Origin of the sequence: Pseudoalteromonas sp. SG41-2, assembly GCF_014164535.1 — a bacterium.
GTDB classification, from domain to species: Bacteria; Pseudomonadota; Gammaproteobacteria; order Enterobacterales; family Alteromonadaceae; genus Pseudoalteromonas; species Pseudoalteromonas rhizosphaerae.
Window position 1 is genome coordinate 1 of the sequence record NZ_JACJFK010000020.1, and the last position, 86,197, is coordinate 86,197.

Sequence of the window (86,197 nt, forward strand, 5' to 3'; positions counted from 1 at the left end):
ATTGAGAATTATTTAAGCTGGTTTAGGTTTATGGAAGATAACACTGAGTATTCAGATCAAACATGGATAAAAGAAGCATTATGATATGAATTTTTTATACCCACACTCAACTACAACACAGCCTTTTTTATACAGTTACGGTGTGTGTTATGAAAAAAGAATTACCCGAAAAATATTATTTAGCCCACTTTAAAGAGCTAATAACATTTATCGACACTCAATGCAGACACTTATTAGAGCAAAAACACGTCGATTTCATTAATAAAGCAAACCGACTTACTGAGCAAGGCCAGTGCATGCTGGCACGCATTTATTCTCGTAAACCTTTACTCGTAGCAATCACCACACTTAATTATAATGAAATAGACAGCCCTGCACTGGCACTCGAAGAGCTAAAAACAGCACAGCTCATTAGTCATCCAAATTACACTGACTATCAACACGTACTCGCACATCTAACTAAACCCGCATTGCTAGCACTACTTGCGCCTTTCGATATCCAACCTAGTATTAAAAAAAGCGTTACTAAAGCGCAATTAGTAGCACAGACTTGCGATTTTTTTGCTACTAAGCCGGAACATTTAACCTGCCTTTATAACCAGTTTGTTATTAATAACCGCTTTGCTGTGTATGAATACTTTGAATTTCTATACATAGGCCGCTTAAGCACTGGTGATATTAACCATCAAAATAGCTTTGTACTGCGTGATTTGGGCCTAAGAACCACACGAGAAAACCATACAGTAAGTTTAGCTCGCTTTGATACACGTGAAGAGGCGCAATCTAACTACGCGCTAAATCGTTATCGCATGGCATTTAAAAGCGCGCAAAGTGATGACGAATATCAAGCTTTAGCTATTGAGCTTATTAATCAACCGGCCGAAGGTACATTAGCAGTCAACCTTAAAAACAAGCTCCTTTTACGACTTCACCAACAACTAAAAAAATATAATATTGAGCTGTGTTTTACACTTTTAAATGCCTGTGAAAATAGCGCTGAAGCAACTGAATTACAAATACGCGAGCAATACCGCCAAGGTAATAAAGAGTGGGTAAAAATCCAGCTTGAAACCATCATCGAAGATCCGCTCACTGATGATTTACTGTATTTTGCTGATGACTTTTTAATGCGTAAATTTAACAAGCAAACTCGCTCTCGCTTAAGTGCAATGCTCGCCGATACGCAATGTGTTATTGAAATTGATGAAGTTTATCGAAACGATGTAGAGCAAGGTGTTACAGAACACTACACTCAACAAGGGTTAACTGTTTTTTATACCGAAAATACGCTTTGGCAGAGCCTTTTTGGTTTAGTTTTTTGGCGCGAGCTTTATATAGATACTCCCACCCCACCTTGCAATGAGTTTGATATGTTTCCACAATCATTGAGAACCGACTGCTTTTATCATACCCAACACCAACAAATTGAAGCACTACTAGCAAACTGGCAAACACCGGATGATTTACTAAAACACGTTTGTAAAAGTGCCGCCCGTTATTTTGAGCAAGCTAATGGGCTGTTTCGCTGGCATAGCGAGCTATTACGACCATTAGAAGTGCTGATTTTAAATAGCTCATTAGCAGCGCTAAAAAGTCACTTAAAGAATATGACCATGCGCTTTATGCAGCTTAAAGATGGTTACCCTGATTTGATGGTGCTAAATGCTAATAAACTCCATTTTGAAGAAGTAAAAGCCCCAGGTGATAAATTAAGACGTAATCAGCTAACAACGATTGATTGCCTCAAAAGTAATGGATTCAATGTACACATTGCGGCCGTAAAATGGGTTAATGATCCCAATCGTATTTACAGCGTGGTCGACATTGAAACCACTGGTAGTTTAAAAGGCGGCAATCGGATCACCGAAATTGGCATAGTTAAAATGCAACACGGCAAAGTAATTGATACTTGGTCAACACTTATCAACCCGCAAATGCGCATTCCTAAGTTTATAGTGTCTTTAACAGGTATTAATGACGCAATGATAGCAACTGCACCACGCTTTACTGAAATAGCTGAGACTTTACTTAATAAACTAAAAGGCACTATTTTTGTGGCTCACAATGTAAACTTTGATTACGGCTTTATTCGTAAAGAATGTGAAATGGCAGGTATCCACTTTAAAATGCCCAAATTATGTACTGTGGTTGAATCTCGCAAAGCGTTTCCTGGTTTAAAATCATACTCTTTAGGTAACCTCAGTGCGCATTTTGACTTAAACCTGACAAGCCATCACCGAGCACTCGCTGATGCCAGCGCAACCGCAGAATTACTTTTACTCATTCAACAAAGTCAAAATTGATATCCCATTAAATAGGATACTCCCCCCACTTATGAGGCATAAAAAGCTTAATTGAAAATTTGTAAATAGCGGCCAAATGTTCTAAACCTTAAGAGTAGCCTTTAGAGGAAGTTCCTTATGCCGTCAACAAACACAATAGATAAACACTCCGAATTTGCGCGCTGTTTAGAGTGCAATAAGGTCAGCACTTTTGCAGCATTTCATTGGCTGGCACTGGCCTTTAAAGATATGGCCAGCGCCCCTATTTTAAGCTTGATTTATGGGATTGTTTTCACTCTGATCCCGCTGGCAATTGTCTATTTCGCGGTGTTCACTGACAGCTACTTAGTTGTTTTACCAGCCAGTGTCGCATTTGCTCTGATCGGCCCAGTATTTGCGGTCGGTCTCTATGATGTTGCTTGGGAGCTAGAAAAAGGCCACACACCAACACTTAGCCATTCTCTAAAATCAATGTTCAGAAATCCGGTCGGTGAATGGGGATTTGCAATTTTACTGATGGTAATAATGATTATATGGATGCGACTGGCAGCGATAGTTCATGCACTTTACCCCAGTCATGCTAATCCTACATTTGAAGAACTCTCCGCTTTTTTAACTTTAGGTACCATTATCGGCGGAATTTTGCTGGTTACTGTATTTGCTATTTCAGCATTTACTCCACAAATTATGATGGAAAGACGGGTCGATATAATGACCGCGGTTATGTCTTCAATGAATGCCGTTAAAACCAACTTTTCAGCGATGATTGTTTGGTCTGCATGTATTTTTATACTCGTAGCCCTTGGTTTTGTCACTGGTGCTACTGGTTTTATAGTGATTATGCCACTACTTAGCTATGCCAGCTGGCACGGCTATATTGCCGTAATTAAAACCAAAAAAGCCCGCAGCTATGAATAAACTAAAATGCATAAAGGCCAGTAAAACTGGCCTTTTTCTTGGAATGAATACCTAAGTGAGCTTTATTACAGCTACTTTTTGCCTGTCAGCATTGCGCTCATAACGCCATCACGTTTGATTAAACCATGATAAAGCGCGGCACTGATGTGCATAAAAATCATTGCTAAAAACAACCAAGCTACAATGCCATGCATTTCTCGGAAAAATGCAAAGTATTTAATATCAGCGTCAAGCAAATTAGGTAACTGAAATAACCCAAAAAACTGCACCACACGCCCGTCCGCATTTTGCATTAACCAGCCAGATAGCGGCATCAGTATCATCGCGCAATAAAGCCCAAAGTGAGTGATATGAGCTGCAAACCGCTGCAACCTAGGTAACTCAGTGGGTAAAGTAGGCGTGCAACTGCGCACTTTATTTATTAATCTCAGCACAACTAAAATGAGCGCTAAAATACCAGTAGATTTATGTAAGGTAACAGCCTCAACCTGCCAAACGGCCAAGCTTTGTACCATTGATAACCCTAAAAATAGCATCGATATTAACATCAGCGCCATCACCCAGTGTAATAACCGACTGCCTGCTGAGTAACCCTTATTTGCTGACATTATTCACCTCCGTTTGTTGCGCTAACTTTAGCACCTAACAATGTTTCTTTTGCACGACGACGATAGGACTGCGCATACGCGGCACCACGCGCACGTAAAATCGGATCGGCTGTCGCACTCATACCCTGCGGTAACACCAACGGATCAAAGTTTGCGTCGCCACAGGCTGCGTTTTCTTGGTTGTGCCAAGAAACGATTGATAATGTGCCAGCATTTATCGTCTGTCTATCTGAGGGCCACGGTATGGTTGGATTATTTTCATCATCATTAGACGCCGCTAAGGTAAAAATTAAATCAAATTTAACAGCGTTTTGATCTAAACGTGATGCCAACTCTTGTTGAAGTGCGTTGGCCGATGACGTATCGAGCAGCGCAGCATTATTTGTCGCTTTGTGCGGACGCGCAACCCAACGCACAGCTTGTTTATCACCTAGCTCATTATGTAAATAAAACGCATTGATACTATGATAACGTTCAGCGGCAAAACTATTGGCAGGCACATAGTCAGCTTTCCAATCATTAAATGCTTTACTTTCTGGATGTGCTTTAAAGAACGCTGTTATTTTTTCTGGGTCTCGTTGTTTTGTTATAGGATCCGGTGATAATGCCTGCAATTGCTGAAAAAATGCCTCAGGTGTAGCAACTGCCATTACAGGAGGCGTATTCATAGCAACACGCCATTCATCGACTGTGCCACTGTTTACTGCAAATGCTAGACTGCGCACCGGTGCTTTTAAATCTGGCGCGGTTGGATTATTACCTGCAATTGAGAAACGCCCATAAAATGGCGTACTGCCCTTTTTAAACACCTCTGCGACCGAGTAAGAAGATAGTGCCCCTGTTGATTCAAAATTACCCGTTATACACATACCCTTAGCATGCGCACGACGAAAACCGGCATGTGGTGTGTCACCTTGCTGCAAATCAACAAATTTTTGTGCTGTTACTGCATCACGATTAAATGCGCCTGCAAAATAAAGTGTCGCCGTTGCAAAAACAGCCATCGACCCTAGTAATAAGCTACCTCGATAAAGTATCGCTGGCATACCCAACCTACTGCGTTTAACTTTAGTCATCCTACTCACGACCTCTTGAAATGATTATTATTATTAGTGCCCACATGCAAAGACCGACGAAAGAGGAAAACTATTTCAACAAATTAAAAAACTTCGCTCTAAAGTTAACTATTACCTCTGTTAGGATTTATTTTTAGACCTAAAGTTGTGCATATTTAGGAGAGATATTGCAATATTCTATATTGGATGAAGTCAATATTTATATCTATTCGCAGGACAAGTGTTGCCCAGGACCATACAAGCAAGTTAGCCTTCAACATGGCTATCAGCAAACATTGAATTTAAAAAGCACCTTGATAACCCGCTTTGCATTAACTGTTTTAAATAACCTAGCAGGTCATCCTATTAAAATGACAATGCCACACTCATTTCATAACTTTGTGGCTCTTTCCTTACGTCATAGTAGCTATCTGGCGCATAGGTAGGGTTATAATGCTGTTTATCAAACATATTTTTTACACCAATAGTCCATTGCCACGCACTTTGCTTACTAGGGCGATAACTCAAGTGAGCATCCAAAGTCCAGTAGCTACCTTTATTATCTCGTTGTGCAATTTCTGGCACTTTTACACTGGTATGATAGCTTAGGCTTTGGTTACGCCGACTAAGGTAATTAATTCCCGCATAAAATGAAAATTGCTCATCCTCCATAAACAGCAGCCAATTTAATGTATCTTTTGCCAATGACGCTTGCTCTGAATTAACTCGGGTATAATTAAATGAAGTACTAATGCGGTTAAAGTGAGACCAATCTGCATAATATTGATTATTCCACTCAACTTCATATCCAGGAACGTGTAATTGCTCACTGCTATTTTCGTAAGGCTTACCATTTACAGACTGAATAAACTCACTCAAGTAACTGCTAAACCCGCGCAGAGTAATATTATTATTAGCTGAAAAATGATAAACCCACTCACCTTCAAATGTCTCTATTTGTTCAGGATTTAGATTTGGATTTCCTGATATATTATTGTCACTGCGCACTTCATATTGCTGTAAAAAAGTAGGCGCTCGAAAAGCCGTTCCCCATATCAATTTACCAGACCACTGTTCATTACCTTGATAAGTCACAGCAATCCGCGGAGAAGTTTCTGAGCTGAACTCAGGGTAGTCATCAACCCGCACACCAACCGTCAATCCTAAGCGTTGCTCAAAAAATAGTGATTCTTGTTGAAAGTAAATAGCTCGGTTATGGCTTGATGGTGTTAAGTCACCATCTCGAATCACCCTTGATTCATACTCATTAACTTCTACCGCGTTTTGTTTTTTTATCGTCTCATGATATTCACCAACTTGACGTTGTTGAAAGGTCAGCCCCAAAATAGCATGGTGATTTGGATTAAACGCGTAACTCCACTGACTGCGCACACCATTTGATGTGGAATCCAAGTCTGAGTCAGAATAAAAATCAATATTGCCCTGCAGATCGGTAATCGTGCGCTCAAAGTAGCGCTTCACCTTGTAGGTATACAATTGATTTTCTATCGATAATTTATCAAAGCTAAGTTTATTTTGAATGTGCGCACTGAGTGTTTGATAGCGTTGAGATTTATATTGATTTGACGAATAATGAGGATACTCTGTCGTGTAATCATCATAATTTATAGCAAATTGCCACTGTTCATTGCGTAAAGACACTCCCAGACTTTTAGCATCAACATTATTATCATGTGTTGATGCAAAACCGTTGCGGTCATATTGTTGAGGATAGCCTTTGCTATCTAAGAGTCGCCCTGACAAAACAAATGTTCCGCCCGCAAACTCTTTCCCCGTATTGATAGTAGCTGATTGACGGTCGTAACTGGCAACCCCTGCTGAGATGCGAGTTCGTTCAGGCGCTTTTGCTTTCGTAAAAATAGAAATCAAACCTGAATATGCATCACCACCATATAATGCAGATCCTGGTCCGCGGATAACTTCTATTCGCTCAATATTATTTATTTGTATCTGTTCATCAGGAGACCAGCCTCCAATTAAACCTTCCCGCTGAGGTACGCCATCAATAGTTAACATTACTTTGCTGTTTCGACCTGATGGAATGCCTCGGATCCACACCATGTCTCGGCCATTTCGCCGCGATAGTATTTGTACGCCAGGCAACATTTTCAATATATCTGATAGCGTTCGCGCGCCCATACTTGCAATTTGAGTGGCGTTAACTGAGCTAATAATATTCGGCGCTTGGCTTATCTTTTTTACGGTTTGTGAAGGGCTCACAACTTCAATGTTAAGTAGGCTCTCAAGCGGGATCTCAAATAGGTTAGTATCTTGCTCATTACTATATGAAAAACTTGGCAAAGCTGCCAAGCACATAACTAATGAATTAAGCGGCAAATAACGAGTCAAACGTTTAGGCTTCATATCATACTTAATAAAACTAATAACCATAAAAAGGCTAGCTTAATTACCACTATATTGCCACAAGACAACACCAAGTTTTTACTCTAGCTGATTAATTTTTTTGAAATTAATAGCAAAACAACTATAAGAATAAATGCGCAGGAAGGTACACTTCTTGGCGCAGCAACTCTCGTCCTTGTTTAAGTGCATTGTTATACGAAGGTTTATTATCAGCATGAATGTAGCCAAAGAAAAATTCAAAATCTTGCATATGCTGTTGATAATATAAACGCTGCATTGGGGATGCAAAGCCCTGTCCTCTAAATTGCCCAGTAATAAAAATATCACTGATTAGTAAACCGTTAAACCCTAGCTCATCGCTCGACTCAGCCATTATCATACCCAGTGGCTTACCTCTATAAAACGCCGCGCTGCACAATCCGGCTGCAATAGCTTCGCTGATATCGTCTTTTTCGCTAATTGGTACTATTGTTGCCATTTCAGGATGCTGCATTAAAAACTGAGTATAGTCACGCTCATACCAAGGCCAATCTTTATCAAGTTCAAACGGCTGCAATGCAATATCTGCACAGAGTAATTCATCAACAGTCAGTTTAGGATCTTGTGCTGCTAACAATGAATCAACAGCGCGGCTACCGGCCAAACTTAGCAGTTGTTTGGCTGGTATTGATCCTGGTGCTGGCCATATACAAATATATCTAGGCGTACACCAGCAAAATACCTTACTAATATAGCGGACCAGCTGTGCAAGTAATGGTTCTGATAACGGATGCTCACTAAACACTTCAAACATAGTCTCGTCATCATCATTACGACAAACACTGACTATAAATAAGCTACCATCATCAGCTTCTACAACTTGCGCGTATAGATCATCATCTGGCACGCTGTCACTAATTGCCCGCCTTTGACGAAGCTCGGCAAAATGCTCTGCATTACAATCTTCATTCAGCGCAAGTAAGTCTTCACACTCTTTAGCGATTGCTTTTTCAGTATCTAAACCTATAATTTTATTTAAATTATAAGTTTTTAAAACTCCCTGACCTAAGCGACGTAAACATTTTTCATCAATTTTATATAATGGATAATGACGCATAACTTCCCTTTAATGACTGTTTTTAGTTAATATGGGGACAATAAAGACGTAAATCAACTAAATGATAATTAAGTGATTAATGAGCTCTTTGTAATACGCAATAACGGTTGGTTAACGCATCTAGCAGCAACATATAAAATGCCTGAAAGATTATATTTATTATCTTGCTATCGGCCTTATTCACTCCTATAGTCTGCAAATTATCACTCCTTAATTTTGAATTACTTTGTCTATCAAATCCCGCGTTCCTGTCAGTCAGTTTGGTGAATTATTAGGTTATGCGCCTGGTAATGTTGCTGTTTATTCGTCTGATTACGATACAGCTGACGAAACAATTTATCCTAACCGTAGCGCCTATCGTAGTTACCTCGATGGTATTTACATGGGCTATAAATGGCAATGTGTTGAATTTGCGCGACGCTGGATGTATCTCAATCATGGCTATATTTTTGATGATGTTGCAATGGCTTACGATATTTTTGAGCTACGCTCAGTGCGTGACATAAACAATCAAACCAGGTTGCCTTTACAAGCATTTCGTAATGGTGCAAAACACCACCCAGTGGTAGGAAGTTTACTCATTTGGGAAGAAGGCGGTGAATTTGAAGAAACTGGCCATGTTGCGGTGGTGGTTGAAGTACATCAGGATAAAATTCGTCTTGCTGAACAAAACGTGGCCCATCAGCTATGGCCGCAAGATCAACAGTGGTGTCGCGAACTCAAAGCGAAAGTCACAAAAGAAGGTGACTACTGGATTGAGTGCTCTTACAGTGACGCCACTATTTTAGGCTGGATGACACAAACTGAGCACAGCGAATTTAGTGAACCGACGCCTGAAATAAGCACTGATCTGTTTGCCATAAAAGCCCAATATGCCACTGATTATGGGCAAGCCACTAAGTCATGGCTTAACATTGCCAATGACGATGAAGCAGCCTACGTAGAGATGATGCATGGGCATAAATTGACTTCAGTTAATGCTGATCAACATCATTATTTTACAATTTCAAAAACCGCTCAACAAACTATTGAACATGCTACCAATGAATTACATGGCTTGTTTATGCATGCAACAGACTATGTACTGCAGCATCCTGAGCTATTAAAAAAGTTTAATTTACCCGATGCGGTGCTCAATAAGATCCGCCAATCCTGGGATAATCGCTTAAATCAACTGATCACCAGTCGATTTGATTTTGCATTAACTCCCGCAGGCTTGAAAGTCTATGAATACAACTGCGATTCAGCATCGTGCTATATGGAAAGTGGCAAAGTACAAGGTAAATGGGCCAAACACTTTGGTGTTAAAACGGGCATTGATGCCGGCCATGATTTATTTAAAGATTTAGTAAGGGCATGGCGAAAAAGTGAAGTAAACGGCCTTGTCCATATATTGCAAGATGATGAGCCAGAAGAACATTACCATGCATTGTTTATGAAAGAAGCCATTGAAGCCGCTGGTTTTGAGTGCAAAGTAATCATTGGTTTGACTGATTTACACTGGGACGCAGCGGGCAATATTGTTGATGCTGATGGCGAAAAACTCAGTTACGTTTGGAAAACATGGTCATGGGAAACCGCTCTTGATCAAATAAGACTAGAGTGTGAGGCAGATCAATCCCAAAGCGATGATTTTGAGCCGCACTGGCAATCTGGTAAAACCCCACGCTTGGTCGATGTATTACTTCGTAAAAATGTGATGGTTTTTGAGCCGCTATGGACATTAATACCCAGTAATAAAGCAATTTTGCCAGTACTGTGGAGTTTATTTCCAAATCATCCGTTTTTACTCAATACTGCATTTGATTTAAATGATGAGCTATTGCAAACAGGCTATGTCGTTAAACCGATTGTTGGTCGATGCGGTGCAAATATTCAACTCGTTGATGAACAACAACACGTAATAGAAAAAACAACGGGTCATTTTGCCTCTCAAGAGCAAATATACCAGCAGTTATTTGCCCTTCCTAAAGTAGCTGACTACTTTGTGCAAATATGTAGTTTTACCGCAGCAGGTAAATACGCCGGTGCTGGCGTACGCGTTGATAAAAGCATGATTATAAACGGCCACAGCGATTGTATGGCACTGCGTATCAGCGATGATAGTTACTATAGTTCTTAACTAAAGAAGAGCCATTCTAACAATAAAATGGCTCTTCTTCACATAAAAAGCTGACTATTGCCTGTGACTTCTATGTGGCTACAAGTTTATCAAAAACTTACCTTAATATGTCCTAATGTTAAATCGAAGCAACATAAATAACGCCAGCATACTTATTAAAATGAAAATCCCTTTATGTGCAAATTCCCTACACCTAAATTTTTTCATAACACATGCTTTTAAAGAACCCTTTACGCAAACAATACACAGTGCTAATATCGGTACACTATTGATTTTAAATTTAATACTCATTTAAAATCAATATATTAAATTATAAATAAGGATGATGATATGAAATTAATTAACACCACTTTGTTGCTTGCAACTTTTATATTTACAGCAATAGCATCTAATGCATCTGCCGCTACTGATCCATGGTATGTATATGCAAGTAAAGTAAATGGTTATAGGATGTGTGCTCAAGCCAGCCCTGGATCTGGATGGTATAAAGCAAGCCCAAATGGTTATTCAACTAAAGGCGCATGTAACTACTATGAAAGATAATATTTAATTAATTCGCCTTAATTTTGAGCTTTGCGAGCAAGGCTCTATTAACCTCAACTATTAATAAGATAGATTATCCAACTACTTTACGCCCGCTCATCTTTTGGTGAGTCCATCACTACATGCGAAGTGATCGTTCGTACCTGTGGGATTGATCCTAAAACATCAGCATGGAATGCTTTATAAGACTTAATATCAGCGGTTTCTACTCTAAGTAAATATTCAAATGCTCCTGTGACATTATGGCACTCTTTAACTTCATCAATAAACTCAAGTGCTTGTTCAAAAGCTCGTTGTGATTTCGTAGAGTGCTCATTTAAACCCACCCCCACATACGCGACAAAACCAAGTCCAAACGCTTGATTATTAATAACTGCTCGGTAGCCTTTGATCACACCTGCTTTTTCTAACTCTTGTACACGGCGCAAGCATGCTGATGGGGATAAACCAACCAAATCAGCAAGTTCAGCGTTGGCAATTCGACCACTGCGCTTTAATTCTTGCAATATCCTGTCGTTAATTCGATCTTTTTTCATATTAAGTTGCTAAAGTAAATTTTTAATAGATTAATAAGCGCAAAAATTGCGAGCCATACAAAATATAATTGCACAATCATTATCAACTGAGCAACTATAAATGAATATTGAATTGGTATCAGCATTAGCATTATTTGCACTTGTATCTTCCATCACCCCAGGTCCTAACAACCTGATGTTAATGAACTCAGGCGCTAACTTTGGTTTTAAACGTTCATTGCCACATTTACTCGGCGTAACAATTGGCTTTGTGATCATGCTCGTATTGGTTGGTTTAGGTGTCATGCAATTATTTGACTTTGTGCCATGGAGTTACCAGCTATTAAAAGTGCTTTGCATTGCTTATTTGCTTTATCTTGCTTATAAAATTGCCAGTAATAAAACTCCTATCGGTGCTAAAAATAGCGATACTAGACCTTTTTCTTTTGTACAAGCATCTTTATTTCAATGGGTTAACCCGAAAGCCTGGACTATGGCATTAAGTGCAGTGAGTGTTTATGCCCCATCCAAAGGAATTGGTGCAGTGGTACTTGTAGGTCTTATTTTCGGTATAGTTAATTTACCCTGTGTCTGCTCATGGACGTTAGTCGGACAAAAGCTACAAGTATGGCTAAAAGATCGCAAGCGCCTACGAGCATTCAATATTTTTATGGCTGTATTGTTAGTCGCCTCGGTACTTTTTAGTATGCTGTGAGTAATAAAACAAATAAACGCCTTAACAATGGCAACTTGGTTAAGTTGCCATTGTTAACCTCAATTTCGGATAACAAATCAATTTCCAGCAGCTAACTTATAAACCCCCTCGCGAACTAAAACTTTGATCTACTGCAACATGACTATGCTTGCCTCGTGCAATTATGGAGAGACTTGCAAACAGTACTGACACTTATCTATATTCATGAAGAGGGATGGCTAATGACGAATAAAGCAATAGCGAAGTTTAATATTTCTGCAACCGCAGCAAGTAATTTCCAACATGAAGCTGACGCAACGGCTGATTTTTGGGGCAATAAACCACTTAATACCTTGCCCCCTCATGATTTTATTGCTCCTTATGCACGTCATAAAACGCTGCCTACACCCGGTATAGAAAAACGTAATGCTTGGATCATTGGTGGAGGTATTGGTGGCCTAGCAGCGGCATTTTATCTTATCCGTGATGGCCATATGAGCGCTGAAAATATTACCATTTTGGAAGAAATGGATATTGAAGGCGGTTCAATGGATGGCGCGGGTAACCCTGATGACGGCTATATTATTCGTGGTGGCCGTGAAATGAACTGGAATTACGACACCTTGTGGGATCTGTTTCAAGACGTTCCCGCTGTTGAACTGCCCGAAGGCTATTCTGTGCTTGATGAGTACCGTTTAATTAATGATAACGACGCTAATTACTCACAAGCCCGTTTAATAAATAAATGCGGTGAGATACTCGATGCAAGTGACTTTGGCCTGAATAAAGCCCAGCAATGGGAGCTGATCCGTTTAATGCTCAAGCGCAAAGAAGAGCTTGACGATCTCAGCATTGAAGACTATTTCAGCAAAGGTTTTTTACAAAGCAATTTTTGGTTTTTATTTCGTACTATGTTTGCCTTTAAAAATTGTCATAGCTTGTTAGAAACTAAACTGTATTTGCATCGCTTTCTTGATTCTATTGATGGCTTTGCCGACATGTCTGTTTTACTTTTTCCGAAATATAATCAATACGATACCTTTATTAAACCGCTTGCTAATTTATTACGAGACAAAGGCGTGAATTTTCAATTTGCAAGCCGTGTAAACGATCTGGATATAACATTTACCGGTAATAAAAAAACCGTAACGGGGATCCATGCCACTATAAAAGGTCAAGCACAGCATATTAACGTTGCTCCAGACGATTTAGTTTATGCACTAACGGGTTCAATGACAGAGCATACCGCTTATGGTGACATGCAAAATGTGCCCGAGCTGAACTGTGAAAAACACGATCCCGGCGAAAATAGCGGGTGGAATTTATGGAAAAACCTCGCGAAGAAATCAGCTGTTTTTGGTAAACCCGAAAAATTTTATGGCGATATTGATAAGTCTATGTGGGAGTCAGCCACACTGACTTGCAAGCCATCCCCACTTATAGATAAGCTAAAGACATTATCAGTAAACGATCCTTACTCTGGTCGCACGGTAACTGGCGGCATTATTACTTTTACAGACTCTAACTGGCTATTGAGTGTAACATGTAACCGCCAACCTCATTTTCCAGATCAACCCGATGATACGTTAGTACTTTGGGTCTATGGTTTATTAATGGACAAACAAGGTAATCGTATCGTTAAAACAATGCCACAATGTAGCGGTGAAGAAATAATTACGGAGCTTTGCTACCATTTGGGCATTGAACAGCAGCTTGATGAAATCATTGCCAATACCAAGATACGTACAGCGCTAATGCCTTATATCACAGCTCAATTTATGACTCGTGCAGCTGGTGACAGACCCACCTCAGTTCCTGAAGGTTGTACAAACTTAGGTTTGATTGGTCAATTTGTTGAAACCCACAACGATATTATATTCACGATGGAAGCCTCTATTCGTACAGCACGTATTGGGGTATATAAGTTACTTAATATCCCTAAACAAGTGCCCGACATTAGCCCAACCCAATATGATATTCGTAACCTAATTAAAGGAGCTAGAGCGCTCAACAGCGGCAAGCCCTTTATTGGCGAGCGGTTATTACACCGCCTGCTTGATAAAACCTACTTTGCTCATATTTTACCGCCATTACCAGAGCCAAGTAGTAAAGAACAAATCCATTTTGAAGCAGAAATGCATGAGCTACTGGGCAAAGGCAGCTCGGCGATGCATAAATTTTCAAGCTGGGTTGGTACACTCAGGGATAATTTTTCGCATAAAGATAAATAATCTGAGCTTCGGATAATAAATCTATCCTCAATGGCTATGGATGGCCAAGCTAAAAACTATTTCTATACAAAATACAAAGCCTTGATCTTGATAAAGTGCAATAAGAAAAAACCAGGCTAGAATAAATAATAATATGAGCTCTGGATAATAAATCTGTCTCCAGTAGCTATTTTAGTAAACCTTTTTAACCAAAGTTCTGGTTAGTAATTTAACAGGAGCCAAAATGAGCCAAACAGTTGCAGATTTAATGACATCAGATCCATATGCCGTAAGTGCAGAAAACACCCTACACGACGCACATAATCTAATGAAGGAAAAAAATATCCGCCATATTCCGGTAATTGATCACAATGGCGAACTAGTGGGTATGTTGACACAAAAAATCATGATTGCCCAAGTGATGAATATTATGGCTAATTACAGCCCTAGCGCACTTGAACGAAAGGAGAAACAAACGAAAATACACACTATTATGGCAACCGATTTTGCCACTGTACTAGCAACCCAACCACTGCAAGATGTTGCTCGGTTTTTTGTTGATAACCGCCATGGTTGCATGCCTGTGATCACTGAAAAAAATAAACTCGTGGGTATACTTACCTCGTCAGACTTTGTACGCCTAGCGGCCGCTTTATTATCTTAATGCAAGGTGATAATAAGACCGCTATCCGTATAAAATGAATATAAACTCGTGTAATCGTGTATGCCAAGTAGTCCTTGGCACACACTACAGCCAGCCTTTGTGTTTAAAAAATAAATAAGGGGCAAAGCCCGATAGCAACATAATGCCAATTGCAAATGGGTAACCCCATTCCCATTGCAGCTCAGGCATTATATTAAAGTTCATCCCATATACACTGGCGACTACGGTAGGTGGTAAAAAAACCACCGAAGCAATAGAGAAGGTTTTGATAATTTGATTTTGTTCAATGTTAATAAAACCTTGTGTTGAATCCATCAAAAAGTTCACCTTATCAAACAAAAAGGTACAGTGAGACATTAGCGTATCTATATCAAGTACAATTTCTCGTAGTGATTCGCGATCCTCATTTTGTACACCTAAACGACGTATTAAAAACGAAATATTGCGCCGCGTATCCATTAAACACAAACGCACTTTCCCATTCGCATCCTCTAAACGCGCGATACGACTGACCGCTTCTTCTAGATCAGAGTCATCTTCTTCTAGTACATATGCACTGAGCTTCTCTAACTGATGATGCATATCCTCGAGCATATCAGCATGGTTTTCGACTTTTTGATCGAATAATGTAACCAATAACTGTTTTGGCGTATCACACATTACTTGACCTTTACGTGCTCTTAAGCGTAACAATCGAAAGTCAGCCAGCTCGTCATCGCGAATGGTCAGCAAACAGTTATCCTGAAGTAAACAGGCCACTGTTACCGTATTAAAACGTCCTTCATTGGGCGACATAAACAATGCGTGCACATGCAAGCCTTCATTGTCGATAAAACATCGCGATGAAGCTTCAATCTCTTGCACATCCCCTGACTCAGGAAAAGTTATATTGAGCGTTTTTGCGAGCGTATTTCGCTCATCTTCCGTTGGGTTGATTGTGTCAATCCAGTGTGCATTTCTGATTGATGCTTCAAGAGAGGTATCGGATGAAGGCTCTAACTCTCTGATCACCCCCTGCTCGATAGAAAAAAATCTCAACATGCACTTCTCCTTTAATAACAAGATGGGTTGAGTATATGTAAGTGATGATTAATCAACAATGATAATACACTTCTGTATCACAGTTATTATTGAGAGTAAGTAATTCGCTAACACGTAACAGCATCTTTTATTTTGCAGATTTTACAAAAAAGTGCATATTTTTCATGGCATTTCAAAGAAATGCTTTCATCACCCAACTTCAAAAAACATATAAATTATTAAATATCAGAAACTTAAAAAATAATTTTTATCGGCACAGCCATTGCTTTATATAAACTAACGCATGTTCATAGACTTTATTAGACGCTGTGAACATTCCTTATAAATCAGGAGGAATAATGAGTAACAATAACGAAACAAACAAAATCGCTGAATTTACTGCCCCAGGTATGAATGAAGAATCTGCAAAAAATACCATTGCTACACTTGATAACCGCATGGTCGCACTGATCGATTTACAATTGACTCTAAAACATATTCATTGGAATGTAGTTGGCCCAAATTTTATTGGCGTGCATGAAATGCTCGACCCTCAGGTTGAAGTGATCAGAGCAATGACCGACACCATCGCCGAGCGAATCGCTACGCTGGGCGGAGTTCCGGTTGGTACTCCAAAATCGATAGTTGATCGTCGTTCATGGCAAGATTACGCAATTGGTAAGGGCTTGGTAAAAGATCATTTAGTTGCGCTTGATAAAGTATACAATGGGATTAATGGCGATCACCGAAGTGCGATTGGCAAGCTATCAGAGCTCGATCCTGTATCTGAGGATATGCTAATTAGCCAACTTGCCGATTTAGAACAGTTTCAATGGTTTGTGCGTGCACACTTAGAATCGTCAACGGGCAAACTCAATAGCTAATCTAGCGGTTTTGTGTTCAGTTTAAACTGATTCATTTATATTTAAAGTCAAAGATCAGGCTATTTAAAGCCTGATCTTTATTTATTACTGCTCAACAATAATACCGCTATTTTTTGTTTATATTAGATCTTAAACTGACCTACCAAATCGCCTAAACTCTCCCCTCGACCAGCTAAGTGATGACTGACTGATGAGGTTGTTTTAATTGAACGAGTAAGCTCATTAACGATTTCTTGAATCGCAAAAACGTTACGGTTAATTTCCTCAGTTACACTACTTTGCTCTGTGGCAGCGGTAGCTATTTGTGTGCTCATATCGTTAATTGTAGTAACCGAGCTGGTTACCGCTCCTAAACTTTCAGAAATTGCGCGAGATGACTCAACTGAGCGATTACAGCTTTGCTGACTTGCCAACATTGCCTTTACCGCAGCCGTGACTAGCGTATGTAACTCATTAAGCATTTCATTAATCTCTAACGTACTCTCTTGTGTACGACTGGCTAAACTTCTCACTTCATCAGCTACAACCGCAAAACCACGGCCTTGCTCGCCAGCCCTTGCAGCTTCAATAGCCGCATTAAGGGCCAGTAAGTTAGTTTGCTCAGCAATGCCACCGATAACACTTAATACACTGTTAATTTTTTTAGATTGTTCACTTAATGAATTAACCTGTTCAGCAGCTTGATTAATCTCACTCATTAAATTTGAAACTTCTTCTAAAGAAACATCTACACATTTTTGAGCATTGGCAACATCTTGCGTGGCTGACTGGGTTGATACCGCCACTTGTGTGGTATTTTGCGCGACTTCCTGAGATGTTGCTGACATTTCGGTGATCGCCGTTGCTACCAGCTCAGTTTCATGATTATGGTTTACTAACTGATTTTCAATTAACTGTGTTTGTGTATTGATATCATTTGATGAATCTTTTACATCACGGGTTACATCTGCCACATTGGTGATAATGCTATGTAGTTTACTAACAAACACATTAAATGAATTACCCAATTGACCAATTTCATCGTTACTATGCACTTCTAAGCGCTTAGTCAGATCACCTTCGCCTTTTGCAATATCATCTAAGTTTTGCACCATATTGTGAATTGGTTTTACCATATTGTTTGCCGCAATTAAGGCAAAAAACACCGTCAACACCACCCAAAATAATGCAATTAATAACAGGGTCGTTACTTTTTCATTCATATGAGCTTGTATTGTTGCTTGGTATTTTGTTAGCTCAGCTTCAATATCATCCATATAAGCGCCCGTTCCTAGCATCCAATCTGTACCAGGAACCATCGCTGCATAGCCCATTTTTTCAACTAAACCCGTTGTATTAGGCTTTTGAAAAGCATAATAAAAAGCACCGCCACCTTGTCTTGCTTGCTCAAGCAACCCAACAATTATTTTTTTACCATTAGGATCGGTCATGGCTATTTTATTTTGCCCTTCAATTGCATCACCCAATAACGCATGGAAAATACTAACGCCTTTTGTATCATAGATAAAAAAGTAACCATCTTTACCAAAAGTGAGATCTCGCAATGCATTTTTTGCATCTTCTTTAGTCCCCTTGGCTAGTTCGTAATTAATTATTTGGCGGCCTATCTCAACCTCAGTTGCTAATAAACTTTCTTTGTCAGCAATTAATTTTGTTTTAAACGATACAAAATTTTGCTGCTGATTTTGATACTCTAAATAATATGAGCTGGCCATTAAACTAATTAACAGCAGCGTGAGCGGCAAAATAGCTAATAGCAACAGCTTATTTTTCAGACTTAGATTACTCATTTTTCCTCACGTGTAACAATGTAAAGCTCCATAGTATTGATACATCGAGAGCTTATAAAAACTGTAATTATACTGCCAATTACAATTAAGTGTTTATTTGAAATCAAAAGCTATTCAAATACCATATTCACATATATATAGATTCTGGATATAAGACAAACGTATAGTAGCCGCAAAGCTACCATAATAAATTTTTACTAGTACAGTAAACGTAAAAATTGCTAGCCAACAAAAACACAATTGCACAATAATCACACAACAAGCAACTATAAATGAATATTGAACTGATTTTGGCCTCGCCATTAGTTTAATAAACTGACGTTTAATATTTTTAATGGCTATGTTATTTGTGATCTCCATGCTATCTATCAATATTCAGCTTTTCATCCACCACGTTTTCACATAGTCTGAAAGCAGACTCAATGTAAAACAATACAAATTATAACAAGGTAGTTTTATGAGCAATCAATTAAATGTATTAGGTACGCGCTTGCATTTGTGCTGCGGGAATACAGGCTACACTCGAGAAGGATTTTGCTATGTCCCTGCATCTGATGTTGGTAACCACAGTGTATGTGCCATCATGACTGATGAATTTTTACAGTTTTCAAAAGCACAAGGCAATGACTTGATAACGCCTAATCCAATGTACGATTTTGCAGGCCTAAAGGCTGGTGATAAATGGTGTTTATGTGCCGTGCGCTGGCACCATGCGGTTGCTGAAAACGTAGCTCCGCCGGTTATACTTGAGGCCACCCATGAAAAATCGTTACAAGTAGTCTCTCTTGAAGTATTAAAGGCTCACCAATACTCTGCACGCTAAAAGTTTCTAATAAGCATTTACACACTCTAAGATAAAGCCATTGCTCTGCGCTGGTTTTATCTTAACCACCATCTAGTATGATATTAGCGATGTGGTAACACCAACCAGCTAATATCGCATATCCTTAAACTTTTTCATCAGACTTAACACTGAACCAAAAGTAGTCCTAAGTCTAAGTATCTGCTATTTATTAAAAAATCCTCAACCCTGAGCTATACTTGTTGGTATATTAAATTTACTATCCAAGTGTGCTTACGATTAAATAAGGAAACTTTAGTGCTGTCGCGTTTGTATGATTTTATGCCAGGTTTAAACACTTTACTTCATTATGAACGAAAGTGGTTTGCTGATGATGTGAGGGCTGCGTTATCCGTTGCCGCCGTTGCTCTACCTGTTGCTATCGCGTATGCACAACTTACTGGGGTTAACGCCGCTGTCGGGCTATATTCATGCATATTACCTATGATTTTATATGCCTTGTTTGGTACTTCCAAACAATTGATTGTCGGACCAGATGCAGCAACATGTGCGGTTATTGCTGCGGTGGTGACACCACTTGCAGCTGGGGACAGTGTTAAACACTGGCAACTCGTTGTAACTATGACCGCGATGACTGGCTTTTGGTGCTTTATTGCTAGCCGATTTAAATTAGGGGTATTAGCAGACTTCTTATCCAAGCCTATTTTAATGGGCTTATTAAACGGTGTTGCAATTACGATTATTGTCAGCCAATTTTCTAAAGTATTCGGTTTTACCTTCGATGACAGATATTTACTTGAACGATTAGGAGGTGTGCCTACTTATTTATCACAAACCCACATCCCTACTCTATTAATGGCCCTGTTTACCCTCGGTGTTTTTTTTGCCATGAAGCGACTAAAACCGACTTGGCCAGCATCTATGTTTGCTATCGCATTTGGTGCCCTATTAGTGTGGGTTTTTAATTTAAAGCAGTTTGATATCAACACAATTGGCACTGTAACCGGTGGCCTTCCAGTGTTTAACACCCCTATTTATGATATTGGTATTATTCGTGAACTTGTCGTGCCTGCACTTAACTTAGCAATAGTTAGCTTTGTCAGTATGATGCTAACCGCTCGCAGTTTTGCAGCTAAAAATGGTTACGACATAGATGCTGACAAAGAGTTTAGAGCGTTAGGTATTGCGAACATTGGATCTGCTTTATCACAAGGTTTTGCTGTCAGTGGTGCAGACTCTCGTACAGCTGTTAACGATGATTCCGGTGGTAAAACGCAATTAGTGTCGATTATCGCAGCGGGAATTATTGCTGTTATCGCCCTATTTTTAACCGCTCCCCTAGAATTTATTCCCAGTGCAGCATTAGGTGTTGTGCTTATTATTGCTTCAATCCATTTATTAGACTTAAAAGCCATTTGGCTATTAAAGCGTAAAGACAAACAAGCATTTTACCTTGCGCTAGCCACCTTATTCGCAGTGTTATTTATTGGCGTAATACCAGGCATCACTCTCGCTGTACTATTGGGGTTATTCCAGTTTATTCGCACCGTAATGCGCCCTACCGACAATATATTAGGTGTTGATATTAAGGGCGTTGTTAGGAGCCTTGATGCCACAGATAAAGCAAAGTCAGTACAAGGAGTCTTTATTTATCGTTTTAATTCTCCTTTAACTTACTTTAATGCCGGTTACTTTAAACGGCGTTTGCTAGAACAATATGCGCGGCAAAAAGACGACACGCAATGCGTTATTATCGACGCAGTCCCCTGCTTCACCCATTTAGATTTAAGTGTCATGGCCATGCTCGCCGATTTAGACGTGATATTTAAAAAACGTGGTATTCGATTAGAACTTGCTGGCAGAAAGCGGCAATTACTATCATGGTTTGAAATTGCTGGTATGACATCCGGTAAAGACGGCATCTACGTGCATTCAGATCTCTATATTGCCTTACAAAAAAACAGCGTCAGCCAATCAAGTGCCGAAGTAAACTTGTTCGAAACTAAAGAAGTTAAAGATGCCAGTACACAACAAGCCTAAATAAATATTAAGTCTTGTTGTTACTCATCTTCAACCGACTAACAATTGCTTGTATACAGGTATCTCTATCGACAACCCATAAGCCATAGCTTATGGGTAGCATTTCAATATTGGCACGACTAAATAGCTTATAGGTATCCAGTTCAAAGAAATCAGCCCAAGGTCCAGGGTAACCAATCAGATCGACAGCTAAGTAGCGGCCATGATAGCGGCATAAAATATCAACCTCGGTCCCCGCAACAGCATACCCAGGCCATGTTTCTATCTGCAATTTCATCAGCTCTTGTATTACATTGCGTTGAAAATCATCGACATCAGACAAACACGTATGAGCGGCTGCAAACTCACTTACCGAGCCTAAGTAACGTCTTAATAAATAATGTTCTGGTAACTGTGTTTCATCAATGGATAAAAATAAATGCTGTGCTTGTCTTGCCCGCGTTATAGTCACGTTAAAAACATCTGCTTTATTTAAATATACTGCCGCACGTTTTGCATCATTATCGACGGCAAAAGAGATCAACATAACATCGCGTTCCTCCCCCTGAAAACCAAAAGGAGTGGCGGCTCTGAGCTTATGTTTAATTATTTCAGCGTCACTAAAATTAGCGTCTATTTGCTTTGCTATAAAATCTGCTTGGCTTCGAAATGGCGAAACAATTCCGATACTGTGATAAACACCCGCTTCTCGATCATCACTCATTTGCTGTTTTATGCTCGCGATTACAGCGTTGGCTTCGAGCTGATTAACGCCATTTTTATCTCTTTCACCATTAACGCGATGGATAAATAAATGCCCACTGCTTGTACAAGGGCGATGCTGCATTACTTTTAATTTTGATTGATAAAAATAGCGGTTACTAAAATGAATTAACTCAGGTTTACTTCTAAAATGCTCATCTAAAAAGGCTAATTGCTGATCGCTATTGAGTGTATTTAATGTCAAATCTAAAATTGAATTATCACGATAACTAACAACCCCCTCACTCGAGAGTGATAGTTGATTCTTAGTGCGAAGCTGAGCCTCTTTTGATTTTGCTAAAAAAGAGTAATGCCTTAATTGCTTTGTATCGCCAACTACAAGCGCTCGTTTTGCACGATAAAGTGCTGGTAAACAACTGCTAATATTGCACTGTGTTGCTTCATCGATAATAACTAAATCAAACATTTGCGGCTTTAAGGGTAATACCCTATACAGCGAATTCAAACTCACTAACCACACAGGAAACGCCGCTAGCAATGATGAGTATTCTATATTATCAAACAGCTCAAACTGCCTTTTAGAAGTACGACTGCGAATAGCCTGATTAAACGCCTGCAGCGATTTACGCTGAGTGTTAACTAACGTTCGCAAATTAGTATTCTTTAACACGGTTAAATAACGACTAGCCAGCAGCTCTCTTTTTGTTTGTTGATCGTTAATTTCATCTAAAGCAGACCACTGTTTTGCAAGCTTTTTAATACTGCGCTGAGCCCACTTGAGATATAAATTGCTTAACCATTGAATGTCTTTATCTTCAAGCCTTTTAAGGCGTTGACCTCGGATTATCGCTTTGCGACAAAACTTATCAAACCGTTGCTCTAAATCATTAAGTAACACATTTTGTGCTTTTAGCTCTGATTCAAAAATAGCAGGGGCTTTTTCCTGCTCATCCGCTAAATAACCAGACAATAAGTCTGCAATATACGCTTTTAGATTTTTTAAAAACTCTTTTTGCCCAGCCCTGATTGATACTTCACTTAACGCAAAATTCTCATTCAATTTATCGGCAATCACATCAAGTGCCGGATCATTATTCGCGACAATAAGTACTGACTCACCTCGCGCCATGTGCTCTGCAGCAACTGCGGCAATGGTATAACTTTTCCCTGTACCTGGCGGCCCTGACACACAGCCTAAATGCGCATTAGCAGCAATCGAAATAACTTTCTTTTGTGGTGCTGACAATAAGCCTGGTAAGTAGTCATACTTTAACGACTTAGCCGTGTTCGGCGGCAAATCATTTGAAATTAAAGCATCTATAGGGGGCGAAAGCATCTTTGAGGCTATTATTTCTTCGAGCTCATGGATCACCCCTCGACTGCTGCTTGAACGTTCAACAAACACCAGCATAGAGGCAGGTAAAAGTGTCAAATTTTTACTTTTTAAGGCTTTTTTTATTTCGGCATAATTAACAAGCTCAGGATAATTTAAAAGTTCAAATACGTTTAGCGCTAATGGGCTTTGTTTTAATAATGAAGTCCAAAAATAAGCTGATTGAATATCGGCAGTTTCATCAAGAGGTTCTGCTTCTGGCATTAACAGTTGGGTGAGCGATTCATTAATTTCAGGTTGAGAGTCGATAACCGAAAAGTAATAATCATCATCTTTTTCTATCAAGGCTTCATTAAATAAGATAGGTGAAACAACTTGTTTTATCTCACCTTTGATCTCAAGCTTACCGACTAATATAAAACGCACATACAACAAAACACGTTCACGTTGATATACCTCAACACGCTTTATTATTGGCTCAGCAAACTCTTGAGGAATAGGCATTCGCGGTAAAAAACCTGAGCCTACATCATCCCTTTCTTCAAGCACAAAGCAGTCTTGTTTTTTTAATTTACTCAAATCCCATAGGTTTAAATCCGCGCTATCTTCTTTATAGCAATCGCGGTAATACGAAAGTACATTTTTACTACTCAAAATTTTATTCCATTTAGAAGATATTACTTTTTAATACCGTAAGCATCGAGATAATTAAGATAAATTTGGTCTTAACGTGTTGGAAACTACATTTCGTGACAATACGAAGTCAATTGCAACGTTTTGTTAAGCCTTTTCGATTGCACAGCCATAATCTAAGCTGTTATGTGCTTTTAACTGCACGATTCTAGAGCCTGCTCGAAATGATCTGCTAGCTCAACGTATTGGCTACCCCAGCCATTATCCATTGCAATTTCTTGCAAGGAGGCAGTAGGTAAGAACATGTTGACCATTTGCTCTGGGCTAGAAAGATACCCAGTAGACTTAACAGAGGCAAGGTTTGCTGAAACGACAACAAGTAGCTCTTCAGGTGTTTTACTACTGAACATTGATTCTTCTGAGTCACACAGAAAACTTTCAAGGTGTGTTAAAACCTTTTCCATGTTATCTTTCATTGCTTCAGTTTCCATAGAGCCCTATCGTCACATAACGTCGCAATCACGCGTGCATTGGCTTGTTAAGTTTGAGCTCCATAGGCTGATAAACCAAGCCTGCCGATTCGCCGATTTCGCCACTACGCTCAAACCCATAATTTTCATAAGCGGTCACTGAAGATAGCGACGCGCTAACGGTAACAGTTTCAACCTTCGCATGATTCAAGGCGGATATAAGCAGCTTTCTTCCAATACCACTTTTCTGTGATTCCGGCCGAATAAAAAGCATCGCAACATGGCGACCTTCCTTAAGCTCAATGACGCCCTCGACATTTTCGTTGTTCTCAGCAACCAGCATCAAGTTATCGCCTCTCATCCTATCGAGGAATGCATCGCGCGCAGCGATATTCGAAAAGGTTGTAATCCCCTCATCAGACAATGTGCTTGCAACAGACTGCAAAAAAGAGTCCATGCAAATTGCACTTACAGCTTCAAGGTCCTTCTCTTCCACCTTCCTGATGATCATCAATGTCCCCCAAGAACATAACAACTTATTCAAAGGATCTAAACCCGCGAGTTGCAGACAGAAAACCCTTTGATTTTTTTGATACTTTCAGTCTAACTCTGTATCTAAATGTAAATCAAGAGATTTATATTTGTTGTTTTTTGTTGTTGTAAAATACAAGAAATACCCCCGCGCATTGTTGAAAAAAACGATTTATAAATGCAAGAAAATAAAGCAGCTAAAGATGCGCAAAGCGTTAAGATGGGTGTCACTTTTGTGCTCTGGTGTTCTCCTTAGAAAAAGAACACCACGCAGTAGCAACGTCAGTTTTTAAATTTGGCTATTACCGAACGGTTAAGCTTTGTATATTAACTCAGCTAACTCTTTTTTCATCTTAGTAGTAATCGGCACTAAAAAGAAAAGAAAACTTTTCATGACTGAACTCATCTTTAAGTTTCGTGTAATTGGGTGTGATCAAATTTTGATAGGTTTTAGATGATATGTTACTACCACTAAATTTAGAAATGAAGTATTTCACCTCTTTCAACTTTAGTTTCTGAAAATATTCAGGAATAGCATGTTCAAACGTACAACCATTAATTCCTAAATACTGTAGATGTTTTAAATCAGCAATCCATTTAGGGAAATCGACAAAATGTATCCTTTCCAAATAGAGGGTTTCTAAATTAGAAAACTCTTTAACATACTCTGGGAGTTTCTCAATTTTATGTTTTGGGTTAAAATCGATAAGATCCAAGCTGATTAAACTTTCTGGTATGGTTGTAATATCGTTGCCTACGCCCATTAAATGAAGGCGCTGTAAAGCTGTAAATTGATTAAGCTGAGCATAAGCCTTTTTATCAAAAGAGTAGCATAACGTAATCTCTAAATCTTTTAGTTTGGGAGCCTCTAAGGCTGTTAACGATGATACCTCTGTACGCGATAGGGAAAGCTTTTCTAAATGAGGAAGCTGTACTGCAGGAAAATCTTCTATAACCTGGTTATTTTCAATTGAGAGCGCTTGTAAATTAGGCATCTGCTGAAGCAATTCTTTTACATTTTGCGCTTTATAATAGCCTAATTCTAATCCTTTTAATTGAGCAGCAGGGTGCACATTAAGTGCAGCTTCGCTTTCTTTTTGATTTTCTATAAACAGTTTTTCTAATTGAGGACAGTATTTTAAAACATCTTTTATAGCCGCTGTTGACCAAATAACCTGTAGTTTTTTTAAGTATTCTGGCTTAGGAAAATAGGACGAATAATCTGTTGTAGGGGCTGATGTTTCATTATATAAAGATATATCTAAGCTAGCGGCAACAATCTTACTAAAAAATCCCACCATATTAGAGATGCTCAACGTTTGAAATAAAGCTTTTTCAGTTTGTATTAATTTTTCTCCAGGAACAAGCTCCTTAATACTTAGAATGTAGAGGTTATTGATCTTTTGAGGAAGTTTATCACTTTCAATGACTAAGTTAGGACATCGTTGAATTTCTAAAGAGTCTAGCAGGTCCATATTTTTTAGATTTTCAGGCAACTTTTCTATATCAGAATTCCATATTTTTAGAGTAGATAAGTTCGGGCAAGCACCAATATTTGTCAATAATGAACCATATTCGTTCACTCCAAAACACGCAATAGTTTCTAACGCTGGTAAACTTTCAAAACCTGAAGGATAGTTAGAAAATTCTTCAATACGATAGAGTTCTATTTCCTTTAAATGTGGAAAGCTTTCAGGATGTTGTAGTATATAAGCCAGGTAGCTTGCTCGATAAAGCATCAATTTAGAAACTTGTAGAGCTGCACCAGTATTTATGATTTGTATAGAACCATCTAATTGGATAACACCTATATTTGGCATAAATACACAGGTATCATCAACTTCTTTAATTTTTGGCAAATACCTAAACTGTACTTTTTTTAGTGTTTTTAAGTGATGGAGGTTATCGGGAATTTTGGTAAGATTAGGACAATCAAAAACTTCTATTTCTTCTAATTCTTTCAAGGAAGAAAGATCCGGTAAGGTTTTTAAATTTTCTAAATCCTCCAATTCCAATATTTTAATAGAAGTTGGAAGTTTTAATTGATCAATACTTGTGGTGGTTAAGCCTTCTAATTTTAAGGTTTCAAGGTTGCTCAGTTGCTGCAAGTCGGTTGGCATTTCTAAGGTTACCGTTTCTCCTTCTTTAGTCTGATCAATAGTGAGCTCCTTAAGTTGCTTTAATTGACTGAAATATTCTGGAAACTGTTGTAAATATGGGGTTTTTAGCGATATGACTTCTAAGTCCTTAAAGTTACTGAAAGAATCAGGGAGTACTGTATACGGCCCTTTAATGTCAAGCGTATTTATTCCACTTAATGTTCCTAATTCTTCTGGAATACCACTTGCAAATACATTAGTTATGTACAAACCAGTTATGCCTTGAAGTCTTAAAATAATAGAAGGGTCTTTACTTATTTTTTTAGCCACGCTTTCTTCACTTAAAAAGAAGCGTGTATAGCCCAGCATATTGTATAGCTTGCCAATAGGAAAATCTGGATCTATAGCTGCAAAATGCACAAGCGTACTGATGAGTTTTCCGGTATCATCTAATTTTTCAGGAAGCTTATTACGGGTTTTAAATGCTTTGATTTGTGCTTTGCTAGCATGTTTGGTTAAGATTTCTGAAATTTCTTGTACAACTTCTTTATTTCTGTAGAGTTTACCTATTATGAAAAGTTCATAAAGGCTATCCTGTGGATAGTTACTACTATCTTGAAGGTACTTGTAGTAAGAAGCTATATGCTCTATATTAAATTTCATTGTCATTTTATTTCTCCGAATTGAATAACTTTTCAATGTAGTCTGAAAGACTTTGATTCACTTCACTATAAATCATGTAAATGATCTTCCCTTGAAACTCAAGACACCTAGCTTGCCTATTTATACCTAGTTTTAAACTCTTCAGGGGACTGATGGCCAAGATGGTTGTGCAGTCGAACTCGATTTTAAAATACTTCAATATAATCAAACAAGTCTGAGCTAGTACATACTCATATAAGCAGGAATAAACTAACGCTCTTATAAATTAGACGAGGAGCGCTTCACCTTATATTAAACACTCAAGTTACGTTCAAAGTTAATAATATCCACATCGGGTTTAACTTTGTAGACTTGCGCTAAGCGGCCACCAGACTTCACTTTTTCATCGACTTTTTCAAACATATCCGCAGCTTCTATTCGCCTAATAATACTCTTTCGCTGTACTGATTTACCAAGAATAGTTTCAATGACTAACTTAAACTGCCCAACAGTAAAGTGCTCTGGTAAACAATATACTGGGATCATTGAATAAAGCGCTTTCTGTTTTAACCGCTCTTTTGCTTGTTCAATTATAAACTTATGATCAAAAGCGACGGGGAATTCAGTTAGTTTATTTAGATCTATCCATTTTGCATCATCAACAGTTGCTATATGAGTTGATACTTGCGCCTCTGCAATTAATGCAAAATAAACCAAAGTAACACTAAAACCTCTGGGATCTCGGTTAACTCCTGAATACGTTTGTAATTGCTCTAAATACTGAGGGGCAACACTGGTTTTTTCTTTAAGTTTACGCAGCGCAGTCATGCCAACATTGTCATCAATATCAATATTTACAAATCCGCCAGGGAGCCCCCATCTACCAGCAAAAGGCTCGCTTGCACGCTTTACCATTAAAACCTTTAAAGCGCCCTCTTTTACTGTGAACAGTACACTGTCGACTGTAAATAAAGGGTTTTTATATTCAGTAATATCGTAATGATTAGCCACAATATGCTCACGCTAATTTAATGTCTTAATGACACAATAAATCAAACACTTCTCAATTTCAACCTATAGCACAATTATACACTTAGCATAATTTCAGTAATTTAGTTTAAAAAATAGCTTGAATATAATGAGTACATTTGATAACTTGTTTGTGTCACTAGGACACAAACATTTAAAGGACAAAAAATGAAAGTATTTAGCTATGACTCAACAGGAAGTAAATCGTTAATCGATTATGATAATTTCACTTTTTCTGGTGGTGAAGAACATGTCAGATTTAATACCGCTAATTTTTCAGACTCTAAAAAAATAGAGATTTTTGAACGACTAACCAACTCTTCAAACATGGTTAGATTAATGATTGCTGTCGATGCGTTAAAAAGATTAACAAATGAAAGTACACCTATTGAACTTGTTATTCCTTACTTTCCTTATGCACGTCAAGACAGAGTATGCGTTGAAGGTGAAGCATTAGGTGCTGCTGTTATGGCTAATTTTATTAACAGCTTAAATTTTTCTAAAGTCACTATTTGGGATGCTCATAGCGACGTATCTCCCGCTTTAATAAATAAAGTGACTAATATTGAACAAATTTCGCTGCTCACTCGATGCGAAGTGCTAAGCCAACGTTTATCGCGAGGCGAACTGACTCTTATTTCTCCAGATGCAGGGGCGAGCAAAAAAACCATTAAGATTTCAGAAAAATTCAATGGAGTACCTGAAGTCATCCAAGCGCAAAAAGTCAGAAACTTAAAAACAGGCGAAATAATTAAAACCGAAATTGTTGGCGATGTAAAAGGTAAAAGTGTACTAATTGCTGATGATATTTGTGATGGCGGCAGAACATTTATCGAGCTTGCCAAAGTGCTAAAAAGTCATGGTGCAGTTGAAGTATCTCTTTTTATTACCCATGGTATTTTTTCAAAAGGACTGGATGTTTTTGAAGGGCTAATAGACAAAATTTACACCACTGACTCATTTAAACCTGCTAATGAATTTAAACACAGTAACAATATTAATTTAGAAATTATTGAGATGTAAGGAAAACACCATGACTATTACAGCTGCAAGTATGCAAAAAGATGTTTATAAAGAATTCCATAGCCGCGCTTATCACCCTGACGTAAGTGAAGTATATGCAAACTTCACATCAAGAAGCGGAAAGCTTAGTAACATAGAAAATAACGATAAAGTGGCGTTTGTTGGTCTACAGTACTTTATTAAAAGCTACCTTTTAGAAGAATGGAATGAGTTTTTCAAAGTGGATAAGGCAACAGCAGTTGCTAATCACAAACGTATTATGAGCTCAATGCTTGGTTATACTGTTGATGTAAAGTATTTAGAAGACTTACATGACTTAGGTTATTTACCATTGAAAATAAAAGCATTACCAGAGGGAACCCTAGTCCCTTATTTAGTTCCGCCTATGACAATCGTCAATACTAAAGCCGGTTTTCAATGGTTAACAAATATGATTGAAACGGTACTAAGCTGCGAAAACTGGCCAATCCAAACAAGTACCACAACCTCTGTTGCCTATTTAAAAGTATTTAAAGAATTTGCACAAAAAACAGCAATGCCTATGGAGTTTGTACCTTTCCAAGGGCATGACTTTAGCTTTAGAGGGATGTTCGGCAAACATGCTGCCGCTATGAGTGGTTTTGGTCATTTAGCATCAGGACTGGTAGGCACAGACACCATTCCTGCTGTTTTATTTGCCGAAAAATATTACGGCGCTAATGTAGATAACGAGCTTGTAGGTTGCTCTGTTGATGCAACAGAACATTCGGTTACGTGCTCATGGATCATGGAAGGTGAAATTGAGTTTTTCAAATACTTAATGAAAGAGCAGTCACCAAAAGGAATTTTAAGCGTTGTTTCTGATACCTGGGACTTTTGGACGTTAGTAACTGATTACTTACCACAATTAAAAAACGAAATCATGGCGCGCGACGGCACGTTAGTTATACGCCCAGACTCAGGTGATCCGGTTAAAGTACTCACTGGATATACTGTTTCACCGGTATCTGATTACAGTGAACTATTCACCACTCAAGATGAAGCTGAAAAAGAAGTATTACAAAGAGGCTACGAAGCATACCGTTTTAATGGCCAATATTTTGGCTTTGAAGATAACAACACCATTGAACTGATGGAATGTGAAGTAAAAGGGCTCATCGAATGTTTATGGGGTATATTTGGTGGCACCACAACGCCAAAAGGCTACAAGCTACTTGATGAACACATTGGCGCTATTTATGGTGATGCTATAACGCTAACCCGTCAACGCCAAATTTTACAAAGGTTGATGGATAAAGGCTTTGCATCAAAAGTCGTATTAGGTATTGGCTCTTACAGCTACCAATATGTGACTCGCGATACACATGGCTCAGCAGTAAAAGCAACGAGCGTAGTCAAAGCTGGTGAACGCTTAGCTATTTTTAAAGATCCTAAAACTGATGCAAAGAAAAAATCAGCAAAAGGGCTCTTAAAAATAGAGCGAGTCAATGGCGAGCTCACCTTGTTTGATGACGTAACCGAGCAAGAAGAAGCACAAGGACTGCTAGAGGTTGTTTTTCAAGACGGTAAATTAGTAAAAGAAACCACCTTGAATGAAATTAGAGAGTGTATAAACCAGCAAATTTAAACCACAGCTGGGGTTTAAGAGGTAATGTTCAAAATCGTTATATGAATAAACCTTACCTTGAACTGTCAGATTTGGTTAGTGGGATTCAATCAAATCTGACAGTCGCATATGCGTCATTTCGGTCATTCAAACAAAAAATAGCAAAAAGCAAGATGCTACCTCATACGCCTTGTTAGCAGCTCTTTGTTATGGCTTGCCGCGTAGAATGCTTTGTAACAGTTCATAATTACGCCCCACCAAATTACCTACTTGGGGAATGGATGCCAAAAACTCTGAGTTCAATCTAAGCTTGGCTCTAAACTCTTCATGTACAATACAGTCATCTATAAAAGGCCCTGCAGAATTTGCGTTTATACCGCAGTAAAATGAGATCGCATACATCGCTGCAAACGCAATGTCGGGATTTTTGCTACCTGTCATTTTAACGAGAATATATTGAGCAACTGCTCCGTACTGAGGACATAAAATACTGACCAAGCAGCCCTGCCATTGAAGACTTCTGTTTTGCGATACTTCGCTAAGTGTTTTCCAATCTTGCTCGTCAAATTTTTCGATAAGCTTTTCAGCCATTTCGGACTCCCCGCCATCACACCAATCCATTGATTCGTGATCGCTCTTGTTAAGGAAATCATCTAATTTTTTGAATGCAGTGGATGTCATATCGTTCTCAAAAAGCCTCAACGCCTTGCTCAGCTGCATTTTTGGAGTGGAGCAATTTGTTAAATATTAATATTTTTCAATTTGCACCGATTTAATACTTTTAAGTATTTTTCGTTTTCTGTTGTGTTTTCGTTTATTAGAATTTCGTGCATCCATTCGCAATCAGTATCTCTTAAAAACGTTTCATAACCATTCATTTTCAAAAGTGAGCTTATATCGAATTTAGCTTCTCCTCCTCCACTTGCGACACCTCTGCCAATGACTTCACCTGCTCGAAAATAATATTTATTATCACTTTCTTCCAACATTAGGTAGTGAATTTCTGGTGGGTTTCTATCAAGATGTTGCACTTCTGAAACCAAATGTGTAGCCATAGTTTATTCCACTGTAATATTTAACAAGCCTTTAGATTAACTCGTTTTTAATTTATGTTTATTGATGGTTAAACCATAGCTGAGCTCCTATTTTGATTCAATCGTTTACTTCTATTTCATGTGAAATATAAAAAGAGGATTTGCTGTTGCTTTAATTGCCGTTTTGGAAGGTATTACAGGTGTTTTAAGAAGGATTTTATGTAGATACCCACTTTAATTTATCTCTCAAAATTGAACCACAAAACTTGCCGTGTAGCTAAAAACCTAAATATTTCCACGCTTAAAATACTTATAAAAACTGATTATCGGAATCAAAATTTTAATTACAGACAGCCAAATAATTGCATTGTTGCAGTGTGAATGTTTAATTAATGATATTCAGCGCTAGGCTAATAACTTTCACTGTTACTAAGGTTCGCTCGTCGTTTCCAGCCTAAGCTTTCACAATAGCTCGTCTGTGAAGATAGTCGACCGACTGCACCATGGAATACACGAGTAAACTGCGTTATCAGTTTTAACCAGTTCTCAGGGCTAATATTGACTCGATCTAGTACAGGATCAGTGTGTTTAACTTAAAAGTAGGAGTCATACCAACTCCCGGCTCAACTGCCGAGGTCAGATTACAACCGCTTGTTAGTGCTATTCCGCTGCATATGTTTTGACGATATTGCCATAATAAATATACTTATCCATGGATTTATCCGCGTAAGCATCAGAGTTATTTATGTGTCCACAACCCCCAACTTTAGCTAGATTCTTCCCGTCCTTAAAAGATATAGAAATCCCATGTTCAATCTCCCAATCGCATCCACCTGTAAATTGACAGAAAAATTCCTCAGTTATAGAGCTTCTGCTAATTGATAAAGATGATATATGTACGAACTCAAATATATCATCTTCATTCTCCTGAGCTGGCATATCTTCAAGGCACTCTTCTCCGACGTCTAAGACAAAGTCTCTATAGTATGCGAATAGGTGCTCCTTGAGATATTCTCTGTCATCTTTGTCCAGAGCCAATGTATTATTTAGTGTTTTCTCTAATTCAGATTTGAATTCATCTAATTCTTGATCATTGAAATCAAGTCTTATCTGAAGCTTTGAGTTGTTCAGAAAAGGGATCGATAATTCCGAAGAAAGCCAATCATACCAGTCTTCATCGTATTCACTTTTCACTTTAGTAAAAACTATGTTTCCGATCGCTAATTTCATACGATTTCTCACGAAGAACTAACGAGCCTGTAGAATTACTCGTTTTTAATTTATTTTTATTGATGCATTAACCATAGCCGAGTTCCTATTTTGATTCAATCGTTTACTTCTATTTCATGTGAAATATAAAAAGAGGATTTGCTGTTGCTTTAATGGCGTTTTGGAAGGTATTGCAGGTGTTTGAGTGGCTTATTTGAGGTGGTAATGGCTCACACTAATTAGTGCGTCGTGTTTTGCAGTTTTTCTAGATTATGAACAAGGCAATACAGTTGCCGCAGAATGACGTGAAGGCATTCACTTCTATTTATCCACGTAAGGGCAACTGTTTATGCTTTTACCAATAATGAAGCCAGCAGCCTTGAATAATGCCATGATCAGGTTAACTGATGAATGTCTCGGCTCTGGCATCCTGCTTCGCTCTACCTTCTAAATCCATTTAGTCGAAGTGCCTCAGCGATCCCAAAAGGATACGGGAAAAAACTGGCTGCGATGAAATCACAATAAGAGATTACTGCGTAACGCGCCTATATGTGTTGTGCATAAATCAGTCACCGCCACCAGAGTCGCTGCTAGAAAAACCTCCATCACCCCCTCCGCCATAATGTGAAGAACCAAATAGAGCACCAAAAAGCCCAACTCCAGTTACGGAAGTAATTGTATTGTTCATTGACTCGCTAGATTCATTAACAGGTGTATTAGCTTTGAAAGTTGCAACATCACAATACATTAAATATGCATAATGAATATGCCTTTTATCAAAGCCCATTTCATCAATGGTTTTATCAACTTGACCTTTGGCATACGTTGCTGAACCGCCATACCTTTTAGCTAATGCGGGACGAAGTTTGTATTTATACTTTCGAATCGTTGAATTTTTACCAAACATTGTTGAAACTCCCTTTACGCCTAACGTCTTATTGAACACCATTTTGGTGGCTTATAACACCTCAAAACGGCCTATATTACATACTCTGATAATTCTATTAATAATTACCTTTGTAAACAAGTAATTAAAATAGCTAAAATCAAGGCTTGTTATTTTGCATCAAAACAGCAGTGAATAATGTTATCGGGCAAAATTAAAATATTTATGGCGGTGGGGCTAAATTTAACTTATACCAATATCTGCATACAGCTCACAACTGTCTATCAGATGAAATATAAACCGGTGTGTCAAAACTTTAAGATCAGGTAGGTGCTACTACAGTTAATAACCACCAGCTGATAAACATATTTATCAGCTGGCAATTATTATTTGTTTCTCATTCAAGAGCAGTAGCTACAATTTAACTAGTGCCCTATAACTTTAAATGAAATCGAACTTGGGTATTGCTCACTATGGTAAAGTTTATGTTGCGCTTTTACGAAATCTTCAGCCTTGGCTTTAAAGATATTATCAACATACTTTTGTGGGTTCATATCCATAAATGGAAACATGCTACTTTGAACTTGAATCTGTAACTTGTGCCCGCGTTTAATGGTATGTAAAACATCCAGTAATTCAAAATTAACTAAAGTGGGTTTATTTGCCTCAAATGGTTTGGGCTCACTCATGCTGTCTCTAAAACGACCACGAATAATGCCCCATCTAACTAATTCGTGGCGGTTACCTGTGGCTTCATCAACTTTGTTAGTGGATTCATCCATACCAGGAAATACATCAACTAGTTTTACTACAAAGTCCGCTGCACTTTGGCTGGTAGAAACATACAAGTTTAGATCTATTGCACCTGCAATAGTTTGATCTTCTTTAGCTACATCACTATTAAATACTAATACATCGGTACGTCGAGCTGTAAAACGCTGATCTTCAGCCATATAAGGTCGATCCCAACCTCGACTTGTATGTGCAGAGTGTGGCACGGGTTTATTAGGGTCGCTAATATAATCGCTCGAACCACCTTGCTTATCTGTTGAAGTTAATAATTGCTCGTTGTTACCAAGATAAAGCGTCACATCGCTCGTTTCTTTTGGCGGCCAAGTATCAAACTCACGCCATCTGTTGGCACCCGTTTCAAAAATCGTCGCTTTCGCTAAAGACGCTTCTTTAGTGCCTTTTAAATTATGCTTAAAAAATGGCAGTAATATATGCTCTTGGAACCACTCACTGGTATCAAAGCCAAAATTAGCTTCGCCCATTTTGTCGCCTTCTCCGCGATTCCACTGACCGTGATACCAAGGGCCCATAATGATATGTACATTATCTTTTTTATTGTGCTTAGACATTTTTTGATAGGTCGCTAATGGCCCATACAAGTCTTCAGTGTCATACCACCCACCGACAATTAGTGTCGCTGGCTTTACATTATCAAGATGTTGCAAAACATCACGCTTTTGCCAAAACTCATCATAATTAGGATGCTCAGTTAATTCATTCCAAAAAGGACGCTCGCCATTAAAATATTTTTTATTTACGTTTGAAAGCGGGCCTAATTTACGGAAAAATTCATAGCCATCGGGTGTTGTAGAATCCATTCCTTCAGGCCAATAAGCAAACTGACCTTCCCGTTGTTTATCAAAGGTATCGAAAAAGATAAATGCCATTGGTGTTGAAAAAGCTCCGTTGCGATGAAAGTCATCATAAAACCAGTTAGCAATAGGAGCCTGTGGTGAAATCGCTTTTAATGCTTTGTGACTATTAATTGCAGCCACCGACGTGTAGTAACCAGGATAAGAGGTGCCCCACATGCCTACTTTGCCATTGTTGTTTGGGATATTTTTAACTAGCCAGTCAATGGTATCGTAAGTATCGGTTGCATCATCAACCGCTTTACCACCTTTGTCTCCGGCATCTTGAGGACGCATATTTACATAGCTACCCTCAGACATAAACTTACCGCGAACATCTTGAAAAACAAAAATAAACCCTTCTTCTTCAAAAATCTCACTGGGCCCTAACTTGGCTTTATACTTATCTACACCATAGGGAGCAACACGATACGGCGTGCGTTGCATCATGATTGGATATTTACTTGATTTATCATAAGGTACATAAACCGCTGTAAATAATTTAGTACCATCGCGCATTGGTATTTGGTACTCGTATTTAGCATAATGAGAGCGAATATATTCAGCTCTTTTATCTTCCTGCTTATTTTCTTCTGCTTGTATGAAGCTTGCAAAAATTAAACAGCAAAATAACCCTATAAATTTTGTCATTTTATTATTTTTCATAAAGTACCTTCATAGTTAGTTTAACTATGTTTTTATTGATGAATTTTCAATCTAAACTTACTATAGCCAAAAGTGTGATGCCATAACAACGCGCTAAAGTAGGCTAAATCAGCGATAAAAGCCGATAACCTCTGAAAAATAAAGCCTTTAAGCATTAGTGACTCTTTAATCAAACTAATTATTCAGTCGGTATTATTAAAACAGCTACTTTGCCCTCAGAACCTGCAAATAAAAAACGAGCATTACTGGCGCTTAATGTAAAATAACCGGTATTATCATATTTTGGATTAGCAAGTGGTTGCCACGTATTTCCTTGATCGTATGAAATGTCACTGCCTGTTTTACCCGTTGCAATGCAAGCGAATGCGTTACATGCCATCGCACTTCTTAGTCCACGGTCACCCGATTTAACATGTTTCCAACGATTTTTTGTAACGTCATACCGTGCCATATTTGGATAGTTTTTGTCACGTTGCAGGTAATCACCACCAACAACAAATAAATCATCATCACTATTCAAAGCCAGACCATAACCACCAGCAGTATCCGCGCTACGATACAAAGGAACACTTTTCCTTAGCCAAAATAGTCCACCATCATTTGAGTGATAAACAGAAGCCGACTTTCCACCCGTTGTTAACCATGCTTGATTATCTTTTCCTACAATGAGTGTATTACCACTGGCGGCAAATGCGGACTCTGAAGGTATTAAGCTAGGTAAATTTACTTTATCGGTTCGTGTCCATGTTTTGCCGCCATCTTGTGTACGTTTAACTACATAATAACCATCGACAGGATCACCCATTAATAAACCATTGTCTTGATCCCAAAATGCAATTGAATCAAAAAAACCTGCCTGATCCTGATTCTGTAACAATAATTGCCAACTTTTACCTGCATCTGTTGTTTTATATAATGAAGACTGTTTACCTGAGCCAACACTCATTACAATCGCGGTTTGCGTATCAAACACCGCAATATCACGAAAGTCATTATTTATGCTGCTTTTAACACTGCGATCATGCCAATGTTTACCGCCATCTTGGCTCACCCATACACTATTATTGGTACCTGTGACCCACAACGATTGATCAAAGATCGCCGAACCACGAAGTGAAGGCTTACCATCAATCAATGTATGCTGAAAGCCATCAACTTGCTGAGCAATAGCTAAGTGGCTAAACACAAAAAAAGTCAGTACACAGAACGCTGTTAAGCTATGAAACGCTGTTATTATCATTATGAATCACCGATACCAATTAGTTTATTTTATAGTAGTTAACATAAACGCAGAGTAAGTTAGTCATCCGTCCTTGTTAATCTTACTCCATCAACAACCATTGACCACTGCCCATCGCTAAAAAATGGTGGTTGCGAAACCTCAAAAGTTGTATTCATTATAAGCATATCAACTAAGAAATTATCGCCATCAAACTCATCAACGGATGATGAAATAGAAGTTCCACCTCGTTGATAGTCAAAAGTTCCATCTGGGAGTATTTCTAGATACATGCCAGGACCTTGCCAATAACCTATATAAGCAAACTTATCTGCGGGTATTGGCTTACTGCAAGCACTCAGTGCCAACATAATAAATAAAGTGATAACTATTTTTTTCATTAGTTTCATTGAGACTTCGCTAAATTAGGTAATTCAGTGTAGCAATAAACACCTCACACTTACTACTTGTGTATCGATAAATTAATATAAATCATAGTAATAGCGTATCCATTAGATTGATGAGTGACTTTATTGCACACTCAACCATAACGTGTCTATTTTACTGCAAGCGCCACCATAACATTCGCTAAAAAACCAAGTAATAAATGCTTAGTACTCAATACTAATCAGAATATAGTTAATAGTAGAACGACCCAACAACCCATTTACTACTTGGAAAATACATTTAGTTACTCTAGTATCAATTTGTCTAGGCTAACTATTTACATTTAAATGAAATCATTTCCTTCGCTGTATTTTGCTAATCTATTTTTAATTATTGGCACCGGTTTACTCACCACCTATTTAGCCCTCTATTTAGGGAAAAATGGCATCTCGACCTTTTGGATCGGGTTAATGACCTCATGTTATTACATGGGTTTGTTGCTTGGCTCAAAGCTTGGTTATCACCTTATTAAATCGGTCGGCCATATTAGAACCTTTGCAGCCAGTACCGCCGCTGTTTTAGCGTGCGTTGCAGCACACGGCGTTAGCGATAATATTTATTTATGGTTAGCCCTGCGACTATTTGTAGGCCTTGGTATGATGTGTAACTACATGGTGCTCGAAAGCTGGCTCAACGAACAAGCTGCACCAGAGTCTCGCGGGCGAGTGTTTTCGTTTTATATGATCACCTCTTATCTGGGTATGATTTTAGGTCAATTTGCATTAGCCGAATTCCCAGAGCTTGGCTATGCACCACTATTTTTAGTGTGCATGGCGCTGGCAATTGGCATTATTCCTATTTCAATCACTCGTAGGATTCACCCCAAGCCATTAAAACCAATTCAAGTCAGTCTGCTTGACTACTTTAAAAAAGTACCGCAATCACTTACAGCTGTTCACTTTGCGGGTATTATAAATGGCAGCTTTTACGGCCTTGCACCAACATTTGCCAAGTTATCTGGGTTTAATTCGTCAGAAATTGCCATTTTTATGTCTGCAACTATTTTTGCAGGTCTGATCGCGCAATGGCCAATGGGGATATTGTCGGATAAAATACGTCGTAGCGTATTGATCCGCACCAATGCGGTTGCGATTGGTGTAGTTAGCTTGGCTTTATTTTTGCTACCTATTACGCAAACACTCGCCTTTGCACTCACTTTTATGTTTGGCTTGTTCGCCTTTACTTTATATCCATTATCCTCAGCCTTAGCTAATTCACGCGTTGAAGATGAAGAGCGCGTTGGCGTGTCATCTGCGTTATTAGTTGTTTTTGGAGCCGGTGCAGCACTTGGTTCAACTGCCAATGCACAAGTTATGACCTATTTTGGTCACCAAGCCCTTTATGCCTCCATCGCATTATTAACGGTGATAATGTACTTATTACTCACTTACATTAATTCGAAACAAAAAGTAGAACAACCAGAGTCGAGTGATTACGTTGTAGGCACATCAGACGTTACCAACTCGCCACTGGCTGCGACCATGGATCCTCGAATAGAAGAAACGACTGCCCACGAGCAAATGTTGGTGGTCGATGAAATTGATGATGAATATGAAGAAAACAATGCAGTCTTTGATACCGATGATCCACAGGGTGACCTGTTTAAAGACTTTCAAACGCAAAACGAAACAGCTGAACTAAAAGACTAGCGATTCATTTTCGATATTACAAAAGCAGGTAACAGCTTCAATTTACCTGCTTTAATTGAGCAGCTGATAATTTACACTCAGAAAGGTAGCCTATAAGATGACCTTTGTCATTGCCCGCATACGTTTTAAACTCCCCGCCTTTATGCTCCGCATTTTTATAAAAATGAATGTAGTATAAATTAAGCTCACTTCGGCTGGGTCCCCCAAGCTAAGTAAGTTAATAGCTGCCTTCAATCGCTTTTCCAAAATTAATGTAGCTTTTTAGGCCCACTACGAACAAGCTCTTTACCGTTTTCAAACACATCATCTGTAACCCAGCGGCCTAACAACAAGTTATAGTTATCATCAAGTACAGCTACAAACGGGCGACCATTGGTATTATTGGTCGCCAGTGCCACACCGGCTATATTTTTTAAGCCCAATCCACCATTATCAATCAGTAATAAAAAAGCTTCTAGCTCTGCGAGGGTGTCAATTACATCGTTATCATTAATCATACTGTTTACTCAGTTATAACTTAATGAGTGAAGGATAACAGTTTATGAAAATAGGCTCTAGGGGCTGATTAAACGTTAAAGGTGGGAGTTACGACCCAATACTCAACGTATTTATTTGCGCTTACTCGCTCTACATCCGATAGTAGCCTTTGCATTGAAACTATTAAAACTGCTTATATAGGAAAACCATGATCAAACGACTTTTAGCCGCAAGCTTAATCTTCTCTTCGGGTTCTGTTTTTAGCGCTAACCCAACGGTTGAAGAGCTGCGTATTAAGCAAGCCACAACCGCTATGCCACAAGTTTTAGATATATTTTCTGAGGATATCGCGCAATTTGAACAAAGCTGGAAAAGCCTAAGAAACTTTAAACAGGCAACTGACTTACTACATGATTACTCAAGCCAACTCTGGCTCAACGCCAAACAACACATTACCGTCACTAAAAGCTACGATGACAGAGCACTTTACTGGGCTCGCCTACTTTCAAGTAAAATAATCCGTACAACAAAACCTGAATTTGCATTAACAACTGCCGAGCAAAGCGCATTATTAACAATGTTAGAAAATGGCAGTCGCGGTCGCACCGACCTAGCCTACTCTAAAAACACCACCAAAAAGATTTTACTAACAGGCTTTGATCCATTCTTACTGGATAGAAACATCAATCAAAGTAATCCATCCGGTGTGGCCGCATTATTACTCGACGGCCAAGTAATTACTTATCAAGGTATCAGTGCCGAAATAAATACTGTGATGGTGCCTGTTCGCTATGAAGACTTTGATCAAGGTATTATTGAAGAACTACTCGCCCCTTATTACGCTCTGAATAACGTGGATATGATAGTTACCGTTAGCATGGGTAGTAAAGACTTTGACCTTGAACGCTTTCCAGGTAAGCGGCGCAGCGTAACCGCCCCCGACAATGCAAATATTGTCTATGGCGGCACAGCAAAAGCGCCACTGATTCCAAGTTTAAACGACCGTCCACTCCCAGGGAGTGAGTTTGTGCAATTCAGTTTGCCCGCCACGCAAATGCAGCAAGCCAAAGGGCCATTTCCGATAAATGACAATCATAAAGTTGTTACACTCGAAAAAGCCTTTGAACCTAAAACTTTAGCTGAACTAAAAGATGCGATTGCAGTAAAAGGCGGCGGCGGTGGTTACCTGTCTAACGAAATTTCGTACCGCAGTATTCGCCTGCGCGATCAACTCAATTCAGATATTCCGACTGGGCATATCCATACGCCACGTATAGCGCAGTTTGAACCAGAAACAGAAGCTAAAATAGTCAAACAAATTCAAGCAATGTTAGAGCAAAGCCTATTAGCCCTTTAAAACACAATAAAACATACTGCTATTAGCTCTACAACTGATAGCAGTTGAAACAACCACCTACTTTTAATTGAAATAATACCAATCACTGCTTCAATAAATTAAAACAGAAATTATTTCAAAGATGAAAAAGTGCTACCCCATCTCCTTAAACTTTCCTTGCTGCTGGATCATACAAAAATCAGACTACCACTGACTGGTACCTATAAGGTAAAGAATAACATTGCCTTTACATAATTTTTTGTTTATAAAAGTGGATGGTATTGGTAGTTATAATAGGTAATTAACTAACAAATATAAATATTAAACATTGGCATCCAAATCACTTTCTGCAATTATTTTAAACGGATATAATTCCTTATGCATATAAGCAAAAATCACATAAAAACAATAATAATTTCTGCGGTTGCAGCATCAACTTTAGCAGGTTGCGCTACAACATCATCTAAAGTTGTTGAAACCCAAACAGTTGCTAGCTATAACACTAACTACAGTGGCACTAAAAGTAAGTTGGTAGTTGGGCAATTTGTTAACCGTTCAAGTTTTCAAAATGGCATATTCTCATCTGGGCAAGACCGTTTAGGTAGCCAAGCTAAAACAGCATTAATGAGCCACTTACAACAAACAAACCGTTTTAGTGTACTTGATCGCGATAATATGACCGCACTTGCTGAAGAAGCAAAACTAACTGGTACAAAACAAGTTATTAGCGGCGCTAAATTTGTGGTAACAGGTGATGTGACAGAGTTTGGTCGCAAAGCTATTGGCGATCGACAGTTGTTTGGTTTATTAGGCAAAGGTAAATCACAAATAGCTTACGCTAAAGTAACACTAAACATTGTCGATGTTACTACATCAGAAGTTATCTACTCAGTTCAGGGAGCTGGTGAATACAGCCTATCTGAGCGTGAAGTTATTGGTTTTGGTAGTACCGCTTCATACGATGCAACCTTAAATGGCAAAGTGCTTGATTTAGCCATTCGTGAAGTCGTAAACAAGCTTGTTACAGGACTTGAATCAGGCCTATGGGGCAGTAAATAATGAAAAGGCTAATTACTTTAGCCTTAGTATGTGCTGCGCTTACAGGCTGTAGCTCAACTAAAGAGCCTATCTATTATTATGGCGAATACAGCTCAGCCGTATACGCATACCTAAAAGCAGATGAAGTAACAGTTGAACAGCAAATTAAAATGCTTGAGCAAGTTATTGCAGATGCAGCAAACAAAAGTAAAATTGTTGCACCTGGCTTGCATGCTCATTTAGGCATGCTGTACTTTGAAACAGGTGACCCTACTTTAGGTGCTAGCCACTTTGAAACTGAAAAGTCACTTTTCCCAGAGTCGGTTCAGTATATAGACTTCCTTCTAAAATCTGCGAAAGGCGTTTAACATGTTGAACTTTAAATCAATAACAGCAACTGCGCTGTTTGCATTATTAGCGGGTTGCGTTTCGTCACCACCGGCTCATGATTACACAGCGTTTAAACAAGCTGATCCACACTCAGTTATTATCCTGCCACCGCTCAATAATACACCTGAAGTTATAGCGCCTTACAGTGTAATGACCCAAATGGTTGCACCTATTGCAGAATCCGGCTTTTATGTTTTTCCTGTTGCGCTCGTTGAGCAAACCTTTAAAGGGAATGGCCTTTCAGTTGCAAGCGACGTGCATCAAGTTCCTATTAAAAAGTTACACGATATTTTTGGTGCTGACTCGGCGCTTTATATTACTATTGAAGAATACGGCACCAGCTACGTTGTAATTTCAAGTGAAACAGCTGTAACTGTTTCCGCATCTTTAGTCGATTTACGCACTGGTGAACAATTGTGGCAAGGTAAAGCAAGAGCTTCCTCAGCCGAGCAGCAAAATAATGGCGGCGGTGGACTTGTAGGCATGCTGGTAGTGGCAGCAATTAACCAAATAGCAGAAACTGTAACAGACAAAGGTTTCGAAATTGCTGCTATCGCATCAACGCGCTTACTTTCATCAGACGCTTACAACGGCCTACTATATGGTCCTCGTTCGCCTAAATATGGCCAACCGGTCCCGAGTGAAAAGAAAAAATAAAATGCTATTCTGATTAGCTAATTAAGTATTAAAAAAGGTAAGTTTATGAGGCCGAACCGTACAACGATTCGGCTTTTTTCTAACATATGGCTCACTAATTTAGTATGATTGGTATGATTTTTAAATATCTAACCTCCACCTTGAAATTACCTAAAATGCAAACTTACTTTTAAAAGCAAGCAAATATGGCTGCTCAGTCTATATCGCTAGTGACGTTGTCACTCATAACGACAGCCTATAAATTATCGTTTTTGGGTAAAAGCGTTGAACTGATAAAAAAATGGCAAACTAACTAAGCAAGGCCTATTCCCTGATTGATGTCTGATCTAGAGGTTTTATTTATCAAAATAAAACATAAACCACTGATTATAAATAACAAAGTAAAAACTTATAATTAAACAGATTATTTTACTTATTCAGCTCTCGACATTGCAAAAAAAACAACGTTATACTATCACTTGATGAAACACATGAATTTACACTCACTCAGACACAATAAAACGCTATTAAAATATTTAATGGTGCTTTTACTGCTGTTCAGTGTTTTTTCACAGTGGCACTCAACTGTTCACGCAGTACAAAGCAGCACAGAGTGCCAACTCTGCATAAGTTCGTTTGATTTTGACGATTTAATATCTCCTACCACCAGTATATTTGAACCTGAAAGCAACCGCTACAGCGCTGTTTTAGCCTTACACTCTCCTCAATTTAGCGCAATCGTTGCGTTTTCAGGTAACCGTGATCCGCCGAATACTCTTTAAAGTTCACTGTTAAAAAACCGTTTTATAAAGACTGTTTGCCATTGGGTAAGCAGCCAGTTTTAGTGCAAATTTTAGAGATTAAATAATGAAAATTAAGTATTCACCATTAGTTTTGGCGGTATTAACTGCTATCAGTACACACGCAATGGCAGCAGAGAAACAAATACAAAAAGATGAAAGCGATTTAGAAAAAATTGTTATTACAGCTTCACCGCTTAAACGTACCGTACTTGAATCAAGCACCCCAGTATCAATTCTTAGTGGCGAAGAGCTTGATCAGCACCAAGCAGCAACCCTTGGCGAAACCTTAAAAAATGTGCCAGGTGTACACAGCTCTTATTTTGGACCCGTTGCCAGTAGCCCAATTATCCGAGGATTAGATGGACCTCGAATCAAGGTTGTACAAAACGGATTAGGCGCATCTGATGCATCACGCGTTGGCCCCGATCACCAAGTATCAACCGAAACCTCTACGGCCACACAAATTGAAGTATTACGCGGCCCTGCTACTTTGCTTTATGGTAGTGGTGCAATTGGCGGCGTTGTTAATGTGGTTGATAACCGCCTCCCCATTGAAAGACAACAAGGTATTACTGGAGAAGTATTTGCTCAGTACGATAACGTAGCAGATTCAAAAACAACATCTACTGATTTAAATGCCGGAACGGGCGACTTTGCTGTTCATATTGATGCTTACAACCGTAATACCGGTGACTATAAAATACCTGTTCCCGCTGATATTAATGAACATGGTGGCAGTACTAAACTCTCAAACTCAGCAATCGATGCACACGGTTATAACTTAGGAGCTGGCTGGATCACTGACGATACACGCGTCGCTTTTGCCTATGGCTCAATGGACTCAGAATACGGTTTACCGGGTGAAGATGGCGTATTTATTAAATTAAAACAAGACCGTTATCAAGGTGTTGTTGATTGGAATAATCTTGACGGTTTTATAAAATCGGTGCATTGGCAAAATGCATATACTGATTACCAACACTCAGAAATTGAAGGGACTGAAATAGGCACTACTTTTAAAAATGAAAGTATCGAGTCTAGACTATGGGCAGAGCACAGCGCGGTTTATGGTTGGCACGGCATAATGGGCTTACATTATAACAAAAGTGATTTTGAAGCGATTGGCGAAGAAGCCTTCACACCACCAACAAAAACCGACAGTTTAGCCGCATTTTTAATGGAAGAAAAACAAACAGGTGCTTTATTGTGGCAGCTTGGTACACGCGTGGAGCAACTAACCCATAAAGTGAATAACCAATTTTTTGATGAGCTATCAAACGATAATAGTATCTCATTTGCAGATGAAGATTACACGGCGGTTTCAGGCTCTGCAGGAGTAGTTTGGAGCATTAACGACAAGCACTCATTAGCATTTAATTATGCATATTCAGAACGCGCCCCCTCTTCATCTGAAATTTTTGCATACGGCCCACACATTGGCTCTGGCACTTACGAAGTAGGTGGTGGTTTTAATCTTACTAACAATAACGGTAATTATTCGGTGGTGCAAAACGGCCAAAGCATGAATAAAGAAGTGTCTAATAATATAGATGCAACCTATCGTTATAATGCTGACAACTGGAATGCAAGCTTAAGCCTGTTCCAAAACCAAGTGAATGACTACATATACGAAGACGTTAGTAACCTTGTTCTCAGTGATGGTGAGTTTATTACGGCGCAAGATTACCAACAACTACAAAGTAGCGGCGCAGGATCAGAGGAAGAAACCGATGGTTTACCTGTTGTACTCTTTGCCCAGCAAGATGCACAGCTGTATGGTTTTGAAGCACAAGTTGACTGGCACTTAAACGAACAATGGCGTCTGGATGTGTTTTCGGATTATACCCGCGCTAAACTAGATAAAGGCGGTAACGTACCAAGGATCCCACCATTACGTGTTGGTTCTTCAATACATTATGAATACGGTAATTGGCACACTGAAGTAGAAGTCACTCGCAACAGTAAGCAAGATAAAATTGCTGCAAACGAAACCACCACCGACGGCTATACCATGCTATCAGCCGCTGCTAACTACTACCTTGATTTAGGTAACGTTGACATGACATTGTATTTAAAAGCCGACAATCTAACCGATCAAGAAGCGCGCGTGCACTCATCTTACTTAAAAGACGAAGCACCACTTCCTGGTCGCTCATTTAGCTTAGGTGTAAGAGCTCGTTTTTAAACTATGTTTGCCGCTTAATTAAGCCGCTAAGTTTAAACTAACAGCAATGTCCCCCTAGCACAGGGGGGCATTTAAAGAATAATATGCTTTTTAGCCCTATATTTTAAAAGGCTACATAAAAAACTATCGCTATTCAGTATAAACTACTTGTCATTAAATCAGTGTTCTAAAGTAAAAAACACGCCATAACATTAATTATCTACAACGAAATACATTTCCCCTCACTCACTTATAACTACTTAAGCTACCGGGCAAAAGCACAACAAATTTAGCCACTCTCCACCTGCATTTCTGTAATAAAAAATAAGTAGTAGGCAACAGCTGCTATGTGTTTTTAAAGAAATAAAACAGCTTCTATAGAGTTACACCTCAGATTTAATAGATATTACCTTTTTCATGCGATTTTAATCTGAAAGTTGCTATTACCCTGAAATTAATCCTATATTTAGTGGACATAAATATTGAGCAATGCAATGAAAACAGCGCAAATCCCAGCAGACGAAGAGTCTAGACTAAAAGCCTTGTATGAGTATGAAATATTAGATACCAAAGCCGAACAAGTATTTGATGATTTAACTCAACTTGCTTCTGAAATTTGTGAAACGCCTATTTCACTCATTAGCTTAGTAGATCCGCAAAGACAGTGGTTTAAGTCAAAGTACGGTATTGATGTTGATGAAACTGAGAGAGAGATTGCATTTTGCTCCCATGCAATACTGCAAGACCACATTTTTGAAATACCGAACGCATTACTCGATGAGCGCTTTCATGATAACCCGCTAGTTGTTAATAATCCAAACATACGATTTTATGCAGGCGCCCCGTTAGTAACCCCAAAAGGAAATACTATAGGCACACTCTGTGTTATTAGCGATAAGCCCAAAAAGCTAAATCAAAACCAAATTAACGCTCTGACGATACTAGGTCGAGAAGTTATCACTCAACTTGAACTTAGATTAAACAACAGAAGATTAACATCAGCTCTAGAACAACAAAAAATACATAATGAAGAACTTGAAGTACTAAAAAAAGAAGCTGATAGTGCCAACACCTTAAAGGGCCAATTTCTAGCAAATATGACCCATGAACTTAGAACACCACTACACGGTATTTTAAATTTAGCTGAATTTGGCCTAGCTGAAGAAACGAGTTTAGAAAAAGATAACGCTTTGAAAAGTATTTTAAACTCAGCCAATATACTCTCAAGTATTGTGAATGACATTCTAGATTTTTCAAAAATTGAAGCTGGCAAACTAGATATCGAAAATATCAATTTTAATCTTAAAGAGGTTGTTAACGATCTCTTCAAGCCTCTCATTAAACAAGCATCAGCTAAAGGCATTAAACTTACTTTATATATTGATGAGAAGGTGGCAGCAACTTTAAAAGGTGATCCTGTAAGGATCTCACAAATTCTAAATAACTTGTGTTCAAACGCGATTAAATTTACAAACCAAGGGCAAGTAAATCTCAAAGTCAGCGTTCAAAGTAGTTCATTAATTGAACAGGATATTTTATTTGAAATTATTGATACAGGTATTGGTATCAGCGAAGCAGCACAACAAAACTTATTTCAAGATTTTCATCAAGCAGATGCATCTATATCAAGATGTTATGGGGGCACAGGGCTTGGCTTATCAATCTGTGCCAAGTTAAGTCAACTAATGAAAGGTAAAATCGGCTTTACAAGTAAAGAAGGCGAAGGCTCTATATTTACGTATCAACAGAGCTTTGAAACACATCATCTATTGTATGATTCATTAAAACAAAAGAAAGAAATAACTAATTTACAAGGGTGCACCATTCTAATCGCCGAAGATAATAAAATAAATCAACTCATCGTAAGTAAAATGCTACAAGCGCATAACGCCAATGTAGTAATCACAGAAAACGGTAAAGAGTGTGTTGATTACTTTAATACAAACCCTGTAGATTTGATTTTTATGGATATCCAAATGCCAGTAATGGATGGAGTACAAGCCACAAAAGCAATTCGGGCACAACAAGGAGATAAAACAACCCCAATTATAGCCTTGACAGCTAACACCTTGAAACAAAACATTGAACATTATTTAGACATTGGTATGGATGGTTATTTAGCTAAACCATTTGATAAAGATAAATTAAATAGCTTACTTAATATTTACAACCCTAATAACCTCAATCTAAAAAAGCTAGCGGTTAAAATTAGTGATCCTAATATTTCAAGCAAATATAAACTAAATCAGACATGCCAAGAGTTAAAAAAGCTAATTCCAAATGCAAATAGAGTTAGCCTTTGGTTACTAAACCACGAATATACTGCGATAAATTGTTTAATATGCCTTGATGAAAATGAGGTAGTAACAAATGACATGGTTTTAAAAGCTCAGGATTTTCCTGCATACTTTAATTATATTTTAGGTAACCAAGTACTTGATGCATCGGATGCAAGGAACAACGAAGTAACAAAGGACTTAAATAAATCCTATTTTGAACCATTCAATGTGTATTCCTTACTTGATTATATCTATTTTATAGATGACAAACCGTTAGGCGTAATTTGTTGTGAAAGTGTTGACTCAAAAGTGTCATGGGACTATGCAGACAAAGAAGCACTGATAAAGATAGCGGATGTAACAACTCTTTTTTTATCCAAGCAACTCAAGTCTTAATAAAAGTAATGAGAATATAAAAAAGGGGACTATTATTTGATAAAATAGTCCCCCGTAATTTAACTAACGGTATTACTTCATTCCTGCAAGAGTCATCAAAAAGCGGATCACTAGAGACACTAAAAATAGTGAAGCAACACTCAAGACCCAAATGATAATTAACCATTTAAATTGATGAAGATGCTTTTTCATATACCCTCCACAAAGCCTTCACTAAATAGTGCAATAGCATTGAATAACTAGTGATACCCCTCGGTATCAATAACTTTGCCACGAAATACATAATAAGACCAAAACGTATAGGCCAATATGAATGGCACGATGATAACAACGCCAACCAGGGTGAATTTTAAACTTGATTCAGGCGCTGCGGCTTCATAAATAGATACACTTGGTGGAATAATATTTGGCCAAAGGCTAATACATAAGCCTAAATATCCCATAAATAACATACACAGCGCATAAATAAATGGTCGATAGTGTTTACTTGAGTTTACTGAGCCCAGTAATAATAAAACAAAAATACCGGTAATAATTGGCAAAGGAGCAAGGTATACAATATTTGACCAATTAAACCACATTGCTTTTACATCAGCGTTGATAAGTGGTGTATAAATACTGATACCTAACATGCACAAGGCTAATAAAATAGTTAATGGCTTAATAAGTTTACGCATTTGTTTATACAAATTATGCTCTGTTTTAACCACTAACCAAGTGGCACCTAATAAGCCATAAGCAAACAGTAAACTACACCCTGTAAATAAGCTAAATGGTGTTAACCAGTCTAAAGCTCCACCAGCAAACTCACCATTTTCAACAGGAAAACCAATAATAACAGCGCCCATTGCTACACCTTGAGCAAAGGTTGCCATAAACGAGCCTGCAAAAAATAACTTATCCCATAATGGGCGGTGAGACTCAGTTGCTTTGAAGCGAAATTCAAACGCAACGCCTCGTAATATTAAGCCAAATAACATCACTAAAATAGGCCCATATAAGGCTGATAATATAACTGAGTAAGCCATAGGAAATGCAGCTAACAAGCCTGCCCCGCCAAGCACTAGCCACGTTTCATTACCATCCCAAACTGGGGCAACAGAGTTAACCATGATATCTCTTTCGTGCTTATTTTTAACCAGCGGGAAAAGTAGGCCAATCCCTAAGTCAAAACCATCTAAAAACACATACATCATTAACCCAAAGCCAATAATGAGTGCCCAGATACTCGGTAAATCAAAATCCATCATTTAATCTCCTAAAGCTCAACACCATCGGCCGCTGATAACGGACGAGCCGGGCGTTTATTTAAATCATCTTTATTATCGTTGTCATACACTTGTTCAGGGCCCTTTTTGATAAGTGCTAACATATAACGCACACCGACCCCAAACACACACACATATAAAACAACAAAAGTAAGTAATGAATAACTCATTGCCGTCATCGAATGAGCAGAGCTTGCATCAACCGTTCTTTGTAACCCATATACAACCCAAGGTTGTCGTCCAGCCTCTGTGACAAACCAGCCTGTTAGCATCGCAATCAACCCAGCAGGGCCCATTACAACACAAAACCTTAAGAACCATTTTTTCTCGTATAATCGGCCTTTTTTACGTAACACTAACCCTGTTATGCCTAATAAAATCATCAATAACCCTAAGGCGACCATAATTCTAAAACTAAAAAATACAATTGGTACATAAGGGCGATCTTCAGGAGGTACAGATGTTAATGGTGCAATGGTGCCATCAAGACTATGCGTTAAAATTAAGCTAGCTACGCGCGGTATTTCTATTGCGTAGTCGTTGCGTTCTTCTTCCATATTTGGCCAACCAAATAAAACTAAGGGGACACCTTCGCCTGGTTCTGATTCATGCCAATGCCCTTCCATTGCTGCCACTTTCATTGGTTGATGCTCAAGTGTATTTAGGCCATGTTCGTCTCCTACAAAAGCTTGCAATGGTGCGATAATTAACAACATCCACATTGCCATCGACAACATTTTTTTTGCCGCTTGAGTGTGCGAGCCTTTTAATAAATGCCATGCACCAGATCCGCCTACCAACAAGGCTGTCGCTAAAAAAGCGGCTAAGCCCATATGGACTAAACGATAAGGAAATGAAGGATTAAATATTATCTCAAACCAGTCAACCGGAACCGCTCGGCCATCAATAATTTCATAGCCTTGAGGTGTTTGCATCCAGCTGTTAGAAGCCAAAATCCAAGTCATTGAAATCAACGTACCGATTGCCACTAAACAGGTGGATGTAAAGTGAAGCTTTTCGCCAACTTTATTCCAACCAAAAAGCATAACGCCAAGAAAGCCAGCTTCTAAGAAAAACGCAGCCATCACCTCATAACTGAGTAATGGCCCCGTAATAGCTCCAGCAAAATTAGAAAACTGACTCCAGTTAGTACCAAACTGATAAGCCATTACGATGCCGGATACCACTCCCATAGCAAAATTTACCGCAAACACTTTCATCCAAAAACGACAAAGCGTCATGTATATCGGCTTTCGCGTGTATAACCAAAGCCCTTCAAGTACCGCAAGGTAACTTGCCAAGCCAATTGTTATTGCTGGAAAAATAATATGAAAAGAGACTGTAAATGCAAACTGTATACGAGCTAAATCAATAGCAGTAAAATCTATCATAACGCCAACCTACTCCTAGTTAATTACAGAGCAAACATTAAACTTATCACCTATGGTATATATCTTTTTTTTACAGTACAGGCACAGAAAAATAATTTACAATGAGTACAGATTGTCACTACGAGCGAGAGCATGAAACAGTTCAAATATACAGAGCTTGAGGCTATCTTAAAAAAGAAAATTGACGCTAACAGCTTTACTCCAACAGGCAAGTTGCCCTCAGTGAGAGAGCTTTGCAAACTACAGGGCCTATCAAAAGCAACCGTATTACATTCGTTACATCGCTTGGAATCACAAGGACTTATTTATGCAAAACCTAAATCAGGTTACTTTGTAACGCAAATAAAGCCGCCTAAACGAGTGCTACCAAAACAAATCAAAACATCATCTACTCCACGCAATGTGTCAGTACCTGCGATTTTAAAAGACATTATGACGCGCAGTGCTGCCTTTGATATTTTACCAAGTGCTGGCGCGCAGGAAGATGCTACTCACTTAACCGTTCTTAATCGACATTTAAACAAAGCATTTCGTTCTTCTCAAAGTCAAAAAGCATTTTACTATAATAGTTCTGATGGTGATTTGCGTTTGAAGCACGCAATAATTAACCACTATGGTGGTTTAAACCAAAAACCTGATGAGCTTTGCATTACCAATGGCTGTCAGCACAGTTTATTTATTTCTCTTATGGCCACGTGTTCGCCAGGCGACACTGTCGCTGTTGAATCGCCAACTTTTTACGGGGTATTGCAAATATTAGAACAACTTAACCTAAAAATAATAGAAGTAGCATGCGATCCCGAGCACGGCATAAGCATTGACGATCTGACAAAAAAAATAGCCAAGTGGCCCATAAAAGCATGTGTCGTCTCACCTAATTACTCAACGCCAACAGGTGCATGTATGCCTCATAGAGCAAGAGAAGAGCTACTTAAATTGGCAGTGAAAAGTGATTTTTGTATTATCGAAGACGACATTTACGGCGATCTGGCTTTTCCTCCTTTTGTTAGTGAGTCTTTAAAAAGTCTCGACACCCAAGGACAAGTAATTTTGTGTAGTTCATTCTCAAAAAGCTTATCAAGAGATTTACGTATCGGATGGGTTTTTGGAGGAAAGTGGCATGATAAAATCACTCAACTTAAACTCGTTACGCAACTTTCTTCATGTGGGTCGATTCAACAAGGATTAGCCACTTTTATAGAAGATGGTCACTATCGTCGCTACCTAAATAAGCACGTATATGCAATTAAACAACAACAAGCAGAGCTGATTAATTTTTTACAAACCCATTGGCCTGAGGATATACGCTTTACACAAGCTAATGGCGGCATATCTATGTGGGTCGAGTTAGATGAGTCCATAGATACCCAAAAAAGTTACAATGAAATACTACAACAAGGTATCGTCATGACCCCGGGCTCACTTTTCTCAGCATCAGGGCAATATAAAAACTTTTTACGATTGAGTTATATTCACCCCCTCACTAAAGCAAGGGAAGTTGCGATCAAAAAACTATTCAGCACCCTCTTGGTAAAAAAATAACACGCTTTATGCCTACGATAAGCCGCTTTAACATCAAATAATAAGGTGGTTTCGGCTAAAACGACTATCTAAGTTGTTGCCAGTCGACAAGCTCGGTTATAATCCGCTCATCTGGCTATATCTTTGGCCTCTAACTGGATTAAAACGATGAAAAAACTCTCTGCGGTGCAAATAAAACAACAAGCACTGGTACTTAAAGTTGCTGATGCAATTGAAGAGCAAGGCCGTAATGAACTCACTGGCATGCTGCAATGCTGGTTTGACGTGGAATATCACTTATTTCCAGGCTCTTTACTAATGTGTTTTCAGTTTGAGAATCAGCAGGCGTTAACAGCGGCAGAGCCTGACTTATTAAAGTGGCAAAAACGTTTAAGTGGTGCAATGCTTAAAAAAGGCGTTATTTTAAAAGACATGCGCAAGCATTTAGTTTTCACCCTAAAGGGGCCTGATGATTAAGTCAGATAGTAGCCATCAATCAAGCCGTTTTTAGTATGATGCGAGCTTTTTGTTGGTCAGAATTTATTCCATCAAAAGCTAATTATCAATATTGCATCATTTTAGGCTAGAACCTGACTTACATTTAAAAAGTTTACACACTAGCATCTTGAGCTCCTTCAAGACCTCGTTGCTTAACATGTTTAATCAATTCAGGGAAAAACGCTAAAAACATAGCATCTAATTCAGTGTAGTGTCGGGCTATATCAGCAGCAGCGCCAGAAAACGTATTAGTAAAGCGAATGCGCTTGGCAATATTATCAAGTGCAACCCCGACCCCTTCGACGGTTTCGTATTCTTTAAACCAATCATTCTGCGTCATATGTTTTACAACACTTTGCATTCTTGGCGGCATAACGGGTGTACGCTTACCCAAAAGCCTATAACTGATTTGCTTAAAGTCACTTAGCGGTTGATCGTTAAACCGTTGCCAATGCTGAATTAAAAAATGATCGAACACCACATCAATAGCGACACCCGCAAAGCGTTTACGCTGAGGCGAAAAATACTGTTTAGCTTCTTTCACTAAAGGGTGAGTATCTGTAAACTTGTCGACTAGATAGTGGTTATCTAGTGCATTTTTTACCGTGATTGGCAATTGCTTTACATGCCTATTGCCGCCAAAATCACCAAGCAAGTTGCCAAAGTGCGAGTCTGCTGTAGGCTGTGCTAAATATAGATGAGCTAAGTAGTTCAAAGTAATATCTCTTTATATTTCATAATATTAAGACCTTTTTCACTCACTTCTCCTAACAGGCGAGTTAAATCATTAAAGCGAACAAGCCCACCTTTTAGATGGTAAATACTCGAGCCTTTCCACTTGCCGCCTATTAGCTCTCCTAAAAATGCAACTAGGTTACTAAAAGTATACTAATTGCTATTACCTTACAGGTAACTAATATATACCACATATTAACAAGCATTTTTAAGGAAAATACAATCAACACTGAACGCACAAATGCACGACAGCCGAATGCTAGTGTACTGATCTTGCAGGTGTAAAAAAATAAAGATCTTTTTCATAAATATCTTTATTTACTGAGAGTGAGCACATCATAAAGAAGCAATAAAAGGCATCAGACCAAAGAGGTATAAACCTAATAGTTAAAATTCATACATTATTTCAAATACTCATGCCTTTGCATGTGATTTTTATTACAATGCCTGCAAACCTGAATAGTGGAACTGCATGTGCAACAATTTAAACATACCCTCTTAACGCTTTTGGCCCTATGGGCATTCGCACTGATGCCGGATGTCATTTATGGCTTGTTTAATCATAACTACTTGGCCGGTTATAACTTCAAAAGCATTATCATTACCTTACTGTTAATGGGCTTCATGCTGTTAAGCCGCACCCCTAAACTTAACAATATTGTTTTACTGATAATGGCTCTAATGCAGGCCTCTGAACTGATGTACTTCCAATACTTTGGCGGCTTTTACAGTGCTTTTGATATGGTGCTAATGATGGGTGAAATGCATGATGCACTAATTGGCTTTGCTGATGGTTTGAAATTTATGCTACCAGCGTTCTTTTTATCCATGGCATTTTATGGCTTAGCGTATTTCACCTATAACAAATACCATAAAACCAGTTTTACCGTACCTTATATCTCGGTGTTGTTTGTATTATTGCTCACGTTACCCTTTTTACAGTCTTTAGGTTCTAAGAGCTCTCAAAAATACCAGCCTAATATTGCGCACTCAGCTATGAAAAATGGCTTATACAGTGTGTCATTCTTTAGCGCTCGCCAGTTAAAAATGATTCTGGGATTACGTAAAGAAATGCCTAGCTATCAACCTTATCAATTGAGCAAAGGCGAACCTGCGGATGCAAATATTGTAATTTTAATGGGTGAAAGCCTGAGTTATTACAATATGGGTTTATATGGTTATCAAAGAGATACAACGCCAGATTTAATGCCGTATAAACAAGACCCTAATTTCTTTTATTTGCCTGCGATCTCAAGCGCTGTTTCAACACGAGTATCTCTTAGCTTATTTTTTAACACCGTATATGAGCCTAATAATGCAGTCCATATAAGTAAAATGGACACTGCTTTGTTTCGGTTAGCTAAGCGTCAAGGGTTTGAAACCCATTACATTACTACACAAAAAAATGCAGGAGGTTTAACCTATGCATTTTCACTTGGGGATATTGATACCTGGAAAGAAGATAAGCATCTAGATCAGTTCGATGGAGATTATGATGATCGTTTATTGCTCGAACTTAATTCCATGAATCTGGATTACAATAAGCCCCAATTTATTACGTTACATATGCGCAGCGCTCATGCACCTTATGTAGCTAATTACCCTAAAACTCAAGAAGTGTATCCTGTTGATGAGCAACCCTATGAAAAGTACATGCTGAATAGCTACGATAACTCAGTACTTTACACACAAAAGGTGATAGCTAACATTTATGAATTCTTTAAAGATTCAGGTAAACCAACATATATATTCTTCACGCCAGATCATGGTGAACTGACAGGGCAAGATGGTCGTTTTGGACATAACGCTGTCGATATGGATATCGCCCGGGTACCATTTATGTTTTACGGTGTTGATATTCCAAAAAATGAAATAACTCGAATTAAAAAAGAATTAGGTTGTATGCCTAACCATTATTTAATTAGTCTGCAAGTGGCTAAAGTATTGGGTTATGACATTAAAAACCCGAATGAAGAGCAAGGTAAGTATTACTTGAACGGCACCGATGTATTTGGCGAGGCAGGCTTTATGCAGTACGATTTAAAGCAAATACAAGATAAAACTTGTCCAGAATTTTCAAAGTAGCTCCTCAGTATTCAGCCGCTCTATGAGCGGCTTTTATGTTTATAGCACCTTATACTTTCAATTTAGTGTGGTTGATTCACATCTAATATTCTTGATTAACTATAAAAACAAACCTACAACTCACTAATCAACAAGTTCCCTACCCCTTATATTAGGATGATTGCTGCTTTGTTTTCGGTATTCATTAGGAATTTCACCCACAATACTTTTAAACACCCGGTTAAAAGTCGCTAAAGAAGAAAAGCCGCTTTCAAGCGCGATGCTTAAAATGCTCCAACCTTTAGCATCCTCACTTGCCAATAAAACTTGCGCATATTTAACACGATATTGATTAATAAACAGATTAAAGTTGGCTACTTTGTAGTGATAGCGAATAGCTCGGCTGATTTTATATTCAGGTACTTGTAATACTTGAGCAAAATCTGAAATTTTAAGATTTGTTTGCAAGAATAGCTGTTGCTTATTGATAAGTTGATCAATGCCATCGATTAATTCAGGGGCAACATCGATTTGTTCATGTTTATTGGTGTTTTCAGTTATCTCAATGTCATTAAAAATACTAACTGTATCGCCCTCATTTTTAATACCTTGGCTATTTTTATCTCTCGCTTGAAGAAACATTAATGTTTGCATCGCAAGCACAATTAGTAGTGCAGATGAGGTAATAATAATGGGATTATATAGCTCAATTTCAGTCTTACTAAACATTAGCTTAGGTAATACACTTGCATTAAACACAGCTAAAAACCAAGCGCTGGCAAAGAGCACTGATTGCATTTTTTGTGACACTGTTTTTTCACTGTAGCCTCTTATTGCCTCCCAAAAAGAGAGCACAAGTATGCTTGATGAAAGCAATATGGTTACTTCATTCACCCCTTGCTTTAAGCGCCACATTATATCACTGGTAGGTAATGGCTGAGGATCAAAACTCACTAAGTAATGCCATGTTTGGTTAAACATTATCAAGCCTGCAATAGTTGCAGCAAAAACGATATGCCTGCGAGAAATTGGCTTGTTTTCACGAAATAACGCTCTAGCAATCAACCATGAAACATTACATGTAGCGCAAGTAAATAGCCCTATTAGGTATTGATACCCTCCGACACTTGACGCACTGAGTTTTTGCGCCCCAACCATACAGAGCGAGCCACAAAATAGTGCAAACAAATAGTGAACTAGCTGCTTATCTTTTTTCAGTGCATTAAATAACATCAACCCCATGCACACAAAGACGAGAAGGTAATAAGGAGAATTATTTTGCATAACAGGTCGCTCTTAAAATGACGTTGTATAAACAACGTTGCTTTAACTTGGATAATACAAAGTAACTCTAGCGATGGCAAAAAGACTTTGTTAGTGAATGTGTCAGTAACTAATTAACTAACCGTAAAAATTATCCATATATCGTTGCTCAAGTTTCGAATTTGAGAAGTATTCGCCCTGAAAGTCTTTATATTTGGCTATTGAAACGATTTAATGGAAAAGTACATGTTAATGCAAAAAATGAAAACAACCCCAAATAGGCTGCTCGAAAACAGTAAAAAAATATGGTTTATTTGCTTACTAATGGCACAAGGTTGCTTTGTAATTTACCTTATTTTGGGGTATGCCCTGACTAGCGTTACTACAGGTTTATCTGGCTGGGTCCGCCTTAACAATACCGCCTATGTTGCGAGCGACCCCATCGGTAATTTAATCTATGCCACGCATGTGCTACTTGCCGTAGTAATGATAATCGGCGGGAGTTTGCAATTAATCCCCGCAATAAGAGCAAAATATACTAAGTTTCATCGCTATAACGGGCGCGTATTCGTACTGTTAGCTTGTACCATTTCAATCGCAGGAATGTACCTTATGATTGTTAGAGGCACAGTAGGCAACCTGCTAATGCATAGCCTGACAATGTTTAGTGGTGGTATGGTTATTTTATCGAGCATATTTGCAGTGCTGGCTGCTAGAGGGCGTAATATAAATTCACATCAAATATGGGCAATTCGTTTATACCTTGCAGCAAACGGCGTGCTATTTTTTAGGTTAATGATTTTTGCCTGGTTTTTAACGTTTGGCTCACTCGGGATTGATACTACAACGTTCACAGGCCCAACCGTGTTAGCTGTTAGCGTATGTTCTTATGTGATGCCATTGCTCATTGCTGAACTGGTTAGGTATGCGGGGAAAACATCTAATAAAATGATAACAATCGCCACCGCAGCTTTAATGATGTTGATATCCATTGTATTTTTAGTGGGCTTATTTGGTGTAGTGTTAGCAAATTGGTACCCAGCGATAGTTGGCTAATAGCCACATAATTATTAACAAAATAGAAGGCCTAACCCAGCAATCTATTTCAGGGAGATGTGGGCTCTTTTACGGTAGTTGCTAAATCGATATTTGGGTCAGTAATACGCGCAAAAATAAGCCCGAGCTTATCAAGTGGAAATCGGTTGCTGAGTTGTTGATAAGAACCTGGGATCAACTGCTGATCTTTTTGCTGTGCAACCACAAATGAGAATACATAATAACCTTCAAGGCCCATTCTTAAATCACTCATAATGACTTGCTCATCTTGTTGATACACCCCATAAAGGCCTTTAGTAAATGCTTGCAGTAGCTTGATCTGCCTTGCATCATCAAGCTTTGCTAGTAGCGTATTTTCGCTAGGGTAAAATTGCATATCAACGTTGTCTGCGTCATCAAACACAGAGGCATAAATCTCATAATGCCCAAACTCGGTAACGGCCACAGCCCGCCACAACAAGGTATTAAATGGCGTTGGTGTACTTTCAAAGTGCTTAAATATGATATTTTGGGTATTTAGTGCCTGATGAATTTTATCTTCGATATGCCATTTAGCCGCCAACCCCCAAGCTAAATAAAGCGAACTGACGATTAACGCAGCAGTATTTATACGCTGTGCGTAAGGCCACATCCGCGCCAAGCAAAGCGCTATACAAGAGAGTAACAATGGCAAAGTATACGCAGGATCAATAATAAATATGCTCGATATACCAAAGGGGTAAGTCGTCAGTGGCCACAGCAATTGTGTTCCATAAACGGTAAAACTATCAAGCAATGAGTGAGTACTTAAAATTAAAAATAGAGCGACAGACCAGCGCCTCAGCGATACACCTTTGGCCCAGTTCATTTTAAGTAAAAGCCATGCAAACAAGGGGCTTACTAACAGCTGTATAAGCAAAGAATGACTAAAACTGCGGTGATAGACAAAGTTTTCGACATTACCACCAAAATTAATGAGCACATCTAAATCAGGTAACGTGCCAAACGCCGCCCCAACTAATAACGACTTACGGCCCAGCTTATTACCTAATACTGTATAAGCAACTGCACTACCAAGCACAACCTGTGTGAGTGAATCCAATGAAAGCCTCTTTTCAAAATCAATTAAAGCATAGACTTATATTGTACTGTTGTAGGTCTTGTGTCGATCTCAATGAGTGATTAGTTTTCTGGAGAAGCTATAAGTTATGTGGATCCGCAAAAGAAAAATCCACCCCAGCTTATCAGCTAAATTTTTAAAACCGCCAATCCAATTACGATTGTATTTTAGTAAAGAGTCAACCCTGACATCATGAATTCGAAGATTGTCTATAATCCTATTTCTATAAAAATCAATAAAATAGGTAAAGCGACTGCGCTCTACCTATTTATTTAAAAACAAGTATGACTTAGCTGCAACTTTTAACAAATGTCCATGAACTATCACTACCAGGCAGGCTATTTGTATACCAGTTCGCCTTATAAACATTGCCCTGATACTGAATTTGGTCGCCAGCTTCGTTATGTGTGTAAGGGCCTGCAGGATAATGCTTTCTAACCCAATTTGGATACGTTTTTACCTCAGTACAACTTGTTCCTGTTGTAACAGCACAACCCGAGGAATCGACATCAGTACCTTCTGGTGTATTGGGGCATTGATCTTGTACGTCAATTACGCCATCGCCATCTGAGTCTGTAGCCGCACACCCAATAGAATCTACGGGTGTATTCGGCAGTGTGTTAGGGCATTGATCTTGTGAATCAATTACACCATCTTCATCTGAGTCAAGCGGTGCATTATTCATATCCCAATTTAGTAGAATATCTTTTATCTTCTGCCCCGATGCACTTAGTGAATCCCAGCTACCACCAGGAAGAAAGGTTGATGCACCTTCATCTTTGTCATTTAAGGCCCAATTAGCGTGGCTAATAGTATTTGATTTAAGAAAAGCCATCCACGCGTCAGTTTCGTTGCTATTTACACCACCATTACCATCAGCATTGACTGCGCCCCATTCAGTTGCAAATAAAGCAATCCCATTATTTAAAGCCGTCTGCGCCTTATTTCTAAGTGACTCACCATGCGTACCTGCATAAAAATGTAAGGTATAAGCAATATTGTAGCGATCTATCGGATCTTTTGAGGCAATATCAACATCTTGTGACCAAGTAGGCGTACCAACAATAATTAAATTATCAGGATCTATAGCTCTGATCTTATCAATAACGGTGTTGGCGTAAGGTTTTATATCGTTAGCCCACGATATCTGTAGTGGCTCGTTATAAATTTCATAAATAACGTTGTCGTAGTCGCCATATTTAGTGGCTGCTCGTTCAAAAAACCGGATCGCCATATCAGTGTCGGTATGCGCTTCGTGACTATGAAAATCAATAATGACATACATATCTTCTGCGATTGCTGCATCAACAACTGTATCAAGACGAGTAATATTACCGTCCCAATCGTCATTCAAACTGCCTGAGGTATTTTGTCCGTGACCGATCGCAGCACGAATGATATTAGCGCCAAATTCCTGTTTCGCATTGGCAACCGTTTGCGCGGTATAAAACTTTTCGCCGCCCCAACCTGTATTGCTCCAAAATAAGCTTGAACCAGCAAAGCTCTTTGCCTCATCACCAGCTAATATTTGATTACCACTGACGGTTAACTTTTCAACCGCTGCATAACTTGTAGTGGAACAAGCGAGCAATAATGCCAGTGAAAGGCGCTTGGCTTTATATAGTGTTTTTTTAGGTGTACTTCCAATCGTCATAAAATCGTCCTTAAATTAGGTTACCCATCAGATGTAAACTGATATATCAATAATGTCATTAGCAAAAAACTAACAATACAAAGGTAGTACACTGAAATTATAATACAATAATAAAGAATGATTTACTTTATAAAATAATACTAGCGTAAAAGTAACTAAAAATGACCACTCATAGGCTGTCATCTGCAGGGGGGATACATTCAATAAAAAGCGTGAACGATATACACTTTAGTTTTCGCTAAATACCTTAACCGAAAGCGCTCCATTAATGTTTTAAATATCAATGAGTTGCTCTGTTTGCAACATACTTGCCAATTTTCTCTGTATTGCTGTTCAAGGTCAGCGCATTCATATCGTTAATTTGATACGCTTAACCTATAAAACAATAAATTTTATATAGCTTGGTACGCACTCAAAAAATCACTGCCTACCCTTTATAAAAAACTAACTCGCTAATTATGAGAAACAACATGTATAAAACAAATCTCTTGGCTCTTTCTTTAACTATGGTGTCATTGCCAAGTCTGGCTGATGACAATACCGATTTAAAAAATATTATTGACCAACACTGGCAACATGCAAAAAGCGAAAAAGTATTTTTTCGCACCGACCCCGATGGATGGAAACCCAATGGAAAGCTGGCTCGCTGGAGTGAGCAAGCCATAAGTAAGCGCCAAACTTATAACGACCAAGTGCTGCACAAATTAGCTGCCATTAACCCAAAATCACTCAGTAAAGAACAACTGATGAATTATCGGCTTTTTAAATACGAGCGCGAAACAGAGCAACAAAGTTACCAGTCACTTGATAAGTACTTTCCTATTAACTTTTTAAGCGGCTGGCATACATATTTTGCCGAGGCCCCTGCTAATATGGCGTTTTTAACTACCACCGATTACGACAATTTTTTGGTTAGTTTGAGCGACTACCCACGCTTTAACCAAGAAAACATCAACCTCATGAAAGAAGGCATACAACAAGGCTACACACACTATTGCGAGAGCTTTAAAAATTATCATAAAAGCATCAGTAAACATATCGAAAAAGAGCCACAAAACATTGCCTTGTATGAACCGTTTACACGTATGCCCAACACCTTTAGCCAACAACAAAAAGCAGCCTATCAAGAAAAAGCGAAAGCCCTAATTAGCAATAAGGTGGTTCCTGCTTATCAGCATTTTTATGATTTTTTTGTTGATGATTACATGCCAAATTGCAGAACAGATCCCGGTATTTCAAGCGTTAAAGGCGGGCTTGAATATTATAAGTATGCAGTAAGTTATTACACCACCACACAAGCTACGCCAGAAGAAATTCATGAGCTTGGTCTACAAGAAGTGGCGCGTATTAAAGCTGAAATGCAGGCTATTATTGATTCACTAAACTTTAAGGGTTCGTATGCTGATTTTCTGCAGTTTCTAGCAACTGCTCCACAGTTTTATGCAAAAGACAAACAAGATTTATTAGAAAAAGCCGCTTTCATTACACAAAAAATGTATGGCAAGTTGCCGACCTATTTTGGTCATTTACCACGTAATACGTTTGCTATTAAAGACTCTGCCAGTCGAGGCGCTTTTTATATGCCACCAGCAGATAACCGCTCTGCTGGCACTTACTTTTTAGCTTCAACCCCTTCGTTGCAACCTTTATATAATTTAGAAGCCTTGAGCTTACATGAAGCCATACCAGGGCATCACTTACAAAATGCAATTGCAATGGAACTGGATGTGCCACCATTTCGGCGTACCTTAAGCCATTCAGCATTTGGTGAAGGTTGGGGTCTTTACGCAGAGCGTTTAGGTAAAGAAGCCGGCTTTTATCAAGATCCATACAGTGATTTTGGCAGATTAGGATATGAAATGTGGCGTGCAGTTAGGTTGGTTGTTGATACCGGCATTCATGCATTCGGCTGGAGTCGAGAGCGCGCAATTAACTACCTGAGCGAACATACTGCATTGCCACAAAGTGCCGTAGAAGATCAAATAGATCGTTATATCTCTTGGCCTGCACAAGCGCTTTCTTACAAAATGGGCGAGCTAAAAATACGTGAACTACGTGCAAAAGCTGAAAAAGAACTTGGCGCTGATTTTGACATTCGCAGCTTTCACGACACAGTTATAGGCCAAGGCTCGCTGCCAATTGCAGTACTTGAAGAAGTAATAAATGACTGGATAACGCAACAGCAAAAATAACACCCATTACATTAAATTAATAAGCTATTGCTGAGCTGATATTAGTTAAACAATAGCTTATTATAATCTGCAAGTGTGCTTGCTAGCTCCCCCATGCACAGTTCTAATTTATGCATCCATATAGTTGTATATGGGTTTAGTAAGTTATTGCTTTTATAAAGTTAATCAAAAACATAACACGGCCTGTATGTATGGTGTCTATTTATGGCATTACGGTTTAAAATCATCCACCCGATTACAATTGTATTTGCTTAATTCAGTAAAGAGTCAGCCCAATTTTGCTATCACTGTTGCTGCATTTTAGGTGCTGCATGAGTCATGAAACGCCTTGCTTAACCTTCCTATTAAATGCCATCTTTAATTGCAACCAAGGCCTCCGACGCATTATGACAACGATTTTTTTAAGTAAATCACAACAAGTCGCTCTGCAACAAGCACTTATCAGTAGTAAGCTGCTAAATAGTGATACTGCAAATAGTGATACTGCAAATAGTGATAACCCACCATCTCTTGAGCAACAAGCGTATAGTCATATCGCCGTCACGCTTTACCGCTTTAATTTACAAAAAATAAAATGGCCCTCTTTTTTAAAAACAGCAATAACCACGGCAACCGACAAATGCCCATGGTTAGTCAACGAACTTGTCAGATGCCAACAAGACTTCCAAGCCCAACCTAATGACGCTGTAATGAGTGAACAAAGTGCATTTATTAATGGTATTTTTAGCGAAGAACTCGCTTATATTGACGACTTAATAGGTACGGAGGTGCAGGCTGAATAAAGTTTCTATATCAATACAGAAAAATACATATTTTAATTTCTATATTGCCACCTATTACCAAAATAACTAACAATTACTTTTACTCCCGAGATAAGTTATGATTATTTAATATCTAAACTATTTTTCTGTGAAATTAAAAACAGCCTTTTTATTTTTATTAATGAGTATCTATATGCCATTTTTTAAAACGTTTATTCCTGACTTGGATGAACTGGATTTAAATACACAAAAATTAAACAAGTCATTAAAAGATAAGATAAACCGTCAATGGAAAGACGTCTTTGATCAAACAACGCTTTTACAACTTTATTCATCACTAATTAAAGAATTAAGATTATTTCGTGAAGGTCAAAGCCAACCTGCGAAATTATATTATTTTTTACAGCTATTTAGTTCATCAGATTATAAAGTTATTTTTGACAAAAAATCTCATCATGCTTTACTTACGCACACAGAGTTATTAGAGAGTGAAATAGAGCAGCTGTTACTTGAGACCAACACTCAACTGATCCAAAACCCAACACCTGCAGAGGACGGTGATTTAAGGGAGATGGTGAGTGATTTAATTTCTTTATATTTTTGTCATCCTTCTTATCACAGTGAAGGATATGACGACTTAAAGCGTATTGGTGGCAACTTAGCATTTAAGTTTTTACGCACTTATCCTTACCAAGATACCAGTAACCTTCTAATCAGTTTATTACCATCAGCTTCAGACCCATTAGAGCAATATACACAATTAATTAATGACATTGTATGTAGCGAACAAAACGATGAAAATCGTGATTTACTACTCTATATTTTAGTTAGCGAAATGATTGGTTTTTATACCGAAAAAAGCGACTTTTTCTATAAAAAATCAAAAGAGGTCTTAAAGTTACTTTCAACTCATATTTCACATTGGAGTGATGACCAAATTGATTACTTTATAACTCAAGGCGTCTTGAATGGCTATAGCATATATCCAACTCCAAAAACTAAGATTGCCGAAATAAAGGGTTATATAAAAAAATTAAATGAAGGTAACTACAATGCTCAGGTTATCAAAAAACGAGTTAAAGAATATAACCAAGAAATAGCAAATATTGAAAATGACCCTATTGCCTTTATAAATGCGGGCTATAACAAGGCTGCTAAAATTTTAATGGTGAAAAATAATACCATTACATTTTTAGAGAATCTTTCAAAACTTACTCCAGACAGTAAAACAAAAGTACATCTTGATCAACTTATCGCACAGACTTTAGCCCTTAAAAACACCCCCAAAGTATTTCCTATTAATAAAACGCCTAAGATCAAATTTAGCGACCTGCATTTTAAGTTACTTGTTATCGAAGAGCTGATGTATAAAAAAAATTTATTAACCCCTAAGTTTGACCTTACCCAGTTTATAGCCCAATACCACCTGCGAGAAATTGATAAAGAGCAAGAAGGGTATGAAGTTATACCTGAGGCACTGGCTTATTTTAAAGGGCTTGATATCTCTGAGGAATTGTTAGCGAAAGTCACTTCGTTGACACAAGATTGCGGTGTCGATGGCGGCGCAGATGTTTATGCTCAGATATGGCCTTTTTGGGATCCAGGCTGTGGAGATGAGGTGTTAAAGGTAAGCAATAAAGCATCAAAAGACTTGCCACTGCTGCCTAACTTACAACAAGTCATCGGTTTAGAGCACAGTAATCCATCAAAAAAATTAATTAGCAGCTTTAAAGAACGCCAGATCCAATTAACTGACCAGGATGTTTAATTTTAATCTCTAGGAGTAATAATGTTTAATTCAGCAGAAGAAATTCACCAGCATATTGGCCAATCAATGTTCGACGCATTACCCGAACAGTGGCATAAAGCTTATTGTGATATCGGCCTGAGTCGAGAAAATACCTGTGGTTTTATGGCAGGGACTTACTATACAGGCGGTGAAGAAAAATTTTATAGTGTAGATATAATCGATGGAGTGTTGAAATATTCTCAGTGTGATGAAGCATTTTATGCACTTTATAAAATGATGAAGAAAGACGAATCGGATATACCTTGGAACAAAGCTCGTTTTGAATTAGAAAGTGATGGTAGTTACGACGTTAAAACTAAGTTTGATGAAGATTATATAATCTACACTGGACTAGATGCTGATGCTGCTGAGTTTGACTCATTGAGTCGCGACTTTCATTTAGCCATAGAATCTTGGGAAGGCTTGCCAGATGATATGTCATGCCCATGGAAAAGGGGCAGTTATGATAAGATCATATTTTTGCAAGGCAATTCAGATGATCAGCAACAAACTGAATCAGAGCAAGCAATATTATCATCTTATTGGCAACAAGCCGGTGAAATAAACGAAACATTAGAGCTGAGCTTTTTGAATCCTTATTTAGCAGGTTACCCTCACTGGCATGGCAGCACGCGAGATATTGTTTTGGTTACACCACCAGAATGGGAAAATCAAATCGTTGCTACAAGTGGCTTATCAAGTCCTGAAGCACCATTTGAGGTATATCTAGAGACCAATGAACCCATTCAAAGATTCAACAGCTCTTGGCAGATGAACCTAATTCAAACCATTGGCGGTATAATACCCAATATCGATAACTTTAAAGAGCGCCTCAAAAAACACCGTTTTCTTACATTACAATTAGACATGGATGGCGCACCTGAAGAATGGTCAGTAGATCACCCTGACGGTAATATAGGTATGTTTATTGGTTTAGATAATGCGCATATAAATCATGATCATCTTAACTTTTTACCTATAAATATAAAATTAATGCGCCCAGACGAGTTATTGTATTGTTTAGATAAAGCAGCACAAGGCAGAGAGGAAATAGCAGAACTTTATAAGCAGCAAGGCCAAGCAACACTTTCTTGTTTAGATAGAGCCAGTGTTTTACAAAATAACTAATCTGATGTAATGGTCTGCTTCCGATACGGTGTTTATGTGTAATAATTTAATTGTTACACATAAACAAAACCTGCCTTTAATCTGTTGGACTATTTATTTTTAAATAGTTTTAAATTAAAAATAACTCTGTCACTTGGAAACCTGTAGTAACCTGTATTGTCTAAATTAAGCTTAAAGTGATGATAAAATTGGCTTTTCCCAGTCAACTTGATGTTTAGAACCCTTATTCAATGAATTTATTGCTGCCGTGTTACACAAAGTATTGTTTTATGCGGTTTTGTAATATAAGTCACGCAGTTAGCTACAAGTTAGTAAAGCCCAACTGACAATACACACGAGACCATTTAGCCGCAGTAGTACTGCGGCTAAATGGTTTTTTACTATAAATTAAAAGCTATATTTTAAGCTCAGCTTATAATTTACCGGCTCACCGGGTTGAGTCCAAATTGCAGAGTAAGAGTTTGAGTAATATTCTTTATCCAGAACGTTATTTACATTTAACTGTACACTCACATCATCATTAACGTTGTAAGTTGCAAACAGATTCACCAGCGTATACGAAGGTAAGTAATACGTAGGATCAATTGTTTCACCTAAACGTTCACCTTCATACTGTAAAGCTATACCAATAGTCGCATTTAAATCGATTAAGTCATTTAAATCTCTTTTAAGGCGCACATTTGCACTATGTTTAGGGATATTTAGTAATGGGCTACCTTTTGGCAGTTTTACCCACCAATCTGTATTAACCGTATCGTTTGCTGTTTTTGCATCGGTGTAAGTATAGGCAAAATCAAATGAGGTGCGCTCTGTAATATAACCGTGCAAATCAAACTCAACCCCTTCGCTAGTTACCTCTCCTAATGCTGTCGACACACCCGCTTGCAGATCTGTAGTTAGCATATTGCTTTTTTCGGCGCTAAATACGGTAAAGCTACCATTTAGGGTATCGGTGCTAAATTTAATACCCGCCTCAATAGAGGTTGTTGATTCCGGCTTAAATGCATCACCATTTATGTCGTAACCGCTGTTTGGCCTAAAACCTTCAGAGTAGCTGGTGTAATATTGTATATCGTCTGAGTAGGAGTACACTAAACCAACCCGTGGACTAAATGTACTTTGGTCACTCTTAGACTGACTTTGATTGATGTGATTATCTATTTGCTGATCAAACCAATCATAACGGCCGCCCACTTGCATTTTCCATTGCTCAGTGATGTCGATTTGATCTTGAATATAAACCCCGTAACTGTGCTGTACTTCAGTGCTGTTGTAGAAAAGTGAACCTTCGGGTGCTGTTTGCCCATACACAGGGTTATACATATTGATTGCATAGCGCGTATCTTCAAGCGTAGGGCGATATCTGTACCAGAGTTTGTCAAAATCAAACTTGCTGGCGTCGGCACCTATTAATAAATGGTGGGTAAACCCAGCTGCTGTTACGCTGCCACTAAGCTCGGTACGCGCAGAAATATTTTTAGTTTGAAAATCGCGCTCGTTATGTTGTCTACTTAAAGTTTCGCCATCAGTAAAGTAAACCTGCCGCCCTGGTGCCAGTTCTGCATCGCTCGATTCGCTTATAAATTTAGAGTCGCTATAGCTAAACCCATTTAAAAGCGACCATTGCCCTATTTGGTGCTCAAAGGTAAGTTGATGAGAAATCGCATCAACCTCTGTTGGTTTATCACTTGGTTCACCTAAAAAAGTATCAATGGGTAATGCATCTACCTTTCCGTCTACGGCAACAATACCACGGTCAAACGTCACACTTTGGTCGACATATTCTAGTTCATAATTTAACTTTGTTGTGTCGGAAATTAACCATAATATTGAAGGCGTTATCACCGTTTTTTTATTTTCGTGGTAGTCTCTAAAGCTTTCACTTTCTTCAATCGCGCCGTTTACTCTAAAGGCGAGTTGTTCGGTAATTGCATTAGTGTAGTCGCCTTCACCGCGATAACTTTGCCAACTACCTGCGCTTATTTTTACAGAGCCTTGTTCTTCAAATTGTGGCTTTTTAGTAATAATGTTAATAGTACCACCAGGCTCAGAGCGGCCATAAAGTGCAGAGCCTGGGCCTTTCATCACTTCTACATAATCAATATTACTGGTATCACGGGTGCCGCTAAAACTTCGACCAGATGAAAAGCCATTAATTAAAAAGCCTGAAGGAATATTCTCATCACCTACTAAACCACGTATTGCAAAGCTTTCCCACAATCCACCAAAATCATTTTGTTCAGAAATACTCGGCGTTAAATCAAATATATCTGTGAGTGTGGTCACCCCTGCATCATCAAGGTTTTCTGCAGATATAAATTCAATACTTTGTGGTTGTTCACTTAAAGGCACATCGCCGCGAAAAGCTTGCCTAACACCCGAAACAGCTATTTTCTCAATGCTTGATGACGCCGTAGTTGCGTATACTGAAGGTGATAAAATTGCACTTATCGCAATTGAAAGCGCTGATATTTGGATTCGTTTAATTGTATTCATTCTATCTCTTAGATATAACACAGCTTAATCAATTAAGTTTGCACTCAAAAAAATTTTAAATGTAACCTACTAGGCAATTAGCTGAAGATGTAGGCAATAATAGTTATCATTTAGAATTCTATACAAACAAGGCAAAAAACGCTACCCTACTTGCAATAAATATTACAAAGTTATTAAAATACAATTTAAAGAAAAACGAAAATACTAACTTCAGCCAAATTATGGAATAAAATAAATTATATGAATATTTCAGGCAAAACAGAATTAATGTTAAGTATTGAGAATTTAAACCTAGACAAAATTAAGCAGTTCATATACTCCGAATATAAAAGTCTTGCTATAGATGATGAAATGTTTAAAAAAGACAGTACCGGGCGCTCCGCTATATATTATGCTGCTCTGCGAGGAGATGAAGATATCATTTGGTTTTTATTATCACTTCTACCCGGAACCGGTATTTTTTGTAAACGTGGGCAACTATTAGAATCAAAAGATAACCAAGGATTGACCCCAGAGGAGTTTGCTCAAGTAAATGGAAACGATAAAATATATAAGTTACTTTGTTCTGAAAGAATGAGGATCGAGTTTTTCGAATAAATTTCAGACACGCGCTATCAAAATGCCTTGGGCGACTAACTCTTTGTTACTTAAATGAGTATAGGTAAGGGGTTGTAAAAAACGCAGTAGTTTTACTTAATTTTCACTTCCCCACAACATCTTAAACCAAGACGTTTTTATAATCCCAATAAAAATAAACCGCGAAATAAAATACCAAAGCAGGCTGAACAGCACACCAAAATAATTGACAACACCACGAACCGTTCATTCTTAACTCATAATAAGATTAAGTTCATAAACTGCTTGTGTAGTATTGAATTGCACACAAAAATGTAGTGTAACCAATTGAAAATATTTGTAATATATAAATTCATGGAGATGGCAACTTCAGCTCCTGCGCGGCTTACTCGCTTTCTCATCATGCTATTTCTTGCTAGTATAAAAATATTAATAACACGTTATACGCTACACTCATAATCGACAAGGAAAGATATGTCAGAATCATTTATTAAAGCATGCGCTGACGGTAATCGCCGTATTGCTCAGTTGCTCTTATCACAAGAAAAAGACCTTGATCCTAATTATACTAATTCGCACGGCTGTACAGCATTGCACTATGCATCGGCTAACGGATACGTTGATATAATGTCCGAGCTATTGGAAAGTGGAGCAAAAATTGACTATGAAGATCATCAAGGTAGGACGGCTTTATTTATGGCTATAAAGGCTCGACAAAAGCCGGCAGCAGAGTTGCTACTTGAACTCGGAGCCCGTCCTGATATTAGTGATTACCAAGGTAATAGTCTACTTCACCTAATCGCCATAACAGGCCAAAATGCGTTATTAAGCCCTTTAATTGATGCCGGATTAGATATCAATTTAACCAATACAAATTCAGACAGTCCATTATTACTGGCGGTTAGTAATCGAAAACGTGATGTTGTAAGCAATTTATTAGATCAAGGCGCCGATATTGACCACAGTGACAAAAATGGTAATAACGCGTTATTGATAGCAACAGCATTAATCAATAAACACTTAGTCACTTTGCTACTAGAACATGGTAGCGATATAAATATCGCTAATGACGATGGCTATACACCGTTATTCATTGCCTGCACTAAACACAACAATATGCTTGTTAAATACCTGCTAGAGCAAGGTGCTGATCCGCTTATCGAATCTAATGAAGGCGTATCGTCTATTTGGCTTGCGTGTGCTAATAACCAAAAAGATATCGTCTCAGCATTTTTAAATGCAGGCGTCGATGTAAATTACAGTAAAAATACCAATAAAGAGTTTGTACTCAATTCATATTTAGACTTAGTTATCGAACAACTAAATTATAGTAATGATAACTATCATGCAATTAGCTGTGAAGGCGAAAGCCTAATACATGTTGCAGCTAAACAAGGTCACTTAAGTATGATTAAGCTATTACTTGAGAAAGAGGCTGATATTGATGCACTTGATGCCGCAGGTAGTAGCGCATTACATTATGCTGCGGTAGGCGGTAAAAAAGATATAGTGAAAGAATTAATAAAACACGGTTGCGATACATTGATTTATAACAAAGCTGAACAACAAGCTATTGATTATAGTAATCAAAAAGGGTTTAACGAAATCACCGAAATGTTATTAATAGCAAAACAGGCGCAACAAAATGGATAGAAAAGAACGCCCATTACTTGAAATAATCGCACGCGATATGAAAAAAGGTTATTGGAAAGCCGCCGATGCTGCACGCTACGCACCCATGCTATTTCCTCAAGTAGAACCCAGTGACCATGTTCGTAAAGCGGTTGCTGCGATTGCTCTGCAACAATCTCGCGCAGAGCAACTTAAAGCCCTTCAAGCACTCGTGATAAAAGAGCGTAGCAGTAAAGATTTCCTTAAAGAGTTTGAAACACTGCTTAATAACAAACGTGATCGGCTAATGCCTGCAACCGACCAAGACAAAGACAGTAGCCACTTTCGCGATATTATTATGATGCTACTAGCGACAAACTTTGCATCACAAAAAAGCAGCGTCACTATCACTGCTGATTTAAGTGATTTGTATCAACGTATTTATCCTCAACAAACCGATGAATTTAGCACCGATTCCAGTGCTGAAGCCGTAGTGACTGAATATATAATGGGTGCCCTATTAAAACTCGCGCCTGATATAATTTAAAGCAAGGATGATTAATGACATTGCAGCAAGCACTCGAGTCGAAGGATTTTAATCTCGCGACACAAATAGCAAAAATCCTCAGCGATAGCGAAATTATACAAGTATTGAATGAGACGTTTGTTTTACAAAATCTACATGCCTATTGGCTTGCCTTGGATTTTTGGCTGCTATTAGATGAAAAAAATATCGTGTCGCTCGATTTGCTAAAAAATATGGGGGACGAGGAGGAAGTCGATTTTAATAACATTGATATTGAAAGTCTCATCAATTCAACAACCGAAAAACCAAAACTGAAAGTCGATCAAAAAAAATCATTTCCACTGCTAATATTAGAAAATGAATTAAGGTACTTTGAACATAAAAGCGAAGAAGAATGTGCCATATTAGTTAAATTTATAAACGCTTGTAGAAATTTAAATGCCAAAGGGGGAAAATTATTAACACAAGCGCTTTCACCTAACACACCACTGTCGATTCTCGATGCCTTAATTGAAAAGGGGTGTGACCCTATATACGAGAATAACGCTCAACAAAACTTTCTTTTTAATATAGTGAAATGGCGTAAACAAGTAGACATAGATACGTTTAAAAAATATCTAACCTATTTTATAGACCAAGGATTAGATATTAATCACCGTGATGTAATAGACGAAACCCCTATCATTGCTTTAATTAAATCAGGTGAAGCAACACAGCGTATAGACGTTATGATCGAGTTAGGCGCTGATATACATATTCAAAAAACGGATATTGATGGCTTTGATTTATTAGAAATAGCAGTTACAAGTTACAATCCCGATTTTGTGAGTGCTTTACTTAAGCATGGACTCGCTTTTGATTATGAAAAACAAGATAGAGAAGGCCATAGTGTATTATTTCGCTTTACAGACCATGGGGTTAGAAAAGATCAATTAACGCTATTTTCTTTATTACTACAGGGACAGCCTGATCTTTATCAGATTAATCACGACAGTAGATGTGAAAAGCATTACTCTACCCCAATGGAAAATTTAGTAACAGAAGCACACCCAGACGCATTAAAACTGGCGTTAGCTATGCTTCGACCAGACATCAACCAAACCGATGAGGAAGGTAACACACCTTTACACCTTGCTGCATCTAATTATGTACATGAAGCAGCCCGAGCGGTTGTTAATTTAGAACGAATAAAAATACTTATAGCGTATGGGGCTGATGTCAACACACTAAACAACAAGGAACAAACACCTGCAGCTTGTGCCAGTGATGATGATAAAAAGGCCGATATACTGGCATTTTTATTAGCAAAAGAACACCAAGCAAAGTGAAATACGAGATCTATAACTAAATAATAGTAATATTCGTATCCGAAGCTGATCATTAAGGATAAAAAGATGATAAAGCGTTTTCTAAGCTTACTTGTTTTATGCCCCTTACCTTTAATTGCTTGTCAATGGCAACCTGATGACTTAATCGGAAGCTACCGAAGTTTGGGGCACTCCTATTTTGATACCTTTGCACTAGAGAGAGAAGATATATTTCATTCATGGTTACACCAAAGGCCTGAAATGACGGCAAAGTGGCAGCTTGATAAAAATTGTATATTGGTAATACGCAGTGAACACTTAACACACCCAATCAAGCTCACCTTAATTGCATTAACAGTCAATAAAGCAGTGTTTAGTGATGGTCAAACTAAACAGCACTATCAACGCTTAAGTGCACAACAAAAAACAGCCAAGTAAATTAACCCTAGACACTAATTTAGAGATAACGAATGAGATTGACTAATTTAAAACACCTGAGTCTATACTTAATTTTGCTATTTAATATATTTGCTTTTCAAAGCTACGCCTCTGAGCCTGCTATTTTTTCAAAATACAGCAAAGCGTTAACTTTAGTTGAGCAAAATCCTGAGCTATATCGCTATCGTTTCAACGGGCCAATTACAATACGTGGACTACTCGTAATTCAGCTTGATATGGCAAGCCCAACTCAAGCAAGCGGCGATATTATCAACATCCGTATTATTCCAACTCGATTAGCGCGCAGTAAGTTGCCCGCTATCATTCATGGACGTTATACATCGTCGATTGAGGCTATTTTTATACGTTTATCAGCTCCCCAATTAGACGAACTATTTGCAGGTAAAGAAAACTGGCAACGTTTAAGTCATGGTACAGAAAGACTTATAAAGCAACCCGTAGAAGTCACATTTAATGATTTTAGCGCATCGGTAGAATGCGACAGCCGCACCTACACCGCAACCATTAACACCATAGCAGCTATAACAGATAAGCGAGTCGCTGCATTATCTAAGCTTGATATAAGCGGCTGTTAAGCCACCTTAAATTAAAGCCGTGATTATTAATAAAGCACTACGACACATATAATTTAACAGGAGTACACATTGATTTTTGCCATTGATTGCCAATATTACGACGACACAGCTATTGCTGCCGGTATCTTATTTGAAAACTGGCACGACGAAGAAATAACAGCAAAGCAAGTCAACACCATTGAAAATATTGCTCCCTATGAACCGGGGCAGTTTTATAAACGCGAGTTACCGTGTATTTTGTCCGTACTAAAATCTTTAGATACTCAACCAGATATCATCATTGTTGATGGCTATGTCACTTTAAGTAGTGCACAAAAGCCAGGTCTGGGCATGCACCTTTATGAAGCACTTGAACAACAGATTCCCGTTATTGGCGTAGCCAAAAGATCATTTGTCGATACACCAAAAGAAGCTGGAATTTTGCGAGGAAAAAGTGAAAATCCTCTTTATATAAGCAGTGTGGGAATTGATCTTGAACAAGCAAAAGAACACATACTGCACATGCATGGTAAAAATCGCCACCCAACCTTATTAAAATACGTTGACCAGCTAGCTAGAGGCATTGTTACCTAAAACGAATAGCAAAGGTATGGATGTAAAAACTGTGTAAATACCCGTTAGATATAGGGAACTAATTGCTCCTTAAATTCTATTATAGTAAGACTCAGATCCCGAGAGAGCCATACAGTTTTTATCTAAGCGACAAGCACTCACGGCAAGCCTTATTTAATTGCTGAAGTGCTTTTGAAAAGATTCTCAGTTTTATATTATAGCCAAATTTTTCAAAGTATTGCGCCCCAAAACTAAAGCCAGACAGCACTTTTCTATTTTTTAACGCGATCAATAACGTGACATTCAAGTGGCCTTTTTCATAGCAACGACAATGAGGTAAATAATAGCCATGACTGCGAAGCACCTTTAGTATATTTCAAGCTTACGCTGCTGCGAATAGCTTTTCCTCGAAGGTTATTCTTCTTTCTTTGTTTACGTTTTGATTTAAAAAAACTGCACACAACAATTGATTCTAAGCGACCTAACTTCTTTGATGCATATTTAGACTTGATACAAAGCTATATACGAATCATTTTTTTAGATAGACTATCAAGCATCTTTACAAGGAGGAAAATATAGATGCAATTTATAGACCCTTTTCCAGTCAAATGCGAGTTTTGTCAACACTTAGCTTATTATCCGTTAACCCCGCTTAAGGCTGAAAAAGCAGCCTGTACAGCTTGCAAAAAAGTTTTACGGCAGACACCTCGTGATCTTCGTAGATCCAGCCGTAAACATGGAATTGAAATTTGGCCTACAGCTCTTATATTTGAAGTTATGCTGCAGTTCGATATTGACTATGATTTGGTTAGCGACGATGAACTTAATGAGGAAACAACCCTATCAACATTTATTGAACTAATGCAAAGAGCTGATCCAAGTATTTCCGCGCGTGACCTACTTAACTTTGATATGTTAGACACTGCTCGCTCTACCTGTAATGAAGAACAATTACTAACGCTAAAGCTGGAGGAGCTGTCTTTACTGTCTCATCCTAAAGAGCCGTTACCAGACAATAATTCTCTTGCAGATCCAAATGTCAAAGGCATTGAGAAAAGTGAACTGCAAACGATGTATAAACAGCGTCGAAAAGCACGACAAACCCAAGATAAACTTACCCCGCGTCCTTCAGCTGAAGAATCCACCGTTGAAGTTAAGGCCCCTAATGCTAATAAATACTCTAACTTTTGGCAAAAACAAAGCGAAGAAAACCACGCGGATATAGATAAGCCATTAACCGATGAGGAAATTCAAAATACTGTGAATAATTTGGGATATACGCTACCCATACTCTATATACAGTTAATGAAAATACAAAATGGTGGCTATCCACAAAACACGCTCATTCAACTCAATGAAGAAAAACCATCTAACTATAGTATCAGCGAGTTTATTAGGCTAGATTCTATCGCTGCAGAAAGTGAATATATGAGAAACGAATGGGGTTATCCTGATATCGGGCTATATATTTGTAATTGCCCTTCGGCAGGGCACCACTTGGTTGCTTTAGATTACACTGAGTGCGGGCCTACAGGTGAGCCTACAGTGGTACATGTCGATCAAGAAAATGACTTTAAAAAAACCATTCTTGCTACAACTTTTGAGCTGTTTATTAGTAAACTACAATATGATGAAGATTAACCTCATGAAATGTGTCATTGCTTTAGAATACTCTGTAACACTTTTTATATAACTAGCTTTTTAGATTGAGACACTATCAGCTCGCTGAGTGTGGTTTATGTTATTGGATTTACCTTTTGAGTTAATCTAGAACAAGCAAATTTAATGCAGTGCGCGCTACTTTAGCGCCCTCTATATTTTTTCAGCATTAATTAACTCAATAAGTAATTGACTATAAAAGCTAGAGCTTTAACGTATAAAGTCAAGATTTTATCTCTTTGGTTTTGTTACTAGTACGGGTTTACATGTTGTAATAAAAGCCACGTTAAGTGGCTTTTATTACAATGTTAGCGCTACAGGTCTATTTGCCAGTTGAGTTGACACCAAGGGTGGTTATCGTCAGCTAAAATTGATGTCAATTCTTCGATATCTAGCTTAATCTCTTGTTTTACTTCGAAAGCATCAGGGTAGCGTTCTGGTGGACCATCCATAGGTTTATCGAGTTTTACACCCACCCAAGTTAAGCGCCCTACTATGTGACTCATGGCTAACTCTTGCCAATCAGTAAATAATTGTTGCGCAATTTTACCTAGCACTAGCAAATAATACCAAGTTTCTTGTTCTGTAATTAAACCAGTAGTATACGCACACCGGCATAGAAATGCAGAACGACCCACATCAAAACCTTTAATCCCACAGTCAGATAATGAAACATTATGCTTTTGAGCCCATCCACTAACCATATATTCATTACTGTTTTTATCGTTGTTTCGATTCAAGTAAAAGTGTTCAATAAATAAATCATAACGCACACTTTCAATCAAACGGCTCATAAACTCGCTGCTACGAGCTGTATCTAAAAAAATATTTAATGTTTCAACTAAATCAGCTTTAGTATGTATACCATAACTATTTTTTAATACTTTTACATTGCCATTAATAATCGCTTGTAGTGGGTACGTTTCACTCTTATGTAATAAGCAATCCAGTGAGTAGCCATTTTGCATCGATAAGTAGCCTGATAAGCTGATTAACCATTGCTTTTGTTCATCGGTTAACGATTGACTTTGCAACATTAAGTCTTCTTGATTATTGTCCATCAACTCTCTCCTTTGTATCTTGCAATTGCTGGCATAAAGCTTTGCACTGCTGTGCATAAGGTAACCCTTGTTCGATAAGCGCTTCACAGCATTTAATAGCTGAATTTAAAGAATGAACGGCATATGGATGAGTATTATATTCGTGGGCAGCTTGTTGAAATGCAGCTAAAGCCGTGTCATATTGGTTTAACTCTAAAAGTGCGCACCCTTTAAAATAATATGCTTGTGGTGCTGCACGTAAACCTTTAATCGCTATATCAGCTAACATGATGCAGGTGTCAAAGTCTTGCTGGTCAAACGCGGCCTCCAAAAACTTTAAACAATCACGCGGGTTGTAAAGCATAAGTTGTTTAATTTCTTTTATATAATTAAGTACGTTACGTTGAAAATCATCAACAACACTTGTATCCGCATAAGCAACTAATTCGGTGTCACGAATATATAATATAGCCAGTGCAAAAATTTGCAGTGATTCAGTATGCCCAAGAGATTCTACTGGGCGCCTCACTGAATCGTCTTCTCGGGTTAGCTCAAGTATGTCCATTTCTTGCTCTGAGTAACAACGTGGTTTTGTTGAACCAGGGAAAAAATCCGTTTTATAGAAATCCTGAAAACTAGCAATATGCTCTTGTAATGTATCAACTAAAACTTCATATGTGATTAAATCGTAGCAATATCTTAATAAATCAACAACTAATGGCCATCCCCACAGCTGGCGTTGATTGTATAAATCAATAAACACTAAAAACTCAGAGTAGGCTTCTTCAAAACGGTGTAATTTACATAAGCAAAGCGCTTGTAAATAATTCGCTTGTTCTACAAATATCGGTTTGTATTGCTCGGTGATTGACAACGCATCCTGATATCGTCCATTTTCATACAGTAAGGTCGCAATTTTTATCGCGTTTTTAGCTTCATCAGCTCTCAACTCTCGAATATATCCGCGTCTTGCTGTAATTAATGCAACTTCAAGCTCCATATCACCAATAGCAGCTAGTTTTGCATCTAAATAAAGATATGCCTTTTCATAATTATTAAGCTTTAAATAACATAAACCAATATATTTGAACATTACCTTAGTACATAGTACGCGGTAATTATGTTCTTGCTTTAAATAAAGTGCGAGTGCAGCCTCATAATTTTTTAATTTATACTCAGCATGTGCTTGGTAATTTAACAGATCTTCCTCTGTTTGTGGAATTGTCAGAGGTTCAAGTATACGTTTAATGGCGCTATAGCTATTAAGCGTCCATAAATACTTAACTATATAATTATAAAGGGGAAAGTCATTTTTAAACTCAGGTCCAATTTGTTCAGCAACATTTTCTAAATCTTCTGTAGTCAATGTGTCGTATAAACATTTATCTTCAATATAGTTACGTATTTCAAGATGGCGTTGAAGATTTTTAAAATCAACATGTTCTGAAATACCGACCACTAAACCGTCATGTATTCTCTTTGGTAACGTTTTTATATAACCCGACAATGCAACCGCAATTTGACGCGTAGTATCATCGCCACTGATAGATAAGCTGCCAGAAATACTTAAACTGGTATCTAAAAATGTCCAGATATTTTCAGGTAAAAAATAGTGTTTAGAAAAAAAGTCGAGTAAGTTGACAGTCAATGCATTACTTTGATTAACATCCCAAAATATCGGCGCCGCGAACAACATTTTCCATTGTTCTAAACTGTGCCTAACTGAAATATCACTATAAAGCTGTGTTAAGGCAAGGTTGAGTTGGGATATTGTTTTAATAGTTGAAAATTCAACGGGTTTGTCATCATCAATATCGTGATTGGAGCTAGGTGGTGGCTCCGAAAAAACTTCATCCTGTGTGTCTTCAATATCAGTATCTAGTTGCGGCTGAAATGCTTTAAGTGATGCATCGTGCCAACTAGCTGAATTATCATTTGCATCATCATCACTTTTTGAGATTTCTTCTAGTGCTTGATCATACGCTTTACGTAACGCTTTAAACTCTTCAGGGAATTCTGTTGGCGGAGTTTGTTTTAGTAACTGCGTATAAGCTAATTTTATAGCCCGCTTATCTTTAGTTGGTTCAATACCTAATAGTATCCAATGGTACATTTAGTTTACTCTTATGTTGTGGGCACAAATAATAGAATGCATGTTAATAAGAAATATTCAAAAACATTTTTATACGCTCTTTGGCAGCGTCAATTTTATGATTATCATGGGTTTCTAACGCGCGATCAAAAAGCCCAATGCTTTCACCAACCTTTCTACGTTTATCACCTAAGCTCTCTTGAAACATGCGATCGAGCTTTGCTTTAAAAGCGGTATTGGCAAGTTTATTTTTTGGGAGTATTTTTAAAGCTTGCAGTCTTGAAAATTGCTCTTGCAATTGATTTTGGTCAAGCTCTTTCACGTTCTCACCAACATAAGTACGATAGGTTTTTTCAGAATCCTTGTTTTTAACTTCCACTTCAATCACACCATTGAGATCATAAGTGTAAGTTATATAAAAAGACTGAATTTTGTTCAAAGGTTCAAGTGTAATGTCTAATGTACCCATTAATACATTATCTTTAGGTAGGTAATTTTCACCTTGATAAATCTTAATCAAAACACTTTCTTGACTTGGATGTCTAGAAAATAAAGAGCGCGTTTCACTGACCGGGATCGTAGAGTTACGCTCAATAATGGGTAAAAACTCAGGTTGGTTATGCTCGTTAGATATCTCAACGCCCAGTGTAAATGGGCAAACATCAGTCATGATTACATCTTTGAGCTGAATATTACGCTCGTTCATACTTGCTTGAATGGCAGCCCCAATAGCAATAGCATGATCTGGGTTGTATTGGATTTGTGTAATACGCGAAAATACATGATTAATTTGTTGACGAAAAATAGGCATGCGGGTCGCACCGCCGACAAAGATAAGACCTGCAATATCATCCATCGATAATTTTGCATCAGACATCGCTCTATGAATAGGAAACTTAATACGCTCAATTAAATCATGACAAATATGGCCGAAATCGTCTTCACTTAGGGTATAAGTTAAAACATCGCCTTTGTATTCAAAATCAAAACTGGCAGAGTCATCTATGGTTAGCTGACATTTTAATTGATCACATAAAGACCATATATTTCTTCGCTCACTTTTGGCTAGACGGTACGGTTGGATATCATTTTTGCCAAATACATCGTCGACAATAGCTTGGGTAAAGTCATTACCACCGAGGTAATTATCGCCTCCAGAGGCGTGAATCTCAAAAATGTCATTAAACACTTCAATAACTGATACATCAAATGTTCCACCACCGAGATCAAGCACTAAATAAGTGTTATCTGAATCTTTATTATCTAATCCATATGCAAGGGCTGCGGCGGTTGGCTCGTTAATTAAGCGCTCAACCGTTAAACCAGCAAGTGAAGCCGCCTGCTGTGTAGCTTGCCGTTGTTTATTATTAAAGTAGGCTGGTACTGAAATAACAGCTTCAGTAATGGGTTGTTGTAAATATACTTCAGCTTGCTCTTTAAGGTGCTTAAGTAAAATAGCCGACAGCTCTATTGGGGTATAAGATTGTTCTTCTAATTGATAAACTTTATCTGTGCCCATAAAACGTTTAAATTCAGACACCGTCAACTCAGGATGAGTCGCTAAACGATCCCGCGCAGCTTGACCTACCAATACATAGTCATCTGAAAAACTCACAATAGAAGGCACTAGAACATTGCCCTCAGAGTCAGCGATAAGTTTAACACCACTATCTTGCCATACAGCAACAACACAGTGTGTCGTTCCCAGATCAATCCCTATCTTCATATTACTCCCCCGTTCATCGGAACATTCTTAAATCGTTTTATATATATTAAAACCACTATTTAAAAATCACTTATTATACTAACATTGATTGTTATATGTAAAACCCATCAAAATAAGAAAGTGCAATAAAAAAGCCTATTTTTTCACTGCGTGTAATTCAGGCCAAAAAGATGTTCGCCATGACAAATTAACCCACTATTAATCAAGGAGATAAGAACAAAAATATAAAAGATAAAATGATTAATCTAAGAAATTAAAGATAACAAGAGCTCCATTAACTAATTAAAACGAGCTTAAACATATTCAAATATTAACATTAATCAATTGTAAGTTTTAAGCTATTTTAAATTAATACTGAGTTAATCTTACCGTGATATACTAAGTTTATTTTTTACTTTATTAATAAGATTCTCATGCAAAATATCTGTGCGTATAACGATACTTTAAAAACCAAAAAATGGCATGACCTTCATTTTCCAGCAATAGAAATCACCAATTTGCCGTCTTTTTCACAAGATGAAAGCTACATCTTTAGTGACTTACTTCATCAAGCAGTAAAAGATCGAACAGACCAAGATGTTCTCAAGCTTTTCTTAATAACACCTGATACTCAATTGAGTAATCATTTTTATATGGTTGCCTACTTACAAGATAAGACTATTTTTACCGCCGAAGTGATCAACACCCCGCTATTTTCACAATGGTTAACAACAATTGATAGAGAAAGAAGAAAAGGCGTAGAACCTAAATCTAAGCTGTATGATCTTGCCAGTAATAGTCTATCTAGTCGCCCAATATCAAGAGCATTTGCTGAGCAAATATTCACCCATACTGGTGAGTTTATTGATGAAAATATTCCTAATGCATTTAAAGCAGAAGAATTAGCGCAACAAAAAATAGATTACATCACCCCATTTATTAACTTTGATTCCCATGAAGACTTTTCTTTAGTAAAACAAAATTTAACTCAATTAGTTGAGTCTGAGGGATTAAAAATAATAGAGCCCATTGATAATAAAGCGATTTATCAACAATTTAAAACGCAAGCTGGTTTTGAGTTTCCCACTATTTTAAAAGACTTTTTAACACTGCATAATGGCATTGAAAAAACAGGTTTTATGAATGCACAGACCATACTAAAAGAATGGAGTGACTGGCAAACACCATATCAAAAATGGACGCAAGAGGACTTGCTCGATACTTACAGCAGTAACGATGGCACAGTACTGCCTTTATATTGCACCCCCTATTGGATCCCCTTTTTCGACCAAGGTTGTGGTAATTTTTATGCCATAGATCTTGCACCAAACAGTAAAGGAAAACCTGGGCAGGTAATTAGTTTTGGCGCAGACCAAGAAAGCGGCTATCTACAAGCGCATAGCTTAGCAGAACTCATTGCTGGTTTTATCCATAACGAAGATTAACACCAACTTTTAACGACGTATCTTGGCCCATCGTTTAGTTGTAATGATGGGCTTTTTTATAAACTAAAACCTTTTACGTTGAAATAAAATCGTCTTGAAAGCTTAAGCTTTGTTGAACGACTTTACCGTTTGCTTGCATGTCGTCTTGAATATACTTTAACAGTCCATTCACGCAGATTGGCATTTCCCACGCGCTGGCTCCGCTCTCCATTTCAGAGAACTTTAATTCAGGCCTTAAATTGGCTGTTCCAGGTAAGAACACATTAGCAATTTTTTTATTGTACTTATGTGCAAATGCGACAGTGTGAGCACTGCCACTTTTAATTTCCCACTCGATAGGTAGCAGCGTATTACAAAGCGCAGCCTGTATTCGATTTCGTCTAACAAAGTTTTCGGCACTGTATAATTGTTCAGGCAGGTATTCTGTTACTACTGTGCCACCACGATTTAATATTTGCGCTTTAAGTGTGTTAGAGCCTTTAGGAAACTCAACGTATATACCATTACCAAGAACCGCAACGGTGGGAATGTTATATTTTATCGATTCTGTATGTGCTATTTGATCGATACCCAAAGCTAAGCCACTGACTGTAACAAGCCCTTTATTTGCCAATGCTGCGATGACTATTTTCGCTAAAATTACACCATCTGTTGATGGCTTACGAGTACCTATCACTGATACGGATTTTTTATGTAAGTTTTCAATTGGACCCTGAACAAAAATCCAATGAGGTGCATCATCAATTTTCTTCAACTCTTGAGGAAAAAGCTCCTGCTCTCGGAACAAAAGTCTTACATTATCAGCATGAAGAGAACGTGCGCGCGCTAAGCCAATTGACCAAAGTTGTTGTTGATATGCTTGCCATTCAATATCATCAGGTAATGACACATTCAGGTGTTTAGAAATTTCATCAGCATTACTCGCTTTAAGTAAATTTTTAAAGCCTAAGCCTGACTCTGCTATTTTGTGTAATACCCAATACCCAACGCCGCTTAATGAAGTCAACGCGAGAAAAGCCACAGTTTCATTGCGCCAATAGCCTTTTTGCTGTTCTTTACTCAACGCCAAATTCCATACAACTGTTTAATTTAAAACGCGCTGATTTTTACAGTATTATCAATCAAAGGCAAGGTAAACCAACTGCCTCGGTTGGCACACCTAAAATGCCAAAGCGCTTGTTAAAAACGCAAACTTACTCGTTTAATAACTCATTAAGCGTTGTTATGTTTTTATCTTGCGATTCATAAACAGTATCAAATGGCTCACTTGACCAATCGCCGTGTTTACTTTGCCATGCAAACCAAGCAGATGAAATAAACTCAAACTCTTGCATTTCCTCCACCTCTTCACCGGCTAAAAAGTTAATTAACTGCGCTAACGTACAGTGCCCACTATCAACCAACGTTAACACCTCTGTTCCCATTAGCTCTGTGTCGTCATCGAGTAAAATGATAACAACCGATTCTACAATCAGTTCATACTCCTTATATTCCATTATTGGCGTAACGTATGACTCATCTTGATGGCCTAATAAAATACTGGCGTAATTATCACTAACTTGACCATTTTTAAAAACTAATTGTTGATTCATTTATTTATTTACCTTAACTGCCATGATCGACTTATCTTATTCTTTAAATTATCAAATTTTTGGGTTTAATTCCTAAAGTATCCCCAGAATTAGCCTTTATATATCAATGAACTAATAGTATTAAAAAATGTGGGAAGCGAGGGAACATTCATGGTGTTTTGTGATCTTATGAATCGCTTAAAAACAACAGAGCTAA

Annotated in this window: 69 protein-coding genes and 3 pseudogenes; 36 read left to right on the top strand and 36 right to left on the bottom strand. The window is 38.2% G+C overall.

Going from position 1 to position 86,197, the window contains the following annotated elements; translation table 11 throughout:
- The first annotated feature begins 149 nt into the window (after window positions 1–149).
- Window positions 150–2,303: an exonuclease domain-containing protein gene (locus tag H5186_RS15630; RefSeq protein WP_182794659.1), complete on the top strand. Its 2,154-nt coding sequence runs from the start codon at window positions 150–152 to the stop codon at window positions 2,301–2,303.
- A gap of 117 nt (window positions 2,304–2,420) precedes the next feature.
- Window positions 2,421–3,200 (top strand): DUF2189 domain-containing protein, encoded by a 780-nt coding sequence (locus tag H5186_RS15635; RefSeq protein ID WP_182717999.1) that lies wholly within the window; start codon window positions 2,421–2,423, stop codon window positions 3,198–3,200.
- Between the two features lie 71 nt (window positions 3,201–3,271).
- Here the strand turns inward: H5186_RS15635 and H5186_RS15640 are convergent, their stop codons facing one another.
- From H5186_RS15640 to H5186_RS15655, 4 genes are all read right to left on the bottom strand, one after another.
- Window positions 3,272–3,808, bottom strand: a complete 537-nt coding sequence (locus tag H5186_RS15640) for a cytochrome b (protein WP_182717998.1) — start codon at window positions 3,806–3,808, stop codon at window positions 3,272–3,274.
- Window positions 3,808–4,854: a catalase family peroxidase gene (locus H5186_RS15645; protein WP_182717997.1), complete on the bottom strand. Its 1,047-nt coding sequence runs from the start codon at window positions 4,852–4,854 to the stop codon at window positions 3,808–3,810. The genes H5186_RS15640 and H5186_RS15645 overlap by 1 nt, the downstream gene beginning before the upstream one ends.
- Window positions 4,855–5,229: 375 nt before the next feature.
- Window positions 5,230–7,248: a TonB-dependent siderophore receptor gene (locus H5186_RS15650; RefSeq protein ID WP_182717996.1), complete on the bottom strand. Its 2,019-nt coding sequence runs from the start codon at window positions 7,246–7,248 to the stop codon at window positions 5,230–5,232.
- A gap of 121 nt (window positions 7,249–7,369) precedes the next feature.
- A complete protein-coding gene (locus H5186_RS15655; RefSeq protein WP_182717995.1) occupies window positions 7,370–8,344 on the bottom strand; it encodes a hypothetical protein in 975 nt (324 codons plus the stop codon).
- Between the two features lie 232 nt (window positions 8,345–8,576).
- Here H5186_RS15655 and gss point away from each other — a divergent pair, with 232 nt between their 5' ends.
- Window positions 8,577–10,466 (top strand): bifunctional glutathionylspermidine amidase/synthase, encoded by a 1,890-nt coding sequence (gene gss, locus H5186_RS15660; RefSeq protein ID WP_182718040.1) that lies wholly within the window; start codon window positions 8,577–8,579, stop codon window positions 10,464–10,466.
- 330 nt (window positions 10,467–10,796) lie between these two features.
- Window positions 10,797–11,009 carry a hypothetical protein gene (locus tag H5186_RS15665; protein WP_149981763.1) on the top strand — a complete coding sequence of 71 codons (213 nt, stop codon included), beginning with the start codon at window positions 10,797–10,799 and terminating at the stop codon, window positions 11,007–11,009.
- Window positions 11,010–11,095: 86 nt separating this feature from the next.
- Here the strand turns inward: H5186_RS15665 and H5186_RS15670 are convergent, their stop codons facing one another.
- A complete protein-coding gene (locus tag H5186_RS15670) occupies window positions 11,096–11,545 on the bottom strand; it encodes an Lrp/AsnC family transcriptional regulator (RefSeq protein WP_149981764.1) in 450 nt (149 codons plus the stop codon).
- Window positions 11,546–11,645: 100 nt separating this feature from the next.
- Here H5186_RS15670 and H5186_RS15675 point away from each other — a divergent pair, with 100 nt between their 5' ends.
- The 3 genes from H5186_RS15675 to H5186_RS15685 all read left to right on the top strand — a co-directional run bounded on the left by H5186_RS15675 (window position 11,646) and on the right by H5186_RS15685 (window position 15,092).
- A complete protein-coding gene (locus H5186_RS15675) occupies window positions 11,646–12,239 on the top strand; it encodes a LysE family translocator (RefSeq protein WP_145240775.1) in 594 nt (197 codons plus the stop codon).
- Between the two features lie 221 nt (window positions 12,240–12,460).
- Window positions 12,461–14,449 (top strand): oleate hydratase, encoded by a 1,989-nt coding sequence (locus H5186_RS15680; protein ID WP_182717993.1) that lies wholly within the window; start codon window positions 12,461–12,463, stop codon window positions 14,447–14,449.
- A 223-nt stretch (window positions 14,450–14,672) separates the two neighbouring features.
- On the top strand, window positions 14,673–15,092 hold the full coding sequence (locus tag H5186_RS15685; protein ID WP_149981766.1) for an HPP family protein: 420 nt from the start codon (window positions 14,673–14,675) through the stop codon (window positions 15,090–15,092).
- Window positions 15,093–15,176: 84 nt separating this feature from the next.
- Here the strand turns inward: H5186_RS15685 and corA are convergent, their stop codons facing one another.
- On the bottom strand, window positions 15,177–16,133 hold the full coding sequence (gene corA / locus H5186_RS15690) for a magnesium/cobalt transporter CorA (protein WP_182717992.1): 957 nt from the start codon (window positions 16,131–16,133) through the stop codon (window positions 15,177–15,179).
- 338 nt (window positions 16,134–16,471) lie between these two features.
- On the opposite strand from corA, the gene dps reads away from it, so the two are divergent.
- Window positions 16,472–16,996, top strand: a complete 525-nt coding sequence (gene dps, locus H5186_RS15695) for a DNA starvation/stationary phase protection protein Dps (protein WP_149981768.1) — start codon at window positions 16,472–16,474, stop codon at window positions 16,994–16,996.
- 122 nt (window positions 16,997–17,118) lie between these two features.
- On the opposite strand, the gene H5186_RS15700 is transcribed toward dps, so the two are convergent.
- Window positions 17,119–18,786, bottom strand: coding sequence for a methyl-accepting chemotaxis protein (locus H5186_RS15700; protein ID WP_182760978.1), 1,668 nt, complete (start codon window positions 18,784–18,786; stop codon window positions 17,119–17,121).
- 457 nt (window positions 18,787–19,243) lie between these two features.
- Here H5186_RS15700 and H5186_RS15705 point away from each other — a divergent pair, with 457 nt between their 5' ends.
- Together H5186_RS15705 and H5186_RS15710 are read left to right on the top strand one after the other, a co-directional pair.
- Window positions 19,244–19,609: a DUF2237 family protein gene (locus H5186_RS15705; RefSeq protein WP_149981770.1), complete on the top strand. Its 366-nt coding sequence runs from the start codon at window positions 19,244–19,246 to the stop codon at window positions 19,607–19,609.
- A gap of 276 nt (window positions 19,610–19,885) precedes the next feature.
- Complete coding sequence (locus H5186_RS15710) at window positions 19,886–21,628, top strand: SulP family inorganic anion transporter (protein ID WP_182740135.1); 1,743 nt, start codon at window positions 19,886–19,888, stop codon at window positions 21,626–21,628.
- A 7-nt stretch (window positions 21,629–21,635) separates the two neighbouring features.
- Here the strand turns inward: H5186_RS15710 and H5186_RS15715 are convergent, their stop codons facing one another.
- The 5 genes from H5186_RS15715 to H5186_RS15735 form a co-directional block, all read right to left on the bottom strand.
- Complete coding sequence (locus H5186_RS15715) at window positions 21,636–24,317, bottom strand: DEAD/DEAH box helicase (RefSeq protein WP_220496393.1); 2,682 nt, start codon at window positions 24,315–24,317, stop codon at window positions 21,636–21,638.
- 173 nt (window positions 24,318–24,490) lie between these two features.
- Window positions 24,491–24,787 (bottom strand): hypothetical protein, encoded by a 297-nt coding sequence (locus H5186_RS15720; protein ID WP_182717990.1) that lies wholly within the window; start codon window positions 24,785–24,787, stop codon window positions 24,491–24,493.
- Window positions 24,788–24,815: 28 nt separating this feature from the next.
- On the bottom strand, window positions 24,816–25,277 hold the full coding sequence (locus tag H5186_RS15725) for a GNAT family N-acetyltransferase (protein ID WP_182717989.1): 462 nt from the start codon (window positions 25,275–25,277) through the stop codon (window positions 24,816–24,818).
- A gap of 373 nt (window positions 25,278–25,650) precedes the next feature.
- On the bottom strand, window positions 25,651–28,065 hold the full coding sequence (locus tag H5186_RS15730) for a leucine-rich repeat domain-containing protein (RefSeq protein WP_182794660.1): 2,415 nt from the start codon (window positions 28,063–28,065) through the stop codon (window positions 25,651–25,653).
- 285 nt (window positions 28,066–28,350) lie between these two features.
- Window positions 28,351–29,049, bottom strand: a complete 699-nt coding sequence (locus H5186_RS15735) for an NrtR DNA-binding winged helix domain-containing protein (protein ID WP_182784546.1) — start codon at window positions 29,047–29,049, stop codon at window positions 28,351–28,353.
- Window positions 29,050–29,235: 186 nt separating this feature from the next.
- Here H5186_RS15735 and prs point away from each other — a divergent pair, with 186 nt between their 5' ends.
- The gene (gene prs, locus H5186_RS15740) at window positions 29,236–30,090 is read left to right on the top strand and encodes a ribose-phosphate diphosphokinase (RefSeq protein ID WP_182784544.1); all 855 of its coding nucleotides are present in this window, start codon (window positions 29,236–29,238) and stop codon (window positions 30,088–30,090) included.
- A 10-nt stretch (window positions 30,091–30,100) separates the two neighbouring features.
- Window positions 30,101–31,696 carry a nicotinate phosphoribosyltransferase gene (locus tag H5186_RS15745; protein WP_182794661.1) on the top strand — a complete coding sequence of 532 codons (1,596 nt, stop codon included), beginning with the start codon at window positions 30,101–30,103 and terminating at the stop codon, window positions 31,694–31,696.
- A 186-nt stretch (window positions 31,697–31,882) separates the two neighbouring features.
- Here H5186_RS15745 and H5186_RS15750 read toward each other — a convergent pair whose 3' ends face one another.
- The 7 genes from H5186_RS15750 to H5186_RS15780 all read right to left on the bottom strand — a co-directional run bounded on the left by H5186_RS15750 (window position 31,883) and on the right by H5186_RS15780 (window position 38,733).
- Window positions 31,883–32,266, bottom strand: a complete 384-nt coding sequence (locus H5186_RS15750; RefSeq protein WP_182760974.1) for a hypothetical protein — start codon at window positions 32,264–32,266, stop codon at window positions 31,883–31,885.
- Window positions 32,267–32,415: 149 nt separating this feature from the next.
- Window positions 32,416–32,730, bottom strand: coding sequence for a hypothetical protein (locus H5186_RS15755; RefSeq protein ID WP_182717985.1), 315 nt, complete (start codon window positions 32,728–32,730; stop codon window positions 32,416–32,418).
- Window positions 32,731–33,369: 639 nt separating this feature from the next.
- Window positions 33,370–33,939: a DUF6985 domain-containing protein gene (locus tag H5186_RS15760; RefSeq protein ID WP_182717984.1), complete on the bottom strand. Its 570-nt coding sequence runs from the start codon at window positions 33,937–33,939 to the stop codon at window positions 33,370–33,372.
- Window positions 33,940–34,483: 544 nt separating this feature from the next.
- Window positions 34,484–34,825: a DUF6559 family protein gene (locus tag H5186_RS15765; RefSeq protein WP_182719565.1), complete on the bottom strand. Its 342-nt coding sequence runs from the start codon at window positions 34,823–34,825 to the stop codon at window positions 34,484–34,486.
- A 404-nt stretch (window positions 34,826–35,229) separates the two neighbouring features.
- On the bottom strand, window positions 35,230–37,113 hold the full coding sequence (locus H5186_RS15770) for a CocE/NonD family hydrolase (protein WP_259398791.1): 1,884 nt from the start codon (window positions 37,111–37,113) through the stop codon (window positions 35,230–35,232).
- 178 nt (window positions 37,114–37,291) lie between these two features.
- On the bottom strand, window positions 37,292–38,353 hold the full coding sequence (locus tag H5186_RS15775) for a YCF48-related protein (RefSeq protein ID WP_182719564.1): 1,062 nt from the start codon (window positions 38,351–38,353) through the stop codon (window positions 37,292–37,294).
- A 59-nt stretch (window positions 38,354–38,412) separates the two neighbouring features.
- Complete coding sequence (locus tag H5186_RS15780) at window positions 38,413–38,733, bottom strand: membrane lipoprotein lipid attachment site-containing protein (RefSeq protein WP_182719567.1); 321 nt, start codon at window positions 38,731–38,733, stop codon at window positions 38,413–38,415.
- A gap of 333 nt (window positions 38,734–39,066) precedes the next feature.
- Between H5186_RS15780 and H5186_RS15785 the strand changes: the two genes are divergently transcribed.
- Window positions 39,067–40,428 carry an MFS transporter gene (locus tag H5186_RS15785; protein ID WP_182794662.1) on the top strand — a complete coding sequence of 454 codons (1,362 nt, stop codon included), beginning with the start codon at window positions 39,067–39,069 and terminating at the stop codon, window positions 40,426–40,428.
- 37 nt (window positions 40,429–40,465) lie between these two features.
- On the opposite strand, the pseudogene H5186_RS15790 reads toward H5186_RS15785, so the two are convergent.
- A pseudogene (locus H5186_RS15790) lies at window positions 40,466–40,606 on the bottom strand (delta-class carbonic anhydrase); the annotation flags it as partial.
- 70 nt (window positions 40,607–40,676) lie between these two features.
- Entirely contained in the window at window positions 40,677–40,925 is a 249-nt protein-coding gene (locus H5186_RS15795) for a hypothetical protein (RefSeq protein ID WP_182740141.1), read from the bottom strand.
- Window positions 40,926–41,113: 188 nt separating this feature from the next.
- Between H5186_RS15795 and H5186_RS15800 the strand changes: the two genes are divergently transcribed.
- From H5186_RS15800 to H5186_RS15825, 6 genes are all read left to right on the top strand, one after another.
- Window positions 41,114–42,262, top strand: a complete 1,149-nt coding sequence (locus H5186_RS15800) for a hypothetical protein (RefSeq protein WP_182719562.1) — start codon at window positions 41,114–41,116, stop codon at window positions 42,260–42,262.
- A gap of 357 nt (window positions 42,263–42,619) precedes the next feature.
- On the top strand, window positions 42,620–43,300 hold the full coding sequence (locus H5186_RS15805) for a CsgG/HfaB family protein (protein ID WP_182719561.1): 681 nt from the start codon (window positions 42,620–42,622) through the stop codon (window positions 43,298–43,300).
- The gene (locus tag H5186_RS15810; RefSeq protein ID WP_182719560.1) at window positions 43,300–43,647 is read left to right on the top strand and encodes a DUF4810 domain-containing protein; all 348 of its coding nucleotides are present in this window, start codon (window positions 43,300–43,302) and stop codon (window positions 43,645–43,647) included. Before H5186_RS15805 ends, H5186_RS15810 begins: the two co-directional genes overlap by 1 nt.
- Window position 43,648: 1 nt before the next feature.
- A complete protein-coding gene (locus tag H5186_RS15815; RefSeq protein WP_182719559.1) occupies window positions 43,649–44,326 on the top strand; it encodes a DUF799 domain-containing protein in 678 nt (225 codons plus the stop codon).
- Between the two features lie 846 nt (window positions 44,327–45,172).
- Complete coding sequence (locus tag H5186_RS15820) at window positions 45,173–47,293, top strand: TonB-dependent receptor (protein ID WP_182794663.1); 2,121 nt, start codon at window positions 45,173–45,175, stop codon at window positions 47,291–47,293.
- A 473-nt stretch (window positions 47,294–47,766) separates the two neighbouring features.
- Window positions 47,767–49,947, top strand: a complete 2,181-nt coding sequence (locus tag H5186_RS15825; protein ID WP_182719047.1) for a response regulator — start codon at window positions 47,767–47,769, stop codon at window positions 49,945–49,947.
- A gap of 72 nt (window positions 49,948–50,019) precedes the next feature.
- Here H5186_RS15825 and H5186_RS15830 read toward each other — a convergent pair whose 3' ends face one another.
- From H5186_RS15830 to H5186_RS15840, 3 genes are read right to left on the bottom strand one after another with little or no spacing between them, the layout of a single operon-like run.
- A complete protein-coding gene (locus H5186_RS15830; RefSeq protein WP_182794664.1) occupies window positions 50,020–50,139 on the bottom strand; it encodes a DUF2474 domain-containing protein in 120 nt (39 codons plus the stop codon).
- A 47-nt stretch (window positions 50,140–50,186) separates the two neighbouring features.
- Window positions 50,187–51,194, bottom strand: coding sequence for a cytochrome d ubiquinol oxidase subunit II (gene cydB / locus H5186_RS15835; RefSeq protein WP_182731186.1), 1,008 nt, complete (start codon window positions 51,192–51,194; stop codon window positions 50,187–50,189).
- An 11-nt stretch (window positions 51,195–51,205) separates the two neighbouring features.
- Window positions 51,206–52,606: a cytochrome ubiquinol oxidase subunit I gene (locus H5186_RS15840; protein ID WP_182794665.1), complete on the bottom strand. Its 1,401-nt coding sequence runs from the start codon at window positions 52,604–52,606 to the stop codon at window positions 51,206–51,208.
- Window positions 52,607–52,738: 132 nt separating this feature from the next.
- Between H5186_RS15840 and H5186_RS15845 the strand changes: the two genes are divergently transcribed.
- Together H5186_RS15845 and H5186_RS15850 are read left to right on the top strand one after the other, a co-directional pair.
- The gene (locus H5186_RS15845; RefSeq protein WP_182740544.1) at window positions 52,739–54,148 is read left to right on the top strand and encodes a PLP-dependent aminotransferase family protein; all 1,410 of its coding nucleotides are present in this window, start codon (window positions 52,739–52,741) and stop codon (window positions 54,146–54,148) included.
- 147 nt (window positions 54,149–54,295) lie between these two features.
- Window positions 54,296–54,604 (top strand): hypothetical protein, encoded by a 309-nt coding sequence (locus H5186_RS15850; RefSeq protein WP_149982748.1) that lies wholly within the window; start codon window positions 54,296–54,298, stop codon window positions 54,602–54,604.
- A 133-nt stretch (window positions 54,605–54,737) separates the two neighbouring features.
- Here the strand turns inward: H5186_RS15850 and H5186_RS15855 are convergent, their stop codons facing one another.
- Both H5186_RS15855 and H5186_RS15860 read right to left on the bottom strand, forming a co-directional pair.
- Window positions 54,738–55,340 carry an ACP phosphodiesterase gene (locus tag H5186_RS15855; RefSeq protein ID WP_182719044.1) on the bottom strand — a complete coding sequence of 201 codons (603 nt, stop codon included), beginning with the start codon at window positions 55,338–55,340 and terminating at the stop codon, window positions 54,738–54,740.
- 35 nt (window positions 55,341–55,375) lie between these two features.
- A pseudogene (locus H5186_RS15860) lies at window positions 55,376–55,474 on the bottom strand (winged helix-turn-helix transcriptional regulator); the annotation flags it as partial.
- Between the two features lie 360 nt (window positions 55,475–55,834).
- Here H5186_RS15860 and H5186_RS15865 point away from each other — a divergent pair.
- Window positions 55,835–57,445 carry a phosphoethanolamine transferase gene (locus H5186_RS15865; RefSeq protein WP_182794666.1) on the top strand — a complete coding sequence of 537 codons (1,611 nt, stop codon included), beginning with the start codon at window positions 55,835–55,837 and terminating at the stop codon, window positions 57,443–57,445.
- Between the two features lie 123 nt (window positions 57,446–57,568).
- Here H5186_RS15865 and H5186_RS15870 read toward each other — a convergent pair whose 3' ends face one another.
- Window positions 57,569–58,708 (bottom strand): AraC family transcriptional regulator, encoded by a 1,140-nt coding sequence (locus H5186_RS15870; RefSeq protein WP_259398540.1) that lies wholly within the window; start codon window positions 58,706–58,708, stop codon window positions 57,569–57,571.
- A gap of 225 nt (window positions 58,709–58,933) precedes the next feature.
- Here H5186_RS15870 and H5186_RS15875 point away from each other — a divergent pair, with 225 nt between their 5' ends.
- Window positions 58,934–59,743, top strand: coding sequence for a DUF2306 domain-containing protein (locus H5186_RS15875; protein WP_182719041.1), 810 nt, complete (start codon window positions 58,934–58,936; stop codon window positions 59,741–59,743).
- Window positions 59,744–59,792: 49 nt separating this feature from the next.
- Here the strand turns inward: H5186_RS15875 and H5186_RS15880 are convergent, their stop codons facing one another.
- A complete protein-coding gene (locus H5186_RS15880) occupies window positions 59,793–60,824 on the bottom strand; it encodes a metal-dependent hydrolase (RefSeq protein WP_182761941.1) in 1,032 nt (343 codons plus the stop codon).
- Window positions 60,825–61,131: 307 nt separating this feature from the next.
- The gene (locus tag H5186_RS15885; protein WP_182794667.1) at window positions 61,132–62,496 is read right to left on the bottom strand and encodes a cellulase family glycosylhydrolase; all 1,365 of its coding nucleotides are present in this window, start codon (window positions 62,494–62,496) and stop codon (window positions 61,132–61,134) included.
- 470 nt (window positions 62,497–62,966) lie between these two features.
- Here H5186_RS15885 and H5186_RS15890 point away from each other — a divergent pair, with 470 nt between their 5' ends.
- The 4 genes from H5186_RS15890 to H5186_RS15905 all read left to right on the top strand — a co-directional run bounded on the left by H5186_RS15890 (window position 62,967) and on the right by H5186_RS15905 (window position 68,366).
- Window positions 62,967–64,688: a DUF885 family protein gene (locus tag H5186_RS15890; RefSeq protein ID WP_182719038.1), complete on the top strand. Its 1,722-nt coding sequence runs from the start codon at window positions 62,967–62,969 to the stop codon at window positions 64,686–64,688.
- Window positions 64,689–65,074: 386 nt separating this feature from the next.
- Window positions 65,075–65,470: a hypothetical protein gene (locus H5186_RS15895; RefSeq protein WP_182768149.1), complete on the top strand. Its 396-nt coding sequence runs from the start codon at window positions 65,075–65,077 to the stop codon at window positions 65,468–65,470.
- Window positions 65,471–65,597: 127 nt separating this feature from the next.
- The gene (locus H5186_RS15900) at window positions 65,598–67,217 is read left to right on the top strand and encodes a DUF6892 domain-containing protein (RefSeq protein WP_182768148.1); all 1,620 of its coding nucleotides are present in this window, start codon (window positions 65,598–65,600) and stop codon (window positions 67,215–67,217) included.
- Window positions 67,218–67,238: 21 nt separating this feature from the next.
- Window positions 67,239–68,366, top strand: coding sequence for a hypothetical protein (locus H5186_RS15905; protein WP_182768147.1), 1,128 nt, complete (start codon window positions 67,239–67,241; stop codon window positions 68,364–68,366).
- Between the two features lie 387 nt (window positions 68,367–68,753).
- Here H5186_RS15905 and H5186_RS15910 read toward each other — a convergent pair whose 3' ends face one another.
- Window positions 68,754–70,862, bottom strand: a complete 2,109-nt coding sequence (locus H5186_RS15910) for a TonB-dependent siderophore receptor (RefSeq protein ID WP_182794668.1) — start codon at window positions 70,860–70,862, stop codon at window positions 68,754–68,756.
- Between the two features lie 240 nt (window positions 70,863–71,102).
- Here H5186_RS15910 and H5186_RS15915 point away from each other — a divergent pair, with 240 nt between their 5' ends.
- The 7 genes from H5186_RS15915 (at window position 71,103) to H5186_RS15945 (ending at window position 76,489) form a co-directional block, all read left to right on the top strand.
- Complete coding sequence (locus H5186_RS15915) at window positions 71,103–71,459, top strand: ankyrin repeat domain-containing protein (protein ID WP_182719031.1); 357 nt, start codon at window positions 71,103–71,105, stop codon at window positions 71,457–71,459.
- A 453-nt stretch (window positions 71,460–71,912) separates the two neighbouring features.
- Window positions 71,913–73,091 carry an ankyrin repeat domain-containing protein gene (locus tag H5186_RS15920; RefSeq protein WP_182794669.1) on the top strand — a complete coding sequence of 393 codons (1,179 nt, stop codon included), beginning with the start codon at window positions 71,913–71,915 and terminating at the stop codon, window positions 73,089–73,091.
- Entirely contained in the window at window positions 73,084–73,596 is a 513-nt protein-coding gene (locus tag H5186_RS15925) for a hypothetical protein (RefSeq protein WP_182740553.1), read from the top strand. Before H5186_RS15920 ends, H5186_RS15925 begins: the two co-directional genes overlap by 8 nt.
- Window positions 73,597–73,610: 14 nt before the next feature.
- The gene (locus tag H5186_RS15930; RefSeq protein ID WP_182794670.1) at window positions 73,611–74,903 is read left to right on the top strand and encodes an ankyrin repeat domain-containing protein; all 1,293 of its coding nucleotides are present in this window, start codon (window positions 73,611–73,613) and stop codon (window positions 74,901–74,903) included.
- 66 nt (window positions 74,904–74,969) lie between these two features.
- Complete coding sequence (locus H5186_RS15935; RefSeq protein ID WP_182719026.1) at window positions 74,970–75,320, top strand: hypothetical protein; 351 nt, start codon at window positions 74,970–74,972, stop codon at window positions 75,318–75,320.
- A 32-nt stretch (window positions 75,321–75,352) separates the two neighbouring features.
- Window positions 75,353–75,916: a hypothetical protein gene (locus tag H5186_RS15940; protein ID WP_182719025.1), complete on the top strand. Its 564-nt coding sequence runs from the start codon at window positions 75,353–75,355 to the stop codon at window positions 75,914–75,916.
- A gap of 69 nt (window positions 75,917–75,985) precedes the next feature.
- The gene (locus H5186_RS15945; RefSeq protein ID WP_182719024.1) at window positions 75,986–76,489 is read left to right on the top strand and encodes an endonuclease V; all 504 of its coding nucleotides are present in this window, start codon (window positions 75,986–75,988) and stop codon (window positions 76,487–76,489) included.
- 118 nt (window positions 76,490–76,607) lie between these two features.
- Here the strand turns inward: H5186_RS15945 and H5186_RS15950 are convergent.
- Window positions 76,608–76,917, bottom strand: a pseudogene (locus H5186_RS15950) (IS4 family transposase); the annotation flags it as partial.
- Between the two features lie 130 nt (window positions 76,918–77,047).
- Between H5186_RS15950 and H5186_RS15955 the strand changes: the two are divergent.
- Window positions 77,048–78,109: an SMI1/KNR4 family protein gene (locus H5186_RS15955; protein ID WP_182794671.1), complete on the top strand. Its 1,062-nt coding sequence runs from the start codon at window positions 77,048–77,050 to the stop codon at window positions 78,107–78,109.
- Window positions 78,110–78,441: 332 nt separating this feature from the next.
- On the opposite strand, the gene H5186_RS15960 is transcribed toward H5186_RS15955, so the two are convergent.
- From H5186_RS15960 to H5186_RS15970, 3 genes are read right to left on the bottom strand one after another with little or no spacing between them, the layout of a single operon-like run.
- Window positions 78,442–79,188, bottom strand: a complete 747-nt coding sequence (locus H5186_RS15960) for a DUF1266 domain-containing protein (RefSeq protein WP_182719022.1) — start codon at window positions 79,186–79,188, stop codon at window positions 78,442–78,444.
- Window positions 79,178–81,280 (bottom strand): tetratricopeptide repeat protein, encoded by a 2,103-nt coding sequence (locus H5186_RS15965; RefSeq protein ID WP_182761920.1) that lies wholly within the window; start codon window positions 81,278–81,280, stop codon window positions 79,178–79,180. Before H5186_RS15965 ends, H5186_RS15960 begins: the two co-directional genes overlap by 11 nt.
- Window positions 81,281–81,323: 43 nt before the next feature.
- Window positions 81,324–82,985, bottom strand: a complete 1,662-nt coding sequence (locus H5186_RS15970; RefSeq protein ID WP_182794672.1) for an Hsp70 family protein — start codon at window positions 82,983–82,985, stop codon at window positions 81,324–81,326.
- Between the two features lie 413 nt (window positions 82,986–83,398).
- On the opposite strand from H5186_RS15970, the gene H5186_RS15975 reads away from it, so the two are divergent.
- Window positions 83,399–84,409 carry an SMI1/KNR4 family protein gene (locus H5186_RS15975; RefSeq protein ID WP_182794673.1) on the top strand — a complete coding sequence of 337 codons (1,011 nt, stop codon included), beginning with the start codon at window positions 83,399–83,401 and terminating at the stop codon, window positions 84,407–84,409.
- Window positions 84,410–84,482: 73 nt separating this feature from the next.
- On the opposite strand, the gene H5186_RS15980 is transcribed toward H5186_RS15975, so the two are convergent.
- The gene (locus H5186_RS15980) at window positions 84,483–85,472 is read right to left on the bottom strand and encodes a DNA-processing protein DprA (RefSeq protein WP_220493318.1); all 990 of its coding nucleotides are present in this window, start codon (window positions 85,470–85,472) and stop codon (window positions 84,483–84,485) included.
- A gap of 130 nt (window positions 85,473–85,602) precedes the next feature.
- On the bottom strand, window positions 85,603–86,001 hold the full coding sequence (locus H5186_RS15985; protein WP_138585062.1) for a hypothetical protein: 399 nt from the start codon (window positions 85,999–86,001) through the stop codon (window positions 85,603–85,605).
- Between the last annotated feature and the right edge of the window lie 196 nt (window positions 86,002–86,197).

Excerpts from the sequence above, each read along its gene's own strand:
- H5186_RS15930 (WP_182794670.1), top strand. The coding sequence starts at position 73,611 with ATGACATTGCAGCAAGCACTCGAGTCGAAGGATTTTAATCTCGCGACA.
- H5186_RS15810 (WP_182719560.1), top strand. The coding sequence starts at position 43,300 with ATGAAAAGGCTAATTACTTTAGCCTTAGTATGTGCTGCGCTTACAGGC.
- H5186_RS15870 (WP_259398540.1), bottom strand. The coding sequence starts at position 58,708 with ATGCAAAATAATTCTCCTTATTACCTTCTCGTCTTTGTGTGCATGGGG.
- H5186_RS15825 (WP_182719047.1), top strand. The coding sequence starts at position 47,767 with ATGAAAACAGCGCAAATCCCAGCAGACGAAGAGTCTAGACTAAAAGCC.
- H5186_RS15765 (WP_182719565.1), bottom strand. The coding sequence starts at position 34,825 with ATGTTTGGTAAAAATTCAACGATTCGAAAGTATAAATACAAACTTCGT.
- H5186_RS15670 (WP_149981764.1), bottom strand. The coding sequence starts at position 11,545 with ATGAAAAAAGATCGAATTAACGACAGGATATTGCAAGAATTAAAGCGC.
- H5186_RS15875 (WP_182719041.1), top strand. The coding sequence starts at position 58,934 with ATGTTAATGCAAAAAATGAAAACAACCCCAAATAGGCTGCTCGAAAAC.
- H5186_RS15820 (WP_182794663.1), top strand. The coding sequence starts at position 45,173 with ATGAAAATTAAGTATTCACCATTAGTTTTGGCGGTATTAACTGCTATC.
- H5186_RS15760 (WP_182717984.1), bottom strand. The coding sequence starts at position 33,939 with ATGAAATTAGCGATCGGAAACATAGTTTTTACTAAAGTGAAAAGTGAA.
- H5186_RS15650 (WP_182717996.1), bottom strand. The coding sequence starts at position 7,248 with ATGAAGCCTAAACGTTTGACTCGTTATTTGCCGCTTAATTCATTAGTT.
- H5186_RS15960 (WP_182719022.1), bottom strand. The coding sequence starts at position 79,188 with ATGGACAATAATCAAGAAGACTTAATGTTGCAAAGTCAATCGTTAACC.
- H5186_RS15940 (WP_182719025.1), top strand. The coding sequence starts at position 75,353 with ATGAGATTGACTAATTTAAAACACCTGAGTCTATACTTAATTTTGCTA.
- H5186_RS15645 (WP_182717997.1), bottom strand. The coding sequence starts at position 4,854 with ATGCCAGCGATACTTTATCGAGGTAGCTTATTACTAGGGTCGATGGCT.
- H5186_RS15775 (WP_182719564.1), bottom strand. The coding sequence starts at position 38,353 with ATGATAATAACAGCGTTTCATAGCTTAACAGCGTTCTGTGTACTGACT.
- H5186_RS15640 (WP_182717998.1), bottom strand. The coding sequence starts at position 3,808 with ATGTCAGCAAATAAGGGTTACTCAGCAGGCAGTCGGTTATTACACTGG.
- H5186_RS15920 (WP_182794669.1), top strand. The coding sequence starts at position 71,913 with ATGTCAGAATCATTTATTAAAGCATGCGCTGACGGTAATCGCCGTATT.
- H5186_RS15750 (WP_182760974.1), bottom strand. The coding sequence starts at position 32,266 with ATGGCTGAAAAGCTTATCGAAAAATTTGACGAGCAAGATTGGAAAACA.
- H5186_RS15850 (WP_149982748.1), top strand. The coding sequence starts at position 54,296 with ATGAAAAAACTCTCTGCGGTGCAAATAAAACAACAAGCACTGGTACTT.
- corA (WP_182717992.1), bottom strand. The coding sequence starts at position 16,133 with ATGTTGAGATTTTTTTCTATCGAGCAGGGGGTGATCAGAGAGTTAGAG.
- H5186_RS15665 (WP_149981763.1), top strand. The coding sequence starts at position 10,797 with ATGAAATTAATTAACACCACTTTGTTGCTTGCAACTTTTATATTTACA.
- cydB (WP_182731186.1), bottom strand. The coding sequence starts at position 51,194 with ATGGATTTTGATTTACCGAGTATCTGGGCACTCATTATTGGCTTTGGG.
- H5186_RS15780 (WP_182719567.1), bottom strand. The coding sequence starts at position 38,733 with ATGAAAAAAATAGTTATCACTTTATTTATTATGTTGGCACTGAGTGCT.
- H5186_RS15885 (WP_182794667.1), bottom strand. The coding sequence starts at position 62,496 with ATGACGATTGGAAGTACACCTAAAAAAACACTATATAAAGCCAAGCGC.
- H5186_RS15795 (WP_182740141.1), bottom strand. The coding sequence starts at position 40,925 with ATGATTAATGATAACGATGTAATTGACACCCTCGCAGAGCTAGAAGCT.
- H5186_RS15680 (WP_182717993.1), top strand. The coding sequence starts at position 12,461 with ATGACGAATAAAGCAATAGCGAAGTTTAATATTTCTGCAACCGCAGCA.
- H5186_RS15745 (WP_182794661.1), top strand. The coding sequence starts at position 30,101 with ATGACTATTACAGCTGCAAGTATGCAAAAAGATGTTTATAAAGAATTC.
- H5186_RS15895 (WP_182768149.1), top strand. The coding sequence starts at position 65,075 with ATGACAACGATTTTTTTAAGTAAATCACAACAAGTCGCTCTGCAACAA.
- H5186_RS15890 (WP_182719038.1), top strand. The coding sequence starts at position 62,967 with ATGTATAAAACAAATCTCTTGGCTCTTTCTTTAACTATGGTGTCATTG.
- H5186_RS15725 (WP_182717989.1), bottom strand. The coding sequence starts at position 25,277 with ATGATCATCAGGAAGGTGGAAGAGAAGGACCTTGAAGCTGTAAGTGCA.
- H5186_RS15705 (WP_149981770.1), top strand. The coding sequence starts at position 19,244 with ATGAGCAATCAATTAAATGTATTAGGTACGCGCTTGCATTTGTGCTGC.
- H5186_RS15935 (WP_182719026.1), top strand. The coding sequence starts at position 74,970 with ATGATAAAGCGTTTTCTAAGCTTACTTGTTTTATGCCCCTTACCTTTA.
- H5186_RS15845 (WP_182740544.1), top strand. The coding sequence starts at position 52,739 with ATGAAACAGTTCAAATATACAGAGCTTGAGGCTATCTTAAAAAAGAAA.
- H5186_RS15815 (WP_182719559.1), top strand. The coding sequence starts at position 43,649 with ATGTTGAACTTTAAATCAATAACAGCAACTGCGCTGTTTGCATTATTA.
- H5186_RS15785 (WP_182794662.1), top strand. The coding sequence starts at position 39,067 with ATGAAATCATTTCCTTCGCTGTATTTTGCTAATCTATTTTTAATTATT.
- H5186_RS15700 (WP_182760978.1), bottom strand. The coding sequence starts at position 18,786 with ATGAGTAATCTAAGTCTGAAAAATAAGCTGTTGCTATTAGCTATTTTG.
- H5186_RS15770 (WP_259398791.1), bottom strand. The coding sequence starts at position 37,113 with ATGAAAAATAATAAAATGACAAAATTTATAGGGTTATTTTGCTGTTTA.
- H5186_RS15925 (WP_182740553.1), top strand. The coding sequence starts at position 73,084 with ATGGATAGAAAAGAACGCCCATTACTTGAAATAATCGCACGCGATATG.
- H5186_RS15970 (WP_182794672.1), bottom strand. The coding sequence starts at position 82,985 with ATGAAGATAGGGATTGATCTGGGAACGACACACTGTGTTGTTGCTGTA.
- H5186_RS15800 (WP_182719562.1), top strand. The coding sequence starts at position 41,114 with ATGATCAAACGACTTTTAGCCGCAAGCTTAATCTTCTCTTCGGGTTCT.
- H5186_RS15675 (WP_145240775.1), top strand. The coding sequence starts at position 11,646 with ATGAATATTGAATTGGTATCAGCATTAGCATTATTTGCACTTGTATCT.
- H5186_RS15685 (WP_149981766.1), top strand. The coding sequence starts at position 14,673 with ATGAGCCAAACAGTTGCAGATTTAATGACATCAGATCCATATGCCGTA.
- H5186_RS15905 (WP_182768147.1), top strand. The coding sequence starts at position 67,239 with ATGTTTAATTCAGCAGAAGAAATTCACCAGCATATTGGCCAATCAATG.
- H5186_RS15910 (WP_182794668.1), bottom strand. The coding sequence starts at position 70,862 with ATGAATACAATTAAACGAATCCAAATATCAGCGCTTTCAATTGCGATA.
- H5186_RS15955 (WP_182794671.1), top strand. The coding sequence starts at position 77,048 with ATGCAATTTATAGACCCTTTTCCAGTCAAATGCGAGTTTTGTCAACAC.
- H5186_RS15830 (WP_182794664.1), bottom strand. The coding sequence starts at position 50,139 with ATGAAAAAGCATCTTCATCAATTTAAATGGTTAATTATCATTTGGGTC.
- H5186_RS15840 (WP_182794665.1), bottom strand. The coding sequence starts at position 52,606 with ATGATAGATTTTACTGCTATTGATTTAGCTCGTATACAGTTTGCATTT.
- prs (WP_182784544.1), top strand. The coding sequence starts at position 29,236 with ATGAAAGTATTTAGCTATGACTCAACAGGAAGTAAATCGTTAATCGAT.
- dps (WP_149981768.1), top strand. The coding sequence starts at position 16,472 with ATGAGTAACAATAACGAAACAAACAAAATCGCTGAATTTACTGCCCCA.
- H5186_RS15915 (WP_182719031.1), top strand. The coding sequence starts at position 71,103 with ATGAATATTTCAGGCAAAACAGAATTAATGTTAAGTATTGAGAATTTA.
- H5186_RS15755 (WP_182717985.1), bottom strand. The coding sequence starts at position 32,730 with ATGGCTACACATTTGGTTTCAGAAGTGCAACATCTTGATAGAAACCCA.
- H5186_RS15635 (WP_182717999.1), top strand. The coding sequence starts at position 2,421 with ATGCCGTCAACAAACACAATAGATAAACACTCCGAATTTGCGCGCTGT.
- H5186_RS15805 (WP_182719561.1), top strand. The coding sequence starts at position 42,620 with ATGCATATAAGCAAAAATCACATAAAAACAATAATAATTTCTGCGGTT.
- H5186_RS15975 (WP_182794673.1), top strand. The coding sequence starts at position 83,399 with ATGCAAAATATCTGTGCGTATAACGATACTTTAAAAACCAAAAAATGG.
- H5186_RS15630 (WP_182794659.1), top strand. The coding sequence starts at position 150 with ATGAAAAAAGAATTACCCGAAAAATATTATTTAGCCCACTTTAAAGAG.
- H5186_RS15720 (WP_182717990.1), bottom strand. The coding sequence starts at position 24,787 with ATGGAAACTGAAGCAATGAAAGATAACATGGAAAAGGTTTTAACACAC.
- H5186_RS15730 (WP_182794660.1), bottom strand. The coding sequence starts at position 28,065 with ATGACAATGAAATTTAATATAGAGCATATAGCTTCTTACTACAAGTAC.
- H5186_RS15985 (WP_138585062.1), bottom strand. The coding sequence starts at position 86,001 with ATGAATCAACAATTAGTTTTTAAAAATGGTCAAGTTAGTGATAATTAC.
- H5186_RS15655 (WP_182717995.1), bottom strand. The coding sequence starts at position 8,344 with ATGCGTCATTATCCATTATATAAAATTGATGAAAAATGTTTACGTCGC.
- H5186_RS15965 (WP_182761920.1), bottom strand. The coding sequence starts at position 81,280 with ATGTACCATTGGATACTATTAGGTATTGAACCAACTAAAGATAAGCGG.